The 115,343-nt window shown below is 43.1% G+C and carries 91 protein-coding genes and 3 pseudogenes (1 of these 94 running past the window's edge); 22 read left to right on the forward strand and 72 right to left on the reverse strand.

What is annotated here, in order from left to right:
* Positions 1-87: 87 nt before the first annotated feature.
* Together F5613_RS13870 and F5613_RS13875 are read left to right on the forward strand one after the other, a co-directional pair.
* Positions 88-243: a carboxypeptidase-like regulatory domain-containing protein gene (locus tag F5613_RS13870; RefSeq protein WP_141133847.1), complete on the forward strand. Its 156-nt coding sequence runs from the start codon at positions 88-90 to the stop codon at positions 241-243.
* Positions 240-1,016 (forward strand): outer membrane beta-barrel protein, encoded by a 777-nt coding sequence (locus tag F5613_RS13875; RefSeq protein WP_317171255.1) that lies wholly within the window; start codon positions 240-242, stop codon positions 1,014-1,016. The genes F5613_RS13870 and F5613_RS13875 overlap by 4 nt, the downstream gene beginning before the upstream one ends.
* 127 nt (positions 1,017-1,143) lie before the next feature.
* On the opposite strand, the gene F5613_RS13880 is transcribed toward F5613_RS13875, so the two are convergent.
* Positions 1,144-3,234, reverse strand: coding sequence for a cation:proton antiporter (locus F5613_RS13880; protein ID WP_179400184.1), 2,091 nt, complete (start codon positions 3,232-3,234; stop codon positions 1,144-1,146).
* A gap of 242 nt (positions 3,235-3,476) precedes the next feature.
* Positions 3,477-4,271, reverse strand: coding sequence for a glycoside hydrolase family 16 protein (locus F5613_RS13885; protein ID WP_179400185.1), 795 nt, complete (start codon positions 4,269-4,271; stop codon positions 3,477-3,479).
* 158 nt (positions 4,272-4,429) lie between these two features.
* Between F5613_RS13885 and F5613_RS13890 the strand changes: the two genes are divergently transcribed.
* Positions 4,430-6,091: an IS1182 family transposase gene (locus tag F5613_RS13890; protein WP_246303380.1), complete on the forward strand. Its 1,662-nt coding sequence runs from the start codon at positions 4,430-4,432 to the stop codon at positions 6,089-6,091.
* Positions 6,092-6,173: 82 nt separating this feature from the next.
* Here the strand turns inward: F5613_RS13890 and F5613_RS13895 are convergent, their stop codons facing one another.
* The 6 genes from F5613_RS13895 to F5613_RS13925 form a co-directional block, all read right to left on the reverse strand.
* Positions 6,174-7,769 (reverse strand): SusD/RagB family nutrient-binding outer membrane lipoprotein, encoded by a 1,596-nt coding sequence (locus F5613_RS13895; RefSeq protein ID WP_179400186.1) that lies wholly within the window; start codon positions 7,767-7,769, stop codon positions 6,174-6,176.
* Positions 7,770-7,783: 14 nt separating this feature from the next.
* Positions 7,784-11,176 (reverse strand): SusC/RagA family TonB-linked outer membrane protein, encoded by a 3,393-nt coding sequence (locus F5613_RS13900; protein WP_246303418.1) that lies wholly within the window; start codon positions 11,174-11,176, stop codon positions 7,784-7,786.
* A gap of 228 nt (positions 11,177-11,404) precedes the next feature.
* Positions 11,405-12,427, reverse strand: a complete 1,023-nt coding sequence (locus F5613_RS13910; protein WP_179400187.1) for a FecR family protein — start codon at positions 12,425-12,427, stop codon at positions 11,405-11,407.
* Between the two features lie 26 nt (positions 12,428-12,453).
* Positions 12,454-13,080, reverse strand: coding sequence for an RNA polymerase sigma-70 factor (locus F5613_RS13915; RefSeq protein ID WP_179400188.1), 627 nt, complete (start codon positions 13,078-13,080; stop codon positions 12,454-12,456).
* Between the two features lie 181 nt (positions 13,081-13,261).
* Entirely contained in the window at positions 13,262-13,603 is a 342-nt protein-coding gene (locus F5613_RS13920; protein WP_245832515.1) for a DUF4907 domain-containing protein, read from the reverse strand.
* Positions 13,587-14,429 (reverse strand): Kelch repeat-containing protein, encoded by an 843-nt coding sequence (locus F5613_RS13925; RefSeq protein ID WP_246303419.1) that lies wholly within the window; start codon positions 14,427-14,429, stop codon positions 13,587-13,589. The genes F5613_RS13920 and F5613_RS13925 overlap by 17 nt, the downstream gene beginning before the upstream one ends.
* A gap of 1 nt (position 14,430) precedes the next feature.
* Between F5613_RS13925 and F5613_RS13930 the strand changes: the two genes are divergently transcribed.
* On the forward strand, positions 14,431-14,709 hold the full coding sequence (locus F5613_RS13930; protein WP_246303420.1) for a hypothetical protein: 279 nt from the start codon (positions 14,431-14,433) through the stop codon (positions 14,707-14,709).
* Positions 14,696-15,910, forward strand: coding sequence for a hypothetical protein (locus tag F5613_RS13935; RefSeq protein ID WP_246303421.1), 1,215 nt, complete (start codon positions 14,696-14,698; stop codon positions 15,908-15,910). Before F5613_RS13930 ends, F5613_RS13935 begins: the two co-directional genes overlap by 14 nt.
* A gap of 63 nt (positions 15,911-15,973) precedes the next feature.
* On the opposite strand, the gene F5613_RS13940 is transcribed toward F5613_RS13935, so the two are convergent.
* Positions 15,974-16,411, reverse strand: a complete 438-nt coding sequence (locus tag F5613_RS13940; protein WP_068178980.1) for a LytR/AlgR family response regulator transcription factor — start codon at positions 16,409-16,411, stop codon at positions 15,974-15,976.
* 290 nt (positions 16,412-16,701) lie between these two features.
* Between F5613_RS13940 and F5613_RS13945 the strand changes: the two are divergent.
* Positions 16,702-17,100: pseudogene (locus tag F5613_RS13945) on the forward strand (LytR/AlgR family response regulator transcription factor); the annotation flags it as partial.
* Between the two features lie 137 nt (positions 17,101-17,237).
* On the opposite strand, the gene rplS reads toward F5613_RS13945, so the two are convergent.
* A complete protein-coding gene (rplS, locus tag F5613_RS13950) occupies positions 17,238-17,585 on the reverse strand; it encodes a 50S ribosomal protein L19 (protein WP_068178989.1) in 348 nt (115 codons plus the stop codon).
* Positions 17,586-17,771: 186 nt separating this feature from the next.
* Here rplS and F5613_RS13955 point away from each other — a divergent pair, with 186 nt between their 5' ends.
* Together F5613_RS13955 and F5613_RS13960 are read left to right on the forward strand one after the other, a co-directional pair.
* Positions 17,772-20,771, forward strand: a complete 3,000-nt coding sequence (locus F5613_RS13955) for a glycoside hydrolase family 3 N-terminal domain-containing protein (RefSeq protein WP_179400283.1) — start codon at positions 17,772-17,774, stop codon at positions 20,769-20,771.
* Positions 20,772-20,831: 60 nt separating this feature from the next.
* Positions 20,832-21,863, forward strand: coding sequence for an aminotransferase class I/II-fold pyridoxal phosphate-dependent enzyme (locus tag F5613_RS13960; protein ID WP_179400190.1), 1,032 nt, complete (start codon positions 20,832-20,834; stop codon positions 21,861-21,863).
* Positions 21,864-21,937: 74 nt separating this feature from the next.
* On the opposite strand, the gene F5613_RS13965 is transcribed toward F5613_RS13960, so the two are convergent.
* The gene (locus F5613_RS13965; RefSeq protein WP_176134021.1) at positions 21,938-22,108 is read right to left on the reverse strand and encodes a hypothetical protein; all 171 of its coding nucleotides are present in this window, start codon (positions 22,106-22,108) and stop codon (positions 21,938-21,940) included.
* Positions 22,109-22,245: 137 nt separating this feature from the next.
* On the opposite strand from F5613_RS13965, the gene F5613_RS13970 reads away from it, so the two are divergent.
* Positions 22,246-22,983, forward strand: coding sequence for a lysophospholipid acyltransferase family protein (locus tag F5613_RS13970; RefSeq protein ID WP_179400191.1), 738 nt, complete (start codon positions 22,246-22,248; stop codon positions 22,981-22,983).
* A gap of 5 nt (positions 22,984-22,988) precedes the next feature.
* Here F5613_RS13970 and F5613_RS13975 read toward each other — a convergent pair whose 3' ends face one another.
* Entirely contained in the window at positions 22,989-24,470 is a 1,482-nt protein-coding gene (locus tag F5613_RS13975; RefSeq protein WP_179400192.1) for a capsule assembly Wzi family protein, read from the reverse strand.
* Positions 24,471-24,895: 425 nt separating this feature from the next.
* On the opposite strand from F5613_RS13975, the gene F5613_RS13980 reads away from it, so the two are divergent.
* Complete coding sequence (locus F5613_RS13980) at positions 24,896-26,029, forward strand: polysaccharide biosynthesis C-terminal domain-containing protein (protein ID WP_179400193.1); 1,134 nt, start codon at positions 24,896-24,898, stop codon at positions 26,027-26,029.
* The gene (locus F5613_RS13985) at positions 26,016-26,291 is read left to right on the forward strand and encodes a hypothetical protein (RefSeq protein WP_179400194.1); all 276 of its coding nucleotides are present in this window, start codon (positions 26,016-26,018) and stop codon (positions 26,289-26,291) included. The genes F5613_RS13980 and F5613_RS13985 overlap by 14 nt, the downstream gene beginning before the upstream one ends.
* Positions 26,292-26,351: 60 nt before the next feature.
* Here the strand turns inward: F5613_RS13985 and F5613_RS13990 are convergent, their stop codons facing one another.
* Together F5613_RS13990 and F5613_RS13995 are read right to left on the reverse strand one after the other, a co-directional pair.
* On the reverse strand, positions 26,352-26,750 hold the full coding sequence (locus tag F5613_RS13990; RefSeq protein WP_179400195.1) for an ATP-binding protein: 399 nt from the start codon (positions 26,748-26,750) through the stop codon (positions 26,352-26,354).
* Positions 26,719-26,916 (reverse strand): hypothetical protein, encoded by a 198-nt coding sequence (locus F5613_RS13995; RefSeq protein ID WP_179400196.1) that lies wholly within the window; start codon positions 26,914-26,916, stop codon positions 26,719-26,721. Before F5613_RS13995 ends, F5613_RS13990 begins: the two co-directional genes overlap by 32 nt.
* A 271-nt stretch (positions 26,917-27,187) precedes the next feature.
* Between F5613_RS13995 and F5613_RS14000 the strand changes: the two genes are divergently transcribed.
* Together F5613_RS14000 and F5613_RS14005 are read left to right on the forward strand one after the other, a co-directional pair.
* Positions 27,188-27,997 (forward strand): polysaccharide biosynthesis/export family protein, encoded by an 810-nt coding sequence (locus F5613_RS14000; protein ID WP_079682507.1) that lies wholly within the window; start codon positions 27,188-27,190, stop codon positions 27,995-27,997.
* Positions 27,998-28,024: 27 nt separating this feature from the next.
* Positions 28,025-30,400 (forward strand): GumC family protein, encoded by a 2,376-nt coding sequence (locus F5613_RS14005; RefSeq protein ID WP_179400197.1) that lies wholly within the window; start codon positions 28,025-28,027, stop codon positions 30,398-30,400.
* Positions 30,401-30,639: 239 nt separating this feature from the next.
* On the opposite strand, the gene F5613_RS14010 is transcribed toward F5613_RS14005, so the two are convergent.
* From F5613_RS14010 to F5613_RS14055, 10 genes are all read right to left on the reverse strand, one after another.
* On the reverse strand, positions 30,640-31,911 hold the full coding sequence (locus F5613_RS14010; RefSeq protein WP_179400198.1) for a TolC family protein: 1,272 nt from the start codon (positions 31,909-31,911) through the stop codon (positions 30,640-30,642).
* Between the two features lie 2 nt (positions 31,912-31,913).
* The gene (locus F5613_RS14015; RefSeq protein ID WP_179400199.1) at positions 31,914-34,964 is read right to left on the reverse strand and encodes an efflux RND transporter permease subunit; all 3,051 of its coding nucleotides are present in this window, start codon (positions 34,962-34,964) and stop codon (positions 31,914-31,916) included.
* A gap of 12 nt (positions 34,965-34,976) precedes the next feature.
* Entirely contained in the window at positions 34,977-36,029 is a 1,053-nt protein-coding gene (locus F5613_RS14020) for an efflux RND transporter periplasmic adaptor subunit (protein WP_179400200.1), read from the reverse strand.
* Positions 36,030-36,189: 160 nt separating this feature from the next.
* Complete coding sequence (locus F5613_RS14025) at positions 36,190-37,092, reverse strand: alkaline phosphatase (protein WP_179400201.1); 903 nt, start codon at positions 37,090-37,092, stop codon at positions 36,190-36,192.
* Between the two features lie 73 nt (positions 37,093-37,165).
* Positions 37,166-38,470, reverse strand: a complete 1,305-nt coding sequence (locus F5613_RS14030; RefSeq protein WP_179400202.1) for a glycoside hydrolase family 16 protein — start codon at positions 38,468-38,470, stop codon at positions 37,166-37,168.
* Between the two features lie 83 nt (positions 38,471-38,553).
* Positions 38,554-40,038, reverse strand: coding sequence for a RagB/SusD family nutrient uptake outer membrane protein (locus F5613_RS14035; protein ID WP_179400203.1), 1,485 nt, complete (start codon positions 40,036-40,038; stop codon positions 38,554-38,556).
* A gap of 24 nt (positions 40,039-40,062) precedes the next feature.
* Positions 40,063-43,452, reverse strand: a complete 3,390-nt coding sequence (locus F5613_RS14040; protein ID WP_179400204.1) for a TonB-dependent receptor — start codon at positions 43,450-43,452, stop codon at positions 40,063-40,065.
* 205 nt (positions 43,453-43,657) lie between these two features.
* On the reverse strand, positions 43,658-44,674 hold the full coding sequence (locus F5613_RS14045) for a FecR family protein (protein ID WP_179400205.1): 1,017 nt from the start codon (positions 44,672-44,674) through the stop codon (positions 43,658-43,660).
* 67 nt (positions 44,675-44,741) lie between these two features.
* Positions 44,742-45,341, reverse strand: a complete 600-nt coding sequence (locus tag F5613_RS14050; RefSeq protein WP_179400206.1) for an RNA polymerase sigma-70 factor — start codon at positions 45,339-45,341, stop codon at positions 44,742-44,744.
* 169 nt (positions 45,342-45,510) lie between these two features.
* Complete coding sequence (locus tag F5613_RS14055) at positions 45,511-47,592, reverse strand: BT4734/BF3469 family protein (RefSeq protein WP_079682505.1); 2,082 nt, start codon at positions 47,590-47,592, stop codon at positions 45,511-45,513.
* A 356-nt stretch (positions 47,593-47,948) separates the two neighbouring features.
* Here F5613_RS14055 and F5613_RS14060 point away from each other — a divergent pair, with 356 nt between their 5' ends.
* Together F5613_RS14060 and F5613_RS14065 are read left to right on the forward strand one after the other, a co-directional pair.
* Complete coding sequence (locus F5613_RS14060) at positions 47,949-48,242, forward strand: type II toxin-antitoxin system HigB family toxin (RefSeq protein WP_179400207.1); 294 nt, start codon at positions 47,949-47,951, stop codon at positions 48,240-48,242.
* Positions 48,243-48,246: 4 nt separating this feature from the next.
* Positions 48,247-48,612, forward strand: coding sequence for a helix-turn-helix domain-containing protein (locus tag F5613_RS14065; RefSeq protein WP_179400208.1), 366 nt, complete (start codon positions 48,247-48,249; stop codon positions 48,610-48,612).
* 255 nt (positions 48,613-48,867) lie between these two features.
* Here the strand turns inward: F5613_RS14065 and F5613_RS14070 are convergent, their stop codons facing one another.
* The 37 genes and pseudogenes from F5613_RS14070 to F5613_RS14250 all read right to left on the reverse strand — a co-directional run bounded on the left by F5613_RS14070 (position 48,868) and on the right by F5613_RS14250 (position 91,617).
* Positions 48,868-49,971 carry a Wzz/FepE/Etk N-terminal domain-containing protein gene (locus tag F5613_RS14070; protein WP_179400209.1) on the reverse strand — a complete coding sequence of 368 codons (1,104 nt, stop codon included), beginning with the start codon at positions 49,969-49,971 and terminating at the stop codon, positions 48,868-48,870.
* Between the two features lie 15 nt (positions 49,972-49,986).
* Positions 49,987-52,404 (reverse strand): polysaccharide biosynthesis/export family protein, encoded by a 2,418-nt coding sequence (locus F5613_RS14075; protein ID WP_179400210.1) that lies wholly within the window; start codon positions 52,402-52,404, stop codon positions 49,987-49,989.
* Between the two features lie 64 nt (positions 52,405-52,468).
* Entirely contained in the window at positions 52,469-53,365 is an 897-nt protein-coding gene (locus F5613_RS14080; RefSeq protein ID WP_179400211.1) for an NAD-dependent epimerase/dehydratase family protein, read from the reverse strand.
* On the reverse strand, positions 53,362-54,192 hold the full coding sequence (locus tag F5613_RS14085) for a glycosyltransferase family 2 protein (protein ID WP_179400212.1): 831 nt from the start codon (positions 54,190-54,192) through the stop codon (positions 53,362-53,364). Before F5613_RS14085 ends, F5613_RS14080 begins: the two co-directional genes overlap by 4 nt.
* Positions 54,193-54,198: 6 nt before the next feature.
* Positions 54,199-55,119 carry a hypothetical protein gene (locus F5613_RS14090; protein WP_179400213.1) on the reverse strand — a complete coding sequence of 307 codons (921 nt, stop codon included), beginning with the start codon at positions 55,117-55,119 and terminating at the stop codon, positions 54,199-54,201.
* Between the two features lie 3 nt (positions 55,120-55,122).
* The gene (locus F5613_RS14095; RefSeq protein ID WP_179400214.1) at positions 55,123-55,959 is read right to left on the reverse strand and encodes a glycosyltransferase family 2 protein; all 837 of its coding nucleotides are present in this window, start codon (positions 55,957-55,959) and stop codon (positions 55,123-55,125) included.
* The gene (locus F5613_RS14100; RefSeq protein WP_179400215.1) at positions 55,949-57,067 is read right to left on the reverse strand and encodes a glycosyltransferase; all 1,119 of its coding nucleotides are present in this window, start codon (positions 57,065-57,067) and stop codon (positions 55,949-55,951) included. The genes F5613_RS14095 and F5613_RS14100 overlap by 11 nt, the downstream gene beginning before the upstream one ends.
* A 6-nt stretch (positions 57,068-57,073) precedes the next feature.
* Positions 57,074-58,252 carry an EpsG family protein gene (locus F5613_RS14105; RefSeq protein WP_179400216.1) on the reverse strand — a complete coding sequence of 393 codons (1,179 nt, stop codon included), beginning with the start codon at positions 58,250-58,252 and terminating at the stop codon, positions 57,074-57,076.
* Between the two features lie 7 nt (positions 58,253-58,259).
* Entirely contained in the window at positions 58,260-58,991 is a 732-nt protein-coding gene (locus F5613_RS14110; RefSeq protein WP_179400217.1) for a glycosyltransferase family 2 protein, read from the reverse strand.
* Positions 58,992-59,732: a hypothetical protein gene (locus F5613_RS14115; protein ID WP_179400218.1), complete on the reverse strand. Its 741-nt coding sequence runs from the start codon at positions 59,730-59,732 to the stop codon at positions 58,992-58,994.
* Position 59,733: 1 nt separating this feature from the next.
* Positions 59,734-61,077 (reverse strand): lipopolysaccharide biosynthesis protein, encoded by a 1,344-nt coding sequence (locus tag F5613_RS14120; RefSeq protein ID WP_179400219.1) that lies wholly within the window; start codon positions 61,075-61,077, stop codon positions 59,734-59,736.
* Positions 61,078-62,136 (reverse strand): dTDP-glucose 4,6-dehydratase, encoded by a 1,059-nt coding sequence (rfbB, locus tag F5613_RS14125; RefSeq protein WP_179400220.1) that lies wholly within the window; start codon positions 62,134-62,136, stop codon positions 61,078-61,080.
* A complete protein-coding gene (gene rfbC, locus F5613_RS14130; protein WP_179400221.1) occupies positions 62,129-62,701 on the reverse strand; it encodes a dTDP-4-dehydrorhamnose 3,5-epimerase in 573 nt (190 codons plus the stop codon). The genes rfbB and rfbC overlap by 8 nt, the downstream gene beginning before the upstream one ends.
* Positions 62,698-63,573, reverse strand: coding sequence for a glucose-1-phosphate thymidylyltransferase RfbA (gene rfbA / locus F5613_RS14135; RefSeq protein ID WP_068179132.1), 876 nt, complete (start codon positions 63,571-63,573; stop codon positions 62,698-62,700). Before rfbA ends, rfbC begins: the two co-directional genes overlap by 4 nt.
* Before the next feature lie 189 nt (positions 63,574-63,762).
* Entirely contained in the window at positions 63,763-64,749 is a 987-nt protein-coding gene (locus F5613_RS14140; protein WP_068179135.1) for an MraY family glycosyltransferase, read from the reverse strand.
* Positions 64,750-64,936: 187 nt separating this feature from the next.
* Positions 64,937-66,877: a polysaccharide biosynthesis protein gene (locus tag F5613_RS14145; RefSeq protein WP_179400222.1), complete on the reverse strand. Its 1,941-nt coding sequence runs from the start codon at positions 66,875-66,877 to the stop codon at positions 64,937-64,939.
* A 336-nt stretch (positions 66,878-67,213) separates the two neighbouring features.
* Complete coding sequence (locus tag F5613_RS14150; protein WP_179400223.1) at positions 67,214-67,852, reverse strand: polysaccharide biosynthesis/export family protein; 639 nt, start codon at positions 67,850-67,852, stop codon at positions 67,214-67,216.
* 35 nt (positions 67,853-67,887) lie between these two features.
* Positions 67,888-69,060 (reverse strand): LCP family glycopolymer transferase, encoded by a 1,173-nt coding sequence (locus F5613_RS14155; RefSeq protein WP_179400224.1) that lies wholly within the window; start codon positions 69,058-69,060, stop codon positions 67,888-67,890.
* A 5-nt stretch (positions 69,061-69,065) separates the two neighbouring features.
* The gene (locus F5613_RS14160) at positions 69,066-71,747 is read right to left on the reverse strand and encodes an AAA family ATPase (RefSeq protein ID WP_179400225.1); all 2,682 of its coding nucleotides are present in this window, start codon (positions 71,745-71,747) and stop codon (positions 69,066-69,068) included.
* 335 nt (positions 71,748-72,082) lie between these two features.
* Positions 72,083-73,039, reverse strand: a complete 957-nt coding sequence (locus F5613_RS14165; protein WP_179400226.1) for an NAD-dependent epimerase/dehydratase family protein — start codon at positions 73,037-73,039, stop codon at positions 72,083-72,085.
* 250 nt (positions 73,040-73,289) lie between these two features.
* A pseudogene (locus F5613_RS14170) lies at positions 73,290-74,084 on the reverse strand (mannose-1-phosphate guanylyltransferase).
* Between the two features lie 411 nt (positions 74,085-74,495).
* Positions 74,496-76,445, reverse strand: a complete 1,950-nt coding sequence (locus F5613_RS14175) for a polysaccharide biosynthesis protein (protein WP_179400227.1) — start codon at positions 76,443-76,445, stop codon at positions 74,496-74,498.
* 124 nt (positions 76,446-76,569) lie between these two features.
* Complete coding sequence (locus F5613_RS14180; RefSeq protein ID WP_179400228.1) at positions 76,570-77,706, reverse strand: DegT/DnrJ/EryC1/StrS family aminotransferase; 1,137 nt, start codon at positions 77,704-77,706, stop codon at positions 76,570-76,572.
* 13 nt (positions 77,707-77,719) lie between these two features.
* Positions 77,720-78,370: an acetyltransferase gene (locus tag F5613_RS14185; RefSeq protein WP_246303423.1), complete on the reverse strand. Its 651-nt coding sequence runs from the start codon at positions 78,368-78,370 to the stop codon at positions 77,720-77,722.
* Positions 78,357-78,965: a sugar transferase gene (locus tag F5613_RS14190; protein WP_179400229.1), complete on the reverse strand. Its 609-nt coding sequence runs from the start codon at positions 78,963-78,965 to the stop codon at positions 78,357-78,359. The genes F5613_RS14185 and F5613_RS14190 overlap by 14 nt, the downstream gene beginning before the upstream one ends.
* Complete coding sequence (locus F5613_RS14195; protein ID WP_179400230.1) at positions 78,953-80,110, reverse strand: glycosyltransferase family 4 protein; 1,158 nt, start codon at positions 80,108-80,110, stop codon at positions 78,953-78,955. The genes F5613_RS14190 and F5613_RS14195 overlap by 13 nt, the downstream gene beginning before the upstream one ends.
* A 451-nt stretch (positions 80,111-80,561) precedes the next feature.
* Complete coding sequence (locus F5613_RS14200) at positions 80,562-81,482, reverse strand: glycosyltransferase family 2 protein (RefSeq protein ID WP_179400231.1); 921 nt, start codon at positions 81,480-81,482, stop codon at positions 80,562-80,564.
* Positions 81,475-82,665, reverse strand: coding sequence for an O-antigen ligase family protein (locus F5613_RS14205; RefSeq protein ID WP_179400232.1), 1,191 nt, complete (start codon positions 82,663-82,665; stop codon positions 81,475-81,477). The genes F5613_RS14200 and F5613_RS14205 overlap by 8 nt, the downstream gene beginning before the upstream one ends.
* 5 nt (positions 82,666-82,670) lie before the next feature.
* Positions 82,671-84,074, reverse strand: coding sequence for a lipopolysaccharide biosynthesis protein (locus F5613_RS14210; RefSeq protein ID WP_179400233.1), 1,404 nt, complete (start codon positions 84,072-84,074; stop codon positions 82,671-82,673).
* A 35-nt stretch (positions 84,075-84,109) separates the two neighbouring features.
* Complete coding sequence (locus tag F5613_RS14215) at positions 84,110-85,039, reverse strand: branched-chain amino acid transaminase (protein ID WP_179400234.1); 930 nt, start codon at positions 85,037-85,039, stop codon at positions 84,110-84,112.
* Between the two features lie 15 nt (positions 85,040-85,054).
* Positions 85,055-86,266 carry a type III PLP-dependent enzyme domain-containing protein gene (locus F5613_RS14220; protein ID WP_179400235.1) on the reverse strand — a complete coding sequence of 404 codons (1,212 nt, stop codon included), beginning with the start codon at positions 86,264-86,266 and terminating at the stop codon, positions 85,055-85,057.
* Entirely contained in the window at positions 86,256-87,101 is an 846-nt protein-coding gene (locus tag F5613_RS14225; RefSeq protein WP_179400236.1) for an aldolase, read from the reverse strand. The genes F5613_RS14220 and F5613_RS14225 overlap by 11 nt, the downstream gene beginning before the upstream one ends.
* Before the next feature lie 6 nt (positions 87,102-87,107).
* Positions 87,108-88,238 (reverse strand): glycosyltransferase family protein, encoded by a 1,131-nt coding sequence (locus F5613_RS14230; protein ID WP_179400237.1) that lies wholly within the window; start codon positions 88,236-88,238, stop codon positions 87,108-87,110.
* 261 nt (positions 88,239-88,499) lie between these two features.
* Positions 88,500-89,834, reverse strand: a complete 1,335-nt coding sequence (locus tag F5613_RS14235; RefSeq protein WP_218858939.1) for a nucleotide sugar dehydrogenase — start codon at positions 89,832-89,834, stop codon at positions 88,500-88,502.
* A 592-nt stretch (positions 89,835-90,426) separates the two neighbouring features.
* Entirely contained in the window at positions 90,427-90,594 is a 168-nt protein-coding gene (locus F5613_RS14240; RefSeq protein ID WP_179400238.1) for a hypothetical protein, read from the reverse strand.
* Between the two features lie 111 nt (positions 90,595-90,705).
* Positions 90,706-91,158, reverse strand: coding sequence for a glucosaminidase domain-containing protein (locus tag F5613_RS14245; RefSeq protein WP_179400239.1), 453 nt, complete (start codon positions 91,156-91,158; stop codon positions 90,706-90,708).
* 12 nt (positions 91,159-91,170) lie between these two features.
* On the reverse strand, positions 91,171-91,617 hold the full coding sequence (locus F5613_RS14250) for an HU family DNA-binding protein (RefSeq protein ID WP_179400240.1): 447 nt from the start codon (positions 91,615-91,617) through the stop codon (positions 91,171-91,173).
* Between the two features lie 223 nt (positions 91,618-91,840).
* Between F5613_RS14250 and F5613_RS14255 the strand changes: the two genes are divergently transcribed.
* The 6 genes and pseudogenes from F5613_RS14255 to F5613_RS14280 form a co-directional block, all read left to right on the forward strand.
* A complete protein-coding gene (locus F5613_RS14255; protein ID WP_068179239.1) occupies positions 91,841-92,062 on the forward strand; it encodes a DUF4248 domain-containing protein in 222 nt (73 codons plus the stop codon).
* Positions 92,063-92,157: 95 nt separating this feature from the next.
* Positions 92,158-92,685, forward strand: a complete 528-nt coding sequence (locus F5613_RS14260; RefSeq protein WP_179400241.1) for a hypothetical protein — start codon at positions 92,158-92,160, stop codon at positions 92,683-92,685.
* Between the two features lie 370 nt (positions 92,686-93,055).
* A complete protein-coding gene (locus F5613_RS14265) occupies positions 93,056-93,523 on the forward strand; it encodes a helix-turn-helix domain-containing protein (protein ID WP_179400242.1) in 468 nt (155 codons plus the stop codon).
* Entirely contained in the window at positions 93,516-94,886 is a 1,371-nt protein-coding gene (locus F5613_RS14270; protein ID WP_179400243.1) for a replicative DNA helicase, read from the forward strand. The genes F5613_RS14265 and F5613_RS14270 overlap by 8 nt, the downstream gene beginning before the upstream one ends.
* A gap of 433 nt (positions 94,887-95,319) precedes the next feature.
* Complete coding sequence (locus F5613_RS14275) at positions 95,320-97,257, forward strand: CHC2 zinc finger domain-containing protein (RefSeq protein WP_179400244.1); 1,938 nt, start codon at positions 95,320-95,322, stop codon at positions 97,255-97,257.
* A gap of 387 nt (positions 97,258-97,644) precedes the next feature.
* Positions 97,645-98,289: pseudogene (locus F5613_RS14280) on the forward strand (DUF4143 domain-containing protein); the annotation flags it as partial.
* A 140-nt stretch (positions 98,290-98,429) separates the two neighbouring features.
* On the opposite strand, the gene F5613_RS14285 reads toward F5613_RS14280, so the two are convergent.
* Positions 98,430-99,917, reverse strand: coding sequence for a UxaA family hydrolase (locus F5613_RS14285; protein ID WP_179400246.1), 1,488 nt, complete (start codon positions 99,915-99,917; stop codon positions 98,430-98,432).
* Between the two features lie 15 nt (positions 99,918-99,932).
* Complete coding sequence (locus F5613_RS14290; RefSeq protein WP_179400247.1) at positions 99,933-101,366, reverse strand: tagaturonate reductase; 1,434 nt, start codon at positions 101,364-101,366, stop codon at positions 99,933-99,935.
* A 79-nt stretch (positions 101,367-101,445) separates the two neighbouring features.
* Between F5613_RS14290 and F5613_RS14295 the strand changes: the two genes are divergently transcribed.
* Positions 101,446-102,480, forward strand: a complete 1,035-nt coding sequence (locus F5613_RS14295) for a LacI family DNA-binding transcriptional regulator (protein WP_179400248.1) — start codon at positions 101,446-101,448, stop codon at positions 102,478-102,480.
* On the opposite strand, the gene nagA is transcribed toward F5613_RS14295, so the two are convergent.
* From nagA to F5613_RS14340, 9 genes are all read right to left on the reverse strand, one after another.
* Entirely contained in the window at positions 102,463-103,650 is a 1,188-nt protein-coding gene (nagA, locus tag F5613_RS14300) for an N-acetylglucosamine-6-phosphate deacetylase (protein ID WP_179400249.1), read from the reverse strand. The two genes, F5613_RS14295 and nagA, sit on opposite strands and share 18 nt — an antisense overlap.
* Positions 103,647-105,002, reverse strand: a complete 1,356-nt coding sequence (locus F5613_RS14305) for a sugar MFS transporter (protein ID WP_179400250.1) — start codon at positions 105,000-105,002, stop codon at positions 103,647-103,649. Before F5613_RS14305 ends, nagA begins: the two co-directional genes overlap by 4 nt.
* 13 nt (positions 105,003-105,015) lie before the next feature.
* Entirely contained in the window at positions 105,016-105,777 is a 762-nt protein-coding gene (locus F5613_RS14310; RefSeq protein ID WP_179400251.1) for a glucosamine-6-phosphate deaminase, read from the reverse strand.
* 40 nt (positions 105,778-105,817) lie between these two features.
* Complete coding sequence (locus tag F5613_RS14315) at positions 105,818-107,260, reverse strand: Gfo/Idh/MocA family protein (protein ID WP_179400252.1); 1,443 nt, start codon at positions 107,258-107,260, stop codon at positions 105,818-105,820.
* Positions 107,261-107,264: 4 nt separating this feature from the next.
* Entirely contained in the window at positions 107,265-109,316 is a 2,052-nt protein-coding gene (locus F5613_RS14320; RefSeq protein WP_179400253.1) for an alpha/beta hydrolase family protein, read from the reverse strand.
* Positions 109,317-109,336: 20 nt separating this feature from the next.
* A complete protein-coding gene (locus F5613_RS14325) occupies positions 109,337-110,884 on the reverse strand; it encodes a SusD/RagB family nutrient-binding outer membrane lipoprotein (protein WP_179400254.1) in 1,548 nt (515 codons plus the stop codon).
* A gap of 10 nt (positions 110,885-110,894) precedes the next feature.
* Positions 110,895-113,978, reverse strand: coding sequence for a SusC/RagA family TonB-linked outer membrane protein (locus F5613_RS14330; RefSeq protein WP_179400255.1), 3,084 nt, complete (start codon positions 113,976-113,978; stop codon positions 110,895-110,897).
* A 633-nt stretch (positions 113,979-114,611) separates the two neighbouring features.
* Positions 114,612-115,208 (reverse strand): mobile mystery protein B, encoded by a 597-nt coding sequence (locus tag F5613_RS14335; RefSeq protein ID WP_179400256.1) that lies wholly within the window; start codon positions 115,206-115,208, stop codon positions 114,612-114,614.
* On the reverse strand, positions 115,199-115,343 hold the final stretch of the coding sequence (locus tag F5613_RS14340) for a mobile mystery protein A (protein ID WP_079682455.1). The gene runs 320 nt beyond the window's last position; the window shows 145 of its 465 coding nt (coding positions 321-465); its start codon lies off the right edge, out of view; it ends in the stop codon at positions 115,199-115,201. The genes F5613_RS14335 and F5613_RS14340 overlap by 10 nt, the downstream gene beginning before the upstream one ends.

Consider the following 115,343-nt stretch of genomic DNA (forward strand, 5'->3'; position numbering starts at 1 on the left):
GTAGTGTATTTTAACATTTATTTTTGTAACGCTTTCAAAAGTGCATGCGTCTTATCTCTAGAAACAAGAACAATAAATCGAAGAGATATGAACAAGCTATTATTTACACTCCTGTTTTGCTTTAGTTGTGCAACACTTATTTTTGCACAGAGCCTTAAGATCAGCGGCCGTATTACAGATTCTCAAAGTAAGGAACCGCTCGAATTTGCAAATATCGTACTTACCACTGCCGACACCACATAAGACTTCAAGGGAGTGTTAACAACAATCAACCCTCTTTGTCGGAATTAAGCGCCGTTGACCAGCGGATCGACTCCTTACAGATAGTAAGAGGAAACCCATTGCTCCAGCCCTATACATCGTATCAGGTAAATCTGTCGGGAGAAGCCCGCAAAGGTATTTTTACCGCCAATTTATGGTCCTCATACGAATACAGACCCAAAGCCATCATGGATGAGAAGTTTGTTGAAGGGAACCGGATTATCAATACATTCGACAACCAGAAAAGCTGGCAACGTCTTTCCGTGGAAACAACCTTAAAAGTAAAGCCTTTGAAAGACCTTTTGCAAGTATCGGCAACCGGTGGGGTAAACCATTATCTGAGTGATGGAAACACTTACAACCATGAGTATACGAACTGGTTCTACAGAGGAGATTTATCCTTTGTTTACAAAAAGGTGATGCTGGCGTTTCAGATTCAAAGTAACTGGAACTGGTTCTGGGGTGAAAATGTATATGGTGGCGAAAACTATCATCTGTTGCAGGCAAAATATAACATGAAGAACTGTTCAATCGGACTGGGTGTATTCAATCCGTTCTCCGACAACTACAAAGTGGTTAACGAAAACTGGTCGCAGCATGCCACCATTAAGAAAGCCAATTACATCAATGAATCTTCCAGATTGGTTATGGTTCAATTTTCGTGGAACCTAAGTTTCGGAAGAAAATATGCCAGTGCTCAGAAGAAACTTCAGAACAGCGATAGCGACTCGGGTATAGTTACAAACAGCAAATAAGATTTTTTAAGTTGTAAATAATTTTTTGGAAGAGGCTGGCCAGTGATTGGTCGGCCCTTCCTGTTAGATATAACACACGCTGAAATGACGTCAGATCGGACTGCAAAAACAATGCAGCCAATCGCTGTCAGGTAAGCAGTAACGACGGGTTTACCAGGTCTCTGTTCAGGTTGTCTGTAACCCTTAACTGCATCGGATAAATAAGAATGAATCCCGTTTTATTATGCTGATTGTTTAAGAAGTGATGAATCCGGTTCATGGCCGGGTGATAAGACGGATTCTCTTTACGACTCATTATAATAAGAAAACTATCATTCACTTTAACCTCTGCATTTAATGTATTGAAGTTATCCCAGTTTTCAAATTCTTTATATTCGGTACCAACCGACTGTTTACTGCAAACTTCTTTCAGGTGATTCAAGGTATGTGCAGATGAATAAAAGACAATTTTAGTACCGGTGTTTTTTGCCAGACTCCATACTTTATGAAGCCAAAAAGGGAATCCGAGCTCTTTTTCGGCCTTGTCCGGTACAATAACCAAATACCTGCTTACAGTGCCTAAGGGTTGCATCGGTTTAAAGATTAAGGTTGTGGCGTTACTTTGCAGCAACAAACGTTCGGTAAGATTCCCCAGGAAGGATTCGGTAATCTGCTTCTTTTGATGTAATCCCATTATCAGATAGGTAATTTTTTGTTCTTTAATCGTATTTGTAATCGCGTTTACCACATCCGTATCATATCTTAGCAAGTCGCTTAAACGATTGTCCGTAGCAGAGGCATGGATAATTGCCTTCTCCAGAATCTTCCGGGCATCTTTATCGGCCTGATCATCGTAATCGTCGGTGCTGATTACGTTCAGCGCAAACAACCGCGATTTTTTCCCCTTCTGCTTGATGGAGGCGCTCAACTGCACCAGATCGTCTACTGTTTCCTCGTTGCTTACGGTTATAAGAATCCGTTCGCGTTCCATAACGTCGGCCTCCCCATTGTCTGCCGATTCTTCCAGGGCAATATTCTTTGCCCCTCTCTGCGCAGCAAAAGAGGCGATCGTACATGTAACCAATATCATGAAGATTGTTCCATTTAGCACATCCTCGTTCAATAACCGGATGGGTGTCCCGTTGCTGTCGGTTCCGGTAATTACATTGTAACCTACAATGACAGCCGCCAGGGTAGCGGCAGCTTGTGCATTGCTTAAACCAAAAATAATATCGCGTTCGTCTCTGGTATACTTAAATTGCTTTTGTGTTAACCAGGCTGCCAGAAATTTGGCAAGGGTGGCTACAATCGTCATCACTACCGCTACCTTAATGGTTTCGAAGTTGACGAAAGATCTGAAATTAATAAGCATACCCACTCCGATCAGGAAAAAGGGAATGAAGATGGCATTTCCAACAAACTCCACCCGGTTCATCAATGCGGATGTACGGGGAATGAGTCTGTTCATGGACAGCCCCGACAAAAACGCACCTATAATAGGTTCGATACCTGCAAGTTCGGCCAGAAATGCTCCGGTAAATACAATTACCAGAACAAAAATATATTGTGAAACATTGTCGTTAAATCGTTTAAAGAACCAACGCCCTATGATTGGAAACAATCCCAATACGATGGATCCGAAAATAAGAAGAGAAATAAGGATCTTAATCCAGAAAGAGGGGCCGACTGTCCCTTTGGACATTTCAACAATTACCGTAAGAACAAGCAAGGCAAGGGTATCCGTAATCATAGTACCACCAATGGTTATGGTTACCGCCCGATTTCTGGTAACCCCCAATTTGCTTAGAATAGGGTAGGCTATGAGGGTATGCGAAGCGAACATACTGGCCAGAAGAACCGATGATATCAATGAAAACTGGAGTATGTATACCCCGGTAAGGATACCTAAAGTCATAGGAATCAAGAATGTGTACATGCCGAATACCAGACTTTTACGGCTGTTTTTCTTAAAATCGTCGTGATCTATCTCCAATCCTGCCAAAAACATAATATAAAGCAATCCGGCTGTACCCGAAAGAATAATACTGCTGTCGCGTTCCATCAGATTAAAACCAAAAGGTCCCACAATTGCTCCGGCAATTATCAGCCCCAGCAAATGAGGAATTCTCAACCTGTTGAGCAACAGAGGGGCGAATAGTATGATAAGTAATATTAACAGGAATTTTAGCACAGGATTATCAATGGGTAGTCCTGTTACCAGTAGTATTGAAAGGTTCATATGGAGTCCGGTTTATTATTTGATGTTATTGCAGAACAATGTTACAGAAAAAAACTGAAATATCAAAACAAGCGAGCCGACCAATCACTGGCCGGCTCGCTCCCCTATTGAACCTATTATTATATGAAAGTAAAAATGATTACTTTATGATAGATATACGGTGAAATTGAAAATTAATACTCAACAAACCGGTTATTTCATGTATTTTAACCACGAATTATTCTTTTCGGTCTGATTATAAGCTACTTTTTGTAGACTTTTACATAATCTATTTTGAATGTATCGGGAGCTACGGCCTTTTTGAAACCTTCCAGTTTATCCCTTATTTCCATGCTCAGGATTATATATTGATCTATTTTGGAAATCCCTTCGTTAACTTCAAAAAACTTAAGACCATCGATGTAAAAGGCATAATTCTTTTCGGTCCACTCAAACCCGAAGGTATGAAAGCCTTTATCCAGTCCTTTCAATCCGCTTTTAAGCGGTCCCACCGATTGCATTTCGGGCCCATAAGCCCAGTGTAAGGCATGCGATAGGGTATCCGGACCTAATTCGTTAAAATATTCGAATATATCCATTTCAACACCGTATTCAGCTGGATCTCTTCCCTCCGATATTTTGGGTGACTGCATCCAAAAAGCGGCCCAGGGGCCTACCGACTTCTGTAGCTCAGCACGGCACTCAAAATAACCGTAGGTAGTTTCAAACTTACCTTCCGAACCAATCATGGCTCCCAGTATGCTGTCGCCTTTAATGTCGTACATCAATAATAGATTGCCATTTTCCACTTTAACCATCGACGAGTCGTTGTATCCGATCCTGCGGCTGCCCAGTCCGCGCAGGCTCCATTTGGTGGTATCCAGCTTTGTGCCGTCAAAGCTATCCATCCAAACCAGTTTATATCCATTATCTGTTGGTACAAAGGGAGTATGCGACAAGGCATTGTTATCAGGAAAAGAATTTCTTGGGTTTGGAGAGCAAGACCATCCTGCAATGAAAAGAATAAGAAGGATGGGAGTAAATCTGAATATTTTCATATGAATTGAGTGTAAGGATTAAACAAAGTGAACAATAAAAGAGAAGGGGGTGTGTCAAAATAGGCACACCCTCGTTTTATGCACAAAGGTCGAACTTTCCCAAGCTCGGCCTTTGCTATTTCCTAGAGTTTTTGTAACTTTAGGTTTTCAAAATTCATATGACAAAGTTACATTTTCGCCCGTATATATCCAACCAAACGCTTCTTTTTCCGAGCCGGATTGATGAAGATATTGCTGAAGATGACCCTGTCCGGGTAGTCAATGCCCTGGTTGACAATCTTGACCTTAATAATATTAAGGCTCTTTATAAAGAATATGGTCGTAGTCCCTATCATCCACAGATGATGCTCAAGGTGATTATCTACGCCTACATGAACAACGTTTATTCCTGTCGCAAGATTGAGAAGCTGCTTCTTCGCGACATCCATTATATCTGGCTTGCCGGGTATGAAAAACCAGACTTTATTACAATCAACCGTTTTCGTAATCGGGTAAAGCATGAGATTAACCAGATTTTCACCCAACTAGTGCTTCTTCTTGCCGGTAAAGGCTATGTGAGTCTGGATGTGGAATACATTGATGGGACAAAGATTGAATCCAAAGCCAACAAATATACCTTTGTCTGGCGCAAAAGCGTGGAGAAGAACCGGGACAAACTTCTCGATAAAATAAGAATCCTGCTTGAACAGATTGATGAAACGATCGCCCAGGATAAAGCAGCAGAGAATCAATCCGTGGCGTTTACTCCGGCAGCCATCTCCGATCTTGCCCGGGAGTTGAAGGAGGCGCTGGCAGAGCAACCCGCAGCCAGGACCAGGGAAGAAAAGAAAGCCCGTCGGGCAAGGGAGAAAGAGATAAAAGAGTTAGAGAAGCACGGCGATAAGCTTGCCGAATATGACCAGCATCTGCAAACACTCGGGGATCGTAATTCTTATTCCAAAAGTGATCCTTCAGCCACCTTTATGCGCATGAAAGAGGATGCGATGAACAACGGCCAGACCAAACCCGGCTACAACTTACAAATCGGGACAGAGAACCAATTCATCACCGACTTTTCCCTGTTCCCCAACCCTACAGACACATTAACCCTTATACCTTTCCTTAGCTCGTTTTCCGGACGTTACAACCGGCTTCCCGGCAAAGCCGTTGCCGACTCCGGTTATGGATCGGAGGAGAATTATCGTTTTATGGAAGAACATGATATAGAGTCTTTTGTAAAATACAACTGGTTCCACAAAGAGCAGAAGCGTTCGTTTAAGAATAATCCTTTTCTGGTGGATAATTTATATTATAATGCCAAAGATGATTACTATGTTTGCCCCATGGGGCAGCATATGACCTTTGTGGGTAAGACTCATGGAAGGACAGCTAGCGGATATATTACCGAATCACATCGCTACAGGGCAGCAAGATGCGAAGGATGCCCTCTTCGGACCGGATGCTTCAAAGCCAAGGGGAATCGCTCCATCGAAGTTAACCGCAGACTCGTGGAATATAAACGCAAAGCCCGTGAGAAGCTGATCTCGGATGAGGGACTTGAACACCGATCCAAACGACCTATAGAACCAGAAGCCGTTTTCGGACAAATGAAATACAATATGGCATACCGTCGATTCCGTCACTTCGGACTCGACAAAGTCACCATGGACTTTGCCTTCTTTGCCATAGCCTTCAACATAAAAAAGATGTGTGCAAAAGCAGCTAAAGGGATATCAAAGGGCTTTTATAACAGGAAAATTACTCTGAAAACAGCGTTTTATGAGGTGATAAGCGATCAAAATCGAATCGAAAGAAAAATCAATCCAAAATGGGCGGCTTGAAGCTTTTTTGAAAAACGAAACAAAAAAGAAAGAGGATGTGCCAATTACTTTGTTTTGACACACCCTCTTGATATCCATATATTTAATTATAGCGGTTCGTATCCCACCATACACGAACATTTTGTCCGTCGCCCTTTCCCTGGTTAAGGGAACTTTCCTTTGAGTAATGATTCAGATTCCGTTCGTCATCGATATAACGGAACTTCTTGATAAACTCGCCAGCTTTAATAAGCTCGTTGTCGCTTTGAACCACCGGAGCAAGAGCCGGATAACCTGTTCTGCGGAATTCGGTCCACGCCTCTGTACCATTTGGATAGATGCCAATCCATTTCTGGGTGATGATTTGCTTCAGCTTGGTTTCAAAACTTGCTGCAGCATCCCATTTTACATCTCCACCGTTAATATAAGCATCGTCGGCAGCTGTAGAATAGAGTGAGGCACTTACACCGGCACGAGCTTCGTCAAATGAAGCACGGATACCTGCAATGTAATTTTCTTTAGCATCTCCGGCGCCTGCCCAGCCACGTAAGGCAGCTTCTGCTTTCAGCAAACATACCTCTGCATAGTTCATGATTGTCTGAGGTTTCACGATAGTACCTTGAGGAACGCTTCCTTCCTGTACAGACCCTTTGGCTTTCTGATTCCATTCGGGGTAAACATATAATCCCCAGATGCAGGAATTATTTACAGGTGCATATTCCGGTTTCGTTAATTCGGAAGCAGGTAATCCGTTGGGAACCCCACGGTATTGAACCTCAGAAGTTCCGTAGGCATATCCTTGAGTCTGACTGAACCAAAGGGGTAGTCTGGGGTCTTGTACAGAACTTTCAGTCAGCATGATATCGATCATTGTCTTACTGGCCCTGAATTCGTTCCAGAAACTGATGGTCCACAGGGAGTGACCTGCATTTGCTTCTGCATTCTTGATGGCGGCATTGTCGTTGTTGCTGCTCATCAGGTTCTCTTTCAATGCTGCTTCTCCTTCGCTTTTTGCTTTGGCCGGATCAATGAATGATAAACGTAAAGCATAACGTAAACGCAGCGAGTTGGCTAATTTCACCCATTTGGTAAGATCACCTCCAAAAAGAATATCTTCGTTGCCGTACGAAAGCTGGTTCGCTTTATTACTTTTCAAGGCAGTGGCAGCCTCAGTAAGCTCTTTAAAGATATCATAATAAATATCTTTCTGAGCATCGTATTTGGGTTCAATAATACCTTGTCCTGCTTCAAAATAGGGCACATCACCGAAGCAATCGGTAGTACGGGCAGCTCCCATGGCCGAAATAATACGCATTACCTGATACATATTATCGTATTCGGGGTGTTTGTCCAACATAGCCTGCACTTCATGCAGGTTCTTTGAAAGGTATACGTAGTATGAACGCCAAAAACCATCTTTCACCCAGCCGTCTTTCCATTCATAACGGTCGGATGGGAAGTAAGAGGCTGTATTGGCGAAATACTGTGCATACAGATTGGTATGCAGATTGTCTCCCACCTGGTATTCCCATGAGCGGCAATTGAACCCATAGTCAATCATTTTAGGAAGAATCAGGCTCGGACTTACTTCGGTAGCAGCCAACGGGTTCCTGTTCATTTCTTCAAAATTACCCGTACAACCTGCTGTTAAACTGCCAATGAGGCAAATAACACTTAATTTTTTTATGGATAGTTTCATTGTTGTATCACGAATTAGAATTTAACATTTAGAGTAAAGCCATAGGAGCGAGTAGGAGGTAAAGAAGAATATTCAAATGCCTGTGCATAGTCTTCGCGAGAGAATGAACCTTCCGGGTTTACAGGAGCATTTTTGAATATGTAAAACAGGTCTCTACCAACGGCTGATAATTTTACACTCTTGATCGGGAGATTTCTCAACCATGAAGCCGGAAGCGTATATCCCAAAGAAAGTTCGCGTAGTTTAGCATAAGAGGCATCGTACAGGAATTCTTCTCCAATACCATAGGCACCGCCAATGGTTGCGTAGTAATCTTCCGCCTTAACCGCTTTTGTGTTTTCGGCACCGGTTGAGTTTAGAACACCATTTATAACCATACCTTCTGCTCCACGGCCTACCAGGGTTTTAGCTGATGTACCTGCAGTACATGCATACATATCGGTTGTAGATATGAAGCTGCCTCCAGAACGAATGTCTACCAATGCATTGAATGATACATTCTTGTAGCGTAATGCAGTAGAGAATGATCCGGTCCAGTCCGGTGTCATGTTACCGATCACCTTGTCCGATTCCGAAATCGGCATTCCGTTGTCGCCAATAAGGATTCGTCCTTCTGCATTCCGTTTGTAAGCTTTGGATACGATGTCTCCAAAACGTCCGCCTTCGTCAACCACCACTTTTCCAACACGGGTTTCACCCAGTACAAAACGTTTCAGGGTAGGATCAAGTTCTACGCATTCCGTACGGTTCATACCCCAGTTCAGCGTGATATCCCAGTTCCAGTCTTTTGTCTGAATCGGTGTACCGGTAAGCATCACTTCGATACCCTTGCTGGCCATTTTACCGGCATTGATACTTTTTAATTCGTAACCAGACGATCCGGGCATGGTAACATTCAGAATCTGATTCACCGTGTTTGAGTTATAGTAGGTAACATCAAATCCCAAACGACCGTTAAACATTCTCATTTCAACTCCACCTTCTGCAGATGTAGTCTCTTCCGGTTGCAGGTTATACAAAGGATAGGTAGAAGACGTGGTAGCATTCAAGATATTACCGTTTGTTTTACCCAGGGTATACACGTTGTACAAAACGTACGGATTGGTATCGTTACCAACCTTGGCCCACGAACCTCTCACTTTCAGGAATGAAATCTGTTCAGGCAGGTCAACCATTTCCGAAACAATACCCGATAAACTTACCGACGGATAGAAATAAGACCAGTTGTTTGATGGCAAGGTAGACGACCAGTCGTTACGGGCTGTTACATCCAGATAAACCACACTCTTATAACCTACTGTAGCATTTCCCAATACAGAGTTGACACGTTGTTTTGAATAACCTTCAGATACGGTCTGATTTCTACCATTGGCCAATGCAACCAGGTAAGGGATATTAAATATACCAGACGAACCGGAAAGATTGTTCCATGTAAAATAAGTGGTTGCAGTTCCTACGTTGGCAATTACACTGAAATCATTGAATTGTTTGTCGAAGTTCAACATAAGGTCGGCATTGAACTCCTGGTTTGTAGCTTGTGTATTCCAATACTGACTACCGTCCGAAGTCTGAGAAGACTGAACATACGTGCTGTAGTTCTTGATCTGGTCGTTGTACCAGTCTACACCCACACGGCCGGTAAGTTTCAGATAATCTGTGAACTTAGCGCTCATCTGTACTTTACCGATCAAACGGTTGCGGATATCGCGGTTTCCGTTGGCAGGTAGTGTAAGTGCATAAGGATTCAGATATTCATTGTTCGGTCCCGACCAGTTTACAATATGTCCGTCCTGACCAACCGGATTCTGCAGGTCTTGTAAACGGATGCTTCTCGGCATGTTGATCAACATCTTCATAACACCATATTCTCCCTGAGCCGGACGATTATTGGCTTTCTGACGCATAAAGTTAACTTTTGCACTCAAGTCGATAAACTTGCTGGTAAACTGGGTATTCAAATCATAATACTGACGGTTCAGCGAATGATTCGGAGTGATACCCTGGTTTCTGGAATCAGAAAAAGAGAATCTGGCTGTCAGGTTATCAGAACCTCCCGAGGCCGTCAGCGTATTTGTGTAATTAGATCCGGTTCTGTAGAAATCGGAAATATAGTCTTTCTGCGGTGCATAGGCATAATCACTGTAATTGGAGTCTCCGTAGAATTCATTACGCCAGTTGGCTATAGTTGTTTTTCCATCCATTTTAGGTCCCCAGCTACCCTTCGCATTGGTAGAGAACACCCCGGCAGAACCCTGTCCGTATTCATTCTGATATTCGTACGGGTTATAAGCTTCGCTGAAACTCAGGTTTCCGTTGTATTCGATTACCATCGCACCGCTTTTACCTTTCTTGGTGGTAACGATAATAGCTCCGTTCTGAGCTCTTGATCCATACATAGCAGCCGCGTTGGCTCCCTTCAGAACCGAAATACTTTCGATATCTTCCGGATTGATTTCGGAAGCAGCTCCGGAATAGTCCACGCCACCCCATTGATTGGCTGTACCTGTTGTATTATCACTTACAGGAATACCGTCTATCACCCACAAAGGCTGGTTATTACCGCTCAAAGAGCTGGTACCACGTAAAACCACGCGGGTAGATCCACCCATACCGGTTGTAGATTGGTTAATCTGTACCCCGGCAACTTTACCCTGCAGCATGTTGGCCACACTTTCGGAACGGTTTTCACTCATCCCATCGGTCTTGATCTCCTGCATGGCATATCCCAACGCTTTCTTTTCGCGTCTGATACCAAGAGCCGTAACAACAATCTCGTCAAGCTCTTCTACAGAAGAAGCCAATACGAATTCAATAGATGAGCGGTTGCCTACCTCACTTTCCTGAGGTTTGTATCCAATGTACGACACTTGTAATACGGCGTTGGGATTAGCCACTTCAATTGAAAATTTACCATCAAGATCGGTTATTACACCGTTTTGCGTACCCTTAACCACCACGTTGGCACCGATGATGGTTTCGCCGTTTCGGTCTTTCACCACACCGGTCACTTTTTTGGACTGCTGGGCTACAGAAGGCACATTGTTTTTGTGGCTCAGTACGATTTGTTTGTTACTGATGGTGTAGGCTACATCCTGTCCTTCAAATAATTGATCCAGGATTTGTGTGATGTCTTTCTTTTTTACAGAAATGGAAACTTTGTCGCTTACATTTACCATCTTTTTGTTAAACAGAAATCTGAAGTCTGATTGCTCTTCGATCTGGTTCAGCACCTCTTCAATCGATACATCCGATAACTTCATGGATAGTGTGGTGGTCTGTGCATACGAGCTGGAGGCAAATCCCTGTAATACACCACATAAAAGGAATAACAAGCATAATTTCATAATCCGAAATTGTTTGGCGGCAAATCCTTGCCGAATGATTTCATTAATCAGAACTGAATTCATATTTTTGTATTGTTTAGTTGAAAAAACAGGTTAACGAAACTTAAAAGCTAAACAACCTGAAGGGAGGGTGTACGAGGCCTTCCCTTCTATCTGTTAAGCTTGCTAAAAAATAGTGCTTTGTATCATGTCATAGGCTAAAAAGTTTAAATAGTAAATAAGGTTAAAATTTTTTACTTCTATAAATAAGACAGTCCAGCCCTAAAAATCCACAATAAGAAATGATTTTTTTTATTTTTTCAACTTATAAACTTCTACTTTCCGTCTTTTAAGAGCCAATTCGTTGGCCGTTTCCTGATTATAATTCACATATCGGATGGGTGCCGATAGTTGGAGTAAGCGTAGAATCTCGCTGAGCGACTCCTGTTTGAAGGTTGCCCGGTAGGGTTGGTTGGCAATTTCCTTGTCCATCACCACTATTTCAACATTAAATGTTTGCCCCACACGTTTGAACACATATTCCAGCGGATCGTCCCTGAAAACCATCAGGCCGTCTTTCCAGGCATACCATTTGTATGGATCGGTCTTTTCAATTTTACATTGAAGGGTATTTTTGTTGAAAGAGGCCCTTTCTCCCGGAAACAAATCGAAACGCTTCTGCTGATTGATGGCCATTCCGATTCGCCCTTTTACCATGGTGACCGAAGTCATCGAATCTTTTGGATAGGCTTCCACATTAAATGCGGTACCTGTGGCTCTTACATCAACCCGGGCGGTATGTATGGTGAAAGGATTTTCGGGATCCGACTCAACCTCAAAGAATGCCTCACCCTGTAACGTAACTTTTCTGGAACCCTTAGTGAAGCGGGTAGGGTATTTAAGCGAACTTCCTGCATTAAGCCAAACCTTCGAATTGTCTGGCAGATTAACTTCCACAAAAGTACCGTAGGGGGCGAACACCTCTTGCTGCGTAATGTTTTCCGGTTCTTTTGAAACGAGCAGATAAATAAGAGACAAAAGCAACGGAAGCAACAGTATGGCAGCAGAACGTTGCCAGTAAACAACCACAGGGTGCTGAGTCCAGTGTAGTTTGTTTATCTTATTTAATACGGAATTCAATGCTTTCCGATCGTCTATCTCTTCGGGGTTGAAGGCCGGATTCAATCCTTGCCAGATGTTTCTGAGGGCTTCGAATTGCATACGGTTATCCTCGCTTTCCTTTATCCAGGAAAGAAGAGCCTCTTTTTCCTCCTCCGTACAATGTCCGGACAAGTATTTAATTACCAACGATTCTATGTAATTGTCTGTGTTCATTTATATACGCTTAATAATAAGACAGATCAGTTTATTTTTTTCCACAAGGAAATAACATTATTTAATGATAATATAATGAAAAATAAACCGGGAAGATAGAATTCTTTCAGATAGCTCCTTAAGAACTTGATCGCGGCGGCAATCCGTACCTCGATGGTTCGTTCGGAAACATTCAGACGAGCAGCTATCTCTTTATACCGCAGCCCTTCAAATTTATTTAATAGAAATGTCTCTTTTATGGCAGGCGACAGTTTATTTAATGCCCTTTCGAGGTGTTGATTCAAGTCGGAATACAGCATGTAGTTGTTGGTGTCGTATTCACTTGTAATTTCGTTCAGCTCAACATCTGCTGCCGACAAATCTTCGTGATCCGAACCTTTTCTGCGGATTTCGTTGAGGCACCCGTTGCGAACGGCTGTAAGTAAATAAGATTTCAAATAGGTGTCGATCTGGATTACATCCCTGTCATTCCATAATTTTAGAAAAATGGATTGCACCACATCTTCACAGTCCTTCTTGTCTGCCAGAAAATTTCCGCCAAACAAGACCATATCCCTGTAATAATGCGTAAAAATAGAAGAGAAGGCTGTTTGATCGCCTTTCTTCAATTTTTCCAATAGTATTTTTTCGTAAGGCAGATTCTGTTCTTTCATACGAAGTAACTTTATTATGAAATATAGCGAACCAGCTGTTCCTGTGCTTATCACTTTAGCTCGTTGCAAAGATACTTTTTTTCTTTGCAGAAGTGTTAGATAATGATATAAAAAGTGAATAAGTCTAAAATGAGAAGGCCGACTATCCCCTAGCCAGCCTACCCAGTATAGAACCTTATATTTAAAAAAGAGAGAGAGTGTGTGTAATCTCTTCCCGCGTTACAGTGAAATTCTCGTGATTTCTCACTTTGTTCAGAACGATATTCCCCACGGCTTTAGCCGCTTCTTCAGAGGGAAATGCCATTACAGTATCAATTGCCGGAATGGTGGGTTGATGAATTATTATCTTTTTATCGATAGATATATTGTATCCCCATCCATCGGAAGTGCGTACCGTCTGCAACGCAGTCCGAGACTTTTCCGGAGTTCCCATTTTTCCGGAAAAAAGATAGAATGATAGAAATGCAAACGGAAGCAGTAACAGACCCCAAAGGGCCTGTTTACCCTTAATATTCATCATCATCGTATTCATATGGGTGTAATTCCCAAATGTCATCAAAGCGGTATGTACTGCTTTTACCCGTTGTCACATAACCTCTTTCTCCGTTGGAGAAGGAGACTGTTGCCGTTCGCGCCGTTCCCTTAAATTTAGCCACATTCTCCCATAAATCGGTTGTGGGATAATATTTCCAGCTATCACTGCGCACACTTCCGCTTTCACCACAGCTTAAATAAGCAGCACCATCTATCACGAAAGCCACGCCATTGGTGCGAACGATACTATACTCATCATCGTAGTCGTCGTCCGAAGTATCTGCGATATCCCTCAGCTGGGTCCACTGACCGCTTTGGGCATCGTACTTCCAGAAATCGTCTACATATTCACCGTTATTCTGTCCACATAAAACATAAGCCACATTGTCAATTACAAACGAGGTTGCCCCCATTCTTTTGGATCCGCCGATACTCACAATCTGCTCCCACGAGTTGCTTGCCGGATTAAAGGCATAGAAATCCTTAAGGTAGTTGCCATCGTATCCGCATCCTATATATCCCTTGTTCCCCACACCGAAAGCAACGGCTCCATAGCGGCCCGACCCCGGATAGTCGGCCTGCTGTGTCCACTGGTTTGAAGTTGGGTCGTACTCCCAGAAATCTTTCAGGTAATTCTCTCCGTCGTAACCGGTTCCCAGATATCCTTTGCCGTTTACAGTAAAAGCAACGGCCGAATTACGGGCAGTTCCCGGCATAGAGGCTTTCTGTGTCCAGAAATCCTGTTCCATATCATATTCCCACAAGTCAGACAGCCTTTTCTTCCCATCGTATCCGCAAACAAGATACGAGAACAATGTGGTTACCGAAGCCGTAACCGACTATCTGGGGACCCAGGTACAGGGCGGAGTGTTGGTGAAGGATGAGACTTTTCATGAAAATACCTATTATTATTTCGATGTAACCAGTTTCATGCAACAGGAATTGGGAACCTTCGGGATGAATAAGCATAATCTGCAGCTGGTATTGCCCTCAAGCCACTATACCTCTTCGTTCAAGAATCTCACATTCTCGAGTCAGAAAGGGAAAAACCCGCTCAAATTACAGTTAACATACACCATTTATGAAAGTTATTGATAAAATACATTTCCTGATCGTCTCCATCTGTCTTTTGTATACCACGGGTATCAGCAGTCAGAATATGACTACCTCTCCCTATTCAATGTTTGGAATCGGCGAGCTCACCGACGGGCAATACGGTCAGCATGCCGCCATGGGCGGAGTGTCTGTCGGTATGCGCGATCCCATACTTATCAACAGTGTGAACCCTGCCGGATTGACAGGCCTCGATAGTCTGCGTCTGGTAGCGGATGCCACGGCATTTGTTAAGAACGAGTGGTACAGTTCCAGAGGAACCCAGACGAGTGCCACTTCCGGTAATCTCTCCTCCTTTTCCATGGGCGGACGGATTATGCCACGTTGGTATATGTCGGCAGGGGTCTATCCCTACAGTACGGTAGGTTACTATTTCAGGACCAAAGAGTCTGTAGAGGGGACGGACGGAAGTTACTACTACAGTACATTTGAAGGTAGCGGGGGACTGTCCACCGCTTCGCTGTCAAACGCCATCCTGCTGAACCGGCACCTCTCGCTGGGTGTCACCCTGAGCTATGTTTTCGGGAACATTACGCAGACCGAAACACAGGAGTCGATGACGGTTGCCCAGAAAATGTACACCAACGCATTCAATGCCCGCTTTGGGTTGCAATATACAAAGCAGCTGGCAAACGATCTGGGTGTAACCGTGGGGCTGACCTTTGGATATAAACAAAAGCTGGTATTGGATAACACAACAACGGTGCAGACCAGTTCGGCCTCAACGGAGCGATCCCGGAAGTCCCTCACCCAATACATTCCTCCCTTTGTGGGAGTAGGCGCATCGGTTACCCATAAACGGATCACTTATGGCGCCGATTATACCTTCAGAAAGTACAGTACGCTGGTATCGACAGATAACCGGGTTACATTTCGCGATATACACGAGGTAAAGGCCGGAATCAGCTATTTGCCGGCTACCTATCAGTCGGAATCATACTGGCGCCGTGTATCTTATAAAGCCGGCGTTAGCCTGTCCAATCCCTACTTGTCGGTTTCCGGTAAAGACGGCTTTTCGTGGCGGGTGAGTGCCGGACTGGGTTTCCCAGTATCCAACGGACGGATCCATACAGCCCTGTTTTACGATAATACGCAGCTTACCGGTAATACCTTACGGTCGTCTGCCCTGGGCTTATCCGTTTCATACACCCTGAGCGAATTATTCTATAAGGTGAAGCTATAACAAAGACAAAGGGATGGAACCATACAGAGGTTCCATCCCTTTGCTAACATCCGGAAGACAGCCTTATTCCTGCAGGGAAAGCCGGTCCAGGAATGCCGGCATATACGATTCGCTTATAGGAATGAGATCATTGCCTATTTTGATACGTTTGCGTTCAATGTAATTAATCTGAGGCAACGACACGATGTACGAACGATGTACCCTGCAGAAGGAGCCATCGGTGAGGCACTCTTCAAATTTTTTCAGACTTACCTGGGATAGCAGCGGTTTACCGTTTGTGCGGTGCACTTTAACATAGTCGCCATACCCTTCCAGATAAAGAATCTCCTCTTTTTTTAGACGGATGATCCGGGTCCCCTCTTTTACGAAAACAGGCAGCTCTGCAGTCTCCTTATGTAATACCTCGTGTACGTCGGCAAGGGCCTTGTCCAGTTTCTCGAAATAGCTCATAAGTGTGTCCAGGGTGGACGCATCTCCGTCGAATGTAATACATTTAAGCATGATCCTATGATTTTAAGTTCTGCTGCAAAAAAAGCGGATTATTCTGTAAAGAAAGGTTAATCGGCGTTCAGAGAGTCTATTTTAAGGGTGAATCGCCCGGGTATAGCGGCGAAACGGAATAGAGGATAGGATTGATTGCCCTTTTTTCTTGTATTTTTGTGACGAGCTTAATTACTACTCTATGGAATCAAAAACAAACGATCTGCTTGTGGGGATTGTGGTATCCGGATTACTGAGCCTTTTTGTGAATTTCCCCCTTCTTACAAGGAGTTACGAAATGCTTACCGGTTGAAGAGCGCAACAGTCATATCGAACACACCAACGATAGTATCCGTACCCGCCACCAGCTGAAGAATTTGCTGATAACCAAAGCAGATAAGTTTTATCCGCTGCCCGTTGATGAGGTCTGCTTTTTCTATACATTGAATGAAAAGGTGATGGCCTACACGGCCGATGGGAAAGTGCATCCGGTAGACCGTACTCTGGATGCATTGGGTGAGCAGCTGGACGGAGATACTTTTTTCAGGGCCAACAGACAGTTTATCATTGCCAGAAAGGCAATCCGCGACATCGATCTATGGTTTGGAAGCCGGTTGTCGGTCAATCTCCAGATTCCCCTTCCGGAACGGATCATAATAAGTAAAACCAAAACACCCGTCTTTAAGAGATGGATTGCTGCCGAACAATAGTGAAGATAACTAATTTACCCTTAAGTATAAATTTTTTTATACTTAAGTAAAGTTTTACACAGAGGGGGTCTAAATAACAAAAGAGGTTGCATCCGTATGGAGCAACCTCTTTGTATTCTTCAAAAAGGGAGTGATTCTTATACTCTCTTTTCTTTGATTCTTGCCTTTTTACCGGTAAGAGCACGCAGGTAATACAATTTCGCTCTGCGAACTTTACCAACTTTGTTTACGGTGATGCTGTCGATGAATGGAGAATCCATTGGGAAGATTCTTTCTACACCGATGTTGTCAGACATTTTACGAACTGTGAAGCGTTTTTTGTCACCGTGTCCTGAGATACGGATAACTACGCCGCGGTAGTTCTGGATACGTTCCTTGTTACCTTCTTTGATACGGTAAGCAATGGTAACTGTGTCGCCACTCTTAAAAGCAGGATGCTCTTTCTTTGTAGAAAATGCTTCCTCTGCAATTTTAATTAAGTCCATCGTGTTATAGCTTTTTTTGAATTGATTTTTAACGAAACGCAATTTAACGGGCTACTTTTCCCGACAGAGATTACGTAAAGCGGTGCAAAGTAACGAAACATTTGCGAGTTAACCAAATACAAGAATAAGTTTTTTGAAGAGAGTGAAGTTTTATCTATATTTGAAGGTATGAAAAGAAAGAGTATGATGAAGAAGTTGATAATTGCCTTGTGCTTAGGAACTTTAAGTCTGAAGGCAGGGGCGCAGACGGAACCTGCGCTGTTTCAGGCAGCAGATAAAACGATGATGACCCACTGGGTGGATTCGGTATTCGACAGCTTGTCGCCCGAAGAGCGAATCGGCCAGCTGTTTATGGTCATAGCAGATCCCTCCTCCAACACACGTAATATGAACCGGCTACTTACCTATGTAAAGGAACAGAAGATAGGAGGTATCCTCTACCATACCGGGAATCCCGTCACTCAGGCAACGGTTACCAATAAATTGCAGGAAACGGCCCGCGTCCCTTTGCTGGTGGCGCTGGACGGCGAGTGGGGCTTGTCGATGCGCCTCACGGGGACCCCGCGTTTCCCTCAGAATATGATGCTGGGAGCCATCGAGGATATTTCTCTTTTACGCGCTTACGGTGAGGAGGTTGGCCGGCAATGCCGGGAGATGGGTATCCATATCAATTTTGCGCCGGTGCTGGATGTAAACAGCAACACCGGGAATCCGGTTATCGGATTACGTTCCTATGGCGAAGATCCGCAGGCTGTAGCCGAACGGGGGAGTGCCTATGCCGCCGGAATTGAGTCGGCCGGCATCATCTCCGTAGCCAAACATTTTCCCGGTCACGGTGATACGTTTGAAGATTCGCACTACACCCTCCCCTCGGTTTTTCACGACAGGGTGCGGTTGGACAGCATTGAATTGCCTCCGTTCAGAAGATATATAAGCGACGGATATGCCGGGGTGATGACCGGCCATTTGTACGTACCCGTTCTGGGAAGGCGGTCGCCGCTCCCTACCTCTCTTAACAAGGAGGTGGTTACCGGATTGCTTCAGGAGGAGTTGGGGTTCAGGGGGCTCACCTTTACAGATGCTCTGGCAATGAAGGGGGCCTCTGTTGCAAGTAAAGACACCAACTCGTGTGTACTGGCCTTGCTGGCTGGAAACGATGTGCTGCTGGCTCCGGCTAATCCTGCCAGGGATTTTACAGCCGTGAAGGAGGCTATTGCCAGCGGGGTGCTGGATGTAAGGGATATCGAGTCGAAGTGCATTAAGATTCTTCAATACAAATACATAGCTGGGCTGTCTAATTACCGGCCGGTGGAGATTGCGGGTCTGCAGAACCGGATCAACACTTCCCATGCCGCCTACCTGGTGAACCGGTTGAATGCCGAGGGACTTACCTTACTGAAGAACGACAACGACATTTTGCCGGTCAGGGCTCTGGCACGCAAAAAGATTGCTGCACTGGCCATTGGCGAAAGCGAAGGAAATCCGTTTCAGACCATGTTGAACCGCTACGATTCGGTGGCCTGTTTCCAAATCTCGCGCACGTCGAGTCCGGCCGAAATAGCTAGGGTGTACAAGCAACTCAATACCTACGATCTTATTTTATGCAGCGTACATACGGTGCGGATACCGGAGAACGATGCGTTTCGTAAGCTCACGGCTGCCAAGCCGGTTGTGCTCACTTTCTTTACGCTTCCCTACTATTGTAAAGAATATGCAGCTTCTATAAACAATGCCAAAGGGATGCTTGTAGGATACGAAAATACGGATGCAGCCCAGACTTATGCAGCCCAGTTGATTTTTGGAGGTATAGCGGGTAAAGGCAAATTATCGGTTACCATACCCGACCTATATTTTGCCGGATCGGGACTCGCCACCGAACCGGTCCGCCTGGGTTATCAGGAGCCCGAAGCCGCCGGTCTCGACCCGACAAAGCTTGCCGAGATTGACAGTATTGTGCAAGAGGGACTTCGTGCCAAAGCCTTCCCCGGATGCCAGGTGCTGGTGGCAAAAGACGGACAGGTCATTTACAACAAGTCGTTCGGTTATTATACCTACGACAACCTGCAGCCTGTAACCGAACGGGCGGTATACGACCTGGCCTCGTCGTCCAAAGCGGCCGGTACTGTTACCGCGCTTATGAAGGCATATGAGAAGAAGGGCTTCACCCTGAACAGCCGGTTGGCCGAGTTTGTACCCTCCATGCAGAACTCCAATAAAAAAGACATACGTATCCGCGATCTTCTGTATCACGAATCCGGACTGGTGCCCTCCATTACTTTTTATACATCGGCCATCGACTCCTCCTCTTTCCGGGGCAGCTTGTACAGCTCTAAGAAAGATGCGGCACACCCCAGACGCTTCGATGCCAATTCATTTGTAAATACAACCTTCCGGTACCGCTCCGATCTGGTCTCCGATACGTTACGCCCCGGTTTTTCCACCCAGGTGGCACGTAATTTCTACTTGAATAATACCTTTCGGGATACTATTTTCCGTATAATAGCCCAATCGCCGTTACAGACTCCCGGTAAATACCTTTATAGCTGCATTAACTTCATTTTGTTACAACAGGTGGCCGAGCAACAGATGCAGATGCCGTTGAATGAAATCCTGGGACGTTATTTCACGGCTCCATTAGGTGCAGGAAACACCCTGTATAATCCGCTTACCCGGATAGACAGTCTGTGGGTTGTACCTACGGAAGACGACTTTTTTGTGCGCCGCCAATTGCTCCGGGGCTATGTGCACGATGAGGCTGCCGCATTTATGGGGGGCGTTTCCGGCAATGCGGGATTGTTTTCCAATGCAAACGATCTGGCCAAGCTGCTGCAGATGTTGCTGAATGAAGGGGTATATGGCGGCGAACGATACCTTCAGCAGGAGACACTCCGTCTCTTTACCCAGAGTAAGACGCCCAATTCGCACAGGGGATTGGGATACGACAAGCCCTGGCCGGAGAATCCCAGACTTTCTTCCTGCGGACTACTTGCTCCACGGTCGGTGTATGGACATACCGGTTATACGGGTACCTGTTTCTGGATCGATCCGGATAACCGGCTCATCTACATATTCCTGAGCAACCGGGTGCATTCCACCCGAGCAAACAACTCACTTGCTGCCATGAATATCCGTACACGTATCCAGGATGCAATCTATAAATCTTTTAATGGGAAAAGTAAAAAATAACTCGTACTTTTGTAGCCTGTATTTTTACTCCCGGAATTTTTAATTACAAAATATAAAATTATGCTATTCGGTCACGGTGACGATTATTTTAACTCTCAGACAGAAGTGAAGATCAACTTCAGTTCCAATGTCTGGCATGGCGCAAATCTGGAAAAACTAAAAGAGCATCTGAACACACAGTTCGACAAGCTTTCCCGTTATCCCGAGCCCGATGCTGCCACACTTAAGCGATTATTGGCCCGCCGGCACGAAGTGAATGAAGAAAATGTGGTGGTAACCAATGGCTCTGTCAGCGCCTTTTACCTTATTGCCCAAGCCTGGAGAGGTGCCAGTTCACTTATTGCAGTTCCCTCTTTTTCTGAATACGAGGATGCTTGTTGTTTGCATGAACATAAGGTAAGCTTCTTCTCGACAGGAGACGATCTGCAGGAGGTTTCTTTTGAAGGACAGGATTTCTGCTGGATCTGTAACCCGAACAATCCGGATGGAAAGATGATTCATCGTTCGGAATTATTGGCTCTGATAGCCGCAAACCGCAATACTGTCTTTGTGGTGGACCAGGCCTATGTAGCGTTTACTACAGAAGATCTGTTGAAACCAGCAGATGTCAAGAACAATCCGAACCTGATTATCATACAGTCTATTTCCAAGGCCTATAATATTCCGGGACTTCGAATCGGTTACCTCATTGCCCAGCCGGATATTACAGAGCGTATCAACAAATACCTGATTCCATGGTCAATCAATGCATTTGCGATCGAAGCGAGTAAGTATATTCTGATTCATCCGGCTCAGTTTACTTTGCCTGTACGTAAATGGCAGCGTGAAACAGCCGAATTTATTTACCAGCTGAATAAGTTGGATGGGATTGAAGTACTTCCTACGGCGTCCACCTTCTTCCTGGTGAGACTGAAGACCGGTGTAGCAGCCGACCTCAAAAACTGGTTGTTGTCTACCTATGGAATCCTGATACGGGATGCTTCGAATTTCCGTGGACTGGATGAAACATATTTCCGTATCTCTACGCAAACAGCCGACGAGAACAGACAGTTTACAGAAGCACTGGCCGAATGGCTGAGTCTGCAGAAATAAGCTGATATATTAAAAGAAAAACGGGCTACATTTATGAATGTAACCCGTTTTTCTTTTTTACCAATCTTTAAATCCTATTCAACCTTTTTATTAAGGAAGATGTGGAACAAAAAGCCTCCGATAATAAGACCTAAGCCAAGTAATAAAGCAGAATTTGATGCAGCTCCTGCGTACATGCATCCAATTAGTACAAGTACGCCAATCAGGAGTACAATCACTCCCAGTGATTTAATGAATTCATTCATGGGTATAGATTTTTTATAATTATTTTCTTTCTAGGTGCAAATAAAGTAATAATAAAGTTACTGCAAAAATATTTTAGAATAAAAATAGCAAAAGCCCGAAAAATTGCATTTATATTTGGCTTACTAAACGAAACACCATGAAGCGTATCCTATACATCCTCTATACATGGCTCATCTTTGTGCCTGTCTTTTTAGTGCTTACTCTTCTTACAGCCCTTGTTACAATGGCGGGATGCTTCCTTGGAAATGAATCTGTTTTCTCTTATTGGCCAGGTAGAATCTGGTCACGACTTACCTGTTACCTGGCTCTTTGTCCTGTTACGGTTCGCGGCCGCGAACATATCCCTGCAGGTAAATCGTGTGTATTTGTATCCAACCATCAGGGGGCATTCGACATCTTCCTGATTTATGGATTTCTGGGTGTTCCCTTTAAATGGGTGATGAAGGAGGGGATAGGCAAGATTCCTTTTGTAGGAGCTGCCTGTCGTTCTGCCGGCTTTATTTTTGTGGAGAATAAAAAAGGGGGTGGTTCGGTCCAGGTGATCCGTAAAGCCGAAAGATACCTGGCAAACGGAACATCCATCGTTATTTTTCCGGAAGGTTCGCGTACATATGATGGTAAGATGATCCGATTCAGAAAAGGAGCCTATCAGCTGGCTGCCGATCTGAAATTACCATTGGTGCCCATTACCTTAAACGGTCCTTTTGAAATATTACCCATCGGCAGCCTGAACCTGAAGCGCCATCGGATGGAGCTTATTATTCATCCTCCGGTGTCTACCGAAGGCCTGGTGCCCGATCGTAAAGGCCTTGAGCTGTTGGCCGATCAGACACGCCAAACCATTGCATCCGCTCTTTGGGAAAAATACAGGTAAAATCCTTACCAGTTTTTCAGAATCCCCGTCTTGGTAATTTTGATTCCTACACCCAAGCTACGTCCAAATAGTTCGCGGGCATCTCCAGCCACTGTTCCTGTAAATTGCCAGTCTTCAAGTTTAGGATGCTTGTATGTAATATCCAGTAACCCAGATACTCCCTGTTTGATGTCGCGAAACGGCCGCGCATGACTTCCGTAGGTGTTCATGGCCGTTGCAAGAAGCCGGTAAGATACTTGTGTTGAAAGTTCGCCCGATATCCCCACATGCCAGTCACTCACCCGGTTGTTGGGAAATCCAAGTGATCCGTTTTCGTTGTATTCGGGCGAAGGAATCAGCGGCGAACCTATACCTCTGTTAAAGTAAGAAACTCCTGTGGTATATTCGCCGTTGTTGTAATAGCTGTCGCCACCGCCGCCCCGTCCGGGATACTTGTCGTGATCAAATTCAAGGAAATGGAATTGTCCGCTTTGGTTGCGTGTAACCACATGTTCCACCACCACTTTCTGCACCCATCTACAGGTGTGAAGGTTCACCTCAACGCCCCACAGACCGTCGGTTCCGTTGGCCAGCTCCATCCCCGATTTATCTTCGAAATACCACTGATGATACGCTCTTGCCGACAGCTTCTGTCCCTGATAGGCCAGCTCCATGTCGTACGATCCGTAATGATTTCCTAATACATTAATCTGGTCGGACAAAGTAGCCCCTTCGCCACCCTCGCTGCCGGTAACCACACGAATGAAATCGCGGAAGGATTGGGGTTGTTTCCCAATTTTAGGGTTACTGGATGTTCCGCCCCACTGTACCCAGTGCTGCAGACCAACGGTTGCTGAAACGGGGAAATTTCCTTTGGTATCTTCCAGACGCAGATAACCGGATTTGTGATGCCATAATACATTGTCTACATACGTAGTGCCGGGGCGTACAGTCTGTTTCAGGTAGGCTTCATCGAACGATCGCCCTACGGCAAAATCACCTTTTATCTGCAGCCAACCCTTTGTGTAAGGAACCAGGGTGAAGTGCGGCATACTCAGGTTAAGCTCCGGAATAGGCCGCGCATTACCCGAATGAACCATGTCGCCGGAACTTAATGCTTTGTTCCATAAGGAGGTGTGATTCTCTTTGCTGCCGATGGTTAGTCGTAAATTTTTATAGGATACTCCGGCAAAGAATTCCTGGATCAGTATATTCCGGTAACGGGGTTCTACGGCGGCCAGACTGAGACCGGCCTGCCAGCTCCAATCTTTATTCAAACTTTGATGATGCGTGATACCTGTAAGTCCATAGCCGTTGCCTGCATCCAGCGGAACAAGTCCGTATCGGTTGCTGGCCAGCCAAAAAGGGGTGTTTGTTCCACTAGCTGCCGATGCAAAAACTTCGGCTTTCCATGAGGTTGTATTTTCCAGGGTTTCTTCCTGTGCAAAAACCGTCCAGGCAGGAAGGAGTACTGCTGCACAGAGAGCAAACAATTTATATGTTTTCATTGATCTTCATTATTAGTCTGAAGTACAAAGATACATTTTATAATGTAATTTAATAAACATCAAGCTTCAATTGCTGTTATATTTATAGATGAGAGGTTGTTATTCCTTACTGGGGGTGACCATCTTTTTAAGTGTCTTTTTTATTTCTCTATTTAGTATAATTTAAAAATCAGTGAATGCTATTATTCCTTTCATTACTTTTTATCTAAAGTAATAATCCCTTGATATTCTATTTTGTTGACGTTTTTTTTTGGTTGACTCGGGAAGAATAATAACGTTGTATTCTACACGCTGGAACTGTCTGTTCCGCCCTCAGCTCTAATCATTTTATTCAATTATTTCCATTTGAAGTGTTATACATGTATGTATTATCACCAGTGGGTTACCTGTGTTTAGTACCAACTTAAAATCAAGAAAGAACAAGTATGATTCGTGTAGGCATTACCGGACAGTCCGGATTTATAGGTACTCACCTATACAACACGTTGGGGCTTTATCCCGGCGAATTTGAACGTATTTTATTTCTCGACGACTTTTTCCACGACGATGCGGCTTTGAGAAAATTTGTCAGGCAATGTGATGTTATAATTCATTTATCCGCATTGAACCGTCATTCCTATCCCAAAGTTTTATACGATACGAACATGCGTTTGGTTACTCAGCTGATCGCTTGTATGGATGCCGAGAAAGTGACACCCTATGTATTGTTCGCTTCGTCCATTCAGGAAGAAAAGGATAATGCTTTCGGTAAATCAAAGCGGGACGGACGGCTGATGCTGGAAGAATGGGCTGTTAAACGAGGAGCTTCCTTTACCGGCCTGATAATCCCCAATGTGTTTGGTCCCTTTTCCAGACCATTCAATAATTCTTTTATAGCTACATTCTGTTATCAGCTTACACATGGTGAAACTCCCCAATTATTGCAAGATTCGGACGTTAAATTGGTGTATGTCGCTAATTTGTGTGAATTGATAATTCAGAAAATCAGAAAACAGGCTAAAAAGACAGTTCACTTAGTATCTTGCTATGAAGTCTCATGGGACTTTCAGCATAGAGTGTCTTCCATTCTTAATCTGCTCCAACAATATAGGGAGCTTTATCTGCATAGGGGGATTATTCCTGAGCTGAACGATCCGAACGACTTTAATATCTTCAATACTTTCTGCAGCTATATTGATTTTAAAAGCCACTATCCCGTTAGACTCGAACAGCATCCGGACATGTTGGGAATGCTGGTGGAGACTTCACATATGGGGGTGGGAGGGCAGCTGTCATTCTGTTCTACTTTGCCTGCTGCCACCCGGGGAAATCATTATCACATCAGAACGTTAAGCCGACTAACCGTCATTAAGGGGCAGGCTCTTGTGAAAATGCGTAAAATAGGAACGAAAGAGATCCTGGAGTTCAATTTGGATGGGAACACGCCTTCGTATATTGATATTCCTGTCTGGTATGTTCATAACATTACCAATATTGGTAGTGAACCTCTTTATATCCAGCTTTGGCAGAATAAAATCTACCTTGCAGAATTAGACGATACCTTTTATGAGCAGGTCTAGAATTTTATGTGTTACCGATAGTCTTCATTCGGGAAGCTCGCAAAGTCAGCTTGTCGAAATAGCCTTATATCTTTTCAACAGCGGACTCTGTCTGCCTTCCGGTCCCTCACTCACCGATAACGACATTGCCAGGGTAGCCCGCATCATCCGTCAGACCATTGCTAAGGCAAAAAGGAACAGATATACGATTAGAAATGCTCCGGTAATACCCTATAATCCTCATATGCCCCCTTTATATCACAGAAAACAGGGCCGTATTTAAACCATTCAAGTCTTTTATTTGCAAAACAAAGGCCGTTTTAACTATAATAGGGAAGGTATGTTAAAATCGTATTTGCAATACGGAAATACAAACCTCCGTGCCACAATCCTCTTTGCGGTTATCCACGGTAACAGTCAGCTTTTCCTTGTTCATTCCGTTCAGCACATCGGCTGTCTGGTATAACATCTTCAGGCCCGTACCTGTATTATATAAATTTTGTCCATGTGCCGGATAATATCCTAATCCATTGTCGCTCACGCATACCCTGATACCCCCGGTCTGTCTGCTCACGCAAATACGCAATCTTTTCTCCCCCTCTTTCAGCGAAAGACCGTGCTTGATGGCATTCTCCACCAGTATCTGTATAAACATAGCCGGCAACAATACCTTTTCGGGGTCAACCGACTCATCCAACATCCATTCAACTTCAAAATCGGGCCCCAGCCTTTTTCGTTCCACATCCAGGTAATAGCGTACAAAATCGAACTCTTCTTTCAGCGTAACCCCCAGTTTCTTTTGTTTTCAACGAATAAAGCTCGGCATCCGAAATTCCCAAAAAAGCAGCAAGCCTTTCTGCCGAAACACCCTCCAGTTGATTATAACCACTCTTTCCCTGATTTTTCATAGAATTGACATATTAAGGGCCTATTATCAGCTGAACTGTAAAAATAGTAATTCGAAAAGTAATAAACTATGTTATTTGGTGCGGAATATAGCCGGATAAACCTTCATTTTGCAAGATAGACCTGGTTTTAACAAAACTGAACAATCTGCATAGAATATTGTTCTTTATCAGATATAAATCCGACTGTATTTTTTAATGCAAAATCATGTTAAATCAAAAAAAATAGCTATATCTTTGCCTCACATATACTCATATAGAAACACAAACAAATATGAAAATCCTTAATTTATCACTTTTATCGGCCCTATGTATTTTACTCGCTTCCTGCGGGTCTACTAAGAATATACCCTATCTGGTGGATGCCGAACAACTTCCAGAAAAACAATTGAAAGAAACAGCTATGATCTACGAAGCCAAAATCATGCCCAAAGATATTCTTACGGTAACGGTAAATACCACCGTACCTGAAGCTGCCGTTCCTTTCAACCTGCCCCTGGCTCCGGCAAATACCGGATCCATCAATACCACCCAGCTCACTTACGGCGCAGGGTTGCAGAATTATATTGTCGACAATGCAGGGAACATCGAATTTCCGGTTTTGGGAACTCTTCATGTGGCTGGGCTGACTCGCGTACAGGTGCAAAATCTTATCAAAAGCAAGATATATCCGCAGTTTTTAAAGGAAGAGCCGGTTATCAACGTCCGCTTCCAGAACTATAAGATATCCGTTCTGGGTGAAGTGGCCCGTCCGGGTTCTTTCACAGCCACCAACGAGCAATGTACCCTTTTTGATGCTCTGGCTATGGCGGGCGACCTTACCATCTACGGTAAACGCGAAAACGTAATGCTTATCCGTGAGTATGCAGACGGAAGCAAAGCTGTATACCGTATAAACCTGCAAGACAAAGATCTGGTGCTTAATCCTCAGATTTATTACCTGCAGCAGAACGATGTGCTGATTATAGAACCCAACAAAACAAAAGCCCGGGCGGCAGGAATAGGTTCGTCCGAGACCTTCACCATATCAATAATATCAACCCTTATATCGGTGGCCACTCTTATTATCACAGCCACCCGTTAATTTATTATCAACCCAAAAGCAATTGGAATGCAACAAGATTTAAACAACGTCTCTGTAGTGCAGGATGAGGAACTGGACATCCGGAGTATCATATTTAAATATTTATCTTATTGGCGCTGGTTTATTGTCAGCATTGTATTTTTTACAATCGTAGGTTTTGTCTATCTTAAACGGCAGAATAATATCTACGAAAACAATGTAATCGTGCTTCTCAAAGACGAGAATACGGCTACCGAAGAGATGCTGCTCCTGCAGGATCTGGGCATGAGTGCCGGCAAGAACAATATCGAGAACGAAATCGCCCTCTTTAAATCGCCGGACCTTATCTCCAAAGCCGTAACCTCACTCGAACTGTACACCACCTACCGTAAGGTAACCCGCTGGAGTTTTAACGACAACGAACTGTACGGCAATGCCCCCCTTTACATCCGGTGGGAAGACATGGAACCTAAAAAGATTCCTGCACCGGTAACTTTTACCTTCACCCCTCAGGGCAAAGGTTTCGAGGTATCCGGTCAATACGAAGAAATACCTTTTCACGGACGAATCGACACCCTTCCGGTTTACCTCAAGCTTCCCATGGGGCGCTTCTATGTGAGCCGCAACAACGAGATTGATCCGGCTTATAAACAAGAACCCTATACCTTCGAGGCAACCATCTCTAATCCCTCTGTACAAGCCAGACGCTTGTCGGCCGAACTGAAGGTAACCCCGTCCGCCAAGCAATCGTCGGTTCTTACCCTCAGTATACAGAGTGAGATAAAGAAGAAGGGGCGCGACTTCCTGCAACAGTTGGTCAACTTCTATAACGAAGATGCCACCAACGATAAAAACATGGTAGCCCACAACACAGCCGTTTTCATTGAAGAGCGTATCAAGGAGATCTCTGTCGAGCTGGGAACCGTAGAAAAGCAGGTGGAAGATTTCCGTCAGCAGAAACAGATCACCGATATTCAGGCAGAGGCCCAGCTTTACCTGGGGCAGACCGGTCAGAACGAGCAGAAGCGCGTGGAGATAGAAACCCAGCTCAATCTTACCCGCTTTGTTGAAGACTTTATCGCCCGCCCGGCCAATGCCAACAAGCTTATCCCCAACCTGGGGGTGACCGATGCCGGACTGGTATCCGTAATCAACGAATACAACCAGCTGCTGCTAATGAAAGAGCGGCTCGAATCATCTTCGTCCGAAAGCAACCCTGCGTTGATCCAGATGAAGCAACAGGTGTCAGGCATGCGTCAGAGTATCCAGGCTTCACTGTCTAACGTGCGTCATGCTTCCGAAATAGCTCTGCGCGACCTCAACAGACAGAATACTGTAACCAATGCCCGTATCCAGGATATCCCAGCGGTGGAGCGCGAATATAAAGACATTTTGCGTCAGCAGGAGGTTAAGAACAACCTCTTTGTATTCCTGCTTCAAAAACGCGAAGAAACCGCCCTTACCCAGGCAGCTGTGGCACCCAAGGCCAAAATCGTGTCGGAACCCTATTCAAGCGATGTTCCTGTAGCCCCTAAGCGGGCTGTTATACTTCTGGCCTTCTTTTTGGTAGGCTGTGTCCTTCCGGTGGGAGCCATCTTCGTACGCGACCTCTTCCATACTTCCATCGAAAGCATGGACGACCTGGCACCGCTTAAAGATATTGATGTGATTGGCGATATTCAGGCAATCACCACCCCTATGGAAACTGCGCTGGTGGTACAGGCCAACGACGACAGTCCCGTTACCGAACTCTTCCGTACCCTGCGTAACAACCTGCTGTTTATGCTTAACGAGCCCAATAAGAAGGTGGTGATGGTCACCTCTACAGTTCCCGGCGAAGGAAAAACTTTTGTCAGTATCAATCTGGCACGTAGCCTCTCGTTGATGGATAAAAAGGTACTGCTTATCGGAGGCGATATCCGCAACCCTAAGCTATCTCACGATTTAGGTATCCCCAAGGTGAATATCGGATTCTCAACCTACCTGGCAGGTATGGCTCACGGTGTGGACCAAGTGACGGAGGTATTGTACCCCAACTTTCACATTATGCAGGCTGGTCCGGTACCCCCAAATCCCAATGAATTGCTATCCAAGCAAACATTGAACGACCTGTTTGACGGACTACGTGAAGAGTACGATTATATCATCATCGACTCGGCGCCGGTAGGTGTGGTGTCAGACTCCTTCATGCTCAACCGCGTGGCCGATGTAACCTTGTATGTAATGCGCGAACGTGTAACGCAGAAAGATGCCGTAAACTTTGTAAACAGCATCAAGCGCGACAACCGCCTTACCGGAGTCACTGTGGTGCTCAATGCCACCACCCCTCAGGGTAAATACGGCAGTTACAAATACGGCTACAAGTACTCGTACCGCTACGGTTACAGTCAGAAGTACGGTTACGGAAAATCCAAGAAAGCTTAAAAGCATATTTCATTCTATAAAGAAAAAGGCAGTTCAAACCGAACTGCCTTTTTCTTTATTAAATACTCTATAAATGCAAAGCATCCGATTCTCACGAACCGGATGCTCTTTATAACCAAAACCTTAACTATAAAAAATAACACTTATTGTGTTACTGTTTTTCTATGCCCCAAATGTATGAAACAATTTAATATTTTCAAACATTTTTTTTATGTTCTTCGACATGGAATAGATGCTTTTTAATAGGAAACAACCTTCTTGTATTCCGCTAAAGCCAGTTTATGTCCTAACCAAGCATTCACCACATTCGATTTGGCCTGCGTCCAGCTCAGCTGCGCAGACAGTACATCCACAATGCTGGCTTTCCCTTCATTATAGGTAAAGGTAACCAGATCCAGATTCTCCTCGGCAAGTCCGATATTCTCACGGGCTGTCCGCACCTGATTCATACTCTCCTGTATTTTAGCCCGAGCTCCGGCCAGCTCCTCCTTTATCTGATCTATAGCCAGACTCTCCTGCAGCTTTTGCGCCGTTACATACGCTTTATACTGTTTGTCGGTCTGCCGTCGTTCCCCCCAGTGAAATACCGGAAAACTCAGGTTCAGGCCGGTAATAGCAGCAAACGCGGGATCCAGTCCCAGGTTGGGCGAAGCAGAACCCCAGCCTCCGGTAACAAACATGGATAACTGAGGATTGAATTTACTAAGGACAGAGCTTCTTAGCGCCTCGCTTTTTCTAATATTAGCCTGTGCACTTTTAAATTCGGCCCTGCGCCCCAGTACCTCGTCCAATTCCAGAAATGCAGGTAAATCCATCTGTTCATCCATGCCTGCCAGTTCCTCCATCTTTTTTTCCGGATCTTCACCCATCAGGGTATGTAACCGGTACATAGATAACGTATGATTTTTCCGGGCTGTAATATACTGCAGTTCCGCCTCTTTTTGGCGCGTTGAGATCATCAGTAAATCCGTTTTGCTTATCAATCCGTCTTCAAACCGGTCCGATATCACCCGGTGCTGCTCCTCAACGATACGCCGGTATTCCTCTGCCGCATCCAGCAAAGCCTGCGTAGCCGCCGCCTGCCAGTAAACAGCTTCCGCCTGATATACAATCTGATCCATACTCAGCTCCTCGCTTAACTCAGCCAATAAAAGCTCTTCACTGGCCACCTTGTTCTGGGCTTTCACAGCTCCTCCCATATACAGCGGCTGACTCAATGTTAGCTGTCCGTAATAGGTATGGTTGTGGTATTCGCCAACGGCTCCGTCCCATTTGTCCAATTCTTTCAAATCAAGCGTACCTTGTGCACTGAAATCCAGTTTTGGGAGATACCCGGTACGGGCAATCCCTTTGGCAGCCGATGCTGCTATCTTGCTTTCGTGTGCCTGTTTAAGCACCTGGCTGTAGGCAAGCACCCGCTCCCGGTACATATCGGGAGTGAGTGAAACCTGCCCAATCAATACTTGGGTTAAACCCAATACCACACACACGATTATTAATTTCTTTTTCATATTCATTCTTTCGTGTTAGATTCATAAATGTGATGGATCGAGCAATACGCCACCGGAAGCACAAATAAAGTCAGCGCCGAAGCCACCAGCAATCCTCCCATGATGGTGGCTGCCATACCCCCGAACATGGCGTCGAACAGCAGAGGCAACATACCCAGAATGGTAGTCCCCGATGCCATGGCTACAGGCACAATACGGCTTGTGGTCGCAATGATCACCGCCTTGTATGGCTCAACCCCCTGTGCAACCTCCAGACCGATCTGGTCGATCAAAACAATTGAATTCTTGATATTCATCCCAATTAATCCGAGTACCCCCAGAATTGCAAAAAAGTCCAGCGTCTTCCCCATAACTACCAGTCCTAACACCACACCGATAAAGATGAGCGGTAGCATCAGTATAATCACTACCGGCTTCCGGTACGTTCTGAACAGCAGCAATAAGGTCACAAAAATCAGGAAGAAGGTAAGCGGCAGATTGGCTGCCAACGCTTTGTTACTGTCATCCTGACTCTCCTTCTCTCCAAAGTAGCGGATCGAATAACCTTCGGGCACTACAATATTCTTGTGAACCGCCTCCATCACCTCGTTAAAGGCCTCGGCCGAGTTCTTCCCCCGTACCGGATCGGCCTGTGCCATCATCAGTTTTTGCCGGTTGTACACCTTAACCACCGGAAATTCGAATAAAAGATCGAAGGCAGACACCACCTGCTCCAGACTTGTGGTCGTCTTCTGTGTCCCGAACACCGGCAACGTACGCATATTATTAATCTTAAACGAATCGATATTGCTTCCCTTAAGTAAAATAGGGATAGAGAGATCTCCCTCGCGGAATTCCCCCAACGGCATACCCGAAGTCCCTATCTGAATACTCTGCGCCATACTCTGCCTGCTCACCCCCAATGGGAGGGCCCGTGCCTGACTGAATTCCGGTTTCCACACCGGAACCTTGTTGCCCCACGAATTCCGGATATTCTTCAGGCCCGGATTCCGGTGCATCAGCTCCATGGTACGGTTGGTAAGCGCAACCAACGTATCGGTATTATTCCCTATAAATCCTATCTCGATGGTGGCATCCGTGGCGGGCGACAGCTTAAACAGCGTACTCCGTATAATTATATTGGGATAATTCTCCATCATGTACTTCTCGAAATTCGCCTCTGTTTTCTGTGTATCATCCGAATCGTGCAATTCAACCAGCACATTGGCAAAGTTCGGTTTAGGACCCACGCTAGTACTGGCCAGATAATAACGTAACGGCGAGCTACCCATGGTTACAGACACATGCTTCACTTTCGGGTTCTTCAACAGGTTGGCTTCAACCCGCTGCATATCACGCTCCACCTCCCTGATGCCGTATCCATCGGGGAAAAAGGCATCCGCCCTGAAGTAGGGCTTGTCCATCGTGGGGAAAAAATTCTGAGGCAGCAGCCCCATGGCGACCAGCGAAAGCACGAAGGCACCCACCACCACGCAAAGAGAAAGCACCCTTCGCCTGATCAGAAAAGCAAGTATTCTTTCAAATTTCTTATACAAAGGACGGTCGTAAGGATCCTTACCATCTTTGCTGGGCTGGTCCTTCAATATAAAATTGCCGAACGAGGTGGTCTGAGTAAGAGCAAGCAACCAACTTAATCCCAGCGAAATAGCCAGTACCACAAACAATGGTTTAACAATCTCGGCCACGGCAGCCGGAGCAAGGTACAACGGCAGGAAAGAACAAACCGCAATAAATGTAGCCCCCAGTAACCCCCAAACCGGTCCCATAGCACCGTCTATCAGCGCCTTGCGTCGTTCCACACCCCGGGCGATGGCAATCTGTGCATTATCAGTAACCACGATGGCATTGTCAACCAACATCCCCATGGCGATAATAAAACCGGCCAGCGACGTACGGTTTAGTCCCACTCCCAGCAGCGACATCACCAGCAAAGTGCCCCCGATAGAGAAAATCAGCGACGATCCTATCAGCATTCCCGCCCTGAACCCCATTACCAACATGATAATTACAATCACAATCAGCAGCGACTCAACCAGATTCAGGATAAACCCGTTGTTGGCCTCTTTGGCTATCACATTCTCAGGGTACAATGTAACCAGTTCGATGCCTGCAGGAATCAGCGACTCAATCTCGGCCAGTTTTGCCTCAACCAGATCGCCTGTTTTCACCACATCCTTCATCGGATCAGACGATATCCCTATCCCTATGGCCGGTTTACCGTCCACCCGCATCAAGGTTGAAGGCGGATTGAGGTATCCCTTTTCAATACGGGCAAAATCGCCCAACCGCACCGACTGCCCGTTGGCCGTAGGAATAAGCTGGTTGCTGATGTCGGCAATCGAGGTGTAAGTACCATCGGCAACCACCTTCAGCTGTTGCTGATCCGCCACAATTTCTCCTGCGTTTATAATCTGGTTCTGCGACTGCAGCAGCTGCCCCAGCATCTTCGGGTCCACCCCCATGGAAGCAAGTCTGTTTACCGATATAAACACATTCACCACCTCCGTCTGCACACCAAACAGACTTACCTTGGTAACTCCGTCTACTGTAACCACGTGTGTTTTAATCTCCTCCGCCCAATCACGCATCTCCTTGTAGGTAAATCCCTTATCGGCGGTAAGCGCATAGTAGATACCAAATACATCCCCAAAGTCGTCGTTTACAATAGGAACCGAAGCCCCAGAAGGTAACGAAGGCTGTATGTTAAGAACCTTACGTCTTAATTCATCCCATTTCTGCGGAATAGACGATGCCGGAAGCGAAGGCAGAAACTCCACATTCACCTTAGACATACCGTACATTGACTCCGACTTAATCTTATATACTCCACTCATACTCTGTACCTCGCGCGAGATAGGTTCGGTAACAAGCCGTTCCACCTCTTCCGGGGTAGCTCCCGCGAAGCGGGTCATAATCACTGCTGTCTTGATCACGAAAGGTGCATCCTCTTTTTTCCCCAGCCTGCCAAACGAAAAAATACCGCCAATAAGCAGAACAGCCAGGAAGAAATAGACCACCTTGGTATTATCCAACGAATATTTTGCCAGATTCATGCTCTATCCTCCCTAATTAACAGGTTTAACCAAACTTCCGTCTACCAGCTGATATACCCCGGCCGATACAATAACCTCTCCGGGAGTCAACCCTTCTGATACCAGAAACATGGCATCCCCGGTAGGAGATAGCACCTGCACCTGCCTGCGTTCCACCTTATTATCTTTCACCATCCACACATATCTGTTCTTAGTGGTGGGATCTTCGAATACAGCCGATAGGGGAATCGCTATACTTCCGCCCGGTATGAATGTCTCTACATTTGCGCTGAACTGAATATTACAGGTAAATCCCGGTTTAACATCATACACCTTACGGTCGAATGCCGGATCGTCAATCAGTACCGATACCGGAATCCCGGTACCATAGGTAGAGATATCCACAAACTCCTCCAGCGAAGCATTAAAGACATGCCCCTGAAACGCATCGAACTCCACTTTGAACGACTGCTTGTCGGACTTCAGCAGACTTACATATACGTCCGGCATGGTGAATTTGATACGCAATTTGTCAGTATTCACCAACGTTACTACAGAAGCACCCGAAGTAACCCGCTGGTAATTCTCAACCAGCCGCTTCTCGATGGATCCGGCAAACGGAGCATACAGCTTCGTATCCCGCATGTTGTTAGAAGATAATTCGTAGGCCGACTTACTCCGTTGGTAATTCGCCTCGCTAATCTCATATTCCTGTTTGGAAATGGCCTGCTTGGCTAAAAGGCGTTTATTCCGTTCCAGCTGCGCACCGGCCGTTTCGAATGTGGCTTTATCAGCTGCATACTGCAAAGCCAGGTCGCGGGGATCAATCTCGGCAATAAGCTGTCCTTTCTTTACCCGCTCCCCTTCAATTACAGGTAGGTTTATAATCTGCCCGTTTACCCTGAAGGCCAGATTTACAAAATCCACAGGCTCCACAATCCCCGAAAACTCTTTCCGGATATCGGAATAGGCTTCAACTGTGGCAATTTTAACAGGAATAATACGATCACCGTCTTTTGTTTTTGTTTGCGAACAAGCCATCAAGGCTGCGACGGATAGGATAGTAAATAAATGTTTTTTGTTCATAGATAAACAATCTTATATGGAAATTAGAAATATTAGAATGTATACTTAATATAACATTCCCATTATAATAATTGTTTGTAGAAAAGCTTATATCAAAAAACAAAAATACCCGGTTCTTTAGAGCCGGGTACCAGTATTAAGAAGGATTTCTTCTTCTAGCTTATCTGAAAACCTGACTCATAGGTCTTCCTATCCAGACCTGAGGTTGTTGTAACCCAAACAACGCAGCAATGGTCGAAGCACAGTCAAATTGCATCATACTTTCTTCAAACAAACCGCTTTTACGGATATTCTTGCCAGCAATAATAAAAGGTGTCTCCATCTCCATCATCGATTTTCCTCCGTGCCCTTTATCGATGCCACCGTGATCGGAAGTTACTATTATAACCGAATCATCGTAAATGCCCGCATCCTTCATGGCTGCAATGATTTTACCGATGTATGCGTCCAGTTCATTTAATTTTGCATAGTAAGCCTCCGTGTTGTGTCCGTCCTGATGTCCAACATGGTCCGGATTGTCAAAGCAAACGGCAGCCAATACAGGCTTCTTGTCCTTTATATATCTGCAGGCCATGTCACACAGAGCAGTAGGGTTTTTTGTATAATCGGGCGACTGCTCGTAATAATTAAGAGACAATGTGTCTACCAGATATTTGATGCCGTCCCATTCATACAGACAGCCTATTTCTGCTTTGGGATCGGCCTTTCTCAGTAACCCGAAAATAGTGGGAAAGATATTATTTTCGGTAACAACCCTCGACGGAAGTTCCGGAGTTTTCGACCCCCAATCCGTATACCCGTGCAATTCCGGACCGGCACCCATAAACATGGAAGCCCAATTCACCGCACTCGACGATGGAAGAACACTCCGCTTCTTCAAGGTATAAGCACCCTCCTGCATCAGCTTCTTAACATGAGGCATATCAGCTTTCTCCACACTGTAAGAACCCCATCCGTCCAAACCAATCAGAATTACATGGCCTGCTTTCCTGTTGGAAGCAAACACCGCCGATGAGAGCGTAAACAAGGCAATCACCATTGCCAGAACAAAACGTTTATTCATTTTTCTGTTATTTAGATTTATCTGTCAAATGTAATAATAAATGCGTTATAAGTTGGGAGGGTGTTAATATAGTTCAGGTTCTTTTTTTTATCATGACTTGATCTACTATAATATTTTGTTTGCTATTGTTTATTAAGATTACTTTAACGGTAGTTTTGTGGCCTTTATAATCATTCTCTGTTTTAAATGGTAATGTAAACGACTCAAAAAATGGTTTTATATTATATATAGCATCAAAATAGCCAACAACCTTGCTACTAACAGGTTTTAAATTTTCTACTCGAATCTTAAGATTGCCGGTATTACATGCCTGAAAATGTACATTGTAATTTTGAGTATGATCTAAATAAACCAATTGATATATGGAGTCTCCAGGAGCAATGCTTACTCCTTGCTTTCCGGAAATAACCTTTTCTTTTTCAATACCAGCTGAGCCTTCCCAGGGGAACAGTGAGTTACCGTACTCAAAATCACCATTTGGTAATTCGTTATTCTTTTCAAGATCCCATTGATAAAAACGGATATAATCTACCTCCATACTTGCCTTGCCTCCTTTTGCATAAATCCCCAGGTAAAGATTCATCATATGATTAGGCGATTTAATGTCAGAGGGATCCCACCATTCTTTAACCAACTTTCCATCAATATAAAATTTGAGCCCTGCAGGCGTCCATAACATACCATGGGTGATCCACTTATTTTGAAAATCTCCCGGCACAATATGATGTCCTATATTTTTTTTAAAAGTACCATCGGCAGCTACGTTTCCGTGTAAAACTATTTCTGTATTCAGGTATTCACAAAGATCAATTTCAAATACTTGCCCTGAAGGACGTATTCCTTCTACATCAATAGCATGATTCCCTTTCTCTATGAAGTACTTAAGATCTGGTCCCGGAGAGTCAAGCCAAAAAGCACCATTAACCATTTTTGCATCTTTTGATGCGTTTCTACGGATACGAGCCTCAATGTAACCACCAACAAAGTTGGCAGATAAACAGGTATCTCTATTCCAATCGTATGTTTGTATAGAAGATATTTTTCGTCCGGAAGGCCAATAAGCTTTTTCGGGGAACAGTTCATTCGTATATAAAACAAGAGTAGAGTCCGTAAAAAACATTGCAGGCATAGGCAGATTATTCTCTTTAAATGCCTCATAATTTGTTTTATCAATAAAATCCCATGTCGAATAATATTGAGTACTCCACTGGTTTGTATCTAACCTGCCCTCATTAAATTCGTCGTGCCAAACTAATTTCAATCCATCTGGCACATCTTTTTCAAGCTTTAGGCCGCAGTTGGAAATCGATGCAGGCTGACTTATACATTCAATAAATTTTCCGAATATTAAAAGGAATATAAAAAGTAGTCTGTGCATTATTTAAAGTTTATAAACAGGTCCCGCATATAAAAAACCAGCATATATGCCAGCAGAAGTGCGAGACCTGTTAGCTGTTATTATTAGTAGCCTGTATTCTGTATGATAATTCCCTTTCCTTCGTTAATTACACTTTGAGGTATAGGAAATAAAACATATTCGGGTTTGGTGGTTAATGATCCCCTATCCTTAGCGTATTGAATATACTTGCCATGACGAATCAAGTCGGACCGTCTAACCCCTTCAAACCAGAACTCGTGACCTCTTTCAAGCAATAATTTGTCCAAAAAATCATCAACAGATACAAACTGACTAGATGAATAAGCCTGCAAACCTGCACGAATACGAACACGATTGAGTAAACTAACAGCTTCTTGTGTAACAGCATTTCCATTACGCACAATAGCTTCGGAAAGTAATGTAATTACATCTGCGTATCGGTAGATTACCCAGTCAACCTGGCTTTCTTCTCCGGTTGCAATAGGATCTTCGCCGTACTTTACAGGAATAGCTCCTAGAAAAAGAACATTGTATTTATCCTTGTTAGCCTGATTATACCGGATTCCATCCGATCCTGTAAAATCGCCAACCAACACATCGAAACGGTTATCTTCTTTTTCAAAAGTGTTGTAAAACTCCCAAGGAACACGATAGCCATTCCATTTTTGAATACTCAGATTTTTAGTAGGGTATTGACTAGGTAGAGCATGTGCCAGCCAAAGTTGCTGATTTACACTCCTATCGGATTGGCATGCCCAAATAATCTCTGCATTTTTCTCATTTTCTAACGTAAAGATATCCTTATAACTGCTTTGTACCAAATCATATCCATATTCACTTTTGGTAAGCTCTCGCCCTATCTTTTCCGCTTTGTCCCATTGCTTCTCATGCATATAGAGTTTCATCAACACTGTATAGGCTAGTCCTTTTGTGAAACGACCATAATTTTGAGAATTTCTATCATAATTTGCAGGTAATACTTTAGCCGCTTCAAGTAATTCCATTTCAATAAATTTGACCATCTCTTCTTTTGTTGGTCGTGGAATTATTTTATCCTCCAGAGGATTTTTCAATTCATCAAGGGTGGCTACAGGAATCGGACCATACCAATCATATAGTAAATATGCAAGCCATCCTCTTCCACAATGTAGTTCCGCAAGGAAAATATTTTTCTTGTCCTCAGCCATTTCTATTTGCGAAACTCTTTCCATCGTGAGTGTCATTTTGCTGATGTCGCGAACATGATTGATATAAAATCTCCCTACGTAAGAATGATCAGGTGTCCATGCATGATCTGTAAGAGGTTCCCAAACAGTTCCACCCCATTGACAATCAGCTAAATCAGTCGTCATATCACCGATGATCTGAACTCCGGATGCAGTACTAAAAATACCACTATACCAATTAGATCTGAAGGGGGAATAGGCAGCAGATGTAACCAATGCATCAGCATCAACATCATTTACAGGAAATATTCCCGGATTAATTACATCATACATTTCCGATTCAAGATTCATACAAGAACTCATTGAACAGACTAATAAGAGAGAATATAATAACTTTTTCATAAAAAATCAATTAATAAGTTTTTGTCAGAAAGTAATATCAATTCCCAAACTGTAACTTCTTACATTTGGATATGCGTATGAATTTGTATCTGTTTCAGGATCCAACCCTTTATATGGTGTAATTGTGAATGGATTGTAAACATCTGCAAATACTCGTAAATTGGACAATATTCCGTTGCGTTTTAGTGGAATGTTATATCCAAGTGTAATGTTCCTCATTCGTAAGAACCATATCTTTTTGAAGTAATAATCACCTGTTCCATAAGAACTTTTATTCTGGAAGTACCCTGGAAGGTTACCGTTTGTGTTTTCGGAACTCCATACATCGTGTATTGCGGTTGTTTGGTTGTAACCTCTTCGTAGATCAGGAACCAGACCAATCCAGTTTGTTTGATAGCTACCTGATGATAATTTATCAAATTGACCGTATACATACAGGTTCAGATCAAAATTCTTGTATGTGAAAGTATTATTGAACCCAAATAAGTACCCAGGATCAGAAGATCCATAAAACACTTTGTCTGCATCATCTAATTTACCATCAGGGACACCGGATTTCATTGGTTTACCCGAATTATCAACCATAATTTTTCCATTGTTGTCCAACTTGAATCCATCAATATCCTTAATTTTTACCTGACCGGGAAGTGCACCAGGCATATGTTTAATTTGCTCATTTATTTGAACTAGTCCGTCAGACAAATATCCATACCAACCACGCATTGGGGCATTGTATATTGAATAGGCTGAGGGTTTCCAGCTAGGGTCACGTTCTTTCCATTTGTCTCTGTATAAAGAGAAGGTAAGATCGGATGACCAACTAAAATCTTTTGTTTCAACATTTCGAGTGTTTATTGTAAGTTCGAAACCCTGACTTTGGGTTTTCCCTACATTAGCTGCTATACGGTCAATTTCATGATAGGATAATAGCGGTCTTTCATTTAGTAAATCGGAAACTACTTTGTTGAAATATTCGGCAGTCAGATTTATACGATTATTTATAAAACCCAGATCTACTCCAATATTCCATTCTCTGGTTGTCTCCCATTTGAGGTTTGGATTTCCCATTTGCGATAAGTATACACCCTTATGTTCAGTGTCGCCAAAAGCATTGTTATTACCAACGCCGTAATAGCTGATTGCCCGGTTTCCAATATTCGAGTTACCGGTTTCTCCATAACTTATTCTAAGTTTACCATTGGATAATACATTTTTTGCCTTTTCCATAAATCCTTCTTCAAGGAAACGCCAACCTAAAGCAACAGAAGGAAAGTATCCCCACCGGTTGTTTTCCGATAAATTAGATGCTCCATCAGCTCGGAATGTAGCTGTAACAAGGTATTTACTCTGAAAAGAATAATTTAAGCGACTAAAGAACGAAGCCATCCTGTTTCGGGTAGCCCATGAGCCAACATTTGGTTTTGGAGCAGCCCCAGCTCCCAAATTATTAAAGAGGAACCCATCAATAAGAAAATTGTTGTTTCCGGCACTTAAACCTTCATTGTCGAAAATCTGATATGAATAACCTCCCAGTGCACTAAACGAATGTCCATTTGATTCAAATAGATAATTGGCTGTTAATTCAGTAAGATAATCGGATTTGTCTCCCTGCGAAACAGAGGCCTTTCCTCCCTCTTTAAATCCATATAATGTCGTTTTTGGCAAATAAGTCTTTCTTTTTTGATAATTACGGTCCAGTCCGAAATTAGCTTTGATTTTTAGATTTTTAATTGGTTCCGCTTCGATAAATACTGTGGCTAAAACCCTTTCCTTAATTGTTTTGTCGGTAATTTCTAAAAGTGAGACTGGGTTTGGCAAAAATGCTGCGGCATCATTGAGAACATAATTTCCATTTTCATCTTTGATCGGAATTAACGGATTAAACTGAGCAGCAGACACCATGATTCCGGCATATTCATTGCCCCCATCTCCTAATGACACATTATCATAGTTATTTCTCGACAGCGTAAGATTAATACCCGATTTGATATACTTACTTAATTTCTGATCCAAATTGATTCGGCCTGAAAATCTCTCCATCCCATTGTTTTTTACAATACCCTCTTGTTTGAAATAATTACCAGAAACAAGATATTGTGTATACTCATTTCCTCCATTCATCGAAATATTATGCTGGGTCTGATATCCCATCCGGGTAATCTCATCAAACCATTTTGTATTGTGGACAGGATTATTGATTTCATCATTCGAATACCTGGGTGAAAAAGGGGTAGATATTTCCGCTTCTGTTTTGCTGCCATATGGATATACTTTGTTATTGAGCTTCCAATCTTCTTTCAGATAAGTATTCGTATACTGCATAAACTCTTTGGCATCAAGTAAGTCATACGATTTCGCAATTTCCTGGACAGATGCACTACCAGAATATTTCACTTTGGGAGCTCCGCTTTTACCTCTTTTGGTCGTAACAATAATTACACCATTGCCGGCTCTTGCACCATAGATTGCTGTAGAGCTGGCATCTTTCAAAACTTCAATAGATTCTATATCATTAGGATTTATGGATGCAAGGATGTTGTCCTTTTTCCCATCACTGTAGCGATTTCCACTGTCCAGATTTCCCGGATCTGAGACAGGAAATCCATCGATGATAATTAATGGATCGTTACCTGCTTTATCGGATGAAGCTGCCCCACGGATTCGAAATTCAGTTCCCCCTCCTGGTTGAGCACTAACCGTGTTAACTTGTAAACCGGCTGCTTTTCCAGCCATTGCCTGACCGATTGAAGAGATTGTAGTAATTCGGGTATCATCCATTTTAACAGAAGAAATTGCTCCGGTTAAATCACTTTTCTTTTGTACGCCATAACCAATCACTACTACTTCATCCAGCGTTTTGGTATCCTCCTGCAATTTTATTGTAATTGAATTACGCCCGGACACGCTAACCTCCTGCGAATTAAAGCCGATATAGGAGATCAGCAATGTAGAGTTTTCGGCCACTTCCAGTTTGAAATTACCGTCTATATCGGTAATCGTACCGTTGGCAGCCATTCCTTTTTCGATTACATTGGCTCCAATCACAGGTACTCCGCCGGCATCCGTAACAACACCTGATATTTTTTTCTGTTTTTGCGGCACATTGTTTACGTTACTAGCTTTCTTTACAACGATGTTCTTTCCCTTTATCTCGTAACTTACATCCTGGCCGGATAGAATTTGTTTAACTACGGCATCCACTGGCTGGTCGGATGCTTCAATACTTATCTTTTTGCTGGTGTTCACATCACCCGATGAAAAAACAAACGAGTAACCGTTTTTTTCTTTCAGGGTTTCCATGGCCTGCTTAACTGTTGTGCTTTTTATATGCAGACTTACGTTTTGTGAAAAAATCAATGAGTTCAGGCAAAACAAAGCCAGGGTCACACAGATGACCTTTTTCTTTATTTTCATAAATTAATGAAATTTAGTTGAATAAAATCTTTAATAAATTCATTCCTGAAAGTTGAATCTTTATCTTTGTGGTTCCTTCAGGATTTGTGTAGCGCATGTCCGGAGAATTTGTAACCGGGAGATGAGTCAGATCTCCCGGTTCTTTTTTAGGGACACGAAGCAGTTTTTTTTAGGTTAACCAGTCTCTTTTTCTTCCATGTCCTCTCTACTTTAAAGTTATTACTATGTTGCGTTCACGTTTGCTATATGCAATTTTATCTGTCGAAGCCAGAATATTCAATATTTCGTCAATTGTTTGTTCTTTACGTACAAAGTTTCCGTAAAAACGATAATTGTTCAGCGTATCGTCGGCTATTTGTATATTTACATTGTAAGCACGTTCAAGCTCTTTGGCAATGTCGGGTAATAATTTCTCATCAAAAAAGAGATACCCTTTAGTCCATTCAGTAGCATACCCCGTTTTACCGCGAACCAACTGAGTTTTACCATTTCTCTTGTTCAGTACAATCTTCTCATCGGGTAGGAGAGGAAGCGTCTCTTCTCTATTTAAATGATTGATCATACTAACTTTCCCTTCCAGAAGACTAACCACGGCCTCGGCATCATCATCGTAGTTACGGAGGTTAAATGTCGTTCCCAATACCTCAACCGACAGTTCGCGGGCCTGAATCCTGAAAGGAAGATCTTTATTTTTAGTCACCTCAAAGTAACCCTCACCCGAAAGTTGTAAATTACGGTTATCCACACCGAATCCCTGCGAATAGATAATCTTTGATCCTGCATTCAGATGTACGCGCGTTCCGTCTGGCAGTCTAAGGATGCTGTTCGAACCCATCGGAACCTCCACCACCATATCCTGAAAACGGTTTCGCATTACGTTTCCCCCCTGCCAATAAGCAGAATATGTAACAAGCAGCAATAAAGCCACCACAGCTGCAGTATAGGCATATTTTTTCAAGATAAGCTTTCGCTCTTTCGATTGTTTTTGCTCCCTCACGCGGTTTAGAAATTTCTGAAAACCTTTATCGCTGTCAAAGGATGATGTATCTTTTGCACTTATAGAGGCAAGCCATATTTCTCTCCTTGTGTGAAAATAACGTTCGTTTTCGGCAGACGCATCAATCCACCTTTCCAGTTCCCGTTGCTCCTCTTCGTTTAGTCTGTGAGACAGGTATTCGGAAATAAGGTCATCCATACGTGTATTTTCTTCAGTTTGCTTCATAATTTTTGCCGCTTATTAATATAGACAGTTTAATAAAAGGGAGAGGGTAGTGGACCTCTGCTTTTTTTTAATTTATTTGCCGGAATGCAATAAGAAGGAGTAAAAGATACTTTGAAAGATCTGCGTTAAGACGAGACAGTGCCATTTTCATGTGATACTTTACCGTATTGACCGATATACCCAGTTCACGGGCAATGCATTCATAGGTCTTTTCCTCGAATCGACTTTTGATAAATACGGCGCGGCATTCATCGGGCAACCGGTTAATCGCCTGCCGGATCTCCTCTTCCAGCTCTTTCTCCAACAAAGATGCCAGTGGATAAGCATCGCTAAACAAGTTGGGATGCATTATGGAATCACCGTTCTCCTCTATAGTAGTGAAGCCCTCTTCCCATTGTTCCCGCTTAATATTGAGGTAATTGATACAACGGTTTCTTACTGCTCTTACCAGATAGCTTCGGATGGATATATTGATTTCCAGCGTTTCCCTTATTTCCCACACATGAAATAAGGTATCACCAACAATATTTTCGGCCATAAAAACATCACGAACAAACTCATTTGCCATTTTACAGAGCAATACATAGTGTTCGTCATACAAATATTTGTATGCTTTCTCATCACCCTGCTTTAGTAGGTCAACAATTATTTGTTCTTGTTTTTTCATCGCGCAAATATAGATTTATTTACAAATATATCCTTCACATCCTTCACTTATTTATGTAATGCGTTGTTTATGAGAAGGATATCTCCTTTGTTGCCGGAAATATCCTTCACTTTTTGGGGAATATCCTTCACTTTTGAAACGATATCCTTCACTTTGGACGAAATATCCTTCACTTTTCCTTCACAAGGTATACATTGCCGCTGTTGGTGTGTTTGCGGGCTATCTGGTTTCGGAGCAGCAACCGGCCGAATAATCCGGCGGAGGTGTTGCTGAAGGTTGCCCCGCTCAGCTCGCTTACCCGTTCCAGAATTTCGGTGGCCGACAACCACTTGCCGCCTTCCGTTTCGTTACCGGCTTCGTAAAAACGAAGGAAATATTGCTCCTCCAGCGGCACGCGCTGAAACTCACGGTTGCTCTCCATGGTGGCCCGTTCCTCTTCCGCCGTAAACCAGAATCGCTCCCCTTTACGCACCGCTTCCATGGCCTGAGCATATAGCTGGTCGTAATCCACATCCTGCACCGGCTTCACATAGCCCGTCACCTCAACCCCGATAAACCGGCGGCTGCCCGACGGATCGGTCAGCGTATCCATCGTGTTACACGTGGCGATAAAGGAAGCAACCCTGTTCAGTCTTCGTACCCCCTTTTCGTGGGGCATACGCACCTTCACCTCGGGCAGCTGGATAATGCTTTTCAAGTAACTCTGCTGCGAGGCACGCAAGGAATCAAACTCATCCAGATTGATCAGGATATACCGGCTCAGGTTCAGCGTAGCCTCCTTCCGATTGCTTAGGTCGGTCGTCTCGATGTAGAAATCCTGCAATACAGGCGGCAAAAGCTTCCGGCACCACGACGACTTACCAGCACCCTGGAAACCTACAAGTAAAGGCAATGTACTGTTGGCATGTAATTTATCCAACTGCTTCCAGTGCGCCACCATACTCAGGAACCAGGTATAAAACAGATCCGGCCAGGCCCCGTTATCCGTTGGCACACACCGAGCCAGCGGTCTGATCCGGTCCACGCCATCCCAGGCAGGCAACCGGTCCAGGTATTCATCCACCGGATTATACTCCGGAATCCGGTCCGACTGCACAAACCGTTTAACATCCCGGTCCCATACCTTCAGTCCCTCCAGTAAAGCCTTTTGCGTAATGGAATTCATCACCTCCGGCGTAACCGGACGGAAATCAAAATAGTAACTCCTGCGCTCCCGGAACTCCACCGCTTCGGTCAGCATATTTCGCCGGAACATAAACCGCCGGGCCAGAAACTCCTCCAGCCAGATCACATTCTTCTGCTCCTGCGGCATGGCAGGCTTCACCCCGAAACCCTCCTTGCGCGATAACTTATACACATTGCCCACCACTGTACGCAATTCCATCTCAGCTTCCGAAAGCCAGGGGTAGAGTAATGCCCACCGAATCACATCCTCCTCCGGAATGCCGGCACCCCAGCAGAAACGTGCCAGCCTCGTAAAGAAAAGAGAGGCATCCGCACCATCATCCGCCGGCGAACCACAAAACAGAATGGTCTGCTGCAAAGCCGAATCAAACAAACCCGAAACCAAGCGGCTTCGTTCTTGTCCCGGTTTCATCCGCAGCAACGCATTCATATTGATGACCGGATTATCTGCAACATTCACCTCCCCTTTAGGCATACCCAATGGCTGTTCCAGAACTAAAGGAACCGCCTGCGGATTGTAATATAAATCCGGATCCCACGACATGCGGCAGCCCCTGGCCGGATCGGGTTTCTTCAAGGAAACTTCACACCGAAGCTGTGCTTCGTAGTGCGAAGCCGCCAACTTATAGGCATGGGCATGAAATAAATTCACCTGCAGCGGATCGGAGGGCAACGAACCATCGGGTAGGGTGAACGACACCAGCACTTTAACGCTTCGTCCGCTTACACCCACAAAAGCCGCCAGCGTAGCCAGCGAATCCGCGGCAGCAGACCGGATCTCCTGTGCCTCCTTCAACCCCGACAAGGAATTGAACTCCAGCAATACCACACCATTGTATTGTTTTATTTCGGGTGAACCCCCTTTTTCGTCCAGCAAGGCGCCAAACACCGCCACTGGAATTTTATCCATACCTACTACATCGCCAACCAGGAGGCGACTTCCCATATTCTCTCTCACAAAGGCGACCGGAAGTCCGGCCGTTCTCGTTTTCATTGACTCAAGCAGTGTACACAGCTCCATCACTTTCCGTGATCTGCCGTCGCCACTGATGCGGGTTACTTTCATTCAGTTTCGATTTAATTAAAGATATAAAGATAACTTATAGATTTCATTCCTGCAAATAAAACACCCCTAAAGTGAAGGATAATCGGCCCAATGAACCCCAAAGTGAAGGATATTTCTCTGAAAGTGAAGGATAATCGATGAAAAGTGAAGGATATTTGATTTGCGGATTCCGATAACAATCTGACTAATAGAGCGCTGCATTAAAAAGTGAAGGAAGTGAAGGATATTTTCGCGAAATAAGATTTAGAAACAGACATCGAATATCTTTACGAGTAATAATATTCCGAAATATAGAAAATAATTTTGTAATTTGGGATTTACGTGCTACATTTGCATAAAACAATCTAATCTATGATATGAGAATCGTCTCCCGAAGTACATTAGTTCTTTTTTATAAAAAGCATGCAGATGCAGAAACTGCTATTGAAGAATGGATAAAAAAGACAGAGAAGGCAGATTGGTCATGTGCTGCAGACGTTAAACGGACATTTAACTCGGTTGATAGTGTAGGCAATCAGCATTACGTTTTTAATATAAAAGGGAACGATTACAGGCTTGTTGCGGTTATTAAATTTCAGATTAAAATGGTGTATATCCGTTTTATAGGCAAACATAAAGAATACGATCAAATAGACAGCACCAATATATAATACAATGGCAAAGATAACTTCTGAAATAGCTTACAAAGCGACAATGGAAAGAATAGAAGAACTTCTTCCCCTTGTAGATGATTCTACTCCGATGGATGATAGAAATCTTATTGAACTTGAGCTGCTTTCTAATCTTGTGGCTGATTATGAGGAAGAACATTATCCTGTTAAAACTCCCACTTTATTGGAGGTAATTAAACTTCGTATGTATGAAATGAATCTCACTCAGAATAAACTTTCCCAATTATTAAATGTATCACCCTCCCGTATAAGTGAATATCTTTCCGGAAAGAGTGAACCCACTTTAAAGATTGCCCGCGAGATTAGTAAAAAGTTAAATATAGATCCGGATATTGTATTAGGGGTTTAAATTATATTTCAACAAGCAATACTTGCTGTTCCGGAACTCAGTACATTTTGCTTCAAAGGCAGGTACATTTTACACAAAAAGTATATACTTTTTATCACCAAAGATATATCTTTCAATCACCAAAGATATATCTTTGAGAAACCATTCCTATATCTTTGAACTTTCAAACATATAGGAATGAAAACCGGCCCGGTAACTTTCGATTCAGAAAGCTACCGGGCCGGTTTATATATAGCTAATCAGTTTATCAGAAGATTAAGACCTTTTGAATTGTTTTACCAGGTCTTTTATAAATAAGATCCACCCCACACTTCCCACAAAGGCCAGGAAAACAAAACCAATTAAGATTATCGGCTTCTGGGGTGAGGTAGGGCGTAAGGGGACCGATGCCGGCTGTACAACGGTATAAACCGGTGTTACCTCCTGCACCTTGGCTTTGGCAAGTTGCAGCTGTTGTGAAATCTGGTTGTACAAACCATAAGCCAACGTAGCCTCGTTTTGCAAACGTTCCAACCGGGTCTGGTAACCTGTCATCACAATATCCAAATTTGAATCGGCAAAGTTGGCATACTTTTGCTGTGCCTCATAATAATTCTGTTGTGCCTCCTTGTACAATTTCTCTGTATATTCCAGATCCTGTTTAGCCTTATTGGTCCGGTATCGGGTAATGTAATCCTGCAGATTCTGCATTACCGTATCCGTAAGAGTGGCCGAAACCAAGGGATCCTGCATGGTTACGCTGATTGATATCATCCCGTTTTTCTTATCTACACTCGTCACGATACGATCGCTTATTCCTTTTGCTATCTCAGCCTGTTCTTGTGTAAGCCGGAAAACATCAGGCTTGTCTGCAGTTGCGCCCTGGGGTTTATCCTTAAATAAGGATACTGCCCAACCTACAGCCTTAAACGGAGCCGATGTGATAATTCCCCACCAGGGAGTCCGTTGGTGCTTGTCCATGTATTCAAATAATCCCATAGCTTTTTCATCTGAAATGGGCTTTATTTTTACCGGAAACAGATCCACCAGAAAAGGAGTAGACTTCACAATATCGGGATAAATTTCGGGAGATAGAGCTTCATCCCCGGATACAGCACCTATATTTATCCCAGCCATACTAGCCAATGCACCTAAATTTCCGGCACCCCCTTTTGCCTTCGCTTCAGGAGCCAGAACAACAGTCGTTGTATATTCTTTAGGAATACTAAAGGCAACAATCAGACCCAATACAACGGCCACACCACAAGCTTTGAAAATCAGTTTTTTTCCGTTCCAAACCTTATGAGCCAATTCTAACAGATCAATTTCCTGTTCCTCAATTTTCTTAAGTTTTGTTTGCTGTTTGTCTATTTCGTTCATACAGATTCTTTTTTTTTATTTGGTAAGAGTCAACAAGGTAGCAACAATAGCACCCAAAGAAGCAATAGAAGAGCTCAGACCGATAATTTCACCCAACGACATACCTTTCTTGTCGGGTTTGGTCGGCACCACAATCTCACAGCCCGGCTGGATGTATTTGGAAGAACCGCCCTTTAACTGAGCCACGGTTCCATTCATATAAACCACATAAGCTTTTCTCTTATTGGCACGTTGACCGTAGCCTCCCGCCTGGTCGATGTAATAACTCAAACGTTTTCCTTTCACATAAGGAACCGTATTGGGAAACATTACCGTTCCATTTATTTTCACCGTATTCACGTATTGTGGAATAATCAGCTCATCGCCCTCGCGTACCACCAGGTCGTAATCCGATCCCGGTGCAGCCAATGCTTTTTCCAATTGAATCCCCACCTGATATACACTGTCCACTTCCAGCTTATTTATATCGATGGAATCTTTTTCAGAACCATTCTTTGCAATCTGCAACGTCTTCTGCTGTCTTGCTATCTCTTCGTCACTCATCCGGCGGAGCAGACGGGCCCCCAACGGATAGGCTTCCGGAGTTAAACCACCCGCCTTGCGAACCAGGTCGCTCAATCGCTCATTCTTTTGTGTTACGGCATGGCGTCCACCAAAAACAACCTCTCCTGTTACCTTAACGTTTTGTTGAACCTGGTAACCCGGACTCCTGCGTACATAAACTTCATCAAAGGGTTCCAGTACAAAGCCGGGAGTACCGTCCACCACCAATCCGTCCTTTAGTGAAAAAGAAAAGGACTGACCTATATCCCTGCTCACCTTCATACTTTTAGGATCCTTAATGCGTCGGGCAATGTCTACCCTAACTGTTGAGGCCGACTCCATCAATCCACCAGCCTGAATCACAAGGTCTTCCAGTTTGGTGTTTTTTGCATATGGATAGATACCCGGACGGGCAATCTCTCCGTGAATGATAAACACTCCGGCCTCCTGTAGATCATGAATACTCGGAATATATAGCATATCGTTTTTTTGTAGGGGAATATCAGCTGTTTCACCCTTCAATAACCCTTTCAAATCAATCGGAATAATCTCAAACGTAAGGTCTTCGTGTTGTCTGCGCAGTTCGGCACGGTTCAGAAAGGCATCTCCCGTAATCCCCTCAGCCTTCTCAATCAATGTCTTAACACTGTGAACCGCATCGCTCAATTCATACAATCCTTCACGATACACGGCCCCTTTAATCTCCAGCTTGTTTTCGAAGCGATCCAATACAGCACCCACCACAACCGAGTCGCCATCCGCCAGTTTAAACGAACCGAAATCCTTATCATCTACATTGTAGATCTGGCGTTCACGTCCGCTTTTGCGCATCAACCGGATGGTTTTATTGTAGGCATCCCCCGTAAAACCACCAGCATAATGCAACAGAGTGGCCGCACTCTCACTCGATTTCATCTCGTAGAACATCGGACGTTTCACATTGCCCGAAATATTAACCAGGCAATCGTAAGGAGGAACTATAATCACATCCCCATCCATCAGGCGAATGTCATCGTTGAATTTACCTTTCAGAATATAATCGTACACATCCAGTCCGGCCACCTGCTTGCCGTTGCGCATCACCTGTACATTACGTAAACTACCAATCTCATTAACCCCTCCGGCAGAATACAACGCATGGAAAACCGACGAAAAAGCCGATAGAGTATAGGTTCCCGGCACAGAAACTTCTCCCATGATGTTGATCTGGATGGAGCGGATCTGACCTAAAGTAAGCTTTATTTTAGAAGAGGTACCACCCAGCACACCCGAATAGATACTGCTGAATTTCCGTTGGATGTAAGCATTAGCCTCATTCACGGTAAGTCCGTTGAGATATACCGGTCCAAGGTTCTTCACGTTGATATTACCATCCGGCGAAATTTTCTCGGTAAAGGTATTCTGAGAAGCGCCCCAGATATCAATAATCACCTGGTCGCCAGGTCCCAACATGTAATTGGAAGGAGTCGCTATATTGATATTGGGTTCGAAGGTCAGATTCTTATTGGTAAATACATCCCGACCAAAAATCTTAGGAACCGTATCCTTGTAGTTAAAGAAAGAGGAAATATCATCCACATCCTCCATTCCATTGTTTTTGTCTTCAAGTGTGGGGATTGCCGAATTATTGGTACGGTTCCGATTGATTGCCGCAGCCGATTCACTTTCTTTTCCTTTACCCTGTGCAGATTCATATTTCTTTTTAATACGTTCCACCTGTTCAGGAGTTACCCCTTTGGTGCGAAGTTCAATAGCCATCTGATTCTGGCTTTTACCTGCAGCCTGAGCTTGTTTTACATATTGGATCACCTGATCGTCGGTCATACTCTGGGCGAAAAGCGTGCCCGAATAAACGGATAGACATAGGATCAATGTAATGATTTTACGCATAACTATTGGTTGTTGTTGTTTTCTGAGTTGTAAATACAAAAGTAATTAATTTACGCCTTGAATATCAATAAATTTTGAAATTCTCTAGAACATTTAATGGTTCCCATCCTAATTCTTTTCGCGCTTTTTCATTAGAAAATGTGAGTGATTTCGTTATTTTATCAAGCTTGAATGAATTGATAGGAGCATTTTTGCCAACCAGATCACCCATACAGGCAATTAGCTTAGCAATGAAGTATGGGATTGATTTCGGATGAGGTTTCCCTAGTTGCGAGGCAATAAGTGTCTCTAACTCATGAAATGATGGATGAGCTGTATCACATGCATTATATATTCCTCCTTTTTCTGCTAAAAGAGGAACCAGATTTGCTATATCCTGAACCATCAGTACACTCTTTTTTGCTTTTCCTCCTGATATACTTAAATATTTGCCGGTTTTGATCCCTTTGATCATAGCCCCCAGATTCCCAGGAGGATTTGGTCCGGAAATGAGTGAAGGTCTTAAAATACCTAACTTTACACCATGTTTCTTACACCATACGTCAAGAAACTCTTCTGTTTGTATCTTGCTTAATGCATAGGGAGAACTACCCGTTAAAGGATGTTCTTCCGTAATTAACTCCCCAAACTCCAGTCCATATACCGCAACAGAACTAACAAAAATAAATGAATCCGGAACTCCCACCTCCTCAAGTGCTTTGCATAGATTTTTTGTTCCTTGCAGGTTTACTGAGAAGAAATCTTTTACTTCTTCTTCAGTTTTTGGAATAGAATGGGCCTTTCCTGCAGCATGAAGAACAACATTATATCTGTTTTTTAATTCAGGGATATTTTCGGATATATTTACATTATAATCATCAATGTCCATTAATCCCAAAGTACTTACCTGATAATATTTTGAAAGCAGAGGAAGCGTGTTCTTTCCTAAAAACCCCGATGCCCCTGTAAATAATAGTGTCATATATTATTATTTTTATATTTTAGCTTGGTTGCTTTATTGATCCTGGTTCGTTCGTTATCAAAAACCCATCCCCACTTGTTTAAATAATATATAGCAGCCTTTATATGAATCCATAATAATCGAAGATTCTTATGAGACCCCTTTTCAAAATCATGGATAATAGTAACTTTCGGATAATAAAGGGTCTTATATTTTTGATAAATCCGTCTGTTTAAGTCGGTATCTTCACCATACATAAAAATCCCTTCATCAAATAAACCTATATCTTCAATTGTTGATTTACGTAAAAACATGAAACAACCTGATAGATAAGGTACATTCATTATTGTATTATAGTCAGCAAATCGCATTTCAAAATTGTAATCAATTTTACTTTTTATAGATTTTAAGGGGATAAACATTCTTACAATCCAATCGATTGGAGTTGGTAACAGTTTGCATAAATATTGAAGACTACCATTCGGGTAGGTAACTTTCGGCATTATGTTACCCACTGTCAGGTCTTGTTCCATATAGTTGTACAAAGTTTCGAGTGTTCCCTTTCCAAATCGGATATCCGGGTTTAGTACAAGATGGTATTTCCCCATTAAATGTCTTGATCTTAAAATTGTATTATGTCCGGCTCCAAAACCTTTATTACAATTCATAAATATATAATCAACCCCAGGGATACTACATAATTTCTTAAGTTCGTTCGTAGGAGAATTATCGACAATATATAATTTTACGTTTAAAGAGGTATCTAAAAAACTATTGATAGCCCGCGAAAGAACAACTGGATTGTTCTTATATGTCACAATACAGCCTGTAATATCGTATTCAATCATAAAATGCTATAATGAAATTGGATTTATTTTATTTGGAAAGCTTACATTGAATCTCATATCTCCTTTTTTAAGATAACTCCATTGACTGTAGCAATTATCCCACTTATTTTTTTTCTTATATTTAAATACAGATCCATTTTCTAAAACGATTGCCAGCGAATAACCTAATTTTAAGGCAATTTCAGACATTCTGATTTCTCCTTTTCTAATAAGCAAAAGTTTGTGAGTGATATTTTTACCAGGAAATAATTGACTATTATTCCTTACAATCTCTTTCATTACATCAATGGTTGTTAATATAAAAAAGCTTTGAATATGAGGTCTGAAATTATTCCTGATCAAAGATTGGTAGCATTTGGTACAATAGGAAGTCCCCATCATTGCAACGTCCGGATTCTTTTCCATATAGTCAATATAACCATCAATAAAGTTCTCACAATTCGTGTTTACAGAGCTGTTTGATAAGATAATGTATTTATTTTCAGAGTCTTTTATGCTTTCAATAAAAGAACTATAGCCGGAAAAATCATACCCGCTGTTTGATACCGGAATTACGGAATTAACATAAGGAGTTATTTCGTTCAGATGTTTGAATTTTTCAATCTCGGAAACAGACAATGTTATATTAAGTCTATGCTTCCCCGTATAGTTTTTCAGAAATTCAAGCCAGGGTTTAAGACCACAATTAAACTCTCTACCGGATTTGTGTTTCTTTACCCGGTTTAAATTATAACCACCCCATTCGTGAACCAAAACATCGATTGTGTCGCTTGTAACAGACAATCTTTCTTTGCCAGTATTTGTATTTATGTTTAAGTTTGAGACCCATTTTTTCAGAATCTCCTTTAACATTAAAAAAGGTAATAATAAAAATTCAAGACAAATAATTGAATAGAATTTTAATGAATCCTTTGATTTCCTTTTCATCCTTCAAAAATTCCTTTTTATAGTATATAATACCTTGTAATAGTAATATTTAGTAACAGGACCATAATTAATGAATTTATGGAATGGGAATAATTCCTGATGTCCTTTTAATGTACTAAATATATGAATCAACTTTTTAATAAAATACATTGAAGATATTTCCCTTGCACCAACGACATTTGATAAATGTTGACGATATAGAATCGTTGGAGTTTCGATAGTCGCAATTATTCCATTTTTTGCAGTGTTGATCGTGACCCACCAATCGTGCATAGGCGCAACGTCAGGCATAGGAAGTGATACATTTTTTGCATGATTATTGAAAATCATAGTACAACCAGTTGCACAGTTAAATACTCCCAGGTAGTTTACGTTATTGAGTACATCCGGTTTAATCTTAGACCTTTTCCAAAATGATTCATGAATATGATTCAGATTTTCATCAGTAACTATCAAGTCGGTATGCACTACGACCGGACGATTTGGGTTAGCCGTTTCTTCCGATTTTATTTTGTTTAACGATATTTCAATTTTGTTTTCCAACCACACATCGTCTTGATCGCTAAACATATAATAATCAGCTTGTACAGACTCTAGTAAAGTCATAAACCGTCGTTTAGCCCCCAGGTTCTGTGTGCCGGTATCTACTTTTACTATATTAGTATAGTTAATTGCATAATAATCTATTATTGTTTTTGTAGAATCTGTAGAACCATCATCTCCGATATATAGAGTCCAATTTAAATAAGTCTGTTTAAGTATTGATTCAATCTGATTTTTCAGATATTTCTCTCCATTGTATGTAGCCATAACAATAGCTACCGAGCTCTCACTTGTCATAGATAATTTTATAAACTGAATTTTTGAATGAATTTGTCAGATTCATTTCCTTATACTTTCTGTATGCATTCCTGCCGATTGATTCCCGAAGAGGTTGATCTTCAAGAATCAATTTCATTTTTTCGAATAATTCTGTTTTACTGCAAGGGTCTATTAATAAACATTCAGTATTGTCTGTCAGAATATCGGCCACACCACTTTCTTTGGTAATAATGGCAGGAATCTGAAGCGAGATGGCTTCGATTATTACCATACCCCACGATTCATTATAAGAAGGTTGTACCAACACGTCTATTGAAGAATAGAAAGAAGAAACATCACTGTTGAAATCCTTTATTTCTACATATTGTGAGATATCCAATTGTTTAACCGTCTCTTGTATTTCACTTAACAACGGACCACTTCCAAAAATTATCAACCTGGTTTTCTTTTCAGAGTATCTTACAATCTTTTCAAAACACTCAATTAATGTAATCAGATTTTTAGATTCAACGAGTGTTCCAATATATCCGTAGGTAAAAATATCCGCCTGATGCTTGGTGTAGCCAACAATCTCTTTAGTTGGTGGATTGATAATCGTATAATTCTCAATCTTGCAATTTAGTTCTTCCTCCCAGCCTGCTAATGCTTTACGAGAAGTAAAAACCATTTTAAACCGGTTATTCAAAAACATTGCTCTATATAGAAATTGAAACGAAGAAGGAATAACAGACGTGTTCCTGTTAGGTTGTTCATGGATATGCCAAACAACCTTTCGCCCCGAAATCCAGGCAGCTACAGCCCCGGCAATATTGGCGCTTGTATTTACATATACAAGGCCGATGTTTTTCTTTTTTATAATTGAACAAATAAATAAAATGCTGTATAGATTGTAAATCAGACAGCATATTGATTTCACGGTCTTGTTCCCGATACTTTTAAACGGAAGAATATACTGTTTAAGAATACGCCCTTTTGTAATCTGTTTACTAAAATTATTTGTTTTGGAATAAGGTATCACCAGATACTGATTATCAATATCTTTTTTCTCGATTCCGTTAATTGTTGAAATAAGTACACTTTCAGAACCGGTTGCCAGACTAGAATGACTTATATATAAGATGTTCATTTTGTATTATTTATTTTCTTCAAAATCTTTATCGTTTATCTCAAGTCTTTCTTTACCTGTACTCTTTATATCAAACATTTTATAGATAATATAATTTTGATATGGATTGTATGCAGAGCCTCCGGTTCTCTCTAAAAAGATGTTTCTTGAAGTGGAGAATGAAAAGAGGGTAACGAAAATAAAGATTAGGATCTTATTTTTGTAGGTTTCGAATGCTATAAACAAATTCGGTAACAGAATTAATTCAGAAAGAGCGAAATATAATCTAAAGCGATTACTGATATCTACAATCTCAAAAAATACGGAATATACAAAAGCGTATAATAAAAAAAGGTTGAAAAATATGTTATAATATTTGCTTCCATCATTTTTGCTTCTGGTCAGCATTAATAATGTAAAAATAATGATATTGATAATAAATCCAATAGAAATGCCTCTTCCAACCAGAGCAGACTCAGCTGTATAGGTTGTTATTTTTGTTGCTACAGGCCCCAGAAAGAAAGGAAGAACCAGATTTAATGTTGCTTCCATCCACTTAATGTTAAGTAGAAACACTAGATTAATTGAAATAAAGAAAATAATTACTTTATTGCTGGAGAATCTTTTGTTTATAATCCAATACAGAGGGAGTAAAAGCAGTGCGGTTAAATGGAAAAACGAAGCAGTAACAATTAAAGCAATATACTTAAGCAAGTTTCTATTTTGAATAAAACGGATTGAAAAAAAGAATATCATTACAGATATTGCTTGTCTTATCGTAACGAAGTCTAAAAAGAAATACAAAACAGAATAGTAAATAAGAATACTTGTTTGAGGATAAGTAGAGTAAACAGAGAGGTTTTTAAATAGTAATGTTAAGCATCCGAATGATACAATAAAAAACAACAGCTGAACATTGGAAGAGAAAAATTTGGTAATAGAAATCAGAAGCCTGAATCCAATTTCTATCTGATGATTTGCGAATACATGCCCATTCCCTTTGATCACTTCATTTATTGGCTCTATGATATCAAATACTTCAGCGTAAGATTGCCAGTCGCCCCCTGTTTCATATCTTAATCCGGCCAGAACAACGAGAATATAATAACTTGCAATATAAAGTGTTTTCTTCAGCTTATCATTGGAAGTAAACACTTCATTATACGAAAAAAGCAATAATATCAGGAAAATAAGCAAATAGAGCATATCCTGTTTATCTTTTCTTGATTAGCTTCATATACATAAAGTATAGACAATACTTCGGTATCCATATATATTTCTTCTCAAGAGCCCTGACTTTGAAATTCTCTTTCATTGCAAGAATAATATTCTTGTTAGAAATCCCATCTTCTGCCTCGAAATTTGAAATACAACAATTTATCTTGTGGAAAACAGCTCCGGATAAATATAAGTTGTAGAAAAATTTATAATCTGCGGCTACTTTATAGCTTTCATCGAACAATGCCACTTTTAACAAAGACGATTTTACTAAAGTTGCCGGATGGAATATAGGCATATATTTACTGAACGAAGAAAGATCATTATCGCTTTCCTGACAAACCTCCTTATCGGCGTATTGCATGTTAACATTACCATACAAAACATCAATAGCCTTATCCGGTATGTTTTTTACAACAGTTTCTATTGCGTCGTTTGAATACAAAGAATCTCCGGAGTTGATAAATAAAATCCATTCTCCTGTTGCCAATCTAACACCTTTGTTCATCGCATTGTAGATCCCTTTATCTGGTTCACTTACAATTTTGGAAATACGGTCGGCATATTTTTCTATAATGTTAAGCGTTCCATCCGTACTGGCACCATCTATAACGATATACTCTATATTTTTGTATGACTGAGACAGAACACTTTTTAATGTTGTTTCGATACAACTTACGTTATTGTACACAATTGTAATCACAGTTACAATATCGTTCTTTTTCATTTATCGCTTGTATTTGTATCTAAAATAATTAATAACACTCTTTTTGAGCGTATATAGATTGTTTTTCAAAATATTGTCGCATTTATATTCTATCCCGGTACTGCCGGAATATCCTACAAATTGGGGAAATACCGGAATCGGGATAAAAATATTACCAGACGAAATCCAGTTTTTAATTGAACTAACCAATAAATGCTCAAAATAGTAGCCAGACGAATCATTTATCTGGTTCATATTGGGAATAAAAAAGGTTGAATAAAAATCAAAACTAGCAATGATTACCCTTGATTCGGCAATATGTTCGTCTATTACGTCAACCGAAACGCCATTTTTTCTGCCCGCATACAAGAGGTTTGTTATTCCCAGAATGTTGTTTAAATTCCGAAGAATCAATCTTCCGGTAATTTTTACGATATAATCAGCCTCTTTAATAAAAGAAGAATGCTCCAGGGCATATTTAATAATTTCAGCCTCACCGTATCCTTTGCCCAATTCCCGTGAGAAGGTATTGCCGGCAAAGGAAAGACACTCCAATCTGTTTTCCGCTATGTATTGTTTATAAGAAGAACTTATATCATATAATGTGTTTTCGACAAATACAATTTTTAAATGGCTGTTTTGTAAATAAAAATCCAAAGCTTCAGTATATTGTCTGGTCCGAACTGCAATGTCCTGAATGGCAGTATAGCTCATCCCATTCGGATTTATACAAGCAGTAAGTAGTATTACAGTCTTATTCATATCATTTATTCCAGATTCCTTTTGCTGTTCCGTTTAAAATGCGGTTGCATTGCAATGGCATCCATATATAATTAAGTAACATAATTAAACACATTGAAATTATAACGCCATTTGAACCTAAAATTTTACCAAGGATTATAGATAGAGAGATATGTATAACAACCTCTATAGCTGTCAAATAGAATTGAAGCGTAATCTTCCCAAACCCATTGATAATATTACAATATATCCCATTTTTCATACTAAGTAAGAAGTATACGAAAAGCAGAGAGGTTGTAACAGGGTCGATTTTAATATCTTTTCCCAACCATAATTCATACACGTACGGAGCAGCAAGCACCAGGATAATAGATATAAAAAAGAAAAGGAGCCATATCTTATTCAGCTTATTTATAATATTTTTAATCCACAAAATATCACCTTTGGTGTATGCATCAGCTGAGGCTACCCATATTGGTGAAATGATAATTGTAAATATCATTTGAATTATTCCTGCATATTTAAATGCAATATTATAATACGTAACATCCGAATTGCCTACTATATGTGCAATGACAAAATTATTAGTCTGATACAACATAATGGCCGTAAGTTGGATGAGGAGAAATTTGGCCCCCAGACTAAACATTCTTTTTACTAACGTTTTATCATACAGTTTAAAACTTGGAGCAAGATGTCTGCTGGTCTTAAAAAAAATCAGAGCAGTACTTATCGCAATTACTACTACAGGAGATATTGAAATGCATATTCCATATATAAGTAGTGTAGCTTGATTATCTATTCTGGAGACCGCAAATACCAGTATAAAAGCCAGTAGCTGTCCAAAGGTAGATATGATACCTGTAAGCGAAGGCATCTGGAGAGAATCCAGTATTGTACATATCAGATTTAGCCATAATTGAATGAAAAAAAAGCAGACAACACAGGTCACCAATACTTTTAATTCTCCTCTCATTGAAATTGGAGAGTTAAGAAAAACATCCCAATTGATATAGTTACTTACAATAATAAAAACAACAATATTAATGCAAGTAATAATACCCATGGAAAGATAGGCTGTACTGATTGCTTTTCTTGCACCGTTCAGGTCGTTATTAGCAAAGCAACTTGCTAATTGGTTTTTTAGCCCGTTCCCTAAACCGATGTCAAAAAAGCTCATCCACGACAGTACAGAAGTAAGGGTAAGCCATATTCCATACCGTTCAGTATTTAAGTTGGAAAGTAATAAAGGGACGAAAGCAAGAGAAATAAGAATGCTAATCCCTTTTACTCCCAAAGAAACTATTACATTCTTTTTGGCTTTGGCAGTACGGGGACTTGAACTTGATAGAAGTCTCTTAAACATTTATAAGCTCACTTTATACATGCTTTTATAATAATCTTCATACTCTCCGGAGGTGATATTGTCCATCCATGCCTGATTATCCAGGTACCATCTAACTGTCTTTTCAATACCTTCCTCGAACTGCAGGCTAGGTTCCCAGCCCAGTTCATTTTTCAGTTTATTTGAATCGATTGCATAACGAAGGTCGTGCCCGGCACGGTCGGTCACGTAGGTGATAAGCGCTTCCGAAGTTCCCTCTTCGCGTCCCAGCAAGCGGTCTACTGTGCGGATGATAACCTTTATCAGATCAATATTTTTCCATTCATTAAAGCCACCGATATTGTATGTATCTGCAATTTTGCCTTTATGAAAAATAACATCAATTGCCCGGGCATGATCTTCCACATATAACCAGTCCCGCACGTTTTCTCCTTTTCCGTAAACAGGAAGAGGCTTATTGTTGCGGATGTTGTTAATAAACAATGGAATCAATTTTTCAGGGAATTGATACGGACCGTAATTGTTGGAGCAATTGGTAACCAATGTAGGCATTCCATAGGTGTCATGGAAAGCTCTCACGAAATGGTCGCTCGATGCTTTTGAAGCAGAGTAGGGTGAGTGCGGATCGTATTTGGTCGTTTCCAGAAAGAACCCTTCATTACTTAAAGAGCCATATACCTCGTCGGTCGAAATATGATAAAACATCTTATCTTCCCACACCCCGTTCCAGTATTGTCTGGCAGCCTGCAGCAACGACAAGGTACCCATAACATTGGTCTGCGCGAATGTAAACGGATCCTTTATGCTGCGATCAACATGACTCTCAGCTGCCAGGTGAATAATACCATTCACCTCATATTTTTCAAGCACATTGCAAATCGTTTCAAAATCGCAGATATCCGCTTTTACAAATGTATAGTTCGGTCTGCCTTCAATATCTTTCAAGTTGGCCAGATTTCCGGCATAGGTAAGCTTATCCAGATTGATGATGTGATAATCAGGATACTTGTTAACGAACAAACGAACCACATGCGAACCAATAAAACCGGCACCACCGGTAATTAATATATTTTTATTCATAAAGATTTTCATTAAAATCAAACAAGTAATCAGAATCGGCCAAGAACGGATGTTTTTTGTCTTTTTCAGACAACATCACAACAGACGGATCAATTTTCCAGTCAATCCCGATTGCCGGGTCGTTCCAGGCTATAGCCCCTTCTTCCTGCGGAGCATACAGATTGTCGCATTTGTATTGGAAAACAGCTATTTCGCTCAGCACCACAAATCCGTGGGCAAATCCACGAGGCACAAACAGCTGACGCTTGTTTTCGTCTGTCAGCTCCACGGCCACATGTTTGCCAAACGTTGGCGAACCTTTACGGATATCCACAGCCACATCCAGCACCTTACCGAACACCACCCGTACCAATTTAGACTGCGCATATTTTCCTTTCTGGAAATGCAGTCCCCTTAATACTCCATAGCTTGATTTCGATTCGTTATCCTGTACAAAGGTTGTTTTACATACCTCCTCTTCAAAACGTGCGGAAGAAAAAGATTCGAAAAAGTAACCGCGTTCGTCACCAAAAACTTTGGGTTCAATAATTACAACCCCATCTATCTTTGTTTTAATTACGTTCATTCCTTTATCAATTTAAGCAGGTACTGTCCGTACTGATTTTTTATCATCGGTTGGGCTAGTTCCCTTAACTTATCATCATTAATCCAACCTTTGCGGTAGGCAATCTCTTCCAGACAGGCTACTTTGAGGCCTTGTCTTTTTTCAATTACTTCTACAAAAGTACTTGCTTCGCTTAGTGAATCGTGTGTCCCAGTGTCCAGCCAGGCGAATCCCCGACCCAAAAGTTGTACTTTAAGCTCTCCGTCTTTCAGAAATTCCTGGTTTACGGTGGTGATTTCCAATTCACCTCTGGCGCTTGGCTTGATGTTCTTAGCCACTTCCACCACCTTGTTGGGGTAGAAGTAGAGCCCTACCACTGCATAATTAGACTTAGGTTGAGCCGGTTTCTCTTCAATGCTGAGTACATTTCCAGCTTTATCGAATTCGGCTACTCCGTAACGTTCCGGATCATTAACGTAATATCCGAATACGGTAGCCTTATTCTCCTTTTCTGCATTTTGTACGGCTTCACTCAACATTTTGCTGAAGCTTTGTCCGTAAAATATATTATCGCCCAATACCAAGCAGGCGTTGTCGTTCCCGATAAATGATTCGCCAATGATAAAAGCCTGTGCTAATCCGTCGGGACTGGGTTGCTCGGCATATTCGAATTGTACACCGTATTCACTTCCATCTCCTAATAATCGACGGAAGCCGGGCAGATCTTGTGGTGTGGAGATTATCAGTATCTCCCGGATCCCAGCCAGCATTAATACCGAGATAGGGTAAAAGATCATTGGTTTGTCATACACCGGCAGCAGTTGTTTGCTAACTCCTTTGGTGATAGGGTAGAGGCGTGTGCCGGATCCTCCGGCAAGAACGATACCTTTCATTATTATATCTTGATTGTTAGTTACTTGTTTGATCTATTTACTTCACCTTACCCATGCCAAAGGTTCGTCACTCCCATTTGGAGCAACCTTGCCGGATCTAAGATGTCGTTTCAATTAAAGTGCAAAGGTCTGACTTATTTCCCATCTTTCATAGGAAAAAGTGTCGTTTAAATCTAAATAAAGTCTCTTTTAAGAGTGGCTTTGCTTAGCTTCCATTGCTTTTACATGGATTTTGAAATATTTGCGCATGAAGATTACGTAGGCTATACTAAGTACGGCTATTACACAGGCAAAATAGAGCCAGCGGAAATCCGTAAATATAAAATAACCAGCTATAATCAGAGCCTGAACCGCCGCATAGATGGAAGATACCAGAACGTGGGGCATCTTCAGCTCGTTAGCCATCAATTGATAGGCATGTTTGCGGTGCGCTTCAAGTATATTCTCTTTCAGCATAATCCTATGCACAATAGTCAGAATCGTATCGACTCCGTAAACGGCAAGAACAATCAGGTAGCTGGGATCTTTGGTAACCAGAATCAGTTTACCCAGGGCAAACAAAATAATAAAGGCAATACCTACAGAACCCACATCTCCGGCAAAACATTTGGCATTCTTGCGGAAGTTAAAAAATATGAATACGGCCAGCGAAATCAGCACCGTACCCAGGTAAGCAGAGTCGATAAAGTGTACGATCTGCGTGTTTATATATTCGAGCACCAGGATAATTACAAAGCTGTAAACCCCTGTAAGCCCATTAATTCCATCCATAAAGTTATAGGCATTGATAATACCCGTGCAGAAAATCAATCCGGCAAGGATATACCATAACGGAGTGCCCGAAAACAGCCCCCATTCCTGAAACATCAGCATCATAGCTGCAAAATGAAACACAAGACGTATCTTGCTCGGGATAGGTCTGATATCGTCCAGAAAGCTGATTCCTGCAATGAGAGTCAGTCCTGCGAAGTACCAATGATAGGGCACATTAAACCAGATGCTATACAAAAGTACACCAAAGTAAAATACAACACCACCCCCCAATAACGTAATACGTTCGTGAGAGCTACGCTTGTTAGGTTTGTCGATAATATTAAGTCGGTCGGCCACTTTAAAGTAGGCAAGCTCCGAGAAAAATAATAAACCAAAAATCTTGTAAATTAAATTCCACTCCATGGTTAAAAATCAAATTAGCTTAGTTTAACTCTCTTTTTAAAAATGTAACAGTTGTTTAGATAAAATAAACATACTGTTTATCCTTAATAGATTAGATTTAGATAAATAAAGCTGCAAAGGTGCGATAATTTTTTTTGCCGACCTTATAAAAAGCCGACAAAAAAGGATATTTTAGATAATTTATGAATCAGCGTGATACAGGCTGCTTAATATCCAGCTTTTCGAATTCGGAATTCTGACTGATAAACTCCGGAACGATCTGCTTCATCTGCAGTACCGTATCAAGCACCAGGCCTTGACGGGCCACTTGCGTTAACGAATCAATCCGGGGTTCAATCTCCTGGTAGTTATACTCACGTACTTTAGCTACCCTGATTTTTTCGTGTGGGGTAGGGAGGGTATTCTCTTCGTTACTCAACAGTTCTTCGTATAATTTTTCGCCGGGACGCAGACCTGTATAAGAAATCTGTATATCCACATCGGGCTCGAAGCCGGCCAGTTCGATCATCCGTCGGGCCAGGTCGGCTATCTTTACAGGTTCGCCCATCTCAAAGATAAAGATCTCGCCACCCTTGCCCATGGTACCCGCCTCCAGCACCAGCCGGCACGCCTCGGGGATGGTCATAAAGTAGCGTATGATGTCCGGATGAGTCACCGTAATGGGTCCACCCTTCTCAATCTGTTCGCGGAAGCGCGGAATCACCGAACCGTTGCTCCCCAGCACATTGCCAAAGCGCGTGGTGATAAACTTCGTTACACCCGGATGGGTACCGTTCTTGATGGCCGTAGCCAGACTCTGCACATATATTTCGGCCAACCGCTTGCTGCAGCCCATCACATTGGTGGGATTCACGGCCTTGTCCGTCGATACCATCACAAACCGTTCCACCCCGTACTTCACGGCATGGTCCGCCATGTTGCGCGTACCCCGCACATTCACCCGTATGGCCTCGCAGGGATTGCTCTCCATCAACGGCACATGCTTGTAGGCTGCCGCATGGAATACCACCTGAGGAAGGTATCTTTCAAAAACTGCATTCACCCGTGATTCACTGCGCACATCCCCGATAACCGGCTGGAACTTCAGTTCCGGAAACTTCTCTTCCAATTCAAGACGTAAGTTATGCATGGGCGTCTCCGCCGAGTCAAACAACACCAGCTTGCGGATGCGGAAGCGTGCCAGCTGCCGGCAGATCTCGCTCCCGATGGAGCCCGCCGCACCAGACACCAGCACCACTTTGCCCTCCAGACTATCGGCAATCTCCTGCAGGTTGATCTTAATCTCGTCGCGGCCCAGTAAGTCCTCGATACGAACCGGACGGATGGACCGTTTAACGCCGCCATCCACCAAATCCTCCATGGGAGGCATCACCAACGTACGCAGGTTCAGCTTCTCGCAGTGACGGATCAAACGGTTCTGTTCCTCTTTGGCCTCTTTGGGATTGGTAAACAATATCCCGTCCAGGTTATTTCTTTTAATCAGGCTGGCAAGCCCGGTCTTGTCTTCCACATAATAAACCGGCAGTCCACCGATGCTCATCTGTTTCCCTTTTGAACCATAAATAATATACCCCATTACCTTATACATGTTAAGGTAAGCCTGGGTGTTCAGGTATACAGACGATATGCTCTGAGGGGTGGTGCCATAAATAAGCAAATTCCGTTGCTGCTTATTGTTGGTGGAAAGAATGAAATTATACAAGTTTATCAGGATCACCCGCAGCGACAGCATCAAACCTCCGGTAGCCAGCGAATCAATAAAGAAGCAGAGAATCAAGAATTTGATAGGCTTGGGATCCCCGAAAAAGTAGATCAGGATGATAAGCAAAACCGACTTAACGAAGGAAGCCGACCCCAGACGCCACAACTCCTGCAGCGTAGAATGGCGAACCACCCCCCGGTAGGGACGGAAAACCAGAAAAGCTGCGACGCTTGCTACGCCGGAGAAGAATGCCATGCGTACAAATACACCTAAATCTACATGAATGCCGATGGCATACTGAAGCAGGATGATGGTAAAAAGGGATACAGTAACGGAGGTCGCCAGGTCGGCACCAAATACAATCCAACGGCTCAGGTATTTGAGTTGGGCCAGATTATTAAGTCTTTCTTGAACAATTCTTTTCATTAAGTCTTTCGTAAAATGGGAAAACCAGCAATTACAATTTACAGAATTAAATAGATTCACTCGGCAAAGTTATGACAATTCCTGCGACTAAAAAATTATTATTGGGTATAAAAGCAAAATATCCGATTCTCACGAACCGGATACCTTTTTTTTAACCAAAACCTTAACTTAAATATAAGAGAAAGGCACCGTAGTACCGTGTCTTATATCGTATTGCAAATATAAGGCACTTTTTTTAACCACCAAATATATTTTATATGTTCTATAACATATTTTAATGTAATTCAACCTGATTATCGTCAATATGTATATATTCGTGACGATATTCTGATTTCATTACCGCATAATATTCAGTATCGTAGCAATGGCCATCAGCATGGTTGAGAAGAATGAAAACTTAGACCAGTTGATGTCTGCAGGCTCCTTTACGTAAACGGTATCACCGGCGTATAGCACCGGCAGTTTCTGTACCCGGTGCTTCGGGTTCATGTAATCCTTCAGCCGGATCTCCTCCATGGACTGATCCGCCCGTACAATCACAATCTGTTTCCCCTTCTTTATATTCTTGATGCCACCCGCCATGCTCAGGGCCGAAAGCAGGTCCACCCCCTCGAAAACCTGAAACTGTCCCGGCTTGTTTACATACCCCAACACATTCAGCATCTGGTTCTGAATCTTGCGGATGTAGATAGACACCACCGGATTCACCACATACTTCTCCACGCTCTTTTCCACCGATGCGGTAAGCGCTTCGCTGCTCATCCCCGCCGCCTTTATACCACCGATCCCCGGATACTGGATATACCCGTCGGGCAGCACCGTAATGCCGCTCAACGAAAACTCCGGATGCTCCATCACAACGATATCCAGCACATCCCCCCGGTTAATCACATAACTCCCGTTCTGCCCTGTTGCCGAATTAACAACCAAGAACAGACACCAAAGTACCAAACCCGCAACACACCTCACATTCATATAGCACATTTATTTTGTTAGACTCCAATCAAACCCTAATACACCCGTTGCTTCCTGTTTCCGGGAGCCACCAGATACGAGCGGATCTCCCGTTTAAGCAGCGACCGGTACCCCGGAATATCCGGATAAAAGAACAACCGGTCCCCCTCCGCACTGTAATACCCCGGCAACGTACCGAAGGATAATTCGGGCACGGCAAGCATATTCCGGTACAGAGACAACACAAACTTCCGGTCCATGTTGGTCTGGAAGAGCTCCCCGATACGGGCTATCAACTTCAGCTGATCCTCCGTATCCAGTTGGCCGAAAGCACTGCGCATGGCACGCAACATACCCTGCTGGCGGTGCCGTCTGGCATCGTAAGCCACTTCCAGTCCCCGTACATCCAACCCCCTGGCATCCTGCCTGTCCAGAAACCGTATAAACTCCCAGGCCCCGAAGCCATCCAACCTGCCTTTTCCCGGCTTCACCCCAACCCCCTGGGCATAGGTACCGTCCAGGTTACAGTCAACACCCCCCAGCCGGTCAATCAGACTGATAAACCGGGAGCGGTCCTGTATCAGGAAATAATCTATTTTCTGATTGAGGGAAGCCTCTACGACACGGAGCGTAGGACGAATATCCAAGGTAAAGAACAGATCCATCAGTCGGTAATCCTCTGCAAGGAAACGGGTACTGAAGGGAATATGGGTACACTGAATCCGGTTGAGCTCCGGATAGAAAGTTATCAACACATATACAGCAGGCAACCCCACATATAAAATAGAAACATGCTGCAGCTCCCGGTCCTCCTTCCCAAGGAAGAGCGAGTCGCCCGCCAAGGCCACCTCCTTATTCATCAACCCCTCCGGCACCACCGGCAACCGTACTGCGGCTCCGCCATTGCCCCGAAAGGGAATTATATATACCGAATCATTGCGCACCGTCCGTTCCGCATCCACCCTAAAGAAATCTGCACCGGGCTTGAGTCCCCCGGCCCTGCGGATCAGCATCCCCAGGTCGGAACCCCGCTCCATGGAATACACCGCCGGACGATTCACCGCACCGCATACCGCCACCCGGATCGCCACCCTCTCACGGTTGTCCGCAAACAAAGGCAGCACCACCCAGTACACCAGCCCCGTCAGCACCAGTACACCCAGCACCACCCAAAAGGCAATCTTCCTGCGGCGGAACACCTTGGGAGAAACCCCGTTGCTAGCAGGCATCCCCTTCATCCGTTAGCAGCCAATTTATCCAACGCATCCACCCCCTCGAAGTTACCCGCCAGAATCTCCCGCTGAAGTTTGGCAGCACGGGCGACCGACTCCTTATCGGCCGCATCAATCCGGTATCGGTCCGGCATCGGAATCCGCAGCGAAGCACCCGCAGGCACCCGGTTGGGATCCTTTATCACATCCCGGTTGGCTATATACACATACACCCAGAATACCTTATCCCCATAGTACGAAAGAGACAGCAAGGTAAGTCGGGTTCCCGCTTCCACCACCACTGTATCCAGCCACTGAGGGGCAACACTATCGGCATTCAAAGTACCGGCAACCAAAGCCGTATCAGGAACAGCGGCAGGCGCCGGCACCCGAACCTCCGGAACCACCTCCGTCTGCCGGGCGGTAAACCTTTTACCTGCCGTAACATATCCCAGCCAGCCGGCAATGGCCAACGCCTGGAAGGCAAGGAAGAAATACATCCATTTCCGGAGACGGAATTTCCGGAAAAGCGGTACCCGCACCGGCTGCATCTCCGGCACCAACGCACCGGAAGCCCCGTCCGCCTCCCCATCGGGATAATAGCGGTACCTTTCGGCATGATATCCCGTATATTTGTTCAGCACATTCCCTTTCACCCCGTTGATGATGGCCCCCAGCACCGGCAGGTTGTGCGACTGCAGCAACCCCTTCAGCTTATCCAGCGCCACCCGCGAGGTAACCTCCAGGCGCACCATCAGGATAATCCCGTCCATGTGCTCCATAACACCCACCACCTCGGGCACGAACAACGCCGCCGGCGTGTCCACAATCACCACGTCGAACCGTTGGCGCACCTCCTGCAGGAAGGCAGTCAGCGCCGGATCATCATACAACAAATCCCTGCGCTCCTTTACGGTACCCGCCGCTGTAAACCAAAGCGAAGGCACCCGCGTTTCCTGCAGCACCCCCTCCAGATTACAACCTCCGGCAAGCAAATCACTCAGTCCCCGGCTGTCCGTACGCTGCAACATCCCGCTCAGCTTAGGCGCAAAAAAATCCATATCCACCAGCAGCACCCGCAACTTCTTGTAGGCCAGCGCCCGTGCCAGCTCCAGGCTTATCAGCGACTTGCCCTCCTGGCGTACCGAACTGCATACGGCCAACACCCTTTTATCCTTATATTTTATGGCCTGCCTCAGGTTCACCACCACACTGCTCAAGTCGCTCCAACCCGCATACCCACCGGCAGCCGGCTCCTTCAGTCCCCGGTCGCCAAAGGCATCCGGTTTTCGGTGCCCGAACGACCCCAGCACAGGCCACGTATAGAAACACTCAAAATCCCCCGTCACCATCAGCCGGTTATCCAGCATATCATACAAGAAGACCAACCCAGCGGCCACGGCCAGCCCCGCCATCAACCCCACGGCAATAAAAAAGACAATCCCCTTGTTGGCAGGCAGGGCAGGCACATCCGGCTCGTCCACCATTACAAAACGGCTCAAACTGCCCGACGAAGCACTCTGCGCCTCAATCAAATTCAGGTTCAGCTGCTTGATCGTCATAAACACCATCTCGCGGTTGCGCAACACCTGCTGCTGATTCTCATCGTTGGCATCCGGCAACGTCCTATGCTCCAGATCCCCAATCACCCTTTCCAGCGAAGCCACGTGCGTCTCTTCACTCACCTCCGCAATCTGCAGCTCCATCAACTTGCTCATCAGCTGCGTCTTCAGCGGATTCTCCATCAGGCTCTTAATCTGCATCCGGTTCTCCAGACTATCCCGCAACATCACGTTGAGCTGCTTTATATTACTGCGTATCGCCTTCACCGAAGGATGATCCTCCCGGTTTTTGGTCAGCGCCCGTGCCAGATCCACCTCCAGGTTCATCAGCTGCACCTTTAACGGCTCTGTGAAAGCCGACTCGTTCACAATCGTGCCGTCCAGATTCTTCAGGGCACTCTCCGTACGCTGGCGCGATGCCTTGAGGGTACTCAACGCAATCTGCGCCTTCATCAGATCCATGCGGAACGACTCCAGGTTCGCCTGCAACCTGTCCACATCCAGCATCCCTCCCGAGCTGGTAGCCGCCATAGACAACACCTGCTTGTCAAGCACATTCAGTTTCTCGTTATTATCGGCAATCTGTTTGGTAAGAAAATCGATCAGCCGCTGCGAATTACTCTGCTGATGCTTCAGCAGCAACTCATTGAGCGACTCCATGTAGGCCGACATAATCAGCGGAATCTCCGCCGGGTGGGCAGAAGTTATCCCCACTTTGAAGATCGGCACCCGGTCCTCCCTCTTTTTATCCAGAATATCCACTTTGATAGCCCCTTTCAGCTGGTCGGCCGTAAGCGGCAGCCCCGTACGCTGCAAGGTAAGCCGGGCAATCTCCGTACTCTGCATGTTGCTGAGCCAGAAATTCTTGTCGAAATCCGACTTCACCACCGGCACATTCTTTTCAGACATATACTCGTGCACTGTTTCGTTGTAGAATACCTCGTAATCAGACTTGTACAACTTGGGCTGTTTCACAGCAAACACCACCACCGCCATAAAAACCAACACAAAACCGCATAAAAAAACCCACTTGTGTATAAGTAACACCTGCAGGTAACGAACAATCAGATGAACCAGGTTCTCTTCTGGCTCATTGGAAGGTACGGAATTAGAATTAAAATTTAAATCAGAATTAGGATGCATGGTTCACTGGCTGCTAAAAAAATGTCAACTGGATATGGAAATCGCCGACAAATATAATCAAATTATTAAACAATAAAGACTTAAATGTGAAAAAATAAAACTAAAATGTTAAAAATGAAGGCCCATAGGGTATAAAAGCAAAATATCCGACTCTCACGAACCGGATATCTCTATTTTAACCAAAACCTTAACTAACATAAGAGAAAGGTACTGTAGTACCGTGTCTTATATCGTACTGCAAATATACGCCCCTTTTCCAGACTACCAAACTAATTTTACATGTTCTATAACAGTTTATTTATTAGTTCGATTGCTTGTTTAGCACGATAATTATCTTATTTGTCTGACTCTTCTTTAAAGCTATTAAAGGTATCCAGTAATCCCTTTCTGGCATTAACAGGAAGGGATTCTATATCTAAAGCCCTTTTTATCTTCGAGTTGTTCACCACATAGGTATCCGTCGGCTTTTTAAAGCGAACCCTGTTAAGAGGCAGGCAGAAAAGATCGCCAATTACCGCTACACTTCGTATAAAATATTTTGGTAAGCGCCATATCCGGGCTTTTCGTCCCTGCGATTCGCAAATAACCTCAATCAACTCGTTGGTAGAAATGGTCTGGTCGTCGCCAATATGATAAATACCCGAAGCCACGTGGCCCGACACCAATCCCTCAATAATAAACGAAAGATTGTCCATGCTTGTAAACGACCGTTTGTTCCCGAACGCCCCCAACGGCCAGGGAATCCCCTTGTTAACCATGTTATACAGTAAATAAAGATACCCCTTGTTACCCGGACCGTGAATCAAACAGGGACGTAAAATATACACCCGCTTCCACGACTCGTCATCCATATTAAACTTTCCCATAATGTACCTTTCTTCCTTCAGCTTGGTTTCTCCAAAGGCCTCCACCGGCCAGGGAATCGCCTCCTCGTCCAGCACCTCGTCGCCCACCGAATTGGCAACAGCCTTAACCGAACTGAAAAAGATAAACTTTTTTGAATCAGAAGCCAGAAAGTAATTGAACACCCGTTGGGTAAGCGTAAGATTTACGGTAAAGTCGGGCTTCCGGATACAGCGAACCGCCACATCAGGCGTAACAGCAGCCAGGTGGATAATCACATCCATGGCCGGAATCCGATTCTCATTCAAATCATTCCAGCTATACGTCTTTGCCAGTCCCGGTTTGTGTTGCGCCACAATATCGACTCCGTAAACAGTATGTTTGGCACACAGTGCCTTCACCAGATTGGAGCCCACAAATCCATGAACTCCCGTTATAAGTATATTCATTTTTAAAGTATCAGAGCGGTTTTATAAAAAGTTGATAGACATCTTAAAAGCAAAATATCCGACTCTCACGAACCGGATATCTCTATTTTAACCAAAACCTTAACTTAGAATATAAGAGAAAGGTACTGTAGTACCGTGTCTTATATCGTATTGCAAATATACGCCCCTTTTCCAGACTACCAAACTTATCTTAGATGTTCTATAACACTTTATTTATTAGTTCGTTTGGTTGTTTATGTGGGATATAATCTTAACGGGCTGCCATTTGCGAAAACTCCTTGATGCGTTGTTCTTCGGTGAGTTTGCATATTAACAGGGTATTGTCTTTTTCGGCGATGATGTAGCCATCGAGGCCCTGAATTACCACCATCTTGTTTTCGGGGGTATGCACCATGCAGTTGGTGCTTTCAATAAGATGGATGTTTGGTCCGATGGCAGCATTGTTGGACGCATCCTTTTCGGTACGTTCGTGTAACGAACCCCAGGTACCCAGATCGCTCCACCCGAAATCTGCCGGAAACACATACATATCTTTGGCCTTCTCCATAATGGCATAGTCAACCGAGATACTCTTACACTTGGGAAACAACTCATCGATAACCATCTGTTCTCCGTCCGCACGTTCCATACAAAGATACCCGCATTCCAATAATAATTAGGCTGCGCAATATACCACTGTATCCATCACCACATGGTCGGCAGGCGTAACCACCAGATTCGCTTTGGGATACCGCATGGCAATCTTCCAGGCCACATACGCAATGCACGGAGCCGTATTACGCATACAAGGCTCCAGCAGAATATTCTCCTTCGGAATCTCGGGCAGCTGCTCGCGTACCAGCGAGGCAAAACTCTTGGAAGTAACCACCCAGATATGCTCCGGCGGACAAACCCCTTTAAACCGATCGGCAGTGAGCTGAATCAAGGTACGTCCACACCCCAATACATCGATAAACTGTTTAGGCCTTTCAGGCGTACTCATGGGCCAGAACCGGCTGCCAATCCCCCCGGCCATTATAACAATGTGATTTGTATTTGATTTCATCGGATCAAAATTATAGAAAGAATTATTGTGTGATTTATTATTTATGTCTTAAAACGCAAAATATCCGACTCTCACGAACCGGATATCTCTTCTTTAACCAAAACCTTAACTATATAAGAGAAAGGTACTCTAGTACCGTGTCTTATATCGTACTGCAAATATACGGTAGTTTTCCATACTACCAAACTTATTATACATGTTCTATAACAGTTTATTTATTAGTTTGATTGGTTGTTTAATCAGATAAATATCCTATCGACTCTTCAATAAGCAGGAAGTTCAGGAATAAGTGACTACTTTAAATCACTTCTTTAGCTATGAACAGAATACAGAACCATAGGTATTTACTAGGATTTGACTTCATTAATAAATAGATGTCTTGTAATATCCTATCTAACTATTTACTTGTATTTAACACACTTTGGAAGTCGATACCTGTTTTATATCCAGTTTTTCAAATTCTGAATTCTGGCTGAGAAATTCCGGGACGATTTGTTTCATTTGGATTACCGTATCCAGCACTTTACCTTGACGGGCTACTTGTGTCAAAGAATCAATCATTGGTTCAATCTCCTGGTAGTTGTACTCACGTACCTTGGCTACTCTGATTTTTTCGTGTGGGGTAGGGAGGGTATTCTCTTCGTTACTTAATAGTTCTTCGTATAATTTTTCACCGGGACGCAGACCTGTAAAAGCAATCTGGATATCCACATCGGGCTCGAAGCCGGCCAGTTCGATCATCCGTCGGGCCAGGTCGGCTATCTTTACAGGTTCGCCCATTTCAAAGATAAAGATCTCGCCACCCTTGCCCATGGTACCCGCCTCCAGCACCAGCCGGCACGCCTCGGGGATGGTCATAAAGTAGCGTATGATGTCCGGATGGGTCACAGTAATAGGTCCACCCTTCTCAATCTGTTCGCGGAAGCGCGGAATCACCGAACCGTTGCTCCCCAGCACATTGCCAAAGCGTGTGGTGATAAACTTCGTTACACCCGGATGGGTACCGTTCTTGATGGCCGTAGCCAGACTCTGCACATATATTTCGGCCAACCGCTTGCTGCATCCCATTACATTGGTGGGATTTACGGCCTTGTCTGTCGATACCATCACAAACCGCTCCACCCCGTACTTCACGGCATGGTCCGCCATGTTGCGCGTTCCCCGCACATTCACCCGTATGGCCTCGCAGGGATTGCTCTCCATCAACGGCACATGCTTGTAGGCAGCCGCATGGAATACCACCTGGGGAAGGTATCTTTCAAAAACTGCATTCACCCGTGATTCACTGCGCACATCCCCGATAACCGGCTGGAACTTCAGTTCCGGAAACTTCTCCTCCAGTTCCAGTCGAAGGTTATGCATGGGCGTCTCCGCCGAGTCAAACAACACCAGCTTGCGGATGCGGAAGCGTGCCAGCTGACGGCATATCTCGCTCCCGATGGAGCCCGCCGCACCAGACACCAGCACCACTTTGCCCTCCAGACTATCGGCAATCTCCTGCAGGTTGATCTTAATCTCGTCGCGGCCCAGTAAGTCCTCGATACGAACCGGACGGATGGACCGTTTAACGCCGCCATCCACCAAATCCTCCATGGGAGGCATCACCAACGTACGCAGGTTCAGCTTCTCGCAGTGACGGATCAAACGGTTTTGTTCCTCTTTGGCCTCTTTGGGATTGGTAAATAAAATCCCGTCCAGGTTATTTCTTTTAATCAGGCTGGCAAGCCCGGTCATATCTTCAACATAAAAAACCGGCAATCCGCCGATGCTCATCTGTTTCCCCTTCGAACCATAAATGATGTAACCCATGGCCTTATACATGTTAAGGTAAGCCTGGGTGTTAAGGTATACAGAAGATATACTTTGAGGGGTTGTACCATAAATAAGCAAATTCCGTTGCTGCTTATTGTTGGTGGAAAGTATGAAATTATACAGGTTTATCAGGATCACCCGCAGCGATAACATCAACACACCGGTAGCCAGCGAATCGATAAAGAAGCAGAGAATCCAGAACTTGATAGGTTTGGGAGCTCCGAAAAAGTAGATCAGGGTGATAAGCAAAACCGACTTCACGCATGAAGCCGAGCCCAGACGCCACAACTCCTGCAGCGTAGAATGGCGAACCACTCCCCGGTAGGGACGGAAAACCATAAAAGCAGCGACGCTTGCTACGCCGGAGAAGAATGCCATGCGTACAAATACACCTAAATCCACAAATATGCCGATGGCATATTGAAGCAGGATGATGGTAAAAAGGGATACGGTAACGGAGGTAGCCAGGTCGGCTCCAAACACAATCCAACGGCTCAGGTATTTGAGTTGGGCCAGATTATTAAGTCTTTCTTGAACAATTCTTTTCATTAAGTCATTTGTAAAAGGAAAATTCAGCAAAATATATGTCAACCGATAAAAATATATTTCAAAATTTAAAATCTATGACATCTATTTTTATTAATTAATTGGTTTTAATAAATTCTATATTAAATTATGATTGTAGCGATTTGATTGCAACAACCACCCGGTTTATATCCTGTTCGGTAAGGGTAGGACCCGAAGGCAGGCAAAGACCTTTATCAAACAGACCGGCAGCGGTACCGTTTCCGTAGAAAGGAGCATCCTTAAATACCGGTTGCATATGCATTGGTTTCCATAATGGGCGGGTTTCAATGTTTTCCTTTTCCAGATGCAATCTGATATCTTCGCGGGTACATCCGGCAACGGCGGGATCCACCAGAATACAGGTAAGCCAGTGATTTGAATTAAACTGGTCAGAAGGATTGGTAAGCAGCGAAATACCATTCACCTCTTTTAGCAATGAGGCATACAAGGCATGATTAGCACGTCTTTTAGCAATATGGTCATCTACGATGGTCATCTGCCCCCTGCCGATACCGGCACAAATATTACTCATGCGGTAGTTGTACCCAATGTGCGTGTGTTGGTAATGCGGCGCATTATCACGGGCCTGTGTAGCATAAAACATGGTCTTTTGGGCCTGTTCCGGCGTACGGCAAACCAATGCACCCCCACCCGAAGTGGTGATCATCTTATTTCCGTTGAACGACAAAACTCCAAAATCTCCAAAAGTACCACACCTGCGCCCTTTATATTCCGAACCTAATGCCTCGGCAGCATCCTCCAGCACCGGAATCCCATAGGTATTGGCTACCGCCATAATCTCGTCCATCTTGGCCGGCATCCCATACAAATGCACCGGAATAATAGCCTTAGGCAGTTTACCTGTCTTTGCCAGACGATCTGTAATCGCCTCTTCCAGCAGAGCCGGATCCATATTCCAGGTATCCTTTTCGCTATCTATATATACAGGCGTTGCATGCTGGTACGCGATGGGATTGGCAGACGCAGCAAAGGTAAACGACTGACAAATCACCTCGTCGCCCGGCCCAACACCCAGTTGGATCAACCCCAAATGCAAAGCCGCAGTTCCGGCACTTAAAGCCACTACATGACGGTCGTGACCAACAAACCCCTCCAGATCCTTTTCGAACCCATCCACATTAGGACCCAACGGAACCACCCAGTTGGTATCAAATGCCTCTTTTATAAAGTCTTGCTCACGTCCAGACATGTGAGCAAGCGAAAGCCAAATTTTGTTATTCATTGTATTTAATTTGCTATTTATACTTAATAACTTTTGCAGGATTACCTGCAACCACTGCATTTGCCGGAACATCTCTGATTACTACTGATCCAGCCCCCACTAATGAGTCTTCTCCCAACTCCTTTACTCCAGTCATTAAGGTCGCACCAATGCCAACGAAGCTATTCTTTTTCAAATTGATATTTGCACCAAAATTCACTCCAGTTGATACAAAAGTCCCTTCTTCCAGAACACAATGATGCGCAATCTTAGCTCCCATACTTATCATAGTATAATCATTTAATTGAGTATACGGCATTATTATAGAATCAGCTAAAATATAAACTCCATTTCCCAAAGTTACGTGTGGAGCAATGTTCGCAGAATGATGAATGAAATTAGGGGTTTCGTAACCTAAATCATTTGCATAAGATAGAAATTTTACTCTTATAGGGTTATTACCAATAGGGCAATAAACTGCTTCAATCTCATGGGTTTCTTTTAAGGATTCCAATAAACTTATTCCACCTAATACAGGGATTCCATTAATTTCTTTATTCCACAGTGAGGTGTCGTCATCTAGGAAAGCAACGATATCAATCCCTGCTTCGGTTAAGTACGCCTGATAGACTTCTCCATATGTACCTGCACCAATTATTATACTTTTCATTTTAGTTCTTTCCATTAAATTTATACATTGTTACCTCTTTTGTCTGATTGATGTTTTCAGACTTTATCACTTTTAAAATAGTTAAAAGAATAATCTTTATGTCTAATTTAAATGACATGTTTTCTACATACCAGATGTCCAGTTCAAATTTCTGTGTCCAACTTATTGCGTTTCGTCCATTAATTTGAGCCCACCCCGTAATTCCAGGTCTAACGTTATGCCTTTTTTTCTGATCGTTACTATATAGGGGTAGGTAGTCAATAAGTAAGGGTCTGGGACCTATTAAACTCATATCACCTTTTAATACATTAATAAGTTGAGGTAATTCATCAATAGAAGTTTTTCTAATAAACTTCCCAACAGGAGTTATTCTTTTGTCATTTGGTAAAAGATTTCCTTCATTGTCCCGTACTTCAGTCATTGATTTAAACTTAATTACATTAAATATCTTTTCATTCATACCTGGGCGACTTTGAAAAAAAATGACTCCTGCTCCTTTGTTTGCAAATAGGAGGATCAAACTAACAACTAAAAGCAATGGAGATAATATTATTAGTGCAATTAGCGAGATTGCAAAATCAATAAATCGTTTAATGATTAATGGGTACATTTTATTTGATCAGTTTTGGTTAATATTTCACTATAAAAATTAATTAAGCATTTTCTTACAAAACCTTGTTCGTATCGAGATGCAACCATTTGGCGAGCTTTTTTAGAGAGGGTTGCAACAAAATCAGGTTCTTTAGTAAATCTTTTCATCGCAAAATATAGAGAATCAGTATCATGAGGAGGAATGATTACACCATTAATACCTTCTTGAATAATTTCCCGACTTCCATTTATATCTGTTACAATAGATGGAAGCCCTAAAGCTCCAGCTTCTATTACTACATTTGGAAACCCTTCGCGATAGCTAGGAAATACCAATGCATCACATGAAGCAAGCCAGTGACGAACATCATTTTGCCTTCCTACGGTTATTATACGATTATTAACCTCAATTTCGTGTCTAGTTTTATCAGATATAGGATTAAAACCATCTTCATATGGGCCAACTAAAATAAGCCAAATTTTATCATTTTCTTTAGATAAGCGAGAGAAAGCTTCGATTAGCTCATTAATACCTTTGTCTTTTACGATTCTTCCAATGAAAATAAAAGAAAATGATTCTGGATTTCTAATAGTATTTGCTTTTTCCATAACTTCAGGAGAACGATCATAATGTTTTAAATCAATTCCTCTGACGTTTCCATACCCCAATACCTTAATATTTTTTCTTGTAATTCCATGGTTCAATAAATCATTTTTTACACCTTCTCCCTCTGGGATTATGTGAGTAGCACACGCACAAGTCAACCAATCTGTAAGCATAAGGATTTTTTTTGATAAACCTTTTGCTGTTGGAAAAACTAATCCAGTAAATGTATGAATTCGTACAGGAACACGACAAACCCAAGATGCTAACATACAAAGTAATCCGGCCTTTGGAGTCATAGAGTGAACTATGTAAGGTTTTTCTTTATAAAATGTTCTAATAAGTAATAATAATGAATTAATATCTTTAAAAGGAGATATACGTCTTTCCATGGGTATTGAAATAGTTCTTATTCCTTCACGAATACCAACTTTATCAAGACTTTCTCCGGGAGATGATAATCCAATAACCTCATATTCTTGAGATAGGTCTTTTAATAATCCTTTACAAAAAGTATCCAAAGAACTTGGAACTGTAGTACTACGAATAATTTTTATCATTGTTGGATCAGTTTGTATTTATTTAAAAATGGAGATAGTTTCTATTTAAAACTATTTATTTGTGTCAATTATTTTATTTGTATATTTTGCCTGATATATATCAGGCAAATAGCTGTATGATGCATTTGTGATTTATTCATGATAATGATTTAACTCAAGGCAAAATATTTTTTACTTGCTATACGAATTTTAATTGCCAAAATTATTTTGTAATTAATCTAAAGCGAGATATATCTCTGAGTGACAATTTGTTGAATCCAAGTTAAGCATATGACTTTTAAACCTTGAATATTAACTAATGCATTTTGCTAAGTCTGCTTAGTTTTGAATGAGTTAGAGTGATATGCTTTATAGCAGGAGTTATTCGGTTTGACTTAAATAATAAGCACTGAAATATATTCCTGATTACTAATTATAAATTATAGATAGAATTAATGATATTATTACGATTCTAATCTAGATAAAAACCATATGACTTCTTTGTGCAGACTCTTTTTACAAGATAACATACATATTTACAACATTCTCCAAAAGTTACTTTGTTTTCTTTTAAGATTCTAAATAAATCTTTGTATTCCTTAAATTTTAAGGCAACTCGTGCTCTATCTAAGGCTATTACAGCAAGTACACGATGTTGGTCATAAGGCGTAAGTTGATTTATCCTTTCCTTCATTTTATAAATGTAATGAGTTGCTACATCTTCAACAAATTCATAAGTTCGTTTTATTGTTCTAACTTCCCAATGAATTGTCAGCAAATCCTCATTTATATATGCCACTTTGTAGTTTTCAAATGCTCGCGTCATAAATTCAATATCTTGATTTCGTTTGAAAGATTCGTCATATCCCCCAATCTCATCAATCACTTTCTTCCTAAGCAGAATATTTGAACCAGAGCCCACATAAAACGTACGCATCAGAGCGCGAAGGTATATATCTCCACTTTGGTTCGTGGTGGATCTCTGAATACTACCATCTTTCATAAGGGTATGGTATGCTGTATAGCAAGCACCCCATGAGTCATCTAAGGACTCCAAACATTCAACTTGTTTCTGAATTTTATTGGGTGAGATTTCATCATCATCATCCAGAAATGTTATATATTTACCACTTGAAATACGCCAACCTGTATTACGTGCTGCAGAACCATTTCTGTTTTTGTCATGCTTCAAATATATAACATTATGGTTGTTTTTAAATTGAGACATCACCTCTTCTGTAGCCTCTCGTTCTGGAAATTTTGGATTGTTGTCATCTACTACGAAAATTTCAATATTATCATAAGTTTGCTTTAATACGCTATTTACAGCGCGGAATATCATATCCGGACGTTTATATGTAGGGATAATTACTGAGACTAGAGGATTATTCATCGTAATGTTTGTTAGCAGGCCATAAAAAATTTAACAAAGGAGCAATATAAAAAGCTGTGAATACTATTGTGAATGAGAAAACAGGATTTAAAAACCCCAATATTATAAATAAGATAAGAGAATAATTATTGTTTGATATTTTTTTTGCTGCATTTATTAAAAATGACACAAGTAATAATGCAAATATTCCGTAGATTGCAAAAATATCAAACCATTGCGCATGTGAGCCTATCCCGATTTTTTCCATTTCGAAATAATCATAATGAACGCTTGGACCTACTCCAAATATAGGATTGTCTAAAAAGGTCATAATGGAACTCATAGTCAATTTAATTCTTGACGTAAAATCCCCATCATCATCTCCTCCCGAAGTACTGTTAATTATATTATTGATTTCTGTCAATCTTCTACCAACTACATTAGAATCCTGATTAAGAAAATAATTGGCTATATGCGGTAATAACTGAATAAAGGAAAATAGCACTATAACTCCAAATAGCAATACAAGTGCTCTATTCTTTGCAGAAATTTTTTTCATTGCAACAAGCAAATAACCAAAGAAAATTATCATAAGAGCTGTGGTGTAAAGTGACCTCAATACAAGTAAAGTTCCTGCTGCAATAACTATATATATTGCACACTTATATAATTTTTCTCCTATCCTTTGGGATCCATACAAAAGAAAAGGACATAATAAAGACATAGAATATGGCAATGCATAACCTCCACCGACCACTATTGTATCATCCTTTTCCTCGGAAATTAATAATCTTAGAGCCATCGGATTCTCGTTAAGTAGCAACAGTGACTTATAGCAGTAATACATCATAATACCTATTGTTATGAAGAAAAACAGTTTTTCTATTTTGACATATTTCGCATTATTACCAATTATCTCTTGTTTTACAGGTAGGAGAATACATGCCAAAAATGTCGTGAACAGAGAAATACATGTATTAATGTCGAAACCACTTGTTAGCAACACGTAAAAAAGAAAGAGATATAATAGAGCAGAATGCTTATTAAGAAAGCTTCTTTTTACATATTTTGTAAAAAAAAACGTCAACAAGATAAGGTATGCTGCTATAAGAATAAAACCTGGGATTGAATATATACCACCACCAATCATAAAGAAGAGAGCAACAATAAATGCTATATTTGAGATTATTAATTTAGCTTTCATTCTTACTATCTCTTTAAGTATTTCAAAAATCCTCTTTGAATACAAATCATAGCAATCGTGATAACAACTATAATGTAGCAAACGAGCAGAAGCCCTATATTCCTAATATCAAATGAGCAAATCAAAATTATAGTAAGCATTATTGCAATACTCTTAATATATTGCTTCGTGTAATCGTAAAACGACACATCGATTAATTTGTTTGTTATCATTTTCCAATTTAGTCCAAAAAAAATTATACTAATTAATACTTGTGTATAAACAATAGCATATAATCCAAAAATTGCACTTGCTGTTGTCAAACTTAAACTAATCACAGCAGTCACTATAGTCCACTTTAACACTATATCTGTTCTTCCTCTTGCAACTGTCAATGATGCCGATGGAGATATAAAAGTAGAGAATAAACCATAAAAACAAAGAACTTTAAGAATTGGTTCTATCTCAATATAGCTTTCTCCATACATTGTTTTTGAAATCATGGAAGAAAAAATGAATACAAATAAAAAAATTACTCCTCCAAGATAGGCAAACAATTCCGAATAGACTGAAAAAACTTTTCTTGTTCTTTCTATGTCTTCCTGTATCTTCGCTAAAGATGCTGTCATAACACTTCTTGATATAGAATTCATTAGAGAATAACATTTTAGAATTAACTCTTTTGCTAAATTGTAAAAACCAAGCTCCTCCATGCCCACCATTTTCCCAAGTATGAAAACATCCGCTTTCGCTACTATGAAATCACATAATTGAGCGCAAATCTGATATCCACCAATCTTAAAGAAGTCTTTTATTTCTCCCATATTCAAGTAGAATTTTATGGTTGAAGATTTAATTCCTTTGAAGAAATAAACAATTTGTCTTAATGTTATTTGTATAAGCGTTCCATAAACTAAACTATAGACGCCATGGCCATTTAATGCTAATAATAAAATAAAACAAAAGCCAATTATTGATGAAAAAATAGAAACAATAGACAGAAACCTAAACTGTAATTCCTTTGTTCTAATCGTTTGGAATATTTTGCCAAATGAATTGATGATTATTGAAAGGCCCAATGTCCTAACAATTGACACTAATTCAGGTGAACCATAAATACTGGCAATTATGGGTGCTGTGGCAAATAATATTGCATAAATCGCTACACTAATAATATTATTTACCCAAAAAACAGATGAATACTGCTCTTTAGTTATGTCTTGCTTATGCAATATTGGAACTGTAAAACCTAAATCCGAGAAAATTTCACAAAATGAAACAACTGCAAGAGATATAGCAACAAGTCCAAAATCTGACGCGTCAAGTATTCTTGCCAAGACTGCTATCCTCAAAACTTGCACCAATGTATTGACAAATACCGCAGATGTATTCCAACCAACACTATTTACTATTTGGTGTCTTAAACTCATATGATTAATCGTCTGAGATTTATTCTTCTTAATACTTACTTTATTGCTGTCAACCAATTCTTTCTATTCTCTAATTTACCACTTACACAATCTAGATATGATTTATGCAGTCGCTTTGTTAACTCACCCAGATTTCCTGACCCAATTTGATAACGATCGATTGTGTAGATTGGAGAGATTTCCATTGCACTACCACAAAGAAATGCTTCGTCTGCCATATAAAGTTCTGTGCGATCGATTGTGCGCTCAACAAAATTAAATCCCAACTCTTTCTGAGCCAAACAAATGATGGTGTCACGAGTAATTGACTCCAGTACACTATCTGTTAAACGAGGAGTAATCAATGTATCACCCTTCACCATGAAAAAACAACTACCTGGACCTTCTGCTACCTTTCCAACTTCGTTCAGAAAGATACAAGTGTCATAACCATTACGTAATGCTTCTCTTTGACCTACACGACTGTTGATGTAGTTGGCACCACACTTAACACGAGGACTAAGGCTCTCTTCACTGATACGCCTCCAAGAGGTTACACAACAGTTCAGCCCCTTCTTATTGTATTCTGCACTGGTTTTTCCACGAGGAATAGGAGCCACAAACATCTCAACAGGTCCCTCTGATGCCCAGCTACCGAAACCATCCACAAACAAGGTCTGGCGTACACTCAGATTCTCGTTATAGTCATTTGCCTTAACCACATCAATAAGAGCCTTTTTGAAGTCTTCCTTTGTATATTTCAAGTCAAATTGCATCAACTTAGCAGAACGGATTAAGCGGTCGTAATGCTCATCCAAACGAAAGGCATACAGCAGCTTTTCCTCGTCATTCCAATAACAAGGGATACCCTCAAATACATTAAGTCCAAACTGGGATGTAGGGGCAAGGATATTTATTTTTGCGTCATTTACATTTAGAATCTCACCTTTAAACCAGATTCTTCTATTTGAAACATCATATAGCATAGTTAAATAGATATATTAAAAGTTGAACGTGTGAAAGAGGTCATTAAATACTTCACCTCTCTTGATTACTTCTGTCTTTTCATTACATATGTCCAGCACAGGAAAGTTAGGTAGAATGAAAGGTGGCTTCATAACAAGTGAATAGCTACCACAGTTGCTGATTACAATCGCATCTTCATGAGCTAACTTACCATTATAGTTGTTATAGATCAAATCCCCCTCAATGCAGGTGAATCCAACCATATCTAGATCCGAGTATACTTTCTGTTCATTACCCATAGCAATCACTTCCATTGGAGGATTAATGCCATTCATGCTAATGTTTTTCTGACTTCCAAGAATCGTTGCAATCCACTTACCACGAATATTCTTTATGGTTTTTACAGTACCTACGAATTTCATACAATCCCCCACAATAGCAGAACCTGGTTCAATCAAGAGTTCAGGCTTAACATCCTTATCCTTGAAGTATTCAGCAAACACTGTTGCAGCTACTTCTGCGTAGTTATAATATTCTGGAATCTCTGATTCAAACTGTGCCTTCAGCGAATCAGCCATCTTACCAAACAAACCTCCACCAATATCAATACGCTCAGGAATAATTCTAAGGCGGTCAATTAACTCTACCATTCCCTTTACACGTGCTGGCCAGTATTCAATCTGACGTTGTGCAAAGTGGCAATGGAAGTTTATGAAGTGCACGTTAGGAGTGCTTGTAACGAATGCAATTACCTGCTTGAAGTCCCCACCATCAACATCAAAGCCGAAACGACTCACAACACCATCACCAACATCATAGTTGCAACGGATACCAAGATTCAACGTCTTGTTCTGATGCTTCTTCGCAATTTCCTTTACAATGTCAAGTTCTTCAATAGAGTCAATATTATCAGTACCACCGGAAATAAGGAATTCTTCCAGTTTCTGTGGATTTTTGATCGGACCATTCCATATGATTCGTGCTGGATCCACTCCAACTCGAAGAGCTATCTCAAGTTCCATTTCGCTGACAACCTCAGCATAACCCCCAAGATTGTTCACAATCTTGCAGAGTTTGGGTGTGTAGTTGGTCTTATAAGAATAGGCAATGTTAAAGTTGGGGTAAATCTTGCGAAACGTATCTCTCAGTTCAATGAAGTTATTAGTGTACTGTTCACTATCTAACAGATAGAAAGCATCTCCATACTCTTTACGAAGATTGCTGATGATTGAACGGTTAATGTTCATTGCGCTTTGCTTTAATGATTGATACCACTTTGTCAACTCCTTTCTTTACTTCCTCAATATTTTCTTTAAAATATGATTCAGGGAGTAAAGGAAGTAGATTTTCGAAAAGACGAATCTGGTTTAAACCAAGCTGAAACTCATATTTCCATTTATTGTAATCCTCGTATTGGTTATCACAGAAACTGCGGGAAAGAATAGCTCTTGTTGAACCTAGACGATAATGTTCTGCAATAATTCTTTCAGCGGGAAGTAAACCTTCTCCTATCTTTGCAATACCTCCAAAACCAAAAGGGATGCCATAATATTTAAATTTATGACACATATCTTCAACTAATCCATTTGGGAGAAGCTCGAACATAAACGTAAGTTCATAAGAAAGATGCATGTCGTTCAGACCAATGTGAGCTTCATCGAAACCACCCATTTCTAACAATTTATCTTGTATCTCATAAGATTCCTTAGTTTCAAATAATAAGTTTGTATACACTCTATTGTTAACATATTGGAGGAATAAACTTACTTCTTTAATAGTCTTAAACATAGGGAGCATGAGCATATCTGCACCTCTTTCAATTGCCTCATCTATCTCTGACTTTGAGTCGGGATTAATAGGATTAATTCTGACAAGCAATTCAGATTTATCAACTACCATCTTTAAAGCAGATATATCACTAATCGAATGCTTAGATTTGACAGTGTTCATACCTTTTTGGCGCTCTTCTTTACCAAGGTTTTCAAGGTCTACCCAAATTCTTTTTACTCCACAATCCTGTGCAGCTACAGCAACACTTGGATTATTTGTTATAAACATCAAATCTAAAAAACCTCTGTTCATATTTGTTTATTTATATAATTCTAGCCATTTTGAAGCCCAATATTGCCATGATGTGAATGTTCTAACTATACTGCAATTCTTTTCAGCTAAATATTTATGCATTTCGAGATCACGCAATGTATCCTGTATTACTTCAGGTAGTTCAGTAAGAGCTTTGTACTTTATATAGTGAACCTCATTATCATCAAGGATCTGATAATTCAGCCATTTTCCATTTAAAACAACAGAACCTGCATAAATATGTTCAATCATAGCATTAGAGAGAGCATCAGTAGTTTGAGGATGAATGAATATATCTGTCAACCTTCTTAAGACTGGTATTTCATCTTCTCCCATAAAATAATCATAAATTATATACTTGATATCATATGAAGATAGCAAATCATTAAGCTTCAGCTTTTCATACTCTGAGATTCCATAAGCGGGTATAGCGATTTGAACAATGTTTTTATTTAATACAGGTAAAATCAACTCTAATGCCTCATATTGTCTCATTTCTTTTCTCCAACAATAACCTACCGTGATTGTAATTTTTTTGCAATCAAGTTGGAGAACATCATAGTATTGCTGAATATCGTTCGACTGTTTTATTATGTCTATAGACTTAAAAAATAGATTCCCAAAATCTAATATGTAACATTTTTTCAATATACTTTTCTTTGAGAAATACTTTTTAAAATATGAAAGCATGTCTTTGGTAATAAAAGATATTGAACTGCTTTTCTTAATTAAAGGACGATATAGACTTCTAACTATAATATTTGCCCTATATAGATCAGATCCCCAGAAAGAAATACTTATTTTAGTGTAGTTTTTTCTAAGAAGATAGATTGTAGGGCATATGTAATGGCTAACAAAGTGTAAATGGCAAATATCAAATTTCCCCATGCTTGAAAGAACTTGATATGTTTTTTTTATATAAACAAATTTGCCCTCGTTCAGTTTTATTCCTCCTTGAATATTAATTCTCAATTGTTTGTATGCATCTAAAAAATGAGGGCGAATACTATCTATTGGGCCTGCGATGTTGAATCCCCATATTTCCGCATGGCAATCACACAGAACATTTTTTGAGTAGTTGTAAAGATGTATGCTGCTAAAATCACCTACAATTAGTATTTTTTTCTTCTTCTCCATACTTTATCTTATTCTTGATTTTTGATTGACGTTTTTCTTAGTCAGCCCATCATTATTATTAATCAACTCGGTAAATTGAAGTGCCGACAACAGATGTGTTAATCATTTTGTAGCCATTATAAAGAGAGAATTTCATACTCGCCAAATAATCTTATCTCCAGACTATTAAAGTTTGAACTAATGCATTTTAAGCCATTATAATAGTTTTTTTCTTTAAAAACTGAAATAATTTCTTGATCTTTGGCTGAAAAGTAGAGTTTGTTAGTCTCTCCCAAAAATATCTCTGGTATAAACTTTTTCTTCAACGTCTTTCAAGCAATCATCATAACGATTAGCTACAATGGCTTGCGACATTTCTTTAAACTTTGAGAGATCATTTATTACCTTGCTGCCAAAGAAGCTTTCGCCGTCTTGAATGGCTGGCTCGTAAATAATAACTTCTGCTCCCTTTGCCTTTATGCGCTTCATGATTCCCTGGATGGCACTCTGACGGAAGTTGTCGGAGTTAGACTTCATTGTTAAGCGGAAGATACCGATAGTACAATGACCTGCATTTGCCCGGAATTCGTTGTTGGTGCTGTAGTCGTACCAACCAGCCATACGAAGGACAGCATCAGCGATGTAGTCTTTACGGGTACGATTAGATTCTACTATTGCCGACATCATGTTCTGAGGGACGTCCTGATAATTGGCTAAGAGCTGCTTGGTATCTTTTGGTAGACAGTAGCCTCCGTAACCGAAAGATGGATTGTTGTAGTGATTACCAATACGAGGATCGAGACCTACCCCTTGAATGATGGGACCGGAATCAAGGCCTTTCATCTCTGCATAGGTGTCGAGTTCGTTGAAGTAGCTTACACGAAGAGCAAGGTATGTATTGGCAAATAGTTTTACAGCTTCAGCTTCTTTCGTGCCCATAAAGAGCGTATCAATATCTTTCTTTATTGCTCCTTCTTGTAAAAGTTTAGCGAAGATTTCTGCTGCCTCTTTTAAGTGGTTACCTGCAATTGCATTTATAGCTTCATTTTCTTCTTCAAACTGTTCAATCATTTTAGGATAACCAACAATGATGCGACTCGGATATAGATTATCATATAGCGCTTTGCTTTCACGAAGAAATTCAGGCGAAAACAATAGATTGAGTTTTCGGCTACTTTCGTATCCCATCTGTTTGAATTTCTTGAAATACTTTACATATAGACTACGGCAGTAGCCTACAGGGATCGTACTCTTTATCACAATAGTTGCCTCTGGATTAACTTCCAGTACTACATCAATAACATCTTCGATATTATGGGTGTCAAAGAAATTTTTGACAGGATCGTAATTGGTAGGTGCAGCAATAATTACAAAGTCGGCATCCTTATATGCAGAAGCTCCATCAAGCGTGGCCGTCAGTTTCAGATCTTTTTCAGCCAGATATTTTTCAATATATTCGTCTTGAATAGGAGATATCTTATTGTTGATTTGATTTACCTTTTCGGGTATTACATCTACAGCAATAACCTGATGGTGTTGTGCTATTAAGGTTGCTATTGACATGCCTACATAGCCTGTTCCAGCCACGGCAATCTTTATATCATTGTATGGTCTCATATTGTGATGTGCAATTTAACTTTCAGTTTCGTATAAATATCTAAAATGTATAAACACACCCCTCACGCCTCAAACCCATGTAAGGTTTCAGCGCTGATGCTGCCGGACTGTCTGTTGGGACGGGCCGGGTGGTTGGTTTGTACTTTATTTGATTTTGTTTGGCCCGGGTTTGCATAGTATACTGCTGCCGGGCAACGATCGAATCCCTCTGTGAGAGGGGTTGGTGTTACGGATTTCATTGTGTAGGGTTCCAAAAGGGTTGTTATACCAAAGGTTCGTCACTCCCAAGGGGGTAACTGTTTATACAGGAAAAGGGCATGTTCGTACCGGATATTCCTGTTTTTGTAAATTGTTGGCAAAGATGCTACTTTTTTTAGATAAAAAAAACCTTTTAGCGTGATTTTGTTGTGAATTAAATGTTACAGGGCCGTTTTTGTTTGAGGGGGGCTGGCGGAATCTTTCCTTACGTATACTTTTTTTTATCCTTAAGGGAAGTTTTTTTTTCACTTAAGGGAAGTTTTGCGTAGAAGGGGTGTACGGAGTTTGCAGACACAAAAAAATCCCCTCCGTGGGTACGGAAGGGATTGGATGCCTACACCAGGTGGTTTATGTACCAAGCGGTGGCGGCGGTTACGATAAGGCACCAACCTAACAGGTTGGCGGCACGGGTGGCGGTGGCTTCGCCAGGGTCAGGATCAATCCGCACAGGGCAAGTGTTACCTCGGTCTGCTTCATCACCATCGAAAGGAGGGTGAGGCACAGGAGGGTCCTGAGGACGGGCTGCTTTGGATCGCTTCTTCCGAAAAAAGCAGCCGGCCAGGGCCAGGAGAAGCTCCAGAATTTGTTGTACTTGTTTCATCTTGTTGAGTTTTTAATGTTGTTTGGGTATCAGGGTGGCAATGCTTGCCGATAGCTTCTCCATCAGAATCTGATAGGAGGCGCGGTTGTCGCCGTTTACTTCGCTGATGTACTTGGAGTAGGCGATGCTCTTGGCAAAGGCGGCAGGGTGGAAGGAGAGGTCGGCCGAGGTACGGTAGCTGCCGCGTATCAGCCGGCAGTAGTCCATAAAGCTGTTCTCCATCGTATCGTACCGGCGGAAGGTTAGTCCGCCCTCCGCAAGCTGTATCTTCCCGCCGTGCCAGTAGTTGTTTATCCGTCCGTAGGCAGTTATGCCGAAGAAGTTGTTGTAGGTACTCAGCTTCGACTCGCCCCATCCGGATTCGATGGCCGCCTGGGCCAGTATCACCACCGGGTTGATGTTAAATTCTGCACCCGCAGCTTTCGCCGCGGGGTAGAATTTGTTTACAAAATCTTGTTTTGTCATGGTGCAGGGGGATTAGTATACGTGTTCCTTGTCGCAGGGTTCGGTAACGGTTACGGTAACCGTTTCGGGCTTCACCGTTACATTCTCGAACTTGTTGCCGTCGCGAATCTTGTCCAGCAGCGGATCCGGGCGGAACACAATGCGCGGACGCTTGATGTTGGCCACCGTAAACTCTTTCTCGGTTTCGGTACCTGTAGAACCGAGGGTGATGCGGAAGAGGCCCAGACCCCGTAATCTCACGCTAAATCCGGTGGTAAGTTGCTGGCGCATCACCAGTAACAACGAGTCGAGAATCAAACCGATATCTCCCCTGGAGGCGGAACTCATGGTGCTGATGGCATCTACCAGCGCCTCGTGTTCCATACGACCTGCACTCTGTGCCATGGCATAATACAGTTTACTGTCTGCTTCCGCCCCTTTTGTAAAATTCTTTTTCTGAACCAATTTGTACCTTAACATAGTTTTTTGTTTTTAATGGATGAATAATTCGTTTTTATCAGCTGATGACTCAAAGGTACTACCGGGGGGTGGGGTGGAATCCGGATAGGTCGGTTTGTGTAGGTGAGCATCTTTTTGTGTCCGCGAATGTCCGCGAAAGTGCTTTTAAGGGGTATAATTAGTGAGAAAAGTTTTGTTAAATCATGAATAAATCATTATCTTTATAAGGAATAAATGTAATGCCATGAAACAGGAAGAAAAAGCCATTCTCTATTCTTTTAAGCAACTTTCCATGCGGTATTCGCCGGATCTGCAACCCGATTCTGCCTCCAAACAGCTGATGCGTTGGGTGATGTATCATCCCGATCTGAAGCAGAAACTGGAGAACGCCGGTTGGCACAAAGGGGCCCGCCGACTCACACCGCTGATGGTGGAACTGATTTACGATTCGTTGGGTGAACCATAATTGATATATCTTTGCCGCCCTGTTTGCCAAATTTTGGGTGAAACGGGATTGTAAGTGTATGTGAAAGCGGTTTTAATTTCACAAATAAAAGAAAAATGATAGATTTTAGAAAAATTAACAGTCGAATCGGTAATGTTATATTTCCCGATTCCTGCGCCTCAAAAGAGGAGTTTTTAACCTATATAAATAGCCTGAAATATCCGGGCTGGAGTGCTTTGAATTTTTTCGTTTATCTGTTGCATCCGGAGGTGAAAGTGTTGCCCGGTGTAAAGAGGCTGACCAATCAGTTGCGGAAGTATTTCAAATCGTTTCTGCTGCTGGAGCATGGGCCTCCCCGAAAAGAAGAGGAGGCTGTTCCCCCGTTTATAGTGGTGACTGATTGGGAATTATATTTTGAAAAGGTGTTCGATGCGGTGTACAAAGACCGGATGATTACCCAAATTACTTTGTGGGATTTGAGCATCCATCTGTATAGTATTACGCAGACTGATATCGCACATTCCACCTTCTACTCAAATATGAGTGAAGCGCATGCAGCGTATCGTAAACAGCATAAATTTCACGAATCGGGGTTTATCAGAAAGCCTCGCGGTAGTAACAAAAAAAAGTCCAAAACAAAATAGTATAGTTATGCGGGTTTGCGCCCGTTAACTAATTGAGAATAACTGCCTTTCCATACATTTACAATTATTTTTATAACATTTCTTGTGGTCTGATTTGCTATTTGTAGGTTCGCAGCCGTTAACGGAAGTGTCTGTTACTGTTCTCGCTTTTTCTTCATGCTGGTACGAAAGTACGCCTTTTTATTCTTTTTTATTTTAATATATAGGATAGGGTTTGAGGCGTTTGTGGCGGTGGTGGTGCGGCAGGTGGCTGTACTTTCCGCATGGTCGCTGGCCTTACAGGGCGCTTTCTTGTGCTGAATGTGGCGGGTAGACGGTGTAGGCTGGTTAACGCAAACATTTTATTAACCAATAAATTTAAATTAGTATTATGGACAACTGTGTTGATGATTATCTTCCTTATCTGCGGATTTCCCGCGAGTTACTATCTGTTATTCTTGCTAGGCCTACGCCCCGTAACCGTAAGGACCGGGTTTATGCGCTCATGCAGTTGCGTGCCAATTACCGCGACGGGGTGATGTTGTGCCAGGGTGTGGTATTCGATTGCCTGAGGGGGCAGCTTATTTCAACCCGCGAGGAGATTGCCCGGCAGCTGGGGGTAGATCGTAGTGCGGTGGGGAAGGATATCGCCCTGCTGGAGGCGGAGAATAAGATTGTGTGCCGGCGGCTGGAGTATAGTGTTACCTGTTTTACGGTGGTGGAGTATGATACGCTGCAGCAGGGTAAGCCGCGCCGGTGGATGAAGCCGGTTTCGGGTGACGGTGAGCCGGAGGAGGAGTTGGACAGACCGGCGGTGCGCTATTATGATCGTGCGGAAAGGAGACCGGACGATGAGTGAGCGGAAGGGGCAGTTGCGGGTGGTGCCGGTGCCGTCGTACCACGATATGGGTCCGGCGGAGCGGAACGAGTTGTTTGTAGTGGCGGCGGTATTGCTGCGTACGGATGTGATGGACGAGGTGAGCGGGGTGCTGACTTCCGATATGTTTCTGGATCCGAACCTGGCATTGGCCTTCAGGGCTATCGAACAGGTGTATGCCCGGGGGGTGCTGGTGGATCTGCAGACGGTGGATACGGAGATGTTTCGCCTGGATGAGGTGCATGCGACTCGCCTCCAGGGGATTTCCGGTCTGAAGGAGGGGCTGCGCATGGTGCGGGAGGTGAGCAACGTGATGGTGTATGCCGCGGAGGTGGTGCGTTTTTACCGGTTGCGGTGCCTGCAGGCTTTGGGGGAGTCGCTGGCGATGAAGGCGAATTTGATGGATGGGGATCCGGATGCTTTGATGGAGGAGTTGGAGCGGGAGCTGATGGTCTTGCGCCTGAAGTGTGTGAATGGCGATATGGGGGTGCCGATGGAGGTGGCGGGCCGCAAAGTGCTGGATTATTTCAAGGAGTTGAAGGCGTCTGGCGAGCTGCCTGTGGGTTGCCCCACGGGGGTGAAGGGCCTGGACGAGCTGATGGGAGGGGTGCGTCCTTGCGAACTGATGTTTTTGGCGGCCCGGCCGGGGGATGGTAAAACGGCCATGGGGTTGCACATGGCTTTGGCGTGTGCCCGGGCGGGGTTGCCTGCCTTGTTTGTTACCATGGAGATGAGCGACGAGGAGCTGGTGAAGCGGATGTTCGCCAAGTTGGGTGATATTTCGCCGGACAGCATGCGCCTGTATGGTCCCTCGCTGAAGGAGCTACGCGAGATGGAACGGGTTACGGAGGAGGTGATGCCGGGATTGCCGCTGCGCTTTTTGTTTGCTCCGTCTATTACGCTGGAGCAGCTGCGGGCAAAGGTGCTGATGGCGGTGAAACGGGGGGAGTGTAAGGTGTTGTTTGTGGATTATATTCATCTGATGCAGTTGCCTAAGGGGATGGAGGCGAATCCGGTGGGTGGTCTTGGGGTGCTGGCAAATGGCTTGAAGTCGCTGGCGATGCAGGCGAAGATTCCGCTGATTAGCATGGCGCAGATGAGTAGGAAGATTGAGGAGAGGGGGCCGGCGGCGGTTCCGTTGTCGTCCGATATGAGGGATTCGGGGATTCTGGAGCAGGCGGCGGACATCATTTTGTTTATCCGTAAGCCGGGAAAGAAGGATAACCGGGCGAAGTTGCGGGAGGGGACGTTCTTTCTCACCAAAATGAGGAACGGGGGGACCGGGGAAGTGGATTTTAGGTATTCTATCGGGTTTACTTCTTTTGAAGAGGTTTCTTCCTGTTAGAAGAAATTTCTTCTAATTATACTATTTTTCTATTCCGTTTTCTGTTTTCCCAAAGGTTGGGGTTACCACTTTTTCTTTTCCTTGATGAAAAGAAAAAGTTCGCAAAAAGAAAAATCAAGACTGCGCCTGCGCGAGCTAAAACTGCCTTCTTCCGGCTGAACGGAAATAAACTCGCTGCGCTCAAACAGATTTCCGTTTTTATCGCCTGCAGATGTCAGTTTCTTTACGCTCGCTCCGACGAGGTCGGTCCTTTCCTCCTTCCTCTCCGGAATGCGCTGCGCTGTTCCTCCTTCCTCCTATCTCTTTACTTCCTTTCTTCTTCCTTATATATATGCTATATAATAATGTATACTCTATACTATATATAATGTATGGGGATGGGGTGGTTTTGATTTTGTGTAATTGTTTTGTAAAACTTAAATGATATTTATTTATGAGTGATTTGAAAAGTAGGGTGTTCATGGTGAAGGATTTTGTGAGGATCCAGGATTTGGTTGCGGAGTATACGGGGTTGGGTAAAGAACAGAATGGCAAGTTTATGGTGCGTTGCCCGTTTCATGGGGAAAATAATCCTTCCATGGTGGTAAGGATCCATAACAAGACCTTTAAGTGTTATGCGTGTGGTGTGTCTGGGGATGTATTCGGTTTCGTAATGGAGATGACGGGTTGCTCTTTCTACGAAGCGCTCACTTCCCTCGAAGTAAGAGCGGGCATATCGCCTCCTACTCAATACAATAGTTCTGCGAAGCCTTTCACTCCCAAATCCAAATCTGCTGCTAATGCGCTGCCTTCCAATTCTGGCGACTCTTCTTCTGGTCTTACAGCTTCTTTTGGTTCGGATTCATCCGCCAACTCAACTGCTGTTAAATCACCTACTGAAGTGATATCTTCCTCTTCTTCAGGTAGTTCTATTTCAGATTCTAATACTTCTGATGGCATTTCTGTTACCACGGCTTCTTCTGATGGGGCGACTTCTTCTCCATCTCCTTCTGGCAATCCCGCATCCGGTTCTTCTTCTAATGCTGGCGATGCCACGGCTCTAACTCCTGGTGGGGCTTCGGACGGGACGCTTTTTGGGTTTGGGGGTGTGAAAAAGGAGGTGAAAAAGGAGGAGGAGTTGTCGAGGGTGATGTTGATTGAGCTGAATACGGATTTTTTGAAGGTGTTGGGTGGGTATGATCCTCAGTGTGAGGGGCTGCTGAAGGTGTACGTGGATTTTGAGGTGGGGGTTTCGCCGTGGCATTGGAGCTACCGGGGAGATAAGTTGTTTAAGGGGATGTTGGACCGGGTGGTGTTTCCGCTGAGGGATGCCCAGGGGGTGTTGGTGGGGTTCTCGGCTCGCCATAAGTCGGCTTTGCCGCCTCCGGATGGTTGGGGGAAGGGGTGCCCAAAATATATTAACAGTGCGGGGAGTGCGTTGTTTAAGAAGCGGGAGTTGTTGTACGGGCTGCATCGTACGGCCAAGGCGATACGGTTGCGCGGGTTTGCCTTTCTTGTGGAGGGGTATAAGGATGTGCTGGCCATGGTGGCGGCAGGGTTTGGTAATACGGCGGGGCTGTGCGGACTGGAAATTACGGAGGGTCACCTGGATCTGCTGGCGGGGTTGTGTACCCGGGTGGTGCTGCTTACGGATGGCGACGTTCGGGGGCAGGCGGCAGTGCCGAAGTTTGAAGGTTTGCTTAAGGGTGCCGGCTTCGGGGTGCTTTCGCTTTCGCTGCCCGACGGGGAGGATCCCGACTCGCTGTTCCGCCAATTGGGTGCCGAGGGCTTGCGTACCTTAATAGAGTCGTTGCTTTGTCCCCCACGCCTTTTATCGCCTGTTTTACCTCCTTCCAACAGTATGTCCGAAGACTCTATTTTACTTTCTGTTTCCGACAAACTAATTTCACCCCTTCCCGAGTCCTATTTTAGGACCGAAGAGGTTGTTTTACCCTATATAAAGGAGATGAAACCATCTTTTGATGGGGTTGAATCTCTCCATGCGGAAGTGTCGGAACCTTCCCTTGCAGAGGCAAAATCCTCCTTTGATGGGATTGAATCTTCCCCCGCGGCTGTATCGGAAACCTCCCTTATGGATACAAAATCATCCTTTGATGGTACTGTGTCAGGCTCTCCGGAGGTGAAACCTTCAGGGTGTGATGCGGAAAATAGCGGGGTTCCGAATGCCGCAGGAGAGGATACGGCGGAGGTAGAGTCGGCAGCTGTTTCGGAAGAGGATTTGCTGATAAGGGATGTGGACAGTCTGGTGGCGTCGTTGGCCTATGTGGCCCGCCCAACAGAGAAACAGCGGATGATTGCCCGCCTCTCTACGCTGCGGGAACGGTTGGTGAAGGTCTCCGTCCTCTTGAACCGCCCGCCCTCGGTGTTGTAAAGAAGGGGCTCGCGCCCCTTTATTATAGTTTTTGTTGTAAAAGTATAATAAGAAATGGACTATTTTAAATTTTGATCTAAAATTAAAATAAGGAATAGAGGGAGCTCCTTTTGTATAATAATAGCTTGGATTTGCAAAAGTGGTTCGAATTTATGTATTTACCCTCTCAGTTTTCATGAATACCTGTTGGCAATGGGTCAGAAGCCATTGCTCGACTTATTATTGAGCCGTGACTGGACGCTTATAAAAAGTTTTAGAGAAAAATTTATACAACAGCTGCGACTGTATTATTATATTGGTGGTATGCCGGAGGTGGTTCTTTCGTTTAGCGATAGAAATGATTTCAGGGAGGTTCGAGCCATTCAAAAACGTATTCTTTCTGCTTATGAGCAGGATTTTTCAAAGCATGCACCTAATGAGATCGTCCCACGTATCCGGATGTTGTGGAATTCCATTCCTGCTCAACTGGCCAAAGAGAATAAAAAATTTATATATGGGGCTGTTAAAGCTGGTTCAAGGGCGAAAGATTATGAACTGGCCTTGTCGTGGCTCATTGATTGTGGATTGATTCACAAAATTTGCAGGGCTTCCAAGCCGGGTATTCCGTTGAAGGCTTACGAGGATCCGGGTGCTTTTAAATTGTTTATTGTAGACGTAGGGTTACTTGGGGCCATGGGGGATATTGATGTGAAAACATTGCTTGAAGGGAATGTTATATTTGAGGAATTTAAAGGGGCCCTGACCGAACAATATGTGTTGCAACAATTAATGATGAAGGAAGATCTGGCTATTTATTACTGGACTTCGGGAACGTCGACGGCCGAATTGGATTTTATGATTCAATATGCTGGAAAGGTTGTGCCAATCGAGGTAAAGGCGGAAGAGAATCTGCAGGCCAAAAGCCTGAAAGCATTTTATCAGAGATACGCCCCGGATACTTCCATACGTACCTCCATGTCCGATTTCAGACAGGAAGAATGGCTGGTGAATATCCCGCTGTATGCAATCGGTACCTTGCCTGAAATTATATAAAGGGTGGGGGCTTCTTTAATATCTTTAAATCCTAGCTATATATTTTGAAAAAACTTATTGGGTATTAAAATATTATATTGTTGCTTCATAATTATTAGAAATAGCCTAAGTCACTTTTTAGTGGTTTAGGCTATTTCCTTTTACAAGGTTACTCCGGTTTTAAAGAGGGCTATTTCTTTGTATCCGTTTATTTCGTGTTTTAACATGGAGCCTTCTGCTACGGCCAGTACCTTTTTTGTAAATTGCTGCAACAGGGTATCCATGGGGGTTCCTTCCAATAAAATACCGGCATTAAAGTCGAGCCAGTTTTTTTTCTGATTGTATAATGCCGAATTGGTTGCTATTTTTATGGTGGGCACAAAGCTGCCGAACGGGGTACCTCTGCCGGTGGAGAACAGGATGAGCTGACAACCGGCAAAGGCCAGTGCCGAAGAGGATACCAGATCGTTGCCAGGCGAGTTGAGCAGGTTGAGTCCTTTTTTGGTTGCCGGTTGGGCGTATTGGAGTACATCGACTACGGCGGAGCAGCCTCCTTTTTGAGTGCATCCCAGTGATTTTTCTTCCAGGGTGGTAATGCCTCCGGCTTTGTTTCCCGGTGATGGGTTTTCATAAATGGGTTGGTTGTTTGCCCGGAAGTAGTCTTTGAAATCATTTATGAGGGATACCACCCGGTTGAATGTTTCGGTGTTTTGGGCCCGGTTCATTAAGATGGTTTCTGCACCGAACATTTCGGGTACTTCAGTCAGAATGGTGGTTCCCCCTTGCCCGATGAGCCAGTCGGAAAACCTTCCCTGCAGGGGGTTGGCAGTTATTCCGGAAAATCCGTCGCTGCCTCCGCATTTGAGTCCTACTTTGAGTAATGATATGGGCAGAGGCTGGCGGTGGTCTTTTTTCATTTCCAGCACCAGCTCTTTGAGGAGGGAAAGTCCCACCTCTATTTCGTCTTCCACCTCCTGGGCAATCAGAAAGCGAACGCGCGATTCGTCCCAGGTCTGCATTACTTTCTTAAAGGACGTCTGTTGGTTATTTTCGCAACCCAGACTTAACACCAGCACGCCTCCGGCGTTGGGGTGTTTGGCCAGTGCAGCCAGTCCCTTTTGCGTGTTAAGCAGATCGTCTCCCAGCTGTGAGCATCCGTAATTGTGGGTGTATACCCGTATATCGTCTATATGATTAGTGTCTGTCTCCTTTTTGAGGCGATCGATCATGGTTTGTGCAATACCATTTACGCATCCCACAGTAGGGATTATCCACAATTCGTTGCGAATACCCATCCTGCCGTCGGACCGGAGGTACCCGTTTACAGTGAGATTGCTTTCGGATACTTCCGTATTGTATGCTTCCTTCTGATACCTGTAGGTAAGGTTGTCGCTCAGGTTGGTTGCCAGGTTATGGGAGTGAATATGCTGTCCGGCTTGTATGTTGGAAAGCGCCTGTCCGATTGGGTATCCGTATTTGTAGATGTTGTTTCCCTTCGCAATGGCTTGGGAGGCAAACTTATGTCCGGCCGGGATATCTTCTTTTAGCGTGAATGACGAATTATCGCTTTGAATGAGGTGTCCGGCCGGTAAATTCCGGAGGGCTACCCATGCATTGTCGGCTTCGTGTATTTTTAGGAATGTATTCATTTCTGTCTGTTTTATTTATTCGATGATACGGTATAGTTCTTGTTCCGGACCGTGGGTCAGGATGTTTGCTGCAGCTGTGCCCACCTGTTCGATAAAACCTGGTATGGCGGTAAAATCGTTGCTCCAGACGGATCGGTTTTCAAGGATGTTTTTGATCCATAGCCCGGGTGTATCCGGATTGAATGTACTCCGGATAAAATGAACGGCATCTGCCGCATCATTGGGTTGAAAGCTGATACGGCTTTTTCCGCTGTACAATACCAGCAGTGAGGCAAGCGAAAAGGCACTGAGCGGAGCTATTTTCTTATATTTATCGTAGTAATCTTTTACCGTGGGATAGTTGCGTGTTTCCCATTTTGACAGGGAGTTAAGGGCAATGTCCTTCAGGTAATGATTGATGTAGGGATTGTAGAACCGTTCCAGTATCTGGGACGCATAATCGCACAATTGCTCTTGATTCTCCGGAATAATGGGAATGATTTCGCCAAAAACCAATTTACGGATATAGGAGCGGATAAGCGGATGCGAGATTGCCTCGCGTACGGACAGGCAGTTCAGTTGCAAGGCCAGAGATGCCATGGCCGTGTGTGAACCGTTCAATATACGTACTTTTCGCGTACGGATGGGATGGATATTATCTGTAAACACAACGTTTAGTCCGGCCCGGTGGAACGGAAGCAGCTCTTCTATCTGCGGATCTCCGGCGATGGCCCACAGATGGAAGTATTCGCCCTTTACTACCAGGTTATCGTCGTAACCCAGTTCCTCTTTAATTTCGTGGATGGAATCCGACGGAAACCCGGGAACGATTCGGTCTACCAGCGTGTCGTAAAAATAACAGCAGTTTGTAACCCATTGAATAAAGCTCGCCCCGAGGTTTTCTCTTTTTGCATGTGCCAGAACGTAGCTGCGAAGGGTAGATCCGTTGTCTTCTATCAGTTCGCAACAGATTATAGATAAACCACTGTTTGCGTTCCCTCCGAACTTTTTGAACCTTTTGTAAAGTAAGGCTGTAACTTTTGCCGGAAAGGTTTTAGGCGGACAAGCAGACAGGTCGTCCTGGTCGTCGTACCTGATGCCGGCTTCGGTGGTATTGGACAAAATTAATTTAAGATCCGGACTGAGTATCAGGTTCTCGTATGCGTTGTATTCCTTGTACGGGTTAAGAGCGGTCTGGATACAACTGATAAGGCGGTTTTCTTTAACCGGCTGTCCGTTTTTTATTCCTTGCAGGGTAACGTGATACAGGCCATCTTGTTGATTGAGCAAGTCGCTGATACCCTGTTCGATGGGCTGTACAACTGCTACGCCGTGCGCTGTTAGTCCGTCCGAATTTATTTTGTCGATCATCCAGTCGGCAAAGCCCCGTAAAAAATTGCCCTCGCCGAATTGGAGGATTGTTATGGGCAATGGCTTTCTGTTTGTTGTTGTCGAGTTTATCGCTTTCATGTTTATTTATTTGTAAAATGATTCTTATATTTGCATACAGACAGAGTTATAGCGTGAACCGAAAATTAATGTATTTTTAATGAAAAAACGTCCCCTACGTATAAAAGATATCGCAGAGATTCTCCAAATATCCGTTTCTACAGTTTCGCGTGCACTAAGGGATACCTACGATGTAAATCCGGAAACGAAGGAAAAGGTGCTTGCCTTGGCCAACCAGTTAAAATATAAACCCAATTTTAACGCGGCTGCTTTGGCATCGGGCAATACTAAAAATATTGGTGTCGTTATTCCTTTCATTACTAATTATTACTTTTCGACGGTTATTTCCGGTATCCAGGAGGAGGCTTATACGAACGGGTACAATATTATATTGCTGGTAACCAATGATAGTTCCGAAAGGGAACTTAGTATGATTAAAAATCTTTCCGTAACGAGCCTCGACGGTCTGCTTGTTTCAATCTCTTCCAATTCGGTAATGAGTAATCATTTTCAGGAATTGACAGAAGAGGGGGTGCCTTTGGTATTTTTCGACAGGGTACCGGATGATATAGTGGCATCCAAAGTATTGCAAGATGATTTTTCGGGGGCTTTTCAGGCTACAGAACATCTTATCTTACATGGCTATACTAAAATTGCCCATATTGCGGGAAGCGAACATCTGTCTTTTACCCAGAGACGATTGCAGGGCTATGTATCTGCACTCGAAAAATATGATTTACCTGTACGTAAAGAGTGGATTATCTATTCGGGTTTCTCGCAGCAATGCGGTGAATCCGATATGAATATCCTGCTGAACATGAAGGAGGTTCCCGATGCTGTTTTTGCTGTAAACGACCGAAAGGCTGTTGGGGCTATTCAGGCGTTGAAAAAGCGGCAGATAAAAGTTGGCAGCGAGTTTGGAGTGGTTGGTTTTACCAACGACCCGATTTCGACTATTATCGATCCGGCGTTGACAACGATGGAAGAGCCTGCCTTCGAAATCGGAAAAATGAGTTGCAGCCTTCTTATCAAGCACATTACAAATAAACATTTTCTTCCGAAGGAGATTGTTTTGCCCGGCCGACTGATTATCCGGGACTCTTGTTTGGGGGCCTCTTCATCGTTGATAGATTGATTTTCCGTTAATAATCGTTTCACAGATATTGATATCGTTGTCGAAAATAACCAGGTCGGCGTCTTTGCCGATGTCTATCGTTCCCTTGCTGTTTTCTATTCCGAGTATGCGTGCCGGTGTATGGGTAATCATGCGGACGGCTTCGGGAAGGGATACTCCGGCCTGACTGATCATGGTCCTCACCAACCTGTCTCCCGTGGCTACACTGCCGGCAAAGGAGCTGCGGTCCGGCAGTTTGGCCACTCCGTCTTCGATGATTACCGGTAGTCCGTTTGCTTTTCCGCCCAGTATACTGGGGCCTTCTGGCATTCCGGATCCCCGCATGGCATCGGTGGTTAAGGCAATGTGTCCGGCTCCTTTAATCTGATAGATAAGCCGGAGTAACGGAGCGGGCAGATGAACACCGTCCGCAATAATCTCCACATCCATATTTGGTAACAGATAGGCACTTTCCACTACTCCGGCATACCGGTAGGCATTCCGCCTGGTTACTCCGGTCATCCCGGAATATAGATGGGTAACAAGGCTGTATCCGTTTTCGAATGCCGTTACAACCTCTTCGTACACAGCTTCGGTGTGCGCAATAGACGCAATGATTCCCCGGTTTCGCAATACCTGTCCGAATTCGATGGCTCCCGGAAGCTCCGGTGCCACACTCCATCGTTTAATGGCATCGCATTTATTTAGAATTTCGCTATACTCCGCCGGATCCGGATTTCGCAAGTATCTGGGATCCTGTGCTCCCCGCTGGTTATAACAGAAATAGGGCCCTTCTAAATGGATCCCCAGAAATTCGGCCCCGTGGGTGTTGAGAATTTCCGCTTCTTTGTAGGTGTCGAACAGTTTATAGAGCTCTTCCTTCCCGCTGGTAAGCGTAGTTGGCATAAGCGAAGTGGTGCCGTGTTTTGCATGGGTTTCGGCTATTTTAAGAAATGCTTCAACCGTACCATCCATAAAATCGGCACCACCGCCTCCGTGCACGTGCATATCTATGAAGCCTGGCGCAACATAGTGGCCCCGGGCATCGATTGTCTGCGCTGCTTCTGCATCGGAGACGGTTTCGGTTATACGGGCTATCTTCCCTTCTTCAATCCACAGCGTTTTATGCTCCAGAATCTGGTGGGGAGTTACTAATTTCCCGTTGATAATTCTAACTGATGTTTTTTTCATACACTTTCATTTATCTGATCTGTTTTTGTTGCTAAGGTCCAAGTCCGTATTTTATACCCTTTGTGCGCATAGAATACCAGGTAAAGGTAGCAGGGTAACAAAACCCAATAGGCTTGTCTGGCATCTGTAATATCTGCCATTGCTCCGTATAGGAGTGGTAATAATGCATTTCCGCAAAGCCCCATAATAAGTAATCCGGCTCCTTGTTTGGTATATCTGCCCAGTCCGTCCAATGCCAGGGGCCAGATACCGGCCCAGATCAGCGCGTTGGGAAATCCCAGACAAACCACAAACCAAATGGAGATATCCACGTGATGATTGAGTAGAAAAGTGGGCCCAGAAGCAAATAAAATTAACAGGGTGAACAGGGTACCGGCAAGGGTACAGAACTGTAACATTCTGGTTTGCTTTATAAATTTGGGAATAAGAAATATACCTGCCAGGTAACCGACAATGGAGGCTGTTAAGGTATAGGACGGAAATGTTTTCGCTTCAATCAGGTTCAGTCCCATGGAGGAGGCATATCCGATAATTGTGTCGATGGCGATAACCTGCGTTCCCACATGCAGAAAGATGGCTAAAGCTCCCAACACCAGATGGGGAAACTGGAATATGGAGTGCTTTCCGGCATTGGCCTTGGATAATTCGTCCGATTCGTGCTCGGTATCAATTTCAGGCAAGGGTGAATACCGGATAAACAGCCCGATGAGGAATAGGATTACTCCCACAACAGCATAGGGCAGGATTACCCTGGCAACCAATTCATCTAAGGCTTCACTACGGCTTACGGTATCCATGTGGGGAATTGCTTCGAAAAGGGCACTGTCTGTAGGCCTTAAAATGGCTGCGGCAAAGGCAAGGGGCGCCAGAATTCCGGCGCCTTTATTGCATATTCCCATGATACTGATTCGTTGAGCCGCCCGTTCGCGGGGGCCGAGAATGGTTATGTAGGGATTGGCCGCAGTTTGCAAAATCGCAAGTCCGGTGCCCAGGGTAAATAAGCCGGCAAGAAATATTTCGTACGTTCTGAACATGGCTGCGGGAATAAAGAGGAATGCTCCTGCAGCCATAATCCAGAAGCCGATCATCATGCCTTTCTTAAATCCGGTTGTTTTAAGAATCCAGGCCGATGGAACGGACATTACAAAATAGGAGATGTAAAAAGAAAATGTAACCAGATAGGATTGGAAATTGCTTAATTCGCATCCTATCCTGAAGAATGGAATCAGAATTGCATTCACCCACGAAACAAAACCAAATATGAAAAACATCATCCCGATTATTCCAATGGACAGGATGGTTTGACGACTGGTAAGTGATTCAACATTGTACTTTTCTGTATTCTTTTTCATTTCCTGTTGTTTATTATAAATTTGTTATTTCCGAAGTGTTACTGATTAACGATGCAGATTGCGAATCGAGGTAAAAGTAACAGGCCGGGTGTATTTGCAATATACTGGCCGGATGAAGGTTGCTTACCTCTTTGGTAAGGCAGTTCATTACGGCTTGGGCTTTGCGCTGATCCGGTACGGCACAAATAATATATTTAGACAGCAACATTTGCTTGATAGACATACTGATGGCCTGTGTGGGGACGTCGTCTATGGTCTTAAACCATCCCTCACCAAGCTGTTGCGTTCTGCATACCGTGTCGAGATTGACTACAATATAGGGATTTTCTATATCAAAATCGGCAGGGGGATCGTTAAAGGCCAGATGTCCGTTTTCGCCTATTCCTACAAATGCCAGGTCGATTGGATAGCGGCGGATTATATCGCCCAGCCGTTTGCACTCTTCTTCCGGATTCTCTGCTTCGCCGTTGATGAGGTATACCTCCCTGAGTGCCGGCAAGCGGTTGATAAACCGTTCTCTTAAGTACTTACGGAAACTTGCCGGAGACGATTCCGGAAGTCCGATGTATTCGTCGAGATGGAACATCCTGACTTTACTCCAATCGATGCCTTCCTCTGCGATCAGTTGTTGCAGTGTTTCGAACTGACTCATTCCTGTAGCGAGAATGATATTGGCTTCTCCTTTTGTTTGAAGGGAATAACGGATTATTTGTGCGGCTTTCTTTCCAGCCTCTTTTCCCAGATCAAATTTGTCTTTGCTTACTTTAATATTCACGAGTTTTTTTATTAAATGATACTTGATTGTTTTGTATTTGTTATCTCATTCTTACACCGGTATTGCCTCCTTTTTGAAGACTGATATCGTGGGGTTGGTTGTTTTTCCAGTTTCCTGCCGTAAAATCGGGGATATCGATGGCGGCCGACCGGTTGGCAACAGACCATTCGCTAAGGGGCGAAATAACACTCCATGAGGCAGCATCATACACATCCATGTCCATCGGTAGTCCGTTACGCAGACAATCGATCAGACGCCAGTCCATCATAAAGTCCATTCCCCCGTGACCGCCAATCTGCTTGGCAAGATCGCCAATTTGCCTGGTTATGGCCGGTGTGTAGGTCTGCTCCAGCTCTTGCATGACGGTATCGGTCACCCAACCATCGTGTCCGAAGGCTATTTTGCCGGGTAGCGGGTACTTTTGTGCAAATGCCTTGGTGCCGCTTACCAGATGAATTCTTGAATAGGGGCGTGGCGATGTTACGTCGTGCTGTAGCAGGATGGTACTTCCGTTGTGATTGCGGATGGTACTTGTATTCATATTTCCTCTGAAGGGCTTGTCTATATACTGCTTGAAGTAAGGATTGGATGCAGCTGCCTCTTTAGCCTTTTCGTTAAGCATGAAATCGTTGGACGACATGGATACGAGATACTCCATCTTATTACCGCGGTTGATGTTGAGAATCTGACAAACCGGTCCGATCCCATGGGTAGGGTACAGGTTGCCGTTGCGGGTGGAATTTTCTTTGAGTCGCCAGAAATCATATCTTTTTTCTTCTTGAAAGAGACCTTCGAATATGTCATGAATATAGGCTCCTTCGCAATGAATAATGTCTCCGAAGTATCCCTGCCGGGCCATATTCAATGTGAGCAATTCGAAAAAGTCGTAACAACAGTTTTCAAGCATCACACAGTGTTTCCTCGTTTTCTCGGATGTTTCAACCAGTTTCCAGCAATCTTCTACGGTAGTGGCCGCCGGAATTTCCAGTGCTACGTGCTTTCCCTGTTCCATGGCGTAGATGGCCATGGGAGCATGTAATTCCCAGTGTGTGGCGATGTAGACCAGGTCTATATCATCTCGTTGGCACATTTGCATCCACGCCCCGTCACTGTCGGTATAGAGTATGGCTTTGTGTCCATCGCTTTTAATTCGTTGTTTGGCCTCCTGTGCCTTTTCCGGACGGACATCGCAGATTGCTGTGATGTTTACGTGATCGATCTGGCTCATTCTTTCTACTGCAGCAGATCCTCTGTTTCCCACTCCGATAAAACCGATGCGCACCGTGTCTATGGCCGGAGCGCAATATCCGGACATGTTAAACCGATGCGGATGCTTTGCTTCTGCTGCCTTTTTTATGTGCGGGAGTTTACCGCCCGGATGGGACTTGCCGGGTTCGATACCCTGTATGGGAGCTGTATTTCCGATCCATCCCGCACCTGCCAGTCCGGCAAGTTTTAGAAAGTTTCTACGATTGATACTCATAGTTTTATTTTTTTATATCGTTATAAATAAATTTAATGTGATTCGCTTTACCGGCTTTTTGCACCATATCAATGAATTCTTTCCCGTAGAGGATCTGTTCTTCCTTGGATAAGGTCCGTCCGGATATACTGCGGGGGTCAATAACGGTTATCGGAGCCTCGGTAAGAGAGGCGGCCAATGAAATGTCTCCCCAAACCAGAAATTCCGGAAGATAGATCGACATGTTATAGAAATTTATATTTGGCTCCTGATCAAACAGATAGCTGATGGGGCCTTCCTCCAGTATGAGCGGGTCTTTACCGTTGGTGATAGCTGCGTGTAACAGGATGGCTACTGCAGTTTCTCTGTATCCGCACAAGGTAATATGGCGGGCTTGATAGTTTGTTTTGATAACCTGTTGTATGGCATCTACCTCTTCGATCCAGTTTCCCATGATGGTCTTACCGAGCCATAGTAACGATCTGGACAGGGTGTGGAAGGGTGGAAGAGAACCATCTATTCGCCGGGCTTCGGCGGATTCCTTTTCGCCTGTTCCCCACAGATCGGCCAATACAACGCCTGCGTTGCCGGCAGAATACTTCGCAAGCAAGTTGTCGGGTATACTGTCTTTCCCTGATGGATAAAAGAGCAGGTTGTACGTCCGATTTTCGCCTGATGGGTGTTTGATGAGCAGGGGAATTAAATTTCCGCCTTCAGTTTCTATAATTATTTTTTCCCATCCGTTTACTGTTCCGGTTGGGTGTGTTTTTTTAACGGCATCGGGGATGAAGCCGGTTAAATTGATCAGTTCCGAACGTTTAACCCCGTCTGGGAAGTTGGCTGTGTCAAACATCTTTTTTCGTAGCATCTGTCCTTTTTCCCTGCAAAACTGTGCCGTTGTTGCCACCTCTATTTCTCTGGGCACACCCATATAGGTTGCCAGGCTGTCTTCCGGCAAAATAGTTATTTTATCTATTACGGTATAATTAGGACGGCTTCCGTTCTTAAGGTGTTGATTGAACCAGGAAAGCATACTGATCTGCATCTCATTCCAATAACCGTGTCCGCTGTTGAATAATTCGTATTCAATTTGTTTTGCCGCTCCATTGGAAGCGTATATTTGTTTTGCTTTTTTGAAAGACCGAAGCATCTGAGCGGATGTGAAAGCCGGATTGGCATCGTTCATCGCCGTAAGGATTTTAAGAGGACGAGGAGCCATACTCCCTAAAACGGTCCAGGTTTCCAATCCACAAAGTCCGGATGGCAGTAATTCGCAGAAACAGTTGCTATTCATTATATAGGACTCGAAGGTGCCGATGCTAACTACCGGAACGATGGCCTTGATGCGGTTGTCTGCTGCAGCCAGCCACATGGTTTGATTCCCCCCACCGCTGGCCCCGGTAGCCCCTATGTTGGAAGAGTCCACATAAGGTAAACTGCACAGGAGGTCGACTGCCCGGATGTTATCCGTGAGTTGTTGTCCCAGTAAAGAGCTGCCGACATGGAGTAATGAGGCCCCAAGACCGGATCCATGATATTCGTGCATGTGTGGATTGGGAGATCTTTCACCTGCTCCCCAGGCATCTACATTGATACACACATATCCGTTTTGAGCGAGCAATTGGGCGGTTGTCTGGGCTATTTCCGTACGACGGGCTCCCGGCCAATGTCCATGCATATTTACTACTGCCGGAAAGGGACCTGTACCCTCCGGAACATAGAGTGAGGCGGTAACATATACTCCCGGTTGCGACTGATAACGGATATTTTCTATACGGAATGATCCGAGTTGAATGGTTTTAGTTGATTTTAGGTTTAATGGGGTCTTGTTGTGATACGTTACTCCTGCCTGCGTGAAAATAAACGACCGGATAGAGTCTTTGTTAGTAACTGTGTTTTCGTTTGTGTATAGCCCGGATATCGCTTGGGAGGCAGCTTTGGCCTGTTCGCGTATGCCGATAGCGGTTTTATCGGGTGTGTTTGCCGAGAATACTTTAGGCAAAGTTGTTTGCCCAAGCACGGACTGAGCCATGCTTGTGCAAACGAAACTTAATACTATCAGATTGTAAAATCGCATATTTGTTTTTTAGATTGTTATTAATCTACATCCCACCAAACGCTGGTTGCCGTATTATCAGCTCCACCGAGTAATGCCCTGCCTTTTTCAAGTTCGGCAGCATTGTTTGTTTCTTCCGTTGGAGGATAGGGGAATCTTTTGATAAATGCACCCCCGGGAAGATCGGGATTATCCGATTGAACAACAGGATACATTTTGGGGTAGCCGGTTCTTCTGAATTCGGCCCATGCTTCCATTCCGTTGGGGAATAATGCCAGCCATTTTTGTGTGCCGATCTGTTCTCTTTGTATAGTTACGTTGGAAGCCCATTTGATAGGGGTACTGGCAACAGCTGGCGAATTATTTGCATCGTCAGGTGCAGAGGGGAGTGCGGCCGACTGAATATACTGATTCGCAGTTTCCGAGTTCGCGCCCCATTGGGTTAAACTGGCCTGTATCCCTTTTTCATAAAGTTGCTGAGCTGTTTCGGTTCCCATATCCCATCCGTTAAGGGCACCTTCGGCACGTAAGAAGTAGGCTTCGGCACAACACATTACATGGAATTTAGCTGTTAGATTCGGTGCAAATGTTTTGTCGGCCTGTGGTAGTACCCAATATGTTCCGATGTTTGAATTTTGCGCAGGCCGGTTTCTTGCAATTCCAAGAGCAGTAGCCGAAAGTCCGTTACGGAGACTGTTATATTTTCCGGATGTGATATCCGGTTGGAAATATACCGATAGTCTGGGGTCGTTGTATCCTTTCAGATAAGAGGCAATGGTGGAACTCATAGCGAACTCATTCCAGGCTGCGACCTGCGATAATCCGTTGGTGTCGTTTCCTGCAGATGATTTATCTAAGAAGGCATTTTCTGAATTATCTGTCAATACTCCAGATTTTACTGCAGATTCGGCCTCTATTTTGGCTCTTGCCGGATCTGCCTTGGATATTCTTAAAGCCAGACGTAAACGTAATGTATTGGCAAATTTAATCCATTTGGATACATCGCCATTGTACATAAGTTCGTATCCTTTGAATACGGTTGTACCGGCAGGAAGAGCCTTGAGGTTACTAACAGCCGCATCGAGGCGTTTGAAGAAATCATCATAAATCTCCTGTTGCTTGTTATAGGGTATACTTTTATTTGCCTCAGCAGCTCCAAAATAAGGAATGGGACCGAAGTGGTCTGTCAGCCTGTGAAATGCATATACCCAAAGGATATTGGCCAGAGCCTCTTCGCCTGAGTTTGGATTGGCATTTTCGAGAATTGACTTTAGCTGTGGTGCCGTATCTACATAAACAACCGACCAGAATCTACGTTGCCAATCGCGGGTCATAACGTATCTGTCTGTAGCAAAGGAGGTACTGGTGAGTGCAAAATACTGCGCGTAGAGGTCGGCCCCCAGATTCTGTACCGTCTGATAAAAACTACGGTTCATTGAAGCCGAAGACTGAGCTTTTGCAAACATGAAGGGCATTTCCCTTTGTCCCACTTCCGTTAGTTTATTGGGATCTGTATTCATTTCTTCGAAGTTGCCTGTACAGGAGGACAAGCTTAGAATAGCTGAAAGGATAACTATATATTTATTCATAACTTTTCATTTAAAAGGTTAATTTTACATTCAATCCAAAGGATCTTACAGCAGGGGGTAATCCTAATTCCACCCCTTGGTAATTGCCTGCACCGAGTGCAGCTTCCGGATCTACCGGGATAGTTCTTTCGTCGATTCCGGGAATTTTAAGTTTAGACTTTCCTCTGTAGAAGAAGAACAGGTTACGCCCTAGTAAGGATAGCTGTGCCTGTTTTACGAAGCTGTTTTTAATATCGAAATTATAGGAAACAGAAGCTTCACGTAAACGGAAGTTAGTCATGCTATAGGTAAAGAACTCTCCCCAAGCATCGCGTCCGTTTTGAGATACGGTAGTCCACAGTTGCTGTGCGGTTATCGCTTTTGTATTGGCAGCTCCGTCGGCTGTTACAGCATCTAATATAAGTCCACCTTCCCTGAATTTTTCGCTGCTTTCGGTAAGTCCGAAGTATGAAAGGTAGGCATCTGTTCCCGAAACCATTTCGCCTCCGATACGTCCGTCTATCTGGAATGCCAGACTAAAGTTTTTGTAAGACAGCTGATTGTTCCAGCCCAACTGAAAATCGGGGTTGAAATTACCAAGCTTCTGGTTGGACTCTACAACAGGAAGGCCCCTGGCATCGACGATGTATTTGCCCGAATTAGCATCTGTTTTCCATTTATAACCATACAGATCTCCGTATGATCCTCCCTCGTTGACGATTACGGTTGCGTATTTCGTATTGTCTGTTATATTAACTCGGGTTGTGTTTGGTGCCAGTTCGATGACTTTGTTGCTGTTGGTGGAGAATGTTACCGAACTTGACCAGCTGAATTTATCCGATTCAATAATCCGACCTGTTAGCATTACCTCCAAACCTTTATTTTCGATATCGCCGGCATTGATATATTGGCGATTGAATCCGCTGGCCATTGGCAGACCTACATAAAGCAACTGGTTGATGGTGTTACTCTTGTAGAAAGTGGCGTCTATACCCAGTCTGTTTTCAATAAACTTAAGTTCGAGTCCCAGTTCATAGGATCTGGTTTTTTCGGGCTTTAGATTGGGTATCGATTTGTTTCCGTCTCTGGAAATAAAACCTTGTCCTGCGCCCAAAGCAAAGTTATAGCGCTGATTTAATAAATAAGGATCAGCATCGTTACCCACTTCGGTGTAGGTAGTACGTATCTTACCAAAACTTACCCATGCCGGTAAATTAATAAACTCTGAAAAAATAGCGGATACTCCTGCCGACGGATAAAAATAACTGTGTGGCGCGGGTAATGTGGATGACCAGTCGTTTCTTGCAGACAGATCAAGATACAAATATTCATTGAACCCAACTTGTAAGTTTCCGAAAATGGAATTGAGTTGTCTCTCGTAACCCAACACATTTTCGAATGCGGGGGTGGTGGCCGATGATAAACTGAATTTATTCGGTATAGTTAGTCCGTTTGCCATACTTTGAACACTGCTGAAAACTCTTTTAAGTGAGCTTGCTCCCACATTGTAGTTTATTTTAAAACTGGATGAAAGGGTGTTGTTTCCCGAAATAAGACCTTCCAGGTTTCTTTCCCAGTAACTTGTATTTGTCTCATAGTATTTACCTCCGGCTTTTACGTCTCCCAGAGATACAGTTCCGCTGTAAAAAGAACCGTCTGTTTTGTCATTGTATCGGTCGTAGCTGATCCGTCCCATAACACTAAGCCAATCGGTTAGCTGATATTTTGCCGAACCTAATGCGGTTACACGATTTCTTTCCTCGTTTACAGAGGTCCGCTCGGTACTCCAGTAGGGGTTGTCGTATATAGATGAGGTTGTCCAGTATTTACGGATGGGTTGTCCGTTAGTAGGATCGATTGTTTCGAATTCCTTCAACTCGCTTTCTTTCATATCCCGCGGCATAATGTAGGCTTCGAGAGGAGTACCGGCATCACCCAAGCGTGGTCTGTTTTTTATTTTCTGATTAACGAAGGTGATTTTGGTATCTGTTGTAAGCTTCGGGAAGAAGTTGGTGTTGACCCTAACATTGGCTGTGTTCCGGTCCATTCTGTTGCCGGGAACAATTCCGTTTACAATGTTACTCGTGTAGGATGCAAATCCTTGTAATTCCTTAGTTCCGCCGTAGGTGCTGACCGCATTATTAAAGGATGGAGCGGTTTCAAAAAAATCTTTTACATTATTGGGATAGGTCTCAGCCTTTTCTCCCCAGCTTTCGCCTGCTGTTGGAGAATATACACCTCCATTACCTCTTCCGTAATTGTTTTGAAACTTCATTAACAGATTGGGCTGATCAATAGAGACTCCTCCGTTATAGTCAATTGAAAATTTGCCCTCGCGTCCTTTCTTTGTTGTGATAATAATAGCTCCGTTGGCTGCTCTGCTCCCATATAGAGCTGCAGCAGAAGGACCTTTCAATACGTTGATAGAGGCAACATCGTCGGGATTCACATTGGCAGCTCCGTCGCTACCTCCATAGCTGGAGGTGGTACCCGTTGCCTGATTATAAGAGGTATTATCGTAGGGGACTCCGTCGACCACAATCAAGGCGGTGTTATTTCCGCTTATCGATCTGTTCCCTCTTAAAATTACTCGGGCTGCTGCTCCGGGACCTGTGGCTGCGGTTGTAATTACTGCACCGGATACTTTCCCGGATAAACTGCTTAATAAATTAGAACTGTTGTCTCTGATTTCATTCAGATCTCCTCCAGCTAATTGTTGTGTGGCGTAGGGAAGTGTACGTGTGTTTCTTTCTATACCCAATGCCGTTACAACGACTTCACCTAAGTTCTGAGTGCTTTGCTCAAGCTGAACAACTAATTTTTGCTGTCCTCTCACTGTAATTTCTTTTTCCTTATATCCGATATAAGTAAAAACCAGGGTTTCGTTCTCACTTGCGGGCAGGATAAATTCTCCATCCAGATTGGTGGTTGTTCCCCGTTGGGTACCTTTTACCATAATACTTACACCCGGAAGAGATTCCTTGGTGGTTGCGTCTGTGACTACACCTGTTCTTTGACTTGATGTTTGGGAGAATGACATCCCCGGGAACAGGGATATGGATAAAAGTATGTTTAGTAAAAACAACCTCATCCAATTTGTTTTTTTCCGTTTCATTTACAATTAGATTTTAGATTACTACTTATAATTTGCGGTCAAAGAAAATACAACTTTTTTTATAAAACCAACTATTTTTCAACTAAAAAACCGAGAACGTTCTCGAAACCGTTCTCGGAATCGTTCTCGTTTAACTTGTTGATAATTAGGTATTCTGTTGTGTGTTTGCTGACTTCAAATTCTTTGGTTTGTTTTTCTGTGGTAAGGATGCAGGCAATCCGAATGTTATTTTCAAAATGCCACATGAGCCTTTTCTTATTGCCATACGAATAAGGGCTTTTATTAACGTATTCGCTTAATATGTAATTGTGACCTCTTTTAGCTCCGGTTATTTCTTTCAGAATTTCGTTCTTTTCTAGTTCTGCTATTAATTTGTAAGCAGAAGCAAGCGGGAGACCTGTCTTTCTCTTCTATACCAAAAAAGAAAGCCCTGCCGACATGGGCAAGGCTTATTAACTCTTTTAGAGTGCAGAACATCGGGACTTAGCCGGTGCGGGCACTTATTTCGGTACAAATGTACAATAATATAATGGATTCTTTAATTTGCGATTCGCGAATTGCAAATATATGAAATAAAGAATTGTATGTCAAATAAATATATGTGTTAAAGTGCTGTTTGTATTTATTTGAATTTTAGATTGCAAATTCAATTAAAGGGGCGAAGTTGCCTTTGTCTGCTTCCCGAAGAGCGCGTAAATAGGTTTTTCGTATTTCGGATTCGGAGGATAGATTTTGTGATCCTCCCCATTTGAAAACGGGCTCTCCGTATAATTTGCTAATAAGAATGTCTGCAATAAGACGTGAATGCCTACCGTTTCCATTCGGAAAGCAGTGAATTGAAACAATTCTATGTTTAAACCGAATTACTCTTTCGTGGGGGGTAAAGGTGTTATTGATATGCCAGTACAGAAAATCGTCGCAAAGCATTTTTAGTTCAGTTCCGATTTGGTACTTATCTACTCCGATATTTTTATTAGTGTTTCTGAATTGTCCTGCCCATTTCCAGACTCTCCCATACATTCGTGTATGCAGATCTCTAACAAAATCTGCAGTGATTAAATCTTCAGCAGTTTTCTTAATTTTTATAGACCATTTTATTGCGTCTTCAATATTTAATTGTTCCCATTCATCAAGTTCATTTCTTGTTGTGATGGTTTTTATTTTTAATCCTGATTTTTCGTCTTCATCTATAGGAGTTTGCCCTTCAATGTAACTTAAATTTATTCCCATAATTTCTCGGGATTCTCTGCAAGCTCTGCAGATATTTCTTTAATAGAATTTTTAATTCTCTTTTCACTTATCTTTTGATCTTCTAATGACATCGTTTTATTTGCTCGTATGACAATTTCCTTTGCCATTTTTTCG

The sequence above is a fragment of the Macellibacteroides fermentans genome, from assembly GCF_013409575.1.
GTDB classification, from domain to species: Bacteria; Bacteroidota; Bacteroidia; order Bacteroidales; family Tannerellaceae; genus Macellibacteroides; species Macellibacteroides fermentans.

Bases quoted from the DNA above. Each gene is read 5' to 3' on its own strand.
- F5613_RS14230 (WP_179400237.1), bottom strand. From the start codon at position 88,238: ATGGAGAAGAAGAAAAAAATACTAATTGTAGGTGATTTTAGCAGCATA.
- F5613_RS13910 (WP_179400187.1), bottom strand. From the start codon at position 12,427: ATGAACACAGACAATTACATAGAATCGTTGGTAATTAAATACTTGTCC.
- F5613_RS14260 (WP_179400241.1), top strand. From the start codon at position 92,158: ATGATAGATTTTAGAAAAATTAACAGTCGAATCGGTAATGTTATATTT.
- F5613_RS14325 (WP_179400254.1), bottom strand. From the start codon at position 110,884: ATGAATAAATATATAGTTATCCTTTCAGCTATTCTAAGCTTGTCCTCC.
- F5613_RS14080 (WP_179400211.1), bottom strand. From the start codon at position 53,365: ATGACACTATTATTTACAGGGGCATCGGGGTTTTTAGGAAAGAACACG.
- F5613_RS13970 (WP_179400191.1), top strand. From the start codon at position 22,246: ATGAAGCGTATCCTATACATCCTCTATACATGGCTCATCTTTGTGCCT.
- F5613_RS13940 (WP_068178980.1), bottom strand. From the start codon at position 16,411: ATGCTTAAATGTATTACATTCGACGGAGATGCGTCCACCCTGGACACA.
- F5613_RS14100 (WP_179400215.1), bottom strand. From the start codon at position 57,067: ATGAACATCTTATATATAAGTCATTCTAGTCTGGCAACCGGTTCTGAA.
- F5613_RS14265 (WP_179400242.1), top strand. From the start codon at position 93,056: ATGGACAACTGTGTTGATGATTATCTTCCTTATCTGCGGATTTCCCGC.
- F5613_RS14085 (WP_179400212.1), bottom strand. From the start codon at position 54,192: ATGATTGAATACGATATTACAGGCTGTATTGTGACATATAAGAACAAT.
- F5613_RS14320 (WP_179400253.1), bottom strand. From the start codon at position 109,316: ATGCGATTTTACAATCTGATAGTATTAAGTTTCGTTTGCACAAGCATG.
- F5613_RS14005 (WP_179400197.1), top strand. From the start codon at position 28,025: ATGCAACAAGATTTAAACAACGTCTCTGTAGTGCAGGATGAGGAACTG.
- F5613_RS13995 (WP_179400196.1), bottom strand. From the start codon at position 26,916: ATGAAAAATCAGGGAAAGAGTGGTTATAATCAACTGGAGGGTGTTTCG.
- F5613_RS14145 (WP_179400222.1), bottom strand. From the start codon at position 66,877: ATGAAAAGAATTGTTCAAGAAAGACTTAATAATCTGGCCCAACTCAAA.
- rfbA (WP_068179132.1), bottom strand. From the start codon at position 63,573: ATGAAAGGTATCGTTCTTGCCGGAGGATCCGGCACACGCCTCTACCCT.
- F5613_RS13885 (WP_179400185.1), bottom strand. From the start codon at position 4,271: ATGAAAATATTCAGATTTACTCCCATCCTTCTTATTCTTTTCATTGCA.
- F5613_RS14105 (WP_179400216.1), bottom strand. From the start codon at position 58,252: ATGCTCTATTTGCTTATTTTCCTGATATTATTGCTTTTTTCGTATAAT.
- F5613_RS14185 (WP_246303423.1), bottom strand. From the start codon at position 78,370: ATGGAAAGAACTAAAATGAAAAGTATAATAATTGGTGCAGGTACATAT.
- rfbB (WP_179400220.1), bottom strand. From the start codon at position 62,136: ATGAATAAAAATATATTAATTACCGGTGGTGCCGGTTTTATTGGTTCG.
- F5613_RS14205 (WP_179400232.1), bottom strand. From the start codon at position 82,665: ATGAAAGCTAAATTAATAATCTCAAATATAGCATTTATTGTTGCTCTC.
- F5613_RS14045 (WP_179400205.1), bottom strand. From the start codon at position 44,674: ATGAAGCAAACTGAAGAAAATACACGTATGGATGACCTTATTTCCGAA.
- F5613_RS14275 (WP_179400244.1), top strand. From the start codon at position 95,320: ATGAGTGATTTGAAAAGTAGGGTGTTCATGGTGAAGGATTTTGTGAGG.
- F5613_RS14200 (WP_179400231.1), bottom strand. From the start codon at position 81,482: ATGAATAATCCTCTAGTCTCAGTAATTATCCCTACATATAAACGTCCG.
- F5613_RS14065 (WP_179400208.1), top strand. From the start codon at position 48,247: ATGGCAAAGATAACTTCTGAAATAGCTTACAAAGCGACAATGGAAAGA.
- F5613_RS13960 (WP_179400190.1), top strand. From the start codon at position 20,832: ATGCTATTCGGTCACGGTGACGATTATTTTAACTCTCAGACAGAAGTG.
- nagA (WP_179400249.1), bottom strand. From the start codon at position 103,650: ATGAAAAAAACATCAGTTAGAATTATCAACGGGAAATTAGTAACTCCC.
- F5613_RS14040 (WP_179400204.1), bottom strand. From the start codon at position 43,452: ATGAAAATAAAGAAAAAGGTCATCTGTGTGACCCTGGCTTTGTTTTGC.
- F5613_RS13900 (WP_246303418.1), bottom strand. From the start codon at position 11,176: ATGAATTCAGTTCTGATTAATGAAATCATTCGGCAAGGATTTGCCGCC.
- F5613_RS14165 (WP_179400226.1), bottom strand. From the start codon at position 73,039: ATGAATATACTTATAACGGGAGTTCATGGATTTGTGGGCTCCAATCTG.
- F5613_RS14075 (WP_179400210.1), bottom strand. From the start codon at position 52,404: ATGCGTAAAATCATTACATTGATCCTATGTCTATCCGTTTATTCGGGC.
- F5613_RS14175 (WP_179400227.1), bottom strand. From the start codon at position 76,445: ATGAAAAGAATTGTTCAAGAAAGACTTAATAATCTGGCCCAACTCAAA.
- F5613_RS14220 (WP_179400235.1), bottom strand. From the start codon at position 86,266: ATGAACATTAACCGTTCAATCATCAGCAATCTTCGTAAAGAGTATGGA.
- F5613_RS13920 (WP_245832515.1), bottom strand. From the start codon at position 13,603: ATGATGATGAATATTAAGGGTAAACAGGCCCTTTGGGGTCTGTTACTG.
- rfbC (WP_179400221.1), bottom strand. From the start codon at position 62,701: ATGAACGTAATTAAAACAAAGATAGATGGGGTTGTAATTATTGAACCC.
- F5613_RS14210 (WP_179400233.1), bottom strand. From the start codon at position 84,074: ATGAGTTTAAGACACCAAATAGTAAATAGTGTTGGTTGGAATACATCT.
- F5613_RS14180 (WP_179400228.1), bottom strand. From the start codon at position 77,706: ATGAATAACAAAATTTGGCTTTCGCTTGCTCACATGTCTGGACGTGAG.
- F5613_RS14015 (WP_179400199.1), bottom strand. From the start codon at position 34,964: ATGAATCTGGCAAAATATTCGTTGGATAATACCAAGGTGGTCTATTTC.
- F5613_RS14095 (WP_179400214.1), bottom strand. From the start codon at position 55,959: ATGACAAGTGAGAGCTCGGTAGCTATTGTTATGGCTACATACAATGGA.
- F5613_RS13935 (WP_246303421.1), top strand. From the start codon at position 14,696: ATGAAAGTTATTGATAAAATACATTTCCTGATCGTCTCCATCTGTCTT.
- F5613_RS14305 (WP_179400250.1), bottom strand. From the start codon at position 105,002: ATGAAAAAGAATACAGAAAAGTACAATGTTGAATCACTTACCAGTCGT.
- F5613_RS14270 (WP_179400243.1), top strand. From the start codon at position 93,516: ATGAGTGAGCGGAAGGGGCAGTTGCGGGTGGTGCCGGTGCCGTCGTAC.
- F5613_RS13955 (WP_179400283.1), top strand. From the start codon at position 17,772: ATGAAGAAGTTGATAATTGCCTTGTGCTTAGGAACTTTAAGTCTGAAG.
- F5613_RS14140 (WP_068179135.1), bottom strand. From the start codon at position 64,749: ATGGAGTGGAATTTAATTTACAAGATTTTTGGTTTATTATTTTTCTCG.
- F5613_RS14235 (WP_218858939.1), bottom strand. From the start codon at position 89,834: ATGAGACCATACAATGATATAAAGATTGCCGTGGCTGGAACAGGCTAT.
- F5613_RS13895 (WP_179400186.1), bottom strand. From the start codon at position 7,769: ATGAAACTATCCATAAAAAAATTAAGTGTTATTTGCCTCATTGGCAGT.
- F5613_RS14050 (WP_179400206.1), bottom strand. From the start codon at position 45,341: ATGAAAAAACAAGAACAAATAATTGTTGACCTACTAAAGCAGGGTGAT.
- F5613_RS14190 (WP_179400229.1), bottom strand. From the start codon at position 78,965: ATGTACCCATTAATCATTAAACGATTTATTGATTTTGCAATCTCGCTA.
- F5613_RS14150 (WP_179400223.1), bottom strand. From the start codon at position 67,852: ATGAATGTGAGGTGTGTTGCGGGTTTGGTACTTTGGTGTCTGTTCTTG.
- F5613_RS13915 (WP_179400188.1), bottom strand. From the start codon at position 13,080: ATGAAAGAACAGAATCTGCCTTACGAAAAAATACTATTGGAAAAATTG.
- F5613_RS14195 (WP_179400230.1), bottom strand. From the start codon at position 80,110: ATGATAAAAATTATTCGTAGTACTACAGTTCCAAGTTCTTTGGATACT.
- F5613_RS14330 (WP_179400255.1), bottom strand. From the start codon at position 113,978: ATGAAACGGAAAAAAACAAATTGGATGAGGTTGTTTTTACTAAACATA.
- F5613_RS14255 (WP_068179239.1), top strand. From the start codon at position 91,841: ATGAAACAGGAAGAAAAAGCCATTCTCTATTCTTTTAAGCAACTTTCC.
- F5613_RS14035 (WP_179400203.1), bottom strand. From the start codon at position 40,038: ATGAAAAAGTTATTATATTCTCTCTTATTAGTCTGTTCAATGAGTTCT.
- F5613_RS13965 (WP_176134021.1), bottom strand. From the start codon at position 22,108: ATGAATGAATTCATTAAATCACTGGGAGTGATTGTACTCCTGATTGGC.
- F5613_RS14030 (WP_179400202.1), bottom strand. From the start codon at position 38,470: ATGCACAGACTACTTTTTATATTCCTTTTAATATTCGGAAAATTTATT.
- F5613_RS13870 (WP_141133847.1), top strand. From the start codon at position 88: ATGAACAAGCTATTATTTACACTCCTGTTTTGCTTTAGTTGTGCAACA.
- F5613_RS14250 (WP_179400240.1), bottom strand. From the start codon at position 91,617: ATGTTAAGGTACAAATTGGTTCAGAAAAAGAATTTTACAAAAGGGGCG.
- F5613_RS14245 (WP_179400239.1), bottom strand. From the start codon at position 91,158: ATGACAAAACAAGATTTTGTAAACAAATTCTACCCCGCGGCGAAAGCT.
- F5613_RS14120 (WP_179400219.1), bottom strand. From the start codon at position 61,077: ATGTTTAAGAGACTTCTATCAAGTTCAAGTCCCCGTACTGCCAAAGCC.
- F5613_RS14010 (WP_179400198.1), bottom strand. From the start codon at position 31,911: ATGAAAAAGAAATTAATAATCGTGTGTGTGGTATTGGGTTTAACCCAA.
- F5613_RS13890 (WP_246303380.1), top strand. From the start codon at position 4,430: ATGACAAAGTTACATTTTCGCCCGTATATATCCAACCAAACGCTTCTT.
- F5613_RS13880 (WP_179400184.1), bottom strand. From the start codon at position 3,234: ATGAACCTTTCAATACTACTGGTAACAGGACTACCCATTGATAATCCT.
- F5613_RS13975 (WP_179400192.1), bottom strand. From the start codon at position 24,470: ATGAAAACATATAAATTGTTTGCTCTCTGTGCAGCAGTACTCCTTCCT.
- F5613_RS14020 (WP_179400200.1), bottom strand. From the start codon at position 36,029: ATGAACAAAAAACATTTATTTACTATCCTATCCGTCGCAGCCTTGATG.
- F5613_RS14155 (WP_179400224.1), bottom strand. From the start codon at position 69,060: ATGCCTGCTAGCAACGGGGTTTCTCCCAAGGTGTTCCGCCGCAGGAAG.
- F5613_RS14025 (WP_179400201.1), bottom strand. From the start codon at position 37,092: ATGAATAAACGTTTTGTTCTGGCAATGGTGATTGCCTTGTTTACGCTC.
- F5613_RS14225 (WP_179400236.1), bottom strand. From the start codon at position 87,101: ATGAACAGAGGTTTTTTAGATTTGATGTTTATAACAAATAATCCAAGT.
- F5613_RS14115 (WP_179400218.1), bottom strand. From the start codon at position 59,732: ATGAATAAGACTGTAATACTACTTACTGCTTGTATAAATCCGAATGGG.
- F5613_RS14055 (WP_079682505.1), bottom strand. From the start codon at position 47,592: ATGAAAGTAACCCGCATCAGTGGCGACGGCAGATCACGGAAAGTGATG.
- F5613_RS14215 (WP_179400234.1), bottom strand. From the start codon at position 85,039: ATGCTATATGATGTTTCAAATAGAAGAATCTGGTTTAAAGGTGAGATT.
- F5613_RS13980 (WP_179400193.1), top strand. From the start codon at position 24,896: ATGATTCGTGTAGGCATTACCGGACAGTCCGGATTTATAGGTACTCAC.
- F5613_RS14285 (WP_179400246.1), bottom strand. From the start codon at position 99,917: ATGAATACATTCCTAAAAATACACGAAGCCGACAATGCATGGGTAGCC.
- F5613_RS14000 (WP_079682507.1), top strand. From the start codon at position 27,188: ATGAAAATCCTTAATTTATCACTTTTATCGGCCCTATGTATTTTACTC.
- F5613_RS14070 (WP_179400209.1), bottom strand. From the start codon at position 49,971: ATGAACGAAATAGACAAACAGCAAACAAAACTTAAGAAAATTGAGGAA.
- F5613_RS14060 (WP_179400207.1), top strand. From the start codon at position 47,949: ATGAGAATCGTCTCCCGAAGTACATTAGTTCTTTTTTATAAAAAGCAT.
- F5613_RS14110 (WP_179400217.1), bottom strand. From the start codon at position 58,991: ATGAAAAAGAACGATATTGTAACTGTGATTACAATTGTGTACAATAAC.
- F5613_RS13985 (WP_179400194.1), top strand. From the start codon at position 26,016: ATGAGCAGGTCTAGAATTTTATGTGTTACCGATAGTCTTCATTCGGGA.
- F5613_RS14090 (WP_179400213.1), bottom strand. From the start codon at position 55,119: ATGAAAAGGAAATCAAAGGATTCATTAAAATTCTATTCAATTATTTGT.
- rplS (WP_068178989.1), bottom strand. From the start codon at position 17,585: ATGGACTTAATTAAAATTGCAGAGGAAGCATTTTCTACAAAGAAAGAG.
- F5613_RS14315 (WP_179400252.1), bottom strand. From the start codon at position 107,260: ATGAGTATCAATCGTAGAAACTTTCTAAAACTTGCCGGACTGGCAGGT.
- F5613_RS14295 (WP_179400248.1), top strand. From the start codon at position 101,446: ATGAAAAAACGTCCCCTACGTATAAAAGATATCGCAGAGATTCTCCAA.
- F5613_RS14335 (WP_179400256.1), bottom strand. From the start codon at position 115,208: ATGGGAATAAATTTAAGTTACATTGAAGGGCAAACTCCTATAGATGAA.
- F5613_RS14160 (WP_179400225.1), bottom strand. From the start codon at position 71,747: ATGCATCCTAATTCTGATTTAAATTTTAATTCTAATTCCGTACCTTCC.
- F5613_RS14290 (WP_179400247.1), bottom strand. From the start codon at position 101,366: ATGAAAGCGATAAACTCGACAACAACAAACAGAAAGCCATTGCCCATA.